At 32.3% G+C, this 115343-nt stretch carries 104 protein-coding genes, 2 tRNA genes and 7 pseudogenes (1 of these 113 running past the window's edge); 74 read left to right on the top strand and 39 right to left on the bottom strand.

The genetic code is table 11. From position 1 onward, the window contains the following. From RH82_RS00605 to RH82_RS00590, 4 genes are all read right to left on the bottom strand, one after another. A protein-coding gene (locus RH82_RS00605) for an ABC transporter permease (protein ID WP_034057214.1) crosses the window boundary here: on the bottom strand, positions 1 to 200 show its 5' end (the start). The gene continues 1135 nt to the left of window position 1, outside the view; only the first 200 of its 1335 coding nucleotides appear in the window; its start codon is at positions 198 to 200; its stop codon lies off the left edge, out of view. Between the two features lie 5 nt (positions 201 to 205). Continuing rightward, a complete protein-coding gene (locus RH82_RS00600) occupies positions 206 to 1132 on the bottom strand; it encodes an ABC transporter ATP-binding protein (protein WP_034057213.1) in 927 nt (308 codons plus the stop codon). Positions 1133 to 1527: 395 nt separating this feature from the next. Further along, on the bottom strand, positions 1528 to 2661 hold the full coding sequence (gene dnaJ, locus RH82_RS00595; protein WP_034057239.1) for a molecular chaperone DnaJ: 1134 nt from the start codon (positions 2659 to 2661) through the stop codon (positions 1528 to 1530). A gap of 49 nt (positions 2662 to 2710) precedes the next feature. Then, positions 2711 to 3253, bottom strand: coding sequence for a nucleotide exchange factor GrpE (locus tag RH82_RS00590; RefSeq protein WP_034057212.1), 543 nt, complete (start codon positions 3251 to 3253; stop codon positions 2711 to 2713). A gap of 245 nt (positions 3254 to 3498) precedes the next feature. Here RH82_RS00590 and RH82_RS00585 point away from each other — a divergent pair, with 245 nt between their 5' ends. Next, positions 3499 to 4140, top strand: a complete 642-nt coding sequence (locus RH82_RS00585) for a YceI family protein (RefSeq protein ID WP_034057211.1) — start codon at positions 3499 to 3501, stop codon at positions 4138 to 4140. A gap of 200 nt (positions 4141 to 4340) precedes the next feature. Here the strand turns inward: RH82_RS00585 and RH82_RS00580 are convergent, their stop codons facing one another. Continuing rightward, entirely contained in the window at positions 4341 to 5504 is a 1164-nt protein-coding gene (locus RH82_RS00580; protein WP_241147975.1) for a sensor histidine kinase, read from the bottom strand. Positions 5505 to 5697: 193 nt separating this feature from the next. After that, the gene (locus RH82_RS00575) at positions 5698 to 7044 is read right to left on the bottom strand and encodes a sigma-54-dependent transcriptional regulator (protein ID WP_034057205.1); all 1347 of its coding nucleotides are present in this window, start codon (positions 7042 to 7044) and stop codon (positions 5698 to 5700) included. Positions 7045 to 7246: 202 nt separating this feature from the next. On the opposite strand from RH82_RS00575, the gene RH82_RS00570 reads away from it, so the two are divergent. From RH82_RS00570 to RH82_RS17525, 15 genes and pseudogenes are all read left to right on the top strand, one after another. Then, a complete protein-coding gene (locus tag RH82_RS00570) occupies positions 7247 to 8503 on the top strand; it encodes an efflux RND transporter periplasmic adaptor subunit (RefSeq protein ID WP_034057203.1) in 1257 nt (418 codons plus the stop codon). Between the two features lie 5 nt (positions 8504 to 8508). Beyond that, positions 8509 to 9192: an ABC transporter ATP-binding protein gene (locus RH82_RS00565; RefSeq protein WP_034057202.1), complete on the top strand. Its 684-nt coding sequence runs from the start codon at positions 8509 to 8511 to the stop codon at positions 9190 to 9192. 11 nt (positions 9193 to 9203) lie between these two features. Beyond that, positions 9204 to 11540 carry an ABC transporter permease gene (locus RH82_RS00560; protein WP_034057201.1) on the top strand — a complete coding sequence of 779 codons (2337 nt, stop codon included), beginning with the start codon at positions 9204 to 9206 and terminating at the stop codon, positions 11538 to 11540. Between the two features lie 26 nt (positions 11541 to 11566). Continuing rightward, positions 11567 to 12991, top strand: coding sequence for a TolC family protein (locus RH82_RS00555; RefSeq protein ID WP_034057200.1), 1425 nt, complete (start codon positions 11567 to 11569; stop codon positions 12989 to 12991). 149 nt (positions 12992 to 13140) lie between these two features. Continuing rightward, positions 13141 to 14316, top strand: a complete 1176-nt coding sequence (locus RH82_RS00550) for a C45 family autoproteolytic acyltransferase/hydolase (RefSeq protein WP_034057199.1) — start codon at positions 13141 to 13143, stop codon at positions 14314 to 14316. 196 nt (positions 14317 to 14512) lie between these two features. Then, the gene (locus RH82_RS00545; RefSeq protein ID WP_034057198.1) at positions 14513 to 15697 is read left to right on the top strand and encodes an alpha/beta hydrolase-fold protein; all 1185 of its coding nucleotides are present in this window, start codon (positions 14513 to 14515) and stop codon (positions 15695 to 15697) included. A gap of 422 nt (positions 15698 to 16119) precedes the next feature. Further along, positions 16120 to 16332: a hypothetical protein gene (locus RH82_RS00540; protein ID WP_034057196.1), complete on the top strand. Its 213-nt coding sequence runs from the start codon at positions 16120 to 16122 to the stop codon at positions 16330 to 16332. A 33-nt stretch (positions 16333 to 16365) separates the two neighbouring features. Then, positions 16366 to 16869: an RNA polymerase sigma factor gene (locus RH82_RS00535; protein WP_034057194.1), complete on the top strand. Its 504-nt coding sequence runs from the start codon at positions 16366 to 16368 to the stop codon at positions 16867 to 16869. Position 16870: 1 nt separating this feature from the next. Beyond that, complete coding sequence (locus RH82_RS00530) at positions 16871 to 17512, top strand: hypothetical protein (protein ID WP_034057192.1); 642 nt, start codon at positions 16871 to 16873, stop codon at positions 17510 to 17512. A gap of 10 nt (positions 17513 to 17522) precedes the next feature. Continuing rightward, positions 17523 to 18548 carry a M23 family metallopeptidase gene (locus tag RH82_RS00525; protein ID WP_081979146.1) on the top strand — a complete coding sequence of 342 codons (1026 nt, stop codon included), beginning with the start codon at positions 17523 to 17525 and terminating at the stop codon, positions 18546 to 18548. A 128-nt stretch (positions 18549 to 18676) separates the two neighbouring features. Beyond that, a complete protein-coding gene (locus RH82_RS00520) occupies positions 18677 to 18952 on the top strand; it encodes a hypothetical protein (RefSeq protein WP_034057191.1) in 276 nt (91 codons plus the stop codon). Positions 18953 to 19251: 299 nt separating this feature from the next. Then, on the top strand, positions 19252 to 19800 hold the full coding sequence (locus RH82_RS00515) for a hypothetical protein (protein ID WP_034057189.1): 549 nt from the start codon (positions 19252 to 19254) through the stop codon (positions 19798 to 19800). Between the two features lie 564 nt (positions 19801 to 20364). Continuing rightward, a complete protein-coding gene (locus tag RH82_RS00510; protein WP_081979145.1) occupies positions 20365 to 22077 on the top strand; it encodes an amidohydrolase in 1713 nt (570 codons plus the stop codon). A 991-nt stretch (positions 22078 to 23068) separates the two neighbouring features. Beyond that, positions 23069 to 23437: a hypothetical protein gene (locus RH82_RS00505; RefSeq protein ID WP_034057187.1), complete on the top strand. Its 369-nt coding sequence runs from the start codon at positions 23069 to 23071 to the stop codon at positions 23435 to 23437. A gap of 169 nt (positions 23438 to 23606) precedes the next feature. Next, positions 23607 to 24332: pseudogene (locus RH82_RS17525) on the top strand (bestrophin family protein). Between the two features lie 355 nt (positions 24333 to 24687). Here RH82_RS17525 and RH82_RS00495 read toward each other — a convergent pair. The 4 genes from RH82_RS00495 to RH82_RS00480 form a co-directional block, all read right to left on the bottom strand. Next, on the bottom strand, positions 24688 to 25590 hold the full coding sequence (locus RH82_RS00495; protein ID WP_034057186.1) for a TIGR01777 family oxidoreductase: 903 nt from the start codon (positions 25588 to 25590) through the stop codon (positions 24688 to 24690). Between the two features lie 166 nt (positions 25591 to 25756). Continuing rightward, positions 25757 to 26431: a tRNA (5-methylaminomethyl-2-thiouridine)(34)-methyltransferase MnmD gene (gene mnmD / locus RH82_RS00490; RefSeq protein WP_034057185.1), complete on the bottom strand. Its 675-nt coding sequence runs from the start codon at positions 26429 to 26431 to the stop codon at positions 25757 to 25759. Between the two features lie 4 nt (positions 26432 to 26435). Next, positions 26436 to 26879, bottom strand: coding sequence for a hypothetical protein (locus RH82_RS00485; protein WP_034057184.1), 444 nt, complete (start codon positions 26877 to 26879; stop codon positions 26436 to 26438). Further along, the gene (locus tag RH82_RS00480) at positions 26880 to 27386 is read right to left on the bottom strand and encodes a DUF4920 domain-containing protein (protein ID WP_034057183.1); all 507 of its coding nucleotides are present in this window, start codon (positions 27384 to 27386) and stop codon (positions 26880 to 26882) included. It lies immediately after the preceding gene. Positions 27387 to 27504: 118 nt separating this feature from the next. Between RH82_RS00480 and RH82_RS00475 the strand changes: the two genes are divergently transcribed. Continuing rightward, positions 27505 to 28572: a branched-chain amino acid aminotransferase gene (locus RH82_RS00475; protein ID WP_034057181.1), complete on the top strand. Its 1068-nt coding sequence runs from the start codon at positions 27505 to 27507 to the stop codon at positions 28570 to 28572. A gap of 113 nt (positions 28573 to 28685) precedes the next feature. Here the strand turns inward: RH82_RS00475 and RH82_RS00470 are convergent, their stop codons facing one another. Beyond that, entirely contained in the window at positions 28686 to 29072 is a 387-nt protein-coding gene (locus tag RH82_RS00470) for a pyrophosphohydrolase domain-containing protein (protein ID WP_034057180.1), read from the bottom strand. 130 nt (positions 29073 to 29202) lie between these two features. On the opposite strand from RH82_RS00470, the gene RH82_RS00465 reads away from it, so the two are divergent. From RH82_RS00465 to RH82_RS00445, 5 genes are all read left to right on the top strand, one after another. Next, a complete protein-coding gene (locus RH82_RS00465) occupies positions 29203 to 29388 on the top strand; it encodes a hypothetical protein (protein ID WP_034057179.1) in 186 nt (61 codons plus the stop codon). A 198-nt stretch (positions 29389 to 29586) separates the two neighbouring features. Then, the gene (locus tag RH82_RS00460) at positions 29587 to 30609 is read left to right on the top strand and encodes an SRPBCC family protein (RefSeq protein WP_034057178.1); all 1023 of its coding nucleotides are present in this window, start codon (positions 29587 to 29589) and stop codon (positions 30607 to 30609) included. 2 nt (positions 30610 to 30611) lie between these two features. Then, positions 30612 to 30977: a fluoride efflux transporter CrcB gene (gene crcB / locus RH82_RS00455; protein ID WP_034057177.1), complete on the top strand. Its 366-nt coding sequence runs from the start codon at positions 30612 to 30614 to the stop codon at positions 30975 to 30977. Positions 30978 to 31056: 79 nt separating this feature from the next. Continuing rightward, a complete protein-coding gene (locus tag RH82_RS00450) occupies positions 31057 to 32088 on the top strand; it encodes a hypothetical protein (protein ID WP_034057175.1) in 1032 nt (343 codons plus the stop codon). Positions 32089 to 32100: 12 nt separating this feature from the next. Then, entirely contained in the window at positions 32101 to 33552 is a 1452-nt protein-coding gene (locus RH82_RS00445) for a T9SS type A sorting domain-containing protein (RefSeq protein WP_034057173.1), read from the top strand. A gap of 48 nt (positions 33553 to 33600) precedes the next feature. Here the strand turns inward: RH82_RS00445 and RH82_RS00440 are convergent, their stop codons facing one another. Further along, on the bottom strand, positions 33601 to 34203 hold the full coding sequence (locus tag RH82_RS00440) for a DUF1684 domain-containing protein (RefSeq protein ID WP_034057170.1): 603 nt from the start codon (positions 34201 to 34203) through the stop codon (positions 33601 to 33603). 399 nt (positions 34204 to 34602) lie between these two features. Between RH82_RS00440 and RH82_RS19180 the strand changes: the two genes are divergently transcribed. From RH82_RS19180 to RH82_RS00430, 3 genes are read left to right on the top strand one after another with little or no spacing between them, the layout of a single operon-like run. Further along, entirely contained in the window at positions 34603 to 35238 is a 636-nt protein-coding gene (locus tag RH82_RS19180) for an MFS transporter (RefSeq protein WP_394330717.1), read from the top strand. A 12-nt stretch (positions 35239 to 35250) separates the two neighbouring features. Then, positions 35251 to 35820 (top strand): MFS transporter, encoded by a 570-nt coding sequence (locus tag RH82_RS19175; RefSeq protein WP_394330716.1) that lies wholly within the window; start codon positions 35251 to 35253, stop codon positions 35818 to 35820. A 9-nt stretch (positions 35821 to 35829) separates the two neighbouring features. Then, complete coding sequence (locus tag RH82_RS00430; protein WP_156112377.1) at positions 35830 to 36438, top strand: hypothetical protein; 609 nt, start codon at positions 35830 to 35832, stop codon at positions 36436 to 36438. Here the strand turns inward: RH82_RS00430 and RH82_RS00425 are convergent, their stop codons facing one another. Continuing rightward, on the bottom strand, positions 36439 to 36909 hold the full coding sequence (locus RH82_RS00425) for an OsmC family protein (RefSeq protein ID WP_034057166.1): 471 nt from the start codon (positions 36907 to 36909) through the stop codon (positions 36439 to 36441). Between the two features lie 169 nt (positions 36910 to 37078). Beyond that, positions 37079 to 40492, bottom strand: a complete 3414-nt coding sequence (locus RH82_RS00420; RefSeq protein ID WP_034057165.1) for a methylmalonyl-CoA mutase family protein — start codon at positions 40490 to 40492, stop codon at positions 37079 to 37081. A gap of 203 nt (positions 40493 to 40695) precedes the next feature. On the opposite strand from RH82_RS00420, the gene purU reads away from it, so the two are divergent. Beyond that, a complete protein-coding gene (gene purU, locus RH82_RS00415) occupies positions 40696 to 41544 on the top strand; it encodes a formyltetrahydrofolate deformylase (RefSeq protein ID WP_034057163.1) in 849 nt (282 codons plus the stop codon). 130 nt (positions 41545 to 41674) lie between these two features. Then, the gene (locus tag RH82_RS00410) at positions 41675 to 42775 is read left to right on the top strand and encodes an OmpA family protein (protein WP_034057162.1); all 1101 of its coding nucleotides are present in this window, start codon (positions 41675 to 41677) and stop codon (positions 42773 to 42775) included. A 37-nt stretch (positions 42776 to 42812) separates the two neighbouring features. Here RH82_RS00410 and RH82_RS00405 read toward each other — a convergent pair whose 3' ends face one another. Beyond that, positions 42813 to 43922, bottom strand: coding sequence for a TlpA disulfide reductase family protein (locus tag RH82_RS00405; protein ID WP_081979143.1), 1110 nt, complete (start codon positions 43920 to 43922; stop codon positions 42813 to 42815). A 100-nt stretch (positions 43923 to 44022) separates the two neighbouring features. After that, a pseudogene (locus RH82_RS00400) lies at positions 44023 to 45031 on the bottom strand (IS30 family transposase). A 143-nt stretch (positions 45032 to 45174) separates the two neighbouring features. Between RH82_RS00400 and RH82_RS00395 the strand changes: the two are divergent. Both RH82_RS00395 and RH82_RS00390 read left to right on the top strand, forming a co-directional pair. Continuing rightward, a pseudogene (locus tag RH82_RS00395) lies at positions 45175 to 45881 on the top strand (DUF4197 domain-containing protein). A gap of 256 nt (positions 45882 to 46137) precedes the next feature. Beyond that, complete coding sequence (locus RH82_RS00390; protein ID WP_034057159.1) at positions 46138 to 46335, top strand: Lacal_2735 family protein; 198 nt, start codon at positions 46138 to 46140, stop codon at positions 46333 to 46335. Positions 46336 to 46523: 188 nt separating this feature from the next. Here RH82_RS00390 and RH82_RS00385 read toward each other — a convergent pair whose 3' ends face one another. From RH82_RS00385 to prfA, 3 genes and pseudogenes are all read right to left on the bottom strand, one after another. Next, entirely contained in the window at positions 46524 to 47315 is a 792-nt protein-coding gene (locus RH82_RS00385) for an ABC transporter substrate-binding protein (RefSeq protein WP_034057158.1), read from the bottom strand. Between the two features lie 47 nt (positions 47316 to 47362). After that, a pseudogene (pyrF, locus tag RH82_RS00380) lies at positions 47363 to 48187 on the bottom strand (orotidine-5'-phosphate decarboxylase). A 93-nt stretch (positions 48188 to 48280) separates the two neighbouring features. Next, positions 48281 to 49357: pseudogene (prfA, locus tag RH82_RS00375) on the bottom strand (peptide chain release factor 1). A gap of 110 nt (positions 49358 to 49467) precedes the next feature. Here prfA and RH82_RS00370 point away from each other — a divergent pair. Further along, positions 49468 to 49758 (top strand): hypothetical protein, encoded by a 291-nt coding sequence (locus RH82_RS00370; protein ID WP_034057157.1) that lies wholly within the window; start codon positions 49468 to 49470, stop codon positions 49756 to 49758. On the opposite strand, the gene RH82_RS00365 is transcribed toward RH82_RS00370, so the two are convergent. The 3 genes and pseudogenes from RH82_RS00365 to RH82_RS00355 form a co-directional block, all read right to left on the bottom strand. Beyond that, complete coding sequence (locus RH82_RS00365; protein WP_034057155.1) at positions 49755 to 50696, bottom strand: DUF3078 domain-containing protein; 942 nt, start codon at positions 50694 to 50696, stop codon at positions 49755 to 49757. The two genes, RH82_RS00370 and RH82_RS00365, sit on opposite strands and share 4 nt — an antisense overlap. Positions 50697 to 50721: 25 nt before the next feature. Next, positions 50722 to 51898, bottom strand: a pseudogene (locus RH82_RS00360) (AIR synthase related protein). 122 nt (positions 51899 to 52020) lie between these two features. Further along, a complete protein-coding gene (locus RH82_RS00355; RefSeq protein ID WP_034057154.1) occupies positions 52021 to 54207 on the bottom strand; it encodes a glutamine synthetase III family protein in 2187 nt (728 codons plus the stop codon). Positions 54208 to 54399: 192 nt separating this feature from the next. On the opposite strand from RH82_RS00355, the gene RH82_RS00350 reads away from it, so the two are divergent. Continuing rightward, positions 54400 to 55413: a glutamine synthetase beta-grasp domain-containing protein gene (locus tag RH82_RS00350; RefSeq protein ID WP_034057152.1), complete on the top strand. Its 1014-nt coding sequence runs from the start codon at positions 54400 to 54402 to the stop codon at positions 55411 to 55413. A gap of 89 nt (positions 55414 to 55502) precedes the next feature. On the opposite strand, the gene RH82_RS00345 is transcribed toward RH82_RS00350, so the two are convergent. Both RH82_RS00345 and RH82_RS18705 read right to left on the bottom strand, forming a co-directional pair. After that, positions 55503 to 57020, bottom strand: a complete 1518-nt coding sequence (locus tag RH82_RS00345) for an OmpP1/FadL family transporter (RefSeq protein ID WP_034057150.1) — start codon at positions 57018 to 57020, stop codon at positions 55503 to 55505. 39 nt (positions 57021 to 57059) lie between these two features. After that, a complete protein-coding gene (locus RH82_RS18705) occupies positions 57060 to 58046 on the bottom strand; it encodes a hypothetical protein (RefSeq protein ID WP_034057148.1) in 987 nt (328 codons plus the stop codon). 99 nt (positions 58047 to 58145) lie between these two features. Here RH82_RS18705 and proS point away from each other — a divergent pair, with 99 nt between their 5' ends. The 4 genes from proS (at position 58146) to RH82_RS00320 (ending at position 60662) form a co-directional block, all read left to right on the top strand. Then, positions 58146 to 59624, top strand: a complete 1479-nt coding sequence (gene proS / locus RH82_RS00335) for a proline--tRNA ligase (RefSeq protein WP_034057145.1) — start codon at positions 58146 to 58148, stop codon at positions 59622 to 59624. 149 nt (positions 59625 to 59773) lie between these two features. Further along, positions 59774 to 59845: transfer RNA gene (locus tag RH82_RS00330), tRNA-Glu, on the top strand. 31 nt (positions 59846 to 59876) lie between these two features. After that, positions 59877 to 60128: a 30S ribosomal protein S20 gene (gene rpsT, locus RH82_RS00325; protein WP_034057236.1), complete on the top strand. Its 252-nt coding sequence runs from the start codon at positions 59877 to 59879 to the stop codon at positions 60126 to 60128. A 168-nt stretch (positions 60129 to 60296) separates the two neighbouring features. Continuing rightward, positions 60297 to 60662 carry a hypothetical protein gene (locus RH82_RS00320; RefSeq protein ID WP_034057143.1) on the top strand — a complete coding sequence of 122 codons (366 nt, stop codon included), beginning with the start codon at positions 60297 to 60299 and terminating at the stop codon, positions 60660 to 60662. 202 nt (positions 60663 to 60864) lie between these two features. Here RH82_RS00320 and RH82_RS19170 read toward each other — a convergent pair whose 3' ends face one another. Together RH82_RS19170 and rho are read right to left on the bottom strand one after the other, a co-directional pair. Continuing rightward, positions 60865 to 61143 (bottom strand): hypothetical protein, encoded by a 279-nt coding sequence (locus RH82_RS19170; RefSeq protein ID WP_394330715.1) that lies wholly within the window; start codon positions 61141 to 61143, stop codon positions 60865 to 60867. A 109-nt stretch (positions 61144 to 61252) separates the two neighbouring features. Next, positions 61253 to 62623, bottom strand: coding sequence for a transcription termination factor Rho (gene rho, locus RH82_RS00315; protein ID WP_394330714.1), 1371 nt, complete (start codon positions 62621 to 62623; stop codon positions 61253 to 61255). 204 nt (positions 62624 to 62827) lie between these two features. On the opposite strand from rho, the gene RH82_RS00310 reads away from it, so the two are divergent. Together RH82_RS00310 and RH82_RS18970 are read left to right on the top strand one after the other, a co-directional pair. Continuing rightward, the gene (locus tag RH82_RS00310; protein ID WP_034057141.1) at positions 62828 to 63238 is read left to right on the top strand and encodes a DUF4293 domain-containing protein; all 411 of its coding nucleotides are present in this window, start codon (positions 62828 to 62830) and stop codon (positions 63236 to 63238) included. Positions 63239 to 63348: 110 nt separating this feature from the next. Then, entirely contained in the window at positions 63349 to 63480 is a 132-nt protein-coding gene (locus tag RH82_RS18970) for a hypothetical protein (RefSeq protein WP_262494833.1), read from the top strand. 337 nt (positions 63481 to 63817) lie between these two features. On the opposite strand, the gene RH82_RS00305 is transcribed toward RH82_RS18970, so the two are convergent. Next, positions 63818 to 64315, bottom strand: coding sequence for a metallophosphoesterase family protein (locus RH82_RS00305; RefSeq protein WP_034057139.1), 498 nt, complete (start codon positions 64313 to 64315; stop codon positions 63818 to 63820). 234 nt (positions 64316 to 64549) lie between these two features. On the opposite strand from RH82_RS00305, the gene truA reads away from it, so the two are divergent. Both truA and RH82_RS00295 read left to right on the top strand, forming a co-directional pair. Continuing rightward, complete coding sequence (gene truA, locus RH82_RS00300; RefSeq protein ID WP_034057137.1) at positions 64550 to 65302, top strand: tRNA pseudouridine(38-40) synthase TruA; 753 nt, start codon at positions 64550 to 64552, stop codon at positions 65300 to 65302. Next, positions 65295 to 67061 carry an ABC transporter ATP-binding protein gene (locus RH82_RS00295; RefSeq protein ID WP_034057136.1) on the top strand — a complete coding sequence of 589 codons (1767 nt, stop codon included), beginning with the start codon at positions 65295 to 65297 and terminating at the stop codon, positions 67059 to 67061. Before truA ends, RH82_RS00295 begins: the two co-directional genes overlap by 8 nt. Here RH82_RS00295 and RH82_RS00290 read toward each other — a convergent pair. Genes RH82_RS00290 through folP form a run of 4 tightly spaced genes read right to left on the bottom strand, consistent with a single transcriptional unit; the run spans position 67058 to position 70199 of the window. Further along, positions 67058 to 67855, bottom strand: a complete 798-nt coding sequence (locus tag RH82_RS00290; protein WP_081979142.1) for a DUF3667 domain-containing protein — start codon at positions 67853 to 67855, stop codon at positions 67058 to 67060. The two genes, RH82_RS00295 and RH82_RS00290, sit on opposite strands and share 4 nt — an antisense overlap. Next, positions 67856 to 68647, bottom strand: coding sequence for a diadenylate cyclase (locus tag RH82_RS00285; RefSeq protein WP_034057134.1), 792 nt, complete (start codon positions 68645 to 68647; stop codon positions 67856 to 67858). 35 nt (positions 68648 to 68682) lie between these two features. Beyond that, on the bottom strand, positions 68683 to 69378 hold the full coding sequence (locus RH82_RS17520; RefSeq protein WP_052158127.1) for a hypothetical protein: 696 nt from the start codon (positions 69376 to 69378) through the stop codon (positions 68683 to 68685). After that, positions 69378 to 70199: a dihydropteroate synthase gene (folP, locus tag RH82_RS00275; RefSeq protein ID WP_034057132.1), complete on the bottom strand. Its 822-nt coding sequence runs from the start codon at positions 70197 to 70199 to the stop codon at positions 69378 to 69380. The genes RH82_RS17520 and folP overlap by 1 nt, the downstream gene beginning before the upstream one ends. Before the next feature lie 105 nt (positions 70200 to 70304). Here folP and RH82_RS00270 point away from each other — a divergent pair, with 105 nt between their 5' ends. From RH82_RS00270 to RH82_RS18600, 19 genes and pseudogenes are all read left to right on the top strand, one after another. Continuing rightward, on the top strand, positions 70305 to 70853 hold the full coding sequence (locus RH82_RS00270) for a DUF1599 domain-containing protein (RefSeq protein WP_034057129.1): 549 nt from the start codon (positions 70305 to 70307) through the stop codon (positions 70851 to 70853). Between the two features lie 54 nt (positions 70854 to 70907). Continuing rightward, positions 70908 to 71264 (top strand): four helix bundle protein, encoded by a 357-nt coding sequence (locus tag RH82_RS00265; RefSeq protein WP_316930885.1) that lies wholly within the window; start codon positions 70908 to 70910, stop codon positions 71262 to 71264. Positions 71265 to 71375: 111 nt separating this feature from the next. Continuing rightward, positions 71376 to 71792, top strand: coding sequence for a MauE/DoxX family redox-associated membrane protein (locus RH82_RS19055; protein ID WP_316930884.1), 417 nt, complete (start codon positions 71376 to 71378; stop codon positions 71790 to 71792). Next, positions 71731 to 72681, top strand: a pseudogene (locus RH82_RS19050) (DoxX family protein); the annotation flags it as partial. The gene RH82_RS19055 and the pseudogene RH82_RS19050, both read left to right, overlap by 62 nt. Before the next feature lie 4 nt (positions 72682 to 72685). Beyond that, positions 72686 to 73762 carry an ABC transporter permease gene (locus RH82_RS00255; protein WP_034057125.1) on the top strand — a complete coding sequence of 359 codons (1077 nt, stop codon included), beginning with the start codon at positions 72686 to 72688 and terminating at the stop codon, positions 73760 to 73762. 8 nt (positions 73763 to 73770) lie between these two features. Further along, a complete protein-coding gene (locus tag RH82_RS00250; protein ID WP_034057232.1) occupies positions 73771 to 74265 on the top strand; it encodes a TlpA family protein disulfide reductase in 495 nt (164 codons plus the stop codon). A gap of 46 nt (positions 74266 to 74311) precedes the next feature. Further along, complete coding sequence (gene tpiA, locus RH82_RS00245) at positions 74312 to 75061, top strand: triose-phosphate isomerase (RefSeq protein WP_034057124.1); 750 nt, start codon at positions 74312 to 74314, stop codon at positions 75059 to 75061. A gap of 210 nt (positions 75062 to 75271) precedes the next feature. After that, positions 75272 to 76108 (top strand): 50S ribosomal protein L11 methyltransferase, encoded by an 837-nt coding sequence (prmA, locus tag RH82_RS00240; RefSeq protein WP_034057123.1) that lies wholly within the window; start codon positions 75272 to 75274, stop codon positions 76106 to 76108. Between the two features lie 27 nt (positions 76109 to 76135). Further along, positions 76136 to 76411: an ATP-dependent Clp protease adaptor ClpS gene (locus RH82_RS00235; RefSeq protein WP_034057120.1), complete on the top strand. Its 276-nt coding sequence runs from the start codon at positions 76136 to 76138 to the stop codon at positions 76409 to 76411. Positions 76412 to 76835: 424 nt separating this feature from the next. Continuing rightward, the gene (locus RH82_RS00230) at positions 76836 to 77639 is read left to right on the top strand and encodes a hypothetical protein (RefSeq protein ID WP_156112376.1); all 804 of its coding nucleotides are present in this window, start codon (positions 76836 to 76838) and stop codon (positions 77637 to 77639) included. Beyond that, positions 77620 to 77811 carry a helix-turn-helix domain-containing protein gene (locus RH82_RS19165; RefSeq protein ID WP_081979148.1) on the top strand — a complete coding sequence of 64 codons (192 nt, stop codon included), beginning with the start codon at positions 77620 to 77622 and terminating at the stop codon, positions 77809 to 77811. The genes RH82_RS00230 and RH82_RS19165 overlap by 20 nt, the downstream gene beginning before the upstream one ends. A 125-nt stretch (positions 77812 to 77936) precedes the next feature. After that, positions 77937 to 79655 (top strand): amidohydrolase, encoded by a 1719-nt coding sequence (locus RH82_RS00225; protein ID WP_034057116.1) that lies wholly within the window; start codon positions 77937 to 77939, stop codon positions 79653 to 79655. A gap of 154 nt (positions 79656 to 79809) precedes the next feature. Further along, positions 79810 to 80586 carry a hypothetical protein gene (locus RH82_RS00220; protein WP_034057113.1) on the top strand — a complete coding sequence of 259 codons (777 nt, stop codon included), beginning with the start codon at positions 79810 to 79812 and terminating at the stop codon, positions 80584 to 80586. Positions 80587 to 80605: 19 nt separating this feature from the next. Then, positions 80606 to 81946, top strand: a complete 1341-nt coding sequence (locus RH82_RS00215; RefSeq protein ID WP_034057110.1) for an amidohydrolase — start codon at positions 80606 to 80608, stop codon at positions 81944 to 81946. Between the two features lie 190 nt (positions 81947 to 82136). Next, positions 82137 to 82967 carry an MBL fold metallo-hydrolase gene (locus RH82_RS00210; RefSeq protein WP_034057109.1) on the top strand — a complete coding sequence of 277 codons (831 nt, stop codon included), beginning with the start codon at positions 82137 to 82139 and terminating at the stop codon, positions 82965 to 82967. A gap of 126 nt (positions 82968 to 83093) precedes the next feature. Continuing rightward, on the top strand, positions 83094 to 84494 hold the full coding sequence (locus RH82_RS00205) for a hypothetical protein (RefSeq protein ID WP_034057106.1): 1401 nt from the start codon (positions 83094 to 83096) through the stop codon (positions 84492 to 84494). Between the two features lie 608 nt (positions 84495 to 85102). After that, positions 85103 to 85372 (top strand): heavy-metal-associated domain-containing protein, encoded by a 270-nt coding sequence (locus tag RH82_RS00200; RefSeq protein WP_034057102.1) that lies wholly within the window; start codon positions 85103 to 85105, stop codon positions 85370 to 85372. 8 nt (positions 85373 to 85380) lie between these two features. After that, positions 85381 to 85677, top strand: coding sequence for a thioredoxin (trxA, locus tag RH82_RS00195; RefSeq protein ID WP_034057100.1), 297 nt, complete (start codon positions 85381 to 85383; stop codon positions 85675 to 85677). A gap of 83 nt (positions 85678 to 85760) precedes the next feature. After that, positions 85761 to 85910 (top strand): hypothetical protein, encoded by a 150-nt coding sequence (locus RH82_RS18600; RefSeq protein WP_164483823.1) that lies wholly within the window; start codon positions 85761 to 85763, stop codon positions 85908 to 85910. Between the two features lie 77 nt (positions 85911 to 85987). On the opposite strand, the gene RH82_RS00190 is transcribed toward RH82_RS18600, so the two are convergent. Both RH82_RS00190 and RH82_RS17515 read right to left on the bottom strand, forming a co-directional pair. Further along, positions 85988 to 88090, bottom strand: coding sequence for a TonB-dependent receptor domain-containing protein (locus tag RH82_RS00190; RefSeq protein WP_034057097.1), 2103 nt, complete (start codon positions 88088 to 88090; stop codon positions 85988 to 85990). Positions 88091 to 88218: 128 nt separating this feature from the next. Continuing rightward, positions 88219 to 88530 carry a hypothetical protein gene (locus RH82_RS17515; RefSeq protein WP_052158126.1) on the bottom strand — a complete coding sequence of 104 codons (312 nt, stop codon included), beginning with the start codon at positions 88528 to 88530 and terminating at the stop codon, positions 88219 to 88221. A gap of 140 nt (positions 88531 to 88670) precedes the next feature. Here RH82_RS17515 and RH82_RS00180 point away from each other — a divergent pair, with 140 nt between their 5' ends. The 9 genes from RH82_RS00180 to RH82_RS17505 all read left to right on the top strand — a co-directional run bounded on the left by RH82_RS00180 (position 88671) and on the right by RH82_RS17505 (position 96690). After that, positions 88671 to 89282 (top strand): TetR/AcrR family transcriptional regulator, encoded by a 612-nt coding sequence (locus RH82_RS00180; protein WP_034057094.1) that lies wholly within the window; start codon positions 88671 to 88673, stop codon positions 89280 to 89282. A 1-nt stretch (position 89283) separates the two neighbouring features. After that, positions 89284 to 90534: a TolC family protein gene (locus tag RH82_RS00175; protein ID WP_034057091.1), complete on the top strand. Its 1251-nt coding sequence runs from the start codon at positions 89284 to 89286 to the stop codon at positions 90532 to 90534. 10 nt (positions 90535 to 90544) lie between these two features. Next, the gene (locus tag RH82_RS00170) at positions 90545 to 91435 is read left to right on the top strand and encodes an HlyD family secretion protein (RefSeq protein ID WP_034057089.1); all 891 of its coding nucleotides are present in this window, start codon (positions 90545 to 90547) and stop codon (positions 91433 to 91435) included. A gap of 3 nt (positions 91436 to 91438) precedes the next feature. Then, on the top strand, positions 91439 to 92341 hold the full coding sequence (locus tag RH82_RS00165) for an ABC transporter ATP-binding protein (protein WP_034057086.1): 903 nt from the start codon (positions 91439 to 91441) through the stop codon (positions 92339 to 92341). Continuing rightward, positions 92341 to 93069, top strand: a complete 729-nt coding sequence (locus RH82_RS00160) for an ABC transporter ATP-binding protein (RefSeq protein ID WP_081979141.1) — start codon at positions 92341 to 92343, stop codon at positions 93067 to 93069. Before RH82_RS00165 ends, RH82_RS00160 begins: the two co-directional genes overlap by 1 nt. Continuing rightward, a complete protein-coding gene (locus tag RH82_RS00155; RefSeq protein ID WP_034057081.1) occupies positions 93066 to 94172 on the top strand; it encodes an ABC transporter permease in 1107 nt (368 codons plus the stop codon). Before RH82_RS00160 ends, RH82_RS00155 begins: the two co-directional genes overlap by 4 nt. Further along, on the top strand, positions 94172 to 95293 hold the full coding sequence (locus RH82_RS00150; RefSeq protein ID WP_034057079.1) for an ABC transporter permease: 1122 nt from the start codon (positions 94172 to 94174) through the stop codon (positions 95291 to 95293). Before RH82_RS00155 ends, RH82_RS00150 begins: the two co-directional genes overlap by 1 nt. A gap of 71 nt (positions 95294 to 95364) precedes the next feature. Next, on the top strand, positions 95365 to 95682 hold the full coding sequence (locus RH82_RS17510) for a hypothetical protein (protein WP_052158125.1): 318 nt from the start codon (positions 95365 to 95367) through the stop codon (positions 95680 to 95682). A gap of 243 nt (positions 95683 to 95925) precedes the next feature. Beyond that, a complete protein-coding gene (locus RH82_RS17505) occupies positions 95926 to 96690 on the top strand; it encodes a hypothetical protein (RefSeq protein ID WP_156112375.1) in 765 nt (254 codons plus the stop codon). A 247-nt stretch (positions 96691 to 96937) separates the two neighbouring features. Here RH82_RS17505 and RH82_RS00140 read toward each other — a convergent pair whose 3' ends face one another. Continuing rightward, positions 96938 to 97936 carry a metal-dependent hydrolase gene (locus RH82_RS00140; RefSeq protein ID WP_034057074.1) on the bottom strand — a complete coding sequence of 333 codons (999 nt, stop codon included), beginning with the start codon at positions 97934 to 97936 and terminating at the stop codon, positions 96938 to 96940. 138 nt (positions 97937 to 98074) lie between these two features. On the opposite strand from RH82_RS00140, the gene RH82_RS00135 reads away from it, so the two are divergent. The 4 genes from RH82_RS00135 to RH82_RS00120 all read left to right on the top strand — a co-directional run bounded on the left by RH82_RS00135 (position 98075) and on the right by RH82_RS00120 (position 104095). Further along, on the top strand, positions 98075 to 99379 hold the full coding sequence (locus RH82_RS00135; RefSeq protein ID WP_034057072.1) for a TolC family protein: 1305 nt from the start codon (positions 98075 to 98077) through the stop codon (positions 99377 to 99379). A 65-nt stretch (positions 99380 to 99444) separates the two neighbouring features. Then, a complete protein-coding gene (locus RH82_RS00130) occupies positions 99445 to 100521 on the top strand; it encodes an efflux RND transporter periplasmic adaptor subunit (protein WP_034057069.1) in 1077 nt (358 codons plus the stop codon). Between the two features lie 178 nt (positions 100522 to 100699). Beyond that, complete coding sequence (locus RH82_RS00125; protein WP_034057067.1) at positions 100700 to 103894, top strand: efflux RND transporter permease subunit; 3195 nt, start codon at positions 100700 to 100702, stop codon at positions 103892 to 103894. A gap of 15 nt (positions 103895 to 103909) precedes the next feature. Continuing rightward, entirely contained in the window at positions 103910 to 104095 is a 186-nt protein-coding gene (locus RH82_RS00120; RefSeq protein ID WP_034057063.1) for a YgaP family membrane protein, read from the top strand. 86 nt (positions 104096 to 104181) lie between these two features. Here the strand turns inward: RH82_RS00120 and RH82_RS00115 are convergent. Both RH82_RS00115 and RH82_RS18700 read right to left on the bottom strand, forming a co-directional pair. Then, positions 104182 to 104255 (bottom strand) — tRNA-Arg (locus RH82_RS00115). Positions 104256 to 104355: 100 nt separating this feature from the next. Next, positions 104356 to 104508, bottom strand: a complete 153-nt coding sequence (locus RH82_RS18700) for a hypothetical protein (RefSeq protein WP_034057060.1) — start codon at positions 104506 to 104508, stop codon at positions 104356 to 104358. Between the two features lie 564 nt (positions 104509 to 105072). On the opposite strand from RH82_RS18700, the gene RH82_RS00105 reads away from it, so the two are divergent. Together RH82_RS00105 and RH82_RS19160 are read left to right on the top strand one after the other, a co-directional pair. Next, positions 105073 to 106962, top strand: a complete 1890-nt coding sequence (locus RH82_RS00105) for an endonuclease (RefSeq protein WP_316930882.1) — start codon at positions 105073 to 105075, stop codon at positions 106960 to 106962. Further along, on the top strand, positions 106947 to 107063 hold the full coding sequence (locus tag RH82_RS19160; protein WP_394330718.1) for a T9SS type A sorting domain-containing protein: 117 nt from the start codon (positions 106947 to 106949) through the stop codon (positions 107061 to 107063). Before RH82_RS00105 ends, RH82_RS19160 begins: the two co-directional genes overlap by 16 nt. A 73-nt stretch (positions 107064 to 107136) precedes the next feature. Here the strand turns inward: RH82_RS19160 and RH82_RS17500 are convergent, their stop codons facing one another. Then, entirely contained in the window at positions 107137 to 109389 is a 2253-nt protein-coding gene (locus RH82_RS17500; protein WP_052158123.1) for a M56 family metallopeptidase, read from the bottom strand. 2 nt (positions 109390 to 109391) lie between these two features. Then, positions 109392 to 109751, bottom strand: a complete 360-nt coding sequence (locus RH82_RS00095) for a BlaI/MecI/CopY family transcriptional regulator (protein WP_034057058.1) — start codon at positions 109749 to 109751, stop codon at positions 109392 to 109394. Positions 109752 to 109941: 190 nt separating this feature from the next. Between RH82_RS00095 and RH82_RS00090 the strand changes: the two genes are divergently transcribed. Continuing rightward, entirely contained in the window at positions 109942 to 110880 is a 939-nt protein-coding gene (locus RH82_RS00090; protein WP_034057056.1) for a calcium/sodium antiporter, read from the top strand. Positions 110881 to 111222: 342 nt separating this feature from the next. Here the strand turns inward: RH82_RS00090 and RH82_RS00085 are convergent, their stop codons facing one another. Next, positions 111223 to 115263, bottom strand: coding sequence for a T9SS type B sorting domain-containing protein (locus RH82_RS00085; RefSeq protein ID WP_081979147.1), 4041 nt, complete (start codon positions 115261 to 115263; stop codon positions 111223 to 111225). Positions 115264 to 115343 lie beyond the last annotated feature (80 nt).

Genomic DNA, 115343 nt, shown 5'->3' with positions numbered 1-115343 from the left:
GTAAAAATAGACTCTATAAGTCCTGACTCATCTAAAACAGTAATGTTTTTTTGTTTTGTATTATTTAATTGGGATAAATACGCTACTAAAGAAAAGAGAGCAATCATAATTAACGGACTTAAAAAAGTCATAATTATAAAGGCCTTATTTCTCACTTTAGTTAAGTACTCGCGTTTTATTATAAGTGGTAAATGGTTCATAGTTTTTAATTATTCTTAACAGCTTGAATAAAAATATCGCTAGCACTTGGTATCACTTCTGTAAAATGAGACACTTCTCCTCTAGTGGTTAAATAATTTAATAATTGATTTGCAGATTCGTTTTCTGAAAGCTTCACTTTTAGCTTCAATTCATTGTTTAAAGACTTAAATTCCGCTGGAGAAACTATAAATTTTTCTAAAAGTGAACGTTGTAATTCTGACGCATTCTCTGTGTTAATACCAACCTCGAAAGTATTAGACTTATATTGTCTTTTAATAGCGTTAAGATTGCCATCTAAAATTTTATTTGATTTATGAATTAACGCAATATGATCGCACAATTCTTCAACAGATTCCATACGATGTGTTGAAAAAATAACGGTTGCACCTTCCTCACGAAGTCTTAATATTTCATTTTTAATAATATCTGCATTTATGGGATCGAAACCTGAAAAAGGCTCGTCGAAAATCAATAATTTTGGTTGATGTAAAACAGTAACTACAAACTGAATTTTTTGTGCCATACCTTTAGATAGCTCTTGAATTTTTTTGTTCCACCAATCGCCAATCTCTAATCTATCGAACCAGAATAACAAACGCTTTTTCGCTTCAGCTTTATCTAGACCTTTAAGTTGTGCTAGGTATAACGCCTGTTCACCAACCTTCATATTCTTATATAAACCACGTTCTTCTGGTAAATAACCAATATTTTGAATGTGGTGCCTTTGTAAAGGTTCTCCATCTAATAACACTTGCCCTTTATCTGGCATTGTAATTTGATTTATAATACGAATTAAAGTTGTTTTCCCTGCACCATTTGGACCAAGAAGTCCAAATATACTTCCTTTTTCAACTGCAATAGAAACGTTGTTAAGTGCTTTAAAGTCACCGAAATTTTTAGAAACCGACTGTGCTTCTAATAAGTTTTGCATATAGTATAGTTGTTGTTTGCGTAAATATAGAAAATGTTAGTTGGTATGCTTTGTTGTTTAGAATTATTTTAACGCTGTAAGGTATAATATAAATAGTCGTCTAATTTAAAGATTCCGATACTATGATTTGGGTATAATTTGACTAACTATTTTTAGTTCACAATTTACGCTTCAAAAAACAGAATCTTATTAAAAACAAAACCCACCCTTTACGCAAATAAAGGATGGGAAAAAATTGCTATGAAAAAGAAAAATTACCATTGGCGCAAACCAATGATAAATCAAATATACTATTTTTTGTTTAACTATCTCTTTTTTGACCAAATAACTTGAATTTTTAACAAAAAAAAATCCGCAATACTATTGCAGATTTTTTATATAAAATACTGTAAAGGCTATGAAAACATATCTTTTACCTTTTCGAAAAACGATTTATCACTTCGTTCTGGTTTCGGTGAAAAATGTTCATCGTCCTTCATTTTTTCAAAAAATTCTTTCTGTTCTTTACTTAATGTCTTTGGTGTCCATACATTAACATGTACTAATAAATCGCCTTTACCATACCCATTAATACTTGGAATACCTTTTCCGCGTAAGCGTAAAATCTTTCCAGATTGTAAACCTGCTTCAACCTTAATACGTACCTTTCCGGTAACAGTATCTATTTCTTTAGAAGCACCTAAAATAGCATCTGGTAAACTTACGTATAAATCGTAATGTAAGTTATCACCTTCACGTTGTAACGTTTCGTGATCTTGTTCTTCTATGGCTACTAATAAATCTCCTGCAATTCCGTTACCAGGAGCATCGTTTCCTTTTCCAGTGACTTTAAGTTGCATACCATCTACAACTCCTGCTGGAATTTTAACCGAGATGGTTTCCTCTTTTACAATTAAACCTTGCCCATCTGCTCCTGCTGGTTTTTTATCTATAGTTTGTCCTGCTCCTCCACAACTGGTGCATGGACTTGCCGTTTGCATACGACCTAAAATGGTGTTTGTAACTCTAGTCACTTGACCGGATCCATTACAAGTTCCACACGTTTGGTATGTAGTACCTTCGGCCTGAACTTTACGCTTTACTTTAATTTTTTTCTCAACACCATTAGCAATTTCTTCTAGTGTTAATTTTACTCGAATACGCAGGTTACTACCTTTTACGCGACGTTGTTGGCCTCCACCAAAACCGCCTCCAAAACCAGAGAAGCCGCCGCCTCCGCCGCCTCCAAAGATGTCTCCGAATTGGCTGAATATGTCGTCCATATTCATGCCACCTCCGCCGCCGCCGCCAAAACCACCTCCGCCTTCAAAGGCTTGGTGACCATATTGGTCGTAACGTGCTTTTTTATTGTCGTCGCTTAAAACTTCGTAAGCTTCTGCAGCCTCTTTAAATTTAGCTTCTGCAGTTGAATCGTCTGGATTTTTATCTGGATGAAACTCGATAGCTTTCTTTCGGTAGCCCTTTTTAATTTCAGCAGCCGTAGCATTTTTGCTAATCCCTAGTGTTTCGTAATAATCTTTTTTTGCCATTCCCATCCTAACCTTCTTAAAGAGAAGGAAATTATTTTAAGTTAATATTTTATTGTCCGATAACTACTTTTGGGAAACGAATTATTGTTTCTCCAAGCTTGTATCCTTTTTCTACAACATCTATAATTTTTCCTTTTAATTTTTTGCTTGGTGCAGGAACTTGTGTTATTGCTTGATGTTTTTCAGAATCGAAAGTATCACCTTGCCTTACATCTATTGCTGCTAAACCTTTTTGACTTAAAGTAGATAATAGTTTTTGGTATATTAATTCTACACCTTTTCTTAATCCTTCGGCTTCTTTATCGTCTTCTATATGCAACAAAGCACGCTCGAAATCGTCTAAAATTGGCAACATTGACACCATGACATCTTTACTAGCTGTTTTAAATAGCTCTACGCGCTCTTTAGATGTACGTTTTTTATAATTTTCGAATTCCGCAAACAATCTTAAAAACTTATCTTTTTCTTGACCTAATTCTACAGTAAGCTTATCTTCTGTAGATAATTCTTCAACCTCAAAAGTCTCGGCCTCTGTTGTTGCTTCTACTTGCTCTTCGATTATATCTTCTTTTATATCTTTTGCTTTGCTCATTTGTGTCTTTATTTTATTACCATTTTAAGATTGGCAAAAGTACTGCCATTATTATAAAAATGCCAAAATGTCATTATTTTTTTTTATGTTGCCCTGAAGTTTACAGGTGCATTTAACATCTGTTAAACATCAAATTAGGTAAAACTAATTTTGCTTACAAAATCTTAATATTATTTATGAAAAAATTAAGTATTTTCCATGGAATGTTTTTTACATTTGCAGCTCAAACATAAACAAAGTTTAAAATGAGAAAACAAGTATTAAATATCTTCACAGTATTAGCATTAGGTCTTGCTGTTGTAGGTTGTAAAAAAGGAACTGAAGCAGAGACTACAGATGCAAAAGAAGTTGTTGAGGTTGAAGTTGAAGCAAAATACAAAGCCATTCCAGAAAAGTCTATGATTATTTGGAAGGCAAACAAAATCGTTGGAGGACATTCTGGTACTATAAACGTATCTAATGGTGTTGCAAAAACTAAAGGAAATCAATTAGTAGGTGGAAGCTTTATTTTTGATATTGCTACTTTAAAAAACACTGATATTGAAGATGCAGTGCAAAAAGGAAAATTAGAAGGACATTTAAAAGCTGATGATTTCTTTGATGTTGAAAAACATCCAAATGCATCTTTCGAAATCACAAGTGTTGAAAATGGAAAAATAAGCGGTAACTTAATGATGAAAGGTATTAAGAAGAATGTTACTGTTCCTGTAACAGTTGGAATGACTGGTGACATGATGACCATTACTAGTGATGTATTTACTATTGATAGAACTGAATGGAACATTAAGTATAACTCTGGGAAATTTGCAGATCCTGCAAAACTTGGAGATTACATGATTAAAGATGATGTAGAGTTAAAAATCTCTATTACAGCTAAAAAAGCATAACTAGATTTTATAAACTATTTTGAAAAGCCACATCGAAAGATGTGGCTTTTCTGTTTTTAAGAATAAACAAAACGACTTAACTTTATAAGGAACTCGCTAACTTACTTTACTTCTAACTTACTTCAATATTGAAACGGTTTTATATCAACGAAACATTACAAACTTTAAAAAAGTTAAACGTAAACTAATGGTGAAATAAATTAAAATACCAATCTAATTTCAGTTCCGTTATTCTCAATAGAGTTTGCTTGAATTTGACCTTTATGAAGAAACATAATTTGTTGACATAAACTTAAGCCAATACCACTACCTTTCTTTTTTGAAGTAAAAAAAGGTATAAATATTTTATCTAAGAGTACTTCAGGTATCCCTTTCCCATTATCTCTGATTTTAATAATAGCGTAACCCTCACTACTTGTCTTTGCAGAAATAATAATTTTTGGTTGATCTCTTTCAATGCAAGCATCGACACTATTCATTATTAAATTAATTAATACTTGCTCAATAAGTACAGCGTCCATACTAATTTGAAGTTTCTGGCTGTCTATTATAAACTGTAAGTCAATACCTTTACTTTTTAAAGAAGACTTTAATAAATTATTAATTCCATCAAACAATTCTCTCACATAAACTTTACTTGCATTTATTGTTGTGATTTTATTAAGTCCACGATAAGATTTTGAAAAATTCATTAAGCCTTCGCTCCTTTTCTGTATACTATTAACACTCAAATAAAGATCGTTCGTATCTATAGGATATTTCTTTGAATCTTCAATATTTAATTTAATTTCAGCTTGTAAGGTTTCAGCTAAAGAAGAAATTGGAGTAATTGAATTCATAATTTCATGCGTCATTATATGAAGTAATTTATTCCATGCTTCCGATTGATTTTGATTTAAAGTATTATCAATATTCTGCAACACAATTAACTTAAATTCCTCGTTATTCATCTTAAAATGAGCAGTAGAAATTAATAGTTTCGCTTTATTTTTCTCTGTGTCTATAGTTATTGTACTTCCATTGACATGTTGCGCTTCAAAAACAGTTTTAAAGATGTTTTGACTTCTCTTTTTTACAAACTTAATATTCTTTAAAGTAGGTGTTTTTAAAAGTTCTTTAAAGGATTCATTAATCCATATAACGTTTCCGGTACTTATGCTATAAGCCACAATACCTGTGTCAATTAATTCCAATATTTTTTCCAAATACAAATACTGTGTTTCCTTGTCCTTGTTAATGTCCTTAATTTTTTGATTAACAGCATTAAAGCCTTGATGAAGTTCTCTAATATCTTCTGGCCCAGATTTTTCATTGAACCACTGAGAATAATCGTTGTACTTCACAGATTCAAAAAAATCATGCATCGATTTATGCCTCCTTATAATAAATTTAAAGAGACTATTTATCAGCAAAACTAGAATTAAAACAATTGGAGCTAGGGTAATTATAGAGATTAAAGCTTTCGTCTTAAAATCTAAAGTGAGCATGCCAAATGCCAAAATCAATAGCAAACAGAAAACAGCAAAGATTCTAAGTAATAGCGATAATTTATATTTTCTATAAGCCATATTTATTTAGTCTTCTATAGAGCGACGTTCTGGTAATACCTAATTCTTTTGCTGATTTTGAGATATTGCCATTATTTTTTTCTATTACTTTTAATATCGTATTTTTCTCTACAGTGTCTAACTTTAAATCTTTTACTTGTGTGGTTTCAGAATAACTTTCTATGGGTGAAAACATTAAATCTGTAGCATTTAATACATTTGTATCCATCATGATTACAGCTCTTTCAATTGCATATTGAAGTTCCCGAACATTACCAGGAAAATGATATTCTACTAGTTTTTTCATAAAACTTGTATCGAAAGAAACATTAGATTTAAAATATTTATCGGTATACACTTCAATAAAATGTTTAGCTAATAAGGTAATATCTCGATCTCGATCTCTCAATGGAGGAATAACTATTTCGACTGTATTTATTCTGTAAATTAAATCTTTCCTGAAATTATCTTCATTTGCCAGAATTTCAAGGCTAGAATTGGTAGCACAAATCAATCTAATATCTACGGGAATAGATGTATTAGAACCCAAAGGTGTTATATGTCTATTCTGAAGTACAGTTAACAATCGTGCCTGTTGTTGCAAACTTATATTACCAATTTCATCTAAAAATAAGGTACCACCTTCTGCGGCTTCAAACCGACCTTGTCTATCCTCTCTGGCGTCTGTAAAGGCCCCTTTTACATAACCAAACAATTCACTTTCAAATAATGATGCTGTTAATGCGCCAACATCAACTTTTATAAAGGGCTTATCTTTTCTTAAAGAGTTGTCATGTATAGCTTTTGCAATGAGATCTTTTCCGGTTCCATTTTCTCCAAGCACCAAAATATTAGCATCAGTTGGAGCAATTTTTTTAACCTTATAGAATACGGCTTGCATGGTATTACTTTCCCCTAATAGTCTAAGTCCATTAACTTGTGGTTTCCATTTCTTAGTTTTATTAGATTTTTTATTAGCTAATATTTCTGTTACTGAATCTAATAGTTTTTGATTTTTCCACGGTTTAACCACAAAATCTGAAGCGCCCTTTTTAAGCGCACGTACTGCCAAGTCCAAATCTCCATATGCTGTAATTAAAATAACAGCAATGTCTCTATCTATCTCTTTAATTTTAGTGAGCCAATAGATACCTTCATTACCAGTATTTATTACACTATTGTAATTCATATCTAAAATAACAATATCAAATTTATTTTTATTTAATATTGAAATAAGGTTGTTTGGATTTTTCTCAATAACAACCTCCTTAACCTTAGACTTTAATAGCATTTTCATAGCTATCAATACATCTGAGTCATCATCAATAACCAGTATGGAAGTGTTTTTCAATAACATACTTACAAAAGTATGTTTTATTAATATTCAGATGGAGAGTTTCAAGTAAAAATGTCAAAATCCAAGAAAGTGTCACTAAACCGCACACTAGTTGTATCAAAACCGTACACATCACATGCTTTAAAAAAATGTAAAAACCTAACTATAAGGTGTTTATGTTTTTGGCACGATAATCACAATTGATTTAGTAAATAAAATAATAATGGACATACCAATTACCAAGAAAAAATTTAATCCACCAAAAATTGCTATTGCTGTTGTAGCAATCCTTTTAATATCTTTTGTAATTTACTTATCAATGTCGTTTGGAGGAAACTCTACATTAAATATTGATACCGACCGTATTAAAATTAGTGAAGTTAAAAACGGTGCATTTCAAGAGAACATTCCTGTAAACGGCACTGTTTTACCCATTACAACAATCTATTTAGATGCGCTTGAAGGCGGAAGAGTTGAAGAAATTTTTGTAGAAGATGGCGCAATTATGCAACAAGGCCAACCTATTTTACGTCTTTCGAATACCGATTTAGAATTAAATCTAGTGAATCAAGAAACTTCTGTGTACAATCTATTAACTCAAATGCAGATTTCTCAAAATGCAGCTCGTGAAAACACGATAAATAAATTAAATCGAAAAACAGATGTGGAAAATGCATTCATTGAAGCCAATAGAAAATACACACTTAATAAATCACTTTATAATGAAAAGGCAATTGGAAATCAAGAATTTGAAGAAGCCAAAAACAACTATAACTACCAAAAACAACGTATGGAATTGGCTTTACAAGTCTTAAAACAAGATTCATTATCCACCACATTAGAAGCGTTTCAATCCAAAAATTCATATACTAGAACTCAGAGTGCCTTGGCATTGATGCGCAAAAAAGTTGGAGATTTAATTGTTAGAGCACCTGTTAATGGACAATTAACATCTTTAGATGCCGAAATTGGACAATCTAAAAATAAAGGAGAGCGTTTAGGACAAGTGGATGTATTAAGTGGCTTTAAGGTACGTGCTGAGATAGACGAAAATTATATTTCAAGAATTTATTCTGGACAAAATGGAACATTTGCTTTTAACGGAAATACTTATAAATTAGTGATTAAAAAAGTATACACGCAAGTTACAAATGGTCGTTTCCAAGTTGATATGCATTTCGAATCGAAAATACCAGAAGGTATACGACGTGGGCAATCTTTAAGAACTCGATTAGCATTAAGCGACGAGAAGCAAGCGGTACTAATTCCTAAAGGAAGCTTTTTTCAAAAAACAGGAGGTAATTGGATCTTTAAACTTAGTGATGATGGCAAGAGTGCCTATCGCGTAGATATTCAATTAGGAAGTCAGAATACAGAATATTATGAAGTATTAGAAGGACTTAAACCTGGAGATAAAATTATTACATCTAGTTATCAAGACTACGGAGACAAAAACGAATTAATATTAAGTAAAAAATAAACATCATGATAAAAATCAGCAACTTAGAAAAATATTTCACGACTCAAGAATACAAAACAATTGCCCTAAATAAAATTTCATTTGAAGTAAAAAAGGGAGAATTTGTATCCATCATGGGACCTTCAGGAAGTGGTAAATCTACACTACTTAACATTCTAGGTCTTTTAGATGATGCAGATGGCGGAAGCTTCATTTTTAATGATGAAGAAGTCATTAACTATAAAGAACGTCAACGAGCTCATTTAAGAAAACATAACATTGGTTTCGTATTTCAGAGCTTCAATTTAATTGATGAATTGACTGTTTTTGAAAACGTAGAATTGGCCTTAATCTACACAGGAATAAAGAAAAGCGAACGCAAAGGAAAGGTAGATGAAGTACTTGAAAGAATGCAAATTATGCATAGGCGCAGTCATTTTCCAACACAACTTTCTGGTGGTCAACAACAAAGAGTTGCAGTTGCAAGAGCTTTGGTTAATGAACCAAAACTTATTCTAGCAGATGAACCAACTGGGAATTTAGACAGTAAAACCGGGAACGAAGTAATGGAATTACTTACAGAACTGAACAATCAAGGTTCTACAATTATTATGGTTACACATAGTGAGCATGATGCAAAATACGGGAATCGCATTATACGCATGCTCGATGGCGAAAAAGTAACTGAGAGCTTATTATCTAACTATTAAGACACCTAATTATGATTACGAACTATTTTAAATTAACATGGAGAAATATTAAAGCGAATAAGGTTTTATCATTTCTTAATATTTTAGGACTGACATCTGGTTTATTTTGTTTTTTACTTATTTATTTATGGATTTCAAGTGAAAACAGTGTCAATAAATATCACGAAAATAACGATACCCTTTATTCTGCATACCTCACGACCTCTGATGGTGCAGAATATGGTTACGGAACACCATCCCTTCTATATAAGGAATTAAAAGAAAAAATCCCTGAAATTGAAAGCGTAACTGCAATGTCTAATAATGATAGAAATTACACATTCTCTAACAATAACAAGGTTTTAAAGCAAAGCGGTAAGTATGTAAGTGAAGACTATTTTAATATGTTCTCATTTAATATTTTAGAAGGAAATGCCGCTACTGCATTAAGTAGTCCTAACACTATTGCCATTTCAAAAGACATGGCAGAGTTATTTTTTGATACTGTAAAAAGTGCAGTTGGTCAATCACTAACTTTCGAAAATTCTAAAGCCTTAAAAATCTCTATGGTGTTTGATTTAGGAAGTGAGAATACTACCGAAAAAAGTGATTTTTATTTATCCTTTGACTCACTTCTGGCCGAAAACGATTGGATGTCCGAGTGGAAAAACTTTGGCACGAATACTTTTGTTCAGTTAACCAAAGGAGCAGATGTAAAACAAGTAGAACAAAAACTAAAACCGTTTTTAAAAGATTACGTTGGTGCATTCGCTATAGAACTACAGCCTTATGGAGATCGTTATTTGTATGCAGACCTTGAAAACGGTAGTGGCAAAATAGAATATGTCCGCTTATTTGGAATCATCGCATTTTTAATCATGTTGATTGCTAGTATTAATTTTATGAATTTGGCTTCTGCCGGTTCTATGAAACGAGCGAAAGAAATTGGTATAAGAAAAGTACTTGGAGCTGGAAAAGGCAGTCTAATTGGTCAGTTTTTAGGAGAAGCGATACTCTTGTCATTATCAAGTTTGTTTTTTGCTTTAATTTTTATAGCCTTGGCGCTTCCTCTTTTTAATCAAATAACAGATAAGAGTATCGATCTAGCAAACTTACCTCTATCTACTTGGGTAATGGTCTTACTTATAACACTTTTTACAGGAATATTATCTGGAAGTTACCCTGCATTTTTATTATCATCCTTTAAAGTGACTGATATTTTTAAGAAGAAAATTGAAACGAGTTCTATAACCAAATTGATTAGAAAAGCGTTGGTTGTTTTTCAATTTACAATTTCTGTTGTCTTTATAAGTTGTATGCTTATTATTTCAAAACAAATAGATTATGTTCAGAATAAAGATATCGGTTTTGAACGTGAAAGTTTACTAGCGGTAACTCTTTCCAAAGATTTACAGAAAAATTATAATGCTTTTAAAACAGGTGCTTTGCAAATTTCCGGAGTTAGTTCGGTAACAAAAACATCACATATTTTATTGGGAGCATATGGTACTTCTCCAGAAGTTATTTGGAATGGAAAAACGGATGAAGATGGTTCTTTATTTACTGGAATGGTAGGAAGTATGGATTTCATAAAAACATATGGCGCCAAATTACATATGGGAAGAGATCTAATTCATAATAATCCTGATAATATTGAATACTTGATTAATGAAAGTGCAATGAAACAAATGAAGATGGAAAATCCAGTAGGACAAACAATCTCTTTTTGGGGAAATTCTGGGACTATTGTTGGCGTTGTTAAAGATTTCCACTTTAGTTCTTTAAAAGAATCTATTTTCCCTTTAGTTATTAGAAGTGAAGGTTATGCTGAATTTAACACCGCTTTCATTAAGTACAATTCAGACCATGTACAGCAAACATTAGCTTCACTTGAGACGCTACATACCGAGTTAAACCCAGCATTCCCGTTTGAATATAAGTTTATGGATAGTGAATACAATAAACTGTATAAAAGTGAATCTACGTTTTATACATTATCAACGTTCTTCTCTATTTTAGCCATTTTAATTTCATGTTTAGGCCTTTTTGGTTTGGTCATGTTTACAGCCGAACAAAGAACAAAAGAGATTGGTATGCGAAAAGTTGTAGGAGCTTCTGTATTTGCCATTACGTCCCTTATAACAAAAGACTTTATAAAATTAATACTATTAGGAATCGTTATCGGTGTTCCTATTGCATGGTATTTCATGAATAAATGGTTAGCAAATTATGAGTACAGAATAGACATGCCATGGTGGGCTTTTATAGCCACAGGAGGACTAATAATTGGTATCGCTTTAGTAACGGTAAGCTTTGAATCCATAAAGATTGCATTAGTGAATCCAGTAAAAAGTTTAAAAAGCGATTAGGCTACAATTCATATAAATTAATAATTATGAACAAAAGGATAATACTAATTACAGGTCTTTGGTTGAGTGTGCTCAATTTTGGGTTTTCTCAAAACGTAGCAACAACCATTTATACCTTACAGAATTGTATTGATATTGCGATAGAAAATAATCTTGATCTAAAAATCAAAGAATTAAGAGCAAAATCTTCTGAAGTAAGCTTCAAAGAGACTAGAAACAAGATACTTCCTAGTTTGAATATGAATTACAACTTGGGAATCAATAATGGTCGAAGTATTGACCCGTTTACAAATAGCTTTGTAAATCAGGAACTTACTTTTTCTAATGCTGGTTTAAGTTTAGATGCAACCATTTTTAATGGCTTTAGAATCAAAAATGAGATTAAGCAAAGTAAATTTAATATGCAGGCTTCCGAAATGGAAATTAAAGAGGTAAAACAAAACCTAACACTTAAAGTTACGCTTTTATATATTCAAATTTTAAATAACAGAGATGTATTGGAACTTTCAAAAGCAAGACTTACAACAACTAAAGTCCAGCTTAAAAGATTAGAATCACAGTACAATAATGGTTTGGGAAATCCTGCTACTTTTACAGATATGAATGGACAATTCACTAGAGATCAAACAGAAATCATTACTGCTGAGAACAATTTAAAAACAGCAGTTTTAAATCTAGTAAAGCTGTTAAATATTGATATAGATTCTAAAAATGAGTTCGAAAATTATTCTGAAATTATTAATCTAGAAAAGTATCAGGCTTCTGCTAGTACTATTTATAATGATGCGCTTGAAAATTTAGCAACCTTTAAATCAAAACAGCTGAGAATTGATGCCGCAAAAACGGGAATTAAAATTGCTAGAGCAAATTACTTCCCGGAGATCTCTTTATTTGGACAATTAAATACAAACTATTCTAGTGTTGCACAATTATTTACACAAACAGGAACGTCTACTATTGAAACAGGAGATTTTGTTTCTATTAATGGTCAAGAGCAATCGGTTATGAGAAATGAGCGTCAGTTTGAAGGTTCTAGAATCAATTATAAGGATCAGTTTGACAACAACTTAAATTCTGTAGTTGGAATAACAATTAGAGTGCCTTTATTTAATGGTTTTCGAGCAAAAAATAAAATAAGAATTGAAAAAACACAACATGAAGAAGTACAAGTAAACTTGAAACAAACTAAGTTTGTTTTTAAGCAATCTATTCAACAATCCTATAATAATATGGAAACTTCCTTTAAAAGATATCAAGTTTTAAAAAGTCAGGTAGCAGCATATCAAGAGTCCTTTCGTGTTAACGAAGTACGGTTTAATAACGGTGTATCGAATAGTGTAGAATACATAACATCTAAGAATAATATGGAGACTTCTTTGTTAAATTTAAGTCAAACTAAATATGAGTATTTACTTCGAGTTAAGATCTTGGATTATTATAGAGGAATTTAATAAACAACAGCTTGTATCGTTTATGGTTTATAAATTCCCCAACGAAGATTAATGGCACTTTTAGTATCTTGGTTTTTTAAAAACTAAAAAAACCAAAGCGTTTTTACGCAACTTAGCCATGCACATTGACAATAATAAAATCAATACTTATGAAAAAATTATTTATTATACTATTCACGCTATTCTTATCCGCAGGATGTTTTGCGCAGCAAACAAACAGAGAGCTAAAAACCGTTTCTTTCTCGGGTAGTGGCTATCAACTGGGACTTCAGCATGGCAAACAACTAAAAAAGGAAATTAGAGAAATTATAACGGCCTGGAAAGAGAACACTTCAAAATCATTAGGCAAGGATGCAAATTTAGTACTCAAGAACTTTTTTGAATATGCTAAATTTGATGACGCTATTAAGAAATGGACTCCAAAACTGTATGAAGAAATTAAGGGAATTGCTGAAGGATCTGATCAGCAACTAAATGATGTTTTAGTTTTAAATCTACTAGATGAGTTTTGGGTTTATATAAATGACCTAAATAATCATCACTGTAGCGGTCTTGGTGTACCTGCAAAAAACGGGAAGCCTGGTTTCATTTCACAAAATATGGATCTTGAAAATTTTACTGATGATTTCCAGGTACTAATGCGTTTAAACAAAACCAAGAACCGTCCAGAACAACTAATTCTAACTCACCCGGGATTAATAGCTTTAAATGGATTGAACGCGCAGGGCATTGGTGTATGCGTAAACACGATTATGCAATTAAAAGCTTCTTCATCTGGATTACCTGTTGCCTTTATAATTAGACATATCATAAATACAACAGATAAAGAAGAGGTCCTTGACTTTATTCAAACCGTTAATCACGCTTCTGGACAGAATTATATTATTGGCATTAAGGGCGAAATCTATGATTTTGAGGCATCTGCGAATAAAGTGGTTCGCTACAATCCAAATAATGAAAACGGAACAGTTTATCATACCAACCATCCTGTTGCTAATGATGATTTAAAGCCTTGGTATGCAAAATACAACCCTAATTTAAATGATGAATTAAAACCTACAAAATCGAATAGCTACCTTCGGTTTAAAGCAGTTGAAAGTCGGATGGCAGACAATTTAGAAATTAGTGATGTATTAATAAAAGAAGCTTTACGTTCTAAGGATAATGTTAAAAATCCTGTTTGCCGAACCAATAATAAAGATGGAAGAGGATTTACATTTGCATCCGTTATCATGACATTTACTAAAAACCCGAATATTCAAATTCTGGCAGGTCCTCCAGATGAGTCTGATTATAAAACATTTGAATTTAGTAAAAGCCAATAATTTGTAATGCATCTAGAAGCTATGCTTCAGAAAGTCCTCGTAAGCAAATCTGTAACTATTCTTATACAAGACCTTTGGTACTTATTAGATAGAAGTTCAGTATAATCATAATTTACCTACAATTTAACATACAATGTTTAGCTAAGTATGCATATTTGGAATCAAATCAAAAGCCAATTAAAATGATCACAAAAAAGTGTTTTTATTATTTACTCTTTTATATTTAACCACAAATATAAAAGCTCAGACTATAAGTTCTAAAAACACCTTAGGTACTAATTTTACTATTAAATCGGAGATTTTAAAAGAAGATAGACAAATTCAAATATGTGTACCTGAAAGTTATGAAGAAACGGACAAAAAATTCCCTGTTTTATACATACTTGATGGCCAACGATTATTCCCATTTGGTGTAAGCTTATTAAAATCATTTACTCAATTTAGACAAACACCAGAATTTATAATTGTTGGTATTACAAATAAATACCCAAATCGTTTTGGACATTTTATTGATGATGAAAAAAAATTCTTACACTTTATAGAACAAGAAGTAATCCCATTTGTCGATACTAGTTTTCGAACCTCAAAGGAGCGTATACTATTTGGCTGGGAATATGGCGGAAGTTTCGTAATTCAAACTATGATGGATAGACCTAATCTTTTTGATGCTTATCTAGTTGCTAGTCCTTTTCCTTTGACTCATAAAATAACAGAAATAGATAACTTTCTTTCTGAAAAATCGAGTTTTGATAAAACGTTATATTTCTCGGTAAGTCCAAATGAAAATCAGGTTAATATTGGAACTGAAAAATTAGATAGTATTTTAAAACTAAAAGCGCATAAAACGTTTAATTGGTCCTACAAAAAACTAATAAATGAAGAGCATCGTTCCACTCCATATTCAACGCTTTATTCTGGTATAAAACACTTTTATCATTATTTCCCTGAATTACAATTCAATACCCTAGATGAATTTATAAATGCCGGTGGATTAGACCATGTTTATGAGTATTATCAAAAACGATCCTTAAAATATGGATTTTCTAAAGCATTGACTGATTGGACGATGTTTAGCTTAACCAGAACTGCCATTAGAGCAAATGATTATAAGCAGTTTGATGCTTTAGTCAATGAATTTAATAAAACAGAATTTATTAGTAGAATAAAAGTTAATAGAGCGTGTTCAATTGCAGAATTTTATTTAAAAAACAAACACTATAATACGTCCAAAAAAATATTTACGCTTCTAGCAGAAAAACACCCAAATTCCGAAAGACCGCTCAAAGGATTAGGCGATTCTTATAAAGCACTTCAAGATGATAGCAGTGCTTCTATATACTATAGAAAAGCTGAAAAGTTATCGGAAAACAAATCTAACTAGAGAATAATAACAAGCACCAAAAAAGCCTCTAACTTATAAATATCTTTACCACTATAATAACTGAATAGAATATTAACAAAAAACTCTATAAAATTTAGAGATCTAGCAAAACTTGGAGATTATAGAATTTAATGTAACGCTATAAATCTTTATTTTAAAAATCCACTTCGAGAGATGTAGTTATTTTGATTTTAAAGAGAAACCAAACGACTTGACTTTGTGAGAAAACCGCTAAATTCGTTTACTTATGTTTAACTTGTATTGATATTGAACCGGTTTTTTATCAACGATATCATTGGCAACAATTCAAAATTAACATACTCCAAAATAAAAAATTCAATTTTTTTTGTCATATTTTAATAAAGCCTGTCACTAAAAGAATAGAGACACATTACAACAGATGTGCATTAAATTTTAAGACTATGGTAAATACTAAAAAAACAAAACAGTTTTTAAGCAACACTTTAATTATCAATAGCATTGTTTGGGCAACCGTGATGCTTGTTTCTTCCTTTGTTTTAGGAGAAGCGTATAGTAAAATTAATTTCATTTTACTAAGTGGCTTTTTTATAGAGTTTATGAGGTATGCTTCAGCAAAAAACAAATTGGAGAAGACGGCATCAAAAAAAAACTAAGGTAACAACACATTTTTTGATATCTTTAAATACATGAGTAAATCACAAAACACGTTTGATCAACTCTTAAAAGAGAATAAACATAAAATTTACAGGATTTGTAGAATTTATGCCGCCACTCCTATAGAACCACAAGATCTTTTTCAGGAAGTAATTTTTCAAATATGGAAATCGCTCCCTAATTTTAAAGGAAATTCTTCTATTAATACTTGGGTATATCGCATTACACTAAACGTGTGTTTACGTACTAAAACGAACCTAGATAAAAGCAATAATAAAACGACACGATTAGATGCCATTCACTTTACACCGGTAACCGAAACTGTTGAGCCTCTAGAGCTAGAAAAATTCAAATATTTAAAAGAATGTATTGCCACTTTAAATGAAAGCGACACCTCTATTATTGTAATGTATTTAGATGAATTATCGTATAAAGAAATGGCAGAAATAATAGGGCTATCAGAAAACCATATTGCCGTAAAAATGAAGAGAATACGAAAAAAATTGTTTGAATGTATTACACCAAAACTCAATTAGCATGTTAGAACAAGAACTAAAAAACATCTGGAAGAATTCTTCGGAAACAGCTCAAATAAGCATTGAAACCGATCGCTTGGTAAAGGAGTTTGATACAAAGATGACAAATATTCAAAAGAAGATTAGAAAAAGAGATGTGAGAGAAATTTCTGCTTCAGTATTTGGAATACTACTTTTTAGCTATTTCGTGTATGAAATCCCGTTTACAATTACCAAACTCTCTTGTTTCTTATCTATTCTATGGTTTATATATGTTATTTATAAATTCAAAAAATCAAATCAAAAAAATTCATCTGAGAATCTAACATTACCGATTAAAGAGCAACTCGACCATAAAAAACAGTTAATGCAACACCAATTAAAACTATTAAATTCTGCAGGCTATTGGTATGCTGGCCCTTCTTTTATTACAAACTTTATATTTATTATCGGGTTAGAAAATCCTGCTGATTATAATTGGACCAACAGCATAGCAGAAAACCTATTACCATTAACATTTAACGCCAAATTAGGCACTATAATAGGTCTAGGTGTCTTTTATCTTATTACTATAGGGGTTCACAAAATAGCCGCTAAAAAAGACGTACAACCAATTTTAAAAACCATCGAGGATATTCAGCAGCAGCTAAACAACTCAAATTAATATAACAATAATGAAAATATTCATCATATTTATACTAACAATTCTACTTACAAATACTACAATAGCACAACAAGAAACTGCTATTTCTAAAGCTGTAGCTAATGAATTTCAAAAAAAATACAGTGCTAATGATTACGAAGGTATTTTTAACATGTTTGCTCAAGAGATGAAAAAAATTATGCCACATGATAAAGCACTTGCTTTTTTAAACGGATTACAAACCGAAGCAGGCAATATAACAGAGCGAAAGTTTATAAAATACCCACAGGCCAATGTAGCCTTATACAAAACAACATTTGAACGTGTTGTTGTGGCACTATTTATTTCTGTAGATGCAAAATCCAAAATCAATGGGTTGATGGTGAAACCCTATGTAATAGAAAAGCTACCTAAACTTAAAAGGAATACTTCTAAACTTATATTGCCTTTTAAAGAGGAGTGGACGGTTTTTTGGGGTGGAGATACTAAAGAACAAAACTACCATGTTGCGTATAAGGCTCAAAAAAATGCATTTGATTTAGTAATTACTGATTCTTCTGGTAAAAATTACAAAAACGACGGAAAAATCAACGAAGATTATTATGCCTTTGGCAAAGACTTAATAGCACCTACAAACGGCGAAGTTGTGCTGGTTGTAGATGGTGTAAAAGACAATAAACCGGGAGTAACAAACCCAAATTATGTACCTGGAAATACTGTAATTATAAAAACGAATAATAACGAATATTTATTCTTTGCACATTTCAAACAGCATTCAATAAAAGTAAAACAAGGACAAAAAGTACAACAAGGAGATTTGCTAGGTTTATGTGGAAATTCGGGCAACACTACAGAGCCACATTTGCATTTTCATATTCAGAACGTAGAAGATATGAATATTGCTACTGGAGCAAAAGCATATTTTGAAGAGATTTTAGTTAATGGAGTACTAATAAAGGAACATTCGCCTGTTAAATTTGAGAAAGTAAAAAACCTCCACATTGTCAAAAAAACAAAAAAAAAAACATTAGCCGTAATTCTAAAGTTTGAACCATAATTGTCATTCAAATTAAAAAAGAAAATTATTATTTTTACAACTTTTCACATTTCTTTTACATTTTTTTGACACTTTTTTTCTGAAGAGGGAATAGTTTTACCAAAAGCTAAAACTCAAAATTAAACATCATGAAAAAAAGCATTCTAGTATTCCTGTTTTTCTGCATCTATACCATTACGGTAAGCGCGCAGGAAAAACATCAAATAGACCTTTCGAAAAGTACGCTAACTTGGAATGGAAGTAAACTCTTTGGTTTTGGAAGTCACGAAGGAACTATAAATTTTAAAGAAGGAAAAATTATTAAAAATAATAATAAAATTATCGGAGGCGAATTTACAATTGATATGAATTCAATAAAATCAAATGAGAAAGAAACCAGGGTGAAAAACCTTATAGATCAATAAAAAGGAAAAGATTTTTTTAATGTAAAGTTTAACCCAATATCAAAATTAGTTTTCACAAAAGTAAAAGATGTTGGAGACAGCTATTTACAAATTACAGCAAACCTTACTATAAACAAAGTAACGAAATTAGTTTTTTTTTGTAGCAAAATTAAATGATGCAAAAACACAATTAAATACGCGATTAAAAATTGATAGAACAGACTGGAATATTACATATAAATCACAAGGAGTAACAAGCATAAAAGACCAAATCATTTCTGATGCTATTGCCTTTAAAGCAACCTTAATCTTTTAACAAAATGAAAAATAAAATCATCGCACTAATTACACTATTATTACTTTGTTCTGTGCCTATTTTTGCACAAAAAACTGAATTTAATTTAATAAAACTTGATTCTACTTGGGGACAAGAAGTACTTCGTTTTCCAGCAAGACATATGGATTACATAGGAGTTGGAGAAGTAAGATTCCCACCTAAAGGCTGGATAAAGCCAGAACATACATTTTTTTGGTCTTACACGTATGCATGGAGCATCAATGTAAACCGAAAAATCACAAAACAAGAGTTAGAACTAGATTTAGTTAAATATTTTAATAGCCTAAATAAGGTGGATATGGATGCTACAACAGATAAACGAAAAGCATCCGCAAAAGTCACCAAAATTAAAAAAAGAAAATCCACTACTTTTTTTAAAGGATATGTTAAGACATATGATCGTTTTGCAACTAACAATCTAATTACTTTAAATGTTTTAATTGAAAGTCACTATTGTAAAAAAGAAAAAAAACAGTCATTCTATTTAAGTTTTCACCTAAAGCATTTAAACATAAAGTATGGAACACGCTGAATGAAATAGAGCTGTATTCCAGTGTTTGTTCTGAATAATATAAGATTCCTCTTCAAAAGCTCCACTTAATACTTTCAAGCAAAATATATTTTAATTTGAGTAACACTCGAGATGTTATTAAATCCCATATTAATAACCGTTTTTCAGTCCAATAAAAAGAAGGATTTGATAAAAAAGATTACCGCAATTAATACAGACACTACTATAAACTAGTTGGGAAACTAAAAGTTTTTCATAATTGGATTTGGCGTAACAAAACTATAAACAACGTCTAATTTATGTTGACGTAAAATTTATAAATCCTAAAAACTTGGTGATTGTATGATTAAAGTTAATGCAGAATTACAATCTCTATTAAAACGAAGAAAGCTTAATTAAGCTTTTAAAAAGCCACATCAAAAGATATGGCTTTTTTGTTTTCAAGCACAAACGTGCTACTTGACTTTGTCAAAAAAAACTACTAACTTCGTTTGCTTGTGCTCAACTCGTTTCAGTAGCATCTGATAAAAAACATTGAAACGCTTTTTTATCAATGAAATATTAGTAATCATTAAAAACACACATATGAAAGCAAAGAAAAACTTATTACTACTATTGGGAATCATAGTCCTATTCTCGTGTAATGAAACCGAAAAAAAACAAATAGAAAATACGGCACAAGTATATTTTGGTGGAGATATTATTACCATGAAAGGAATATCTCCTGAATACGCAGAAGCCTTAGTAGAAAATAATGGTAAAATTATTTTTGTTGGTTCATTAGAAATGGCTAAATCAATTGCAGGTGAAAATTATAATCAAAAAAATCTTGAAGGAAAAACTCTCCTCCCAGGGTTTCTAGATGGGCATAGTCATTATAGTAATTCTCTTATGGTAGCCAACCAATGTATGTTGTATGCTCCACCTTCAGGTTCTGGTGCTGATGTACCTAGCATTATTGCCACGCTCAAAAAATTTGCATCTGAGCGCGATGTAAAGGATGGAGAAATGATAACGGGTTATGGTTATGACGACACGGTAATGCCGAATGGTCGCCTTTTAAACAGAGATGATTTAGATAAAGCCTTCCCTAATAATCCAGTAAGAATAGACCATGTTTCTATGCATGGTACAGTTCTAAATAGCAAAGCTATGGATTACTATGATATAAGTGCTGAAACAGAAACACCTTCTGGTGGAATAATAGTAAGAAAACCAGGTACAAATGAACCTTATGGTTTAATAATGGAAACTGCTTATAAACCTATCGCCGAGAAAATAGAGAAGATGACTTTAGAGCAAGAGATTGAAGCGACCAAAGCTGGACAAATGTTATACGCAAAAGAAGGGATAACTACCGCACAAGAAGGATTCACACTTATTGATAATCTTGAAACAATTAAAGCTGTATCAGATGCTGGTGTCAATATCATAGATGTAGTTGCCTATCCTTTTGTTACGGAAATAGACAAATCATTTGAGCTTATTCCTCAATCTCAATGGTTAAAATATAATAACAACTTTAAAATTGGAGGCATAAAGATTACTATAGATGGATCTCCACAAGGTAGAACCGCTGCTTTTACTACTCCTTATTTAACAGGTGGACCTGCTGGCGAAAAAAATTGGCATGGCGAGCTCACCTTTTCAAAAGAATTGGTCAATAAAGCAGTAAAACGTGTTTATGACTTGAAATTACCACTTATACTTCACTGTAATGGAGATGCTGCAATAGACACTTTCCTTGAGTCATATGAATATGTGCGTAATGGTGATTATAGCCAACCTTGGAATGTTACCACTATCCATACCCAGTTTATGCGAAAAGATCATATCTCAAAATTTGTGAAATTCGGAATACGTCCTTCATTTTACACATTACATACATATTATTTTTATGAAGCTCACCTTGCCAACCGAGGTTTAGAACAAGCACAATATATAAGCCCAATGCGTGATGCCATTGATGCAGGTTTAAAACCTAGCAATCATACAGATTTTGTGGTAGCACCATTAGATCAGATGTTTATGTTGTATTCTGCTGTAAATAGAATTTCTAGAGCTGGCGCAAAAGTAGGAAGTAGTCAAAGAGTAACGCCCTTTGAAGGACTTTTAACAATGACGCGATATACTGCTGAACAATATGATGAAATTGATTCTAAAGGGACTTTAGAAATTGGAAAAAGAGCTGATTTAGTGATTTTAGATAAAAACCCTTTAAAAACAGACCCTTTAAAAATAAAAGATATTAAAGTAGTTGAAACCATAAAAGATGGAAAAACCATTTTCAAAGAATAACTATTACCAACAATAGATATAATTATTTACGTGTTCTAGCCGGCTTGGAAATTCCTGCGGAATTTCCTGTGGTTGGTTCTTTTATTAATTTAGTTGCTCGCCAACCAATTAACTTTACACAGAACCTTCATTAAACAAATGCCTTTATAGCCGATTTTAAATTAGTATGCGTAAACTCAAAACCTGGAGATTACAAGATTAAAAGTAGTCCAGAGTAAAAACCTGTTTTAAAGCAAAGAGAGCATAATTAGATTATGATAAATTATTATAAAAAGCCACTTCCTTCGATATGGGCTTTTTGTTTTCTAGAACAAACAAGCGACTTGACTTTGTAAAAAAAAAAAACATTAACTTCGTTTACGTGTGCTGAACAAATTTCAGTAACATCTGTTAAAAACATTAACTTCGTTTACTTGTGCTGAACAAATTTCAGTAACATCTGTTAAAAACATTACAACGATTTTTTATCAGAGAAACGTTGTATGTAATTATCACAAAAAGAATAGAATTATGATAAAAAAAACTTTTCAAAAAAAAACCCTTTTTATACTTGCGATAATTTTCTCTCCTTCAATGTGCTCCCAAGATGATGTTATTCTTAAAAGTGATGGCAATGAAATGCAAGGTAAAGTCTTATAAATAAAGAAGATCTTCAATTTATTTACAAAAACGAAACTATAGATCACACTGTTAATAAAGCAGATATTTTAAAAATCACATTGAACTCTGGTAGAATTGAATTCTTCAATAAAAAAGCGACTACCTCAAATTCAAACTTAAAAGAACATCATAATAAAGTAGCAATTCTACCCTTTGGATATATTAAAGGCCTTGAAACGAGTAACGCAATAATGACTAAAAAAAAGCTCAACAAGAGACGTATACAATTTTCAAAAAAAGGGCAATAATTCTGAAGTTTCAAGATCCTACAACAACAAATGCATTACTGACAACAGCCGGAGTCAATAATAACAATGTAGAAGGCTATACAATGGGTGAAATATGTAATATATTAAATGTGGAATACGTTGTTCAAGGATTAGTTATTATTGATAAATCTACAGCGACCCAATATAACAATACCACAACGACATCTAAAAACAAAAGAGCCTATATAGATCGCAAAGGAAATATTGTAGGAGATATTTGGAATAACACGGGAAACAACAAAAAAACCAGAAACAGTAGCAGTTATAGTACTGCAACACAAAATTATTCGACAAATATTACTATGAATGTGTTTAGTGATAAAGGTGACAACGTTTATACCAAAGAACATGCTTCTTTTTGGCAAACTGCAGATGCTTATAAAATTACATTAGCATTTCTTGCCAAACGGACACCCATATATAAACGATAAAAGTATTTTAGTTTGAATGAATTATGATATCAATTAAAACTATGCACAAAAACTTTTATAGTTCACTGCTGTTTTTGTGCCTACTCGTTTTCTTTTATTAATTTAGTGCTAGCAAACGCAACTAAGCATAAAAGAACTCGTTGAGTGTAATGTTGACCAAAATAAAATTATGATTTTAGAAAAAAGAATACCTATTAAATATTGGTTCAATTCTATTAAATGGAACATACTAATAGTTTCCGTTTTTTCAACGATAGTCTATTTTTTATCGAAATATTTTATTGATATTGATATTCCTATTTCAGTTGGAGCATTTTTAGGAACAGCTATAGCCTTATTACTATCTTTTAAGTTAAGTCATTCTTATGATAGATGGTGGTAAGCTAGAAAAATTTGGGGATCCATTGTTAATGATTCAAGAACGTTTGTACTGCAACTTAAAGGATTTACAAAAAGTGGAAGTAAAGAAATAACAGACAAGATGGCCTATAGACAAATTGCTTGGTGCTATTCTTATTCACAGAATTTAAGAAATGAAGATGCTTCTAAAAATATAAATGAATTTATATCCCAACAAGAATTAAAATCTATTAGAGATCAAAATAATATTCCCTTAGCTTTATTAAATAACCAGTCTCAAGGTTTATCTCATTTACATGAAGAAAAGCTAATCAATGATTACCAACAAATCCAAATAGATAATACCCTTGTAAAACTTTGTGCGTCTATGGGCCAAGCAGAACGAATAAAAAACACTGATTTCCCAAAAACATACAGATTGACTTTACACCTTTTTATCTATATTTTTTTAGTCTCACTTTCATTAGCATTAACGAAAATGCACAGTCTAATTGAAATACCAATTATGGTTTTCATCTCTATTCCTTTTTTTTAGTCCAAAAAATAGCATACAACATTCAAAACCCATTTGAAAATAAGCCTACAGACACTCCAATGACAAGTATTTCTAGAACAATAGAAATTAATATCAAAGAACAATTGGGTGTTGAAAATGTGCCTGAACCCATAACTACAGATACGTTTTATATTTTATAAAAAAAAACGATACAAAACAACCTTAGCACTTTCTTTTTGTTCTTTATGTTCTTTATGTTCTTTATGCTCTTTATGTTCTTTATGTTCTTTATGTTCTTTATGTTCTTTATGTTCTTTATGTTCTTTATGTTTAGACTATCAATTTATATATAATAAAGCCAACTTAAGACACACAACATGTTAAACAAATCTTCCTAAACCAATGCCTCCAAAGCCGATTCTAAATGAGCATACTTAAACTTAAAACCTGTATTCTCAATTTTTTTTGAGCTTACACGCTGGCTTTCAAATAAAATAATATGCATGTCGCCAAGCATTAATTTCAAGGCAAACTTTGGGATATTTGGTAATATTAAAGGCCTGTTTAATTGCTTTGCAATAGCTTTTGTAATGGTTTTATTGGTTGCTGGCTTTGGTGCAACACCATTATAAACGCCTTCTAATTTATGCTCTAAGACATGTGTGAAAATGTTTGCTAAATCTTCTAAATGAATCCAAGACATCCATTGCTCGCCCGTTCCCATTACTGCTCCAGCTCCAAATCTTATTGGTTTTGATAACTCGGGATAAGCACCTCCTTTATTAGAAAACACAATACCTATTCTTACTTTAGAAACAGCAATATTTAAAGATTTAAATGTATCGATTGCTCCTTCCCATTTTTCTACTACTTGCCCAAGAAAAGAATCGCTAATTTGTTTTTCGCCTTCAGAATAATAGTTAGTTAACGAATCTGGGTAATAGCCAATGGCACTTGCTGAGATAATTTGGACTATGGTATTGGGATTGTTTTTTACAGTGTCGTGAAGTAAAGCGGTCGTTTCTAATCTGCTACTTATAATCGCTTGCTTATGTGCTTTTGTCCAACGCTTAGAAATACTTGCTCCTACGAGATGAATAATAGCATCGACGTCTTTAATACAATCTACATCTATTTCAGCTCGACTTGGATTCCAATAAAAACCTTGATAATTAGCTGTACATTCTATTTTAGATTTACTTGTTGTTAAGTAATTTACAACAATGCCTTTAGCGTGACATTTTTTTACGATTTCACTTCCAATTAATCCTGTTGCTCCTGTAATGAGTACACGCATTTCTTTTTTTTATAAAAATACGATACTAGTTTTTAGGATGAAATAGCTTTAACATTTGTTTAGTTAAAAGCAAGTGTTTCGATTATTGGATAGCATACTATATAATTCTAGAAAGCATCATGAGGTTCCCATACTTTTTTCTATTGAAAAAGCTCGAAATAACAAACTACTCTTTAACAGCCCGAAGCATATGCCGTTTTCCCGGAGGCCCTTCAACTTTAGTAATTGTAAACCCTACCGAAATCATAGCACGACGCGCATGGCCTTGTGCACAATAAGTAACCAAGACACCATTTGGCTTCATGGCATTATACATGCTTTTAAAAACAGCTTCTGTCCATAGTTCTGGTTGCACTCGTGGACCGAAAGCATCGAAATAAACAATATCGAATTGATTTATATCTGTGATTTCAGAAAACTGCTTCTGCTGTTTCTTTACATTAAAATTATTAGAAATAGCAAAATCACTTTCCCATTTACAGTCATGAATAGCATTAAAAATGGCGTCGTGTTTTAATGTTTCAGTATAATTTAGGGCTTCTAATTCTTTTTGAGAAATAGGAAAACCTTCTACACCAACATAACTACAATTTAAGTTTAATGCTTCCGCTTTAATCGCGGTTAGAAAAGCATTTAATCCAGTACCAAAACCTATTTCTAAAATAGCGATTTGAGACTGTTTAGTATAACCTTCCGAAGCACAAAAAAAGGCTAAGCCATGTTTTAAATAAACATGCTCAGCCTCTTGTATTGCTCCATGTGTAGAATGGTATTGTTCATTCCACTCTGGTATATGAATGGTTGTAGAACCGTCTTCTGTGATTATTATTTTGCGTTCCAAAAAACTATTTAATTAGTAGTTTCTTAATTCTTGGTATTGGTCCTGTACATTCCGTTTGGTGACAAGAAATACATACACCTACTGCATTATTAAAACGCTCTTTTACAGGAAAAACAGATTCTGTATTAAAAACTTCTTGCTCTGCATCTATATATAACTTTGAAAAAGCGTCAAACTTTGCAGTCCTTTTCTTAAAATCTGAAAGTTCTGCTGTATGAATTTTTAAAAAATCTGAAGGAAATTCTTCAGGCATATTTCCTGCTAAAATGTCATTTTTAATGTTTTCATTTATGGCATAAAATTCATTCATGAGTATAGCCATTTCAGATGCCTCATACATATCATAAACCTTCTTTTCAGAAATGTCTTTTTGTTGTGCATTTGTATTAGAGTTGGAATTACAACTTAAAATAAAGGCAAAACTTATATAGCAAAGTATATATTTCATTTATTCTTCAATTAACAAAACACCATCTGCTTCAAAAGAATATGTTTTTTTAGATTCTGTTATGAGTGCAATTTCATCTGCAGATTTTCCTGCATCTTCTGCATAATGACGTAATTCGTCGACAGGCACTTCATTCACAAAGGCTTTACCATTAACTATTACCTCTTGTCCTGCGATGTTTTTAGGCATAAAGAAACCATAGTCTTTAAACTTAACCATAACCTGTTCGCCATTGTCTAAGTTTAATTTCATCCAACACCCTTTTGCTTGACAAACCTCTTCTACTTTAGCAATCATTTTGCTATCTATACTGTCGCCCATTTTCATTCCTTCATAATGTTTTACCATAGATTTTGAAACAATGGCATCGTCTGCAATAATCTCTTTTCCAAAAGACTTGTAATTTACAGCCATTTCCTTAGGCGTTTCAACAACCTCATTTTCTTGTTTTTCTCTACAAGCCACAAAGCTTAATAGTATTGCTAATGCTAGAATATAATTTTTCATTTTACTAAATTTTAATTAATTTGTTAATACTAATACAAAGATAGTATTTTAAGATGAATTTCTGATTTCTTAATTCTTAATTCTGTACTTTTGCAAGCGAAAAACACACAACATTTTCATGGTAAAAATAACTAAAGATCAAGTAGAAATCACTAAAGTAAAAAACTCAAAAATTGAAAGTATTGATTTTGACAATCTTGCTTTTGGTCAAGTATTTTCGGATCACATGTTAACATGCGATTATAAAGATGGCAAATGGCAACAACCAAAAATTGAGCCTTATGCTCCTATAACTTTAATGCCATCTGCTAAGATTTTCCATTACGGCCAATCTATTTTTGAAGGTATGAAAGCTTATAAAGACAGTAATAACGATGTGTTTTTGTTTCGTCCATTAGAAAATGTAAAACGATTAAATATTTCTGCAAAACGTTTATCTATACCAGAAATTCCTGAAGACTACTTTATGGAAGGTTTAAAAGCGCTTTTAGATTTAGAAAAAGATTGGATTCCTACTAAAGAAGGAAGCTCATTATATCTTAGACCATTTACTTTTGCAACTGGAGAAGGTTTTCATGCTTCACCAGCCGATGAGTATAAATTTATTATTGCTTGTGCGCCTTCTGGACCTTATTTCTCTGGAAAAGTAAAAGTCTTAATTGAAGAAACGTACTCGCGTTCTGCAAATGGCGGTGTTGGTTTTGCTAAAGCTGGAGGTAATTATGCTGGACAATTTTACCCAACACAATTAGCTAAAGAAAAAGGCTACCAACAAGTAATCTGGACAGACGATACATCCCACGAATATATTGAAGAAGCCGGAGCAATGAACGTTTTTGTGCGTATTAACGACACACTAATTACATCTCCTGTAAGCGACAGAATTCTTGATGGAGTAACTCGAAAAAGTATTTTAGATATTGCTAAAATGGAAGGTATAAATACAGAAGTAAGAAAAATAAAAGTAAGCGAACTTGTTGAAGCTGCAAAAAACGGTAGCTTAAAAGAAATATTTGGTGCAGGAACTGCAGCAGTAATTTCTCCAATTTCTGGTTTTGGGTTTAGAGATACAGATTTCGATTTACCAGAATTAGAACATACTTATGCTAGTCAATTAAAAGAACGTATTGTAAAGATACAAACCAACAAAACGGAAGACCCTTTTGGATGGAGAGTTAAGTTATAATCGTTAGTAAACGGGTATACAGTAGGCAATAATACTTACGCGAATAAATAGAAATAAAAAAGCAGCCAAAGGCTGCTTTTTTATTATCAACAAATTAAACAATCAACTTTATTCTATTTGTCTAAAATCACCTTAATATTTGGCTTAAAATAGTTTGGGCCTTTTAAAACCTTACCGTCTTCTCTATAAATTGGTTGTCCGTCTTCACCCAATTTACTCATGTTACTACGTTGTATTTCGCTAAAAACTTCCTCTATTTTGTGCTGCATACCATGTTCAATAATGGTTCCACATAAAATGTAAAGCATGTCTCCTAAAGCATCTGCAACCTCTACTAAGTCGTTATTATTAGCAGCCTCTAAATACTCTTCATTTTCTTCTTGCATTAAATTAAAACGCAAAGTGTTTTTAGGATTTCCTAAATCGGCTTTTGGCGATTCTAAGTGTCCTATTTTAAATGCTGTATGAAATGCCTTTACTGCTTCTATTTTATTTCTCATGGGTTCTTTAGTTATTGTTTTTTATCTTTCAAATGGAACATTCCTAAAATTATACTATTTAAATCAGGAATGTTTCATTGAAATCCATTTTTACTACTTGTAATCGTTATTTTTGCATAAAAATAATACTATGTTTAGTACAGGACAATTAATATTCGCCATTTGTTTTGCAATTGTATTTATTACAGTAATAATTTACACCTATAGAAAGGACTTAAAACTACACAAACAACATTACAAAGGTACCATTTGGGTATTGCTCGCCTTCATTTCATTTATTGGCCTTATTGCTGCTATTAAATATATTTATAAATAAGAAATTATTATTTAATAGAAAAATGTTTTATTTCATCCTTTAAATTAGAACCTAATGTAGTTTCTATATGCACTTTTCTTAAGTGTGATTATTCTGAATTAAATCTATCTGTTTTAGTGCTTTCTCCACTAAGTAAAGACATTTCATCTCTTTCTTATTTATATTCTATCTTTGATAATAATTATTCCATAAAAAATAATGAAAGCCATAAAATATATTTTCTTCCTTATTCTTATCGCTATTATTGCATTAGCTATATACATTGCAGTGCAACCTAATGAATTTTCAGTTACAAGAACGCGAACAATAAATGCACCAGCAGCTGTTATTTATAATAATGTTAACGATTATAAAAATTGGGCTTCGTGGTCGTCTTGGGTAGAAAAAGATCCTGAAATAAAAATTATACTGCCAGAATTGACTAAAGGTGACGGATCAAGCTATACTTGGCAAGATAAAAATGGTTTAGGAACTATGAGAACTGTTGAAACAAACGCTAATAAATCCATTAGTCAAATCATGCAAATAGGAGAATATCCAGAATCTCAAGTGTCTTGGAAGTTTAAACCAAATGCAGATGGAGCTACCGATGTAACATGGAATATCTCAGGAAAAAATTTACCTTTCGACTTTAAAACTTACAATGCTTTTAATGGAGGAATGGAAAAACAAATTGGCCCAGATTACGAACGTAGTTTAGAAAAACTAGACAGTATTGTTATTTCTGATATGAAAAAATTTAGCATTGTAGTTGATAAAGAGACAACACAACATAGTGGTGGTTTCTATATCTATAATACTGCTGAAACAACTTTTCAAGATTTTCAAACTAAAATGACCACAATGCTACCTGAAGTAATAGCTTATGCCAATAAAAACAATATTACTATGTCTGGCGCTCCTTATATTTTATATCACAAATGGGATGAAGCCAATAACGCCATTATGTTTTCTTGTTGTGTACCAACAACCTCTCGTGTAATAACAACTGGCGGAGAAATTTTAACCGGACAATTAGCGCCTTTCAAGGCGGTAAAAACTACTCTAAATGGAGATTATAGTCATTTAAAAGAAGCTTGGGAGAAAGCTATGAAAGCTATTAACGATAGTGGTTTAGAACAAAACGAAAATGGACCAACTCTAGAGGCTTATTTAAACACTCCAATAAACACACCTAATCCAGCAGATTTAAAAACCGAAATCTACATAGCAGTAAAATAAACATGAAGAATATACTCCTAGTTTTTATTGGTGGTGGTTTTGGTAGTGTACTACGCTATCTTTTAGGTAAGTTTTTAAATAATACTGAAACCGGAATACCGTATGGTACTTTTGTATCTAATATTTTAGGGAGTTTATTTATAGGTATTATTTTAGGTTTAGCGCTTAAAAACAATTCACTAACACAAAACCATACGTTGCTTTTAGCCACTGGTTTCTGTGGTGGCTTTACTACGTTTTCATCCTTTGCTTACGAAAACCATATATTCTTAAAAACTGGAGATTTCACGAGCTTTGCATTTTATACTATAGCCAGTTTTGTTGCTGGTTTTCTGGCTGTTTTCCTTGGTATTTTTATAGTAAAATAAAATATACGACGTTCTGCGTATGTTCTGGCGTTCAGATAATTAAGACTTTTGACATTATAAATCATAAAACTTAATTATCATGAAAAAATTTATTCTAGTTATCGCTTTACTTGCAGTAAGCTTTACAAACGCTCAAAACATTTTAATTGTAGATAACAATACAAATGTTGACACCACACCTTCTCATATGTACAGTACTTTTGCCACTGCCAATACAGCTGCAGCTACTGGAGATATTATTTATGTACAACCTTCAGCTACAAGCTATGGTAACATTAATATAAGTAAAGAAGTTACTATTTATGGTGTTGGTCATACACCAGAATTGAATGCAGGACGACGTGCTACTTTTGGCCTTATTAATGTTGCCTCGAATAATGTGAAAATTAGCGGAATCCGAACAACAGCACATATTCAATCTGTTAGTGCTAGATCAAATATCACTATTGAAAACTCTATTATTAGCACTTCTATTAATTTTAATACTGGAGTTACTAACGCTTCAATTCAAGGTAATATTGTTTTAGGAGGTATTACTCTACACAGTACAACAAGTACTAACATTACAATTACTCATAATTTCTTTGATACAGTTGCAGTAAACGGTTTATCTGGATTTAATAGTTCAACTATTTTTAATAATAACCTTATTACATTTGCTGGTGTTACAACACAATCTTTTTTTAGTTCGCCAATCGATTTAGTAGCACAAAACAATATTTTTGTATCAACAAGTAGTTTTCATGCTGCTAACTGGCAAACTGGATCTTCTCCTGTAATCTTCAACAATTGCTTAAGCTATAGTTATCAAGGCACGACTCTTGGCCTTTTAAATGGTACTGGAAATTTTGATAATACAAATCCACAATTTGTAAGTATTCCAGGAACAAACCCTAGTATTAATGTAGATAACGACTATAACATTGGTTCTGGTTCACTTGGAACAGATGGAAATGAAGTTGGTCTTTTTAGCGGGTCTTACGATTTTGACAATAGAGGCTATCCAACAATTTTACCATATTTAGAGGAAATGACCATTAGTAATAATATGGTTCAAGCTGGAACACATTTAAATGTGAATCTAAAAGCGAACGCTAATAAAACAAACTAAAACTTAAACACAATGAAAACATTATATACATTATTATGTTGCTTTTGTGTTGGAGTTACGTTAGCGCAATCGGACATTGCAAGTGTGGAATACTTTATTGATACAGATCCAGGCATTGGCTTAGCAACAACTGTAGATATTGTTCCAGATGCCGAAACTATAGATCAAAATTTTAGTATATCAACCTCTGGATTATCACTTGGTACACATAGATTATTCATTAGAGCCATAAATTTTGATGGTAATACAAGCATGTACGAACATAAAACCTTTAGAATTGCTCCAGCTGTTGTAAATAACACTAACGATATTGTTGAAGCTGAGTATTTTTTTAATCAAGATCCAGGAATTGGTTTAGCAACAATTATAGATTTAGTAGATGCTGAAACTATTGATGAAGCCTTAACGATTTCTATTGCAAGTTTATCTGTTGGAACACATCGTTTATTTGTGCGTGTTAAAAACAGTGCTAATAAATGGAGTTTATACGAACATAAAACCTTTAGAATTGCTCCAACTGTTGTAAATAACACTAACGATATTGTTGAAGCTGAGTATTTTTTTAATCAAGATCCAGGAATTGGCTTAGCAACAACTATAGATTTAGTAGATGCTGAAATTATTAATGAAGCTTTAACTGTTTCAACTTCAAGTTTACCCATTGGAACACATCGTTTGTTTGTGCGTGTTAAAAACAGCACTAATAAATGGAGTTTATATGAACACAAAACTTTTAGAGTTGCTCCACCTGTAGTAACCAATACTAGCGATATTGTAGAAGCTGAATATTTTTTCAATCAAGATCCAGGAATTGGGATAGCAACAACTATAGACTTAGTAGATGCTGAAAGTATTAATGATGCCTTAACGGTTTCAACTTCAAGTTTACCCATTGGAACACATCGTTTATTTGTGCGTGTAAAAAACAGTACTAATAAATGGAGTTTATATGAACACAAAACTTTTAGAGTTGCTCCACCCATTGAGATCAATACAGCTAATATTGTAGCTGCCGAATATTACATAGATGTAGATCCTGGTTTTGGGAACGCAACAACACTTGCCATTTCTGGTGAAATATTAGATGACAATTTAGTGATTCCAACTTCCGAAAGTATGGCTCAAGGTGATCATTATCTGCACATTCGTGTTCAAAACACCAATGGCACTTGGTCTTTATATGAGAGCACACTTTTTGAATTAGATGGCACTTTAGGCGTTAGTTCTGAAACGCTTTCTGAGATAAACATATATCCTAATCCAACTTCAGATTATATCAATATTAAGACACCAAATACTATTCAAATTAAATCAATAATACTAATTGATATGAACGGTAAAGTAGTGATAAGTTCACAAAATCAGATTGAAAAAATAAACATATCACATTTACAACAAGGTGTATATTTATTGCAAATTCATACTGATAATGGAAGTTTATCTAAACGAATTATTAAAAAATAGATTTTGTTAGTTAGTAATTAAGGCACCTACTATTCTTGTTAGGTGCTTTTATTTTTTAAACACCTTTACTCCTGCTTCAACGCTCACATCTAAAGAGTTTTCCAGAGGAACAATAGGGCAAGAATATTTTTCGTTATAAGCACAATAAGGGTTATAAGCTTTATTAAAGTCAATAATTATAGTCGTATCTTCTGGTATTCTTAAATCTATATAGCGTCCGCCACCATAACTCTCTTCTCCATTTGTATTATCAGAAAAAGGAAGAAATAAATAATCCTCAAAACCATCTTTCTCCATTAAATCTTGACCTTGATAAATTTTCAAACTAAACGCTAGATCTTTAATTTCAAAAGTTAAAACACCATAAACACGTTCTTTTGAGACTCTATTTGTTGTTGTTTTCATCTGAAACCATTTCGAATCTGGAATTCTTTTTAAGGTCGCATTTACAACATAGGTAGAATCGAATTTATAAAAATCTAAAGCTTTAAAAACCTTTCTATCCTTTTCTTTTAAAGGCGATTTAGAAGCATCTTTAAAGTCTGCATTTTGTTCGCGTTGCCATTCTGTATCTCCTAATAGCGACTCTTTTTTTTGAGCGCAGCTTAAAGCTGAAATAAATAACACTAAAAGTATAATCTGTTTAGTCATAATAAAATTGAGGCTCTGTTATATTAATTATTTGAATTAAGTGATGGATTAAAACTAGTACTCATATTAGATTTTTATGATTCTAACAAATCTAAAGATAAGGCGTCAAAAGCTTTAGCTTTAGAACGTGTATTATCATTTTATCTTTTCAAAAGTACAACTTAAAATATTTTTGTGTAGCTTTGGCACATCAAAAGATAAAAAATGAATCTGGTCATTACATATTATAAGCAAAAAACCTCTTGTAGAAATACAAAGTGGGCTTACTATATTATATGATGATCTAAATATCAATTTATACAATATTAAAAGTCCAACTTCGTAGTTGGACTTTTTTATTTTAAGTCTATCACGAATTAAACTTTTAGCAAATGACATAAACAGAAAACCAACCAAACAATGAAAAAACTATACGGCAATTACATAGACACCTTCAAAGGACTCTCTCGAGAAGTTTGGTGGCTCGCATTAATAACTTTTATTAATCGTGCTGGTACAATGGTAATTCCATTTTTATCAATTTATCTAACAGAAGACCTAAATTTATCTTTAGAAAATGTTGGTTGGATTATGACGAGCTTTGGTTTAGGATCTGTAGTAGGAACATGGATTGGCGGAAAATTAACAGACTCTATTGGCTTTTATAAAGTTATGGTAGGTAGTCTGTTTCTAACGGGCTTATTATTTATTGGAATTCAGTATTTAAAAACATTTGAGTCTTTAGGTATTGGCATCTTTTTACTTATGATAGTTGCTGATACTTTTAGACCTGCAATGTTTGTAGCAATGAGTACCTACAGCAAACCAGAGAACAAAACAAGAAGTGTAACACTAATACGTTTAGCAATAAACCTTGGTTTTTCGGCAGGTCCAGCTTTAGGTGGATTAATTATTACTACTTTGGATTATTCTGGTTTATTTTGGACAGATGGCATTACTTGTATACTAGCAACATTTGTTTTATTTAACGTATTGAATCCAAAGAAAACAGTGGTTCATGATAAAATGAAAGTTGAAAACCCAAAATCTGCTTAGACCGATAAAGCTTTGATTATTTTCTTTTTTGCCATGCTAGTTTTTGCTGTAATATTTTTCCAGTATTTTTCTGCAATGCCATTATATTATAGAGATGTTCATTTAATGACTAAAATTGAAATTGGATTACTGTTAGGCGCAAATGGATTTTTTATATTTCTATTCGAAATGCCCCTAATAAGTTGGTTAGAAAAAAGTAAATATAGTAAGGTTGGTTTAATATTATTTGGAGCTATTTTAACCGGTTTAAGTTTCCTTGTTCTAAATTTAACAACATGGTCTGGTATATTAATAATTGGAATGCTATTAATGACGATTGGAGAAATGATAGCATTTCCGTTTTCAAATTCATTTGTTATGGATCTTGCAAAAAAAGGGAATCAAGGCGAATATATGGCAATGTACATTATGTCTTTCTCTGTTGCTAGCGTTTTTGGTTTTAATGCTGGATTACAAATAATATCTGGAATTGGCTTTAATAACACTTGGACAATAATGACTGCATTGGCAGGTTTATGTGTACTTTTATTATTTATATTGAAAGTATATATGAAGAAGAAAAAAATTAAAAATGAAATTTAATAATTTTATATGAAGAATATTTCAATCTATTTATTTGCTATTTTAATGTGTTTTAATTGTTCTTCTTCAAAAAATGCAGATGAAGATTCTGCTAACAAACTCAGTAAGAATCGATACTTTAAAAATGTTAATACTGAATATAATGAAAGTTATAAAAAATCTATTGAAGAATTTTATGGCTATTTTAATTCTAAAAACTTAAAATTAATACAAGAAAAACTTCAAATAGATTCTTCAAAAAAAATAGATTTCACTAAAACTATATTAATAGAATACATGCAAAATGGTAAAAATTGTATAATTGAAGGAAACAAAGGTTATGGAATAGTTCTCAATAATATTAAAAACGGCACTATTGGTATTACTAAGCTTTACAACATAGAAAGTTTTTTAATATTCTCTCCCAAGTTTTTTCAAAGCAATTATCTAAATGAAGATGATAAATGGATTCTTGACAAAAATTTTTACAAGGAAAATATATTTATAGAAGACAAAAATTGTGCAGCATTTATTATAATTAAACCTAATGGGGATTATTATTTACGTTATGGAGAAGATGCAGGTAGTCAGGTTTCAAAAATGTTAGAAAAAAAGAAATGGCGAAAAATTAAAAGATAATTAAACTATTATAGTTGCCTTGTGAGATACTGTAAAATTGCAAGAATTAGCTATAAAACAAAGTGCGTTTGCCTTATTATGCAGCCTTAAAGCAAGTTCTTTTTGGTTAGCATTCTTTATGATTACTACTGGTTTTAGCCTAACGGTTTTAAAACTACCGCTTCCAGATGACTTGACTTCTAAATCACCTTCAGATTGATCTGTATAACTTAGTACTTCAATATTATGCTGTGCGCAAACGTATAAATAAGACATCATGTGGCAAGATGTTAAAGCAGACAACAATAAATCTTCAGGATTATATAACGAGTCGTCTCCTCTAAATGGCTTAGCGGCAGATATTTGTAAAGGGCTAGTTTTATTAGCTATTGTAACTTCATGATTTCGGCTAAAAGTTCTTGGGTTAAAAGTACTTTCACCTTGATTTATTGCCCAGTTAACGGTTGCTTTGAAGGTGTGATTTATTGACATACTATTTTTAATTTAAAGTAAAAAAAGCGTTTCACTACGAAACGCTTTTTTGTTATTTATTGAGATTCTTCGCTTTGCCCTGAATGACAGTATTTCTGTGAGATCCCAAAATAAATTTGGAATAAGCGATTCACTCAATTTTTATGAAAAATAAAAATTGGATCTCTGCTTACATGTTTCTTCTATACTGTCCTCCTACTTCAAATAACGAAGCCGTAATTTCGCCAAGTGAACAGACTTTACAAACTTCCATTAGGGCTTCAAAAATATTCTCGTTGTTAATCGCTTTCTTTTGAAGTTCTTTTAACATCGCTTTTGTATCATGCGCTTTATGTAAATGCTCCAATGTTTTAATTTGGAATTGCTTTTCTTCTTCGGTTGCACGAATAACTTCTTTTGGAATTACTGTTGGCGAACCTTTAGAACTTAAAAAGGTATTCACACCTATTATTGGAAATTCACCGTTGTGTTTTAAAGTTTCGTAATACAAGCTTTCCTCTTGGATTTTAGAACGTTGATACATCGTCTCCATAGCACCTAAAACGCCTCCTCTTTCTGTAATACGATCGAATTCTGTTAATACAGCATCTTCTACTAAATCGGTTAATTCTTCAATTATAAAAGAACCTTGAATAGGGTTTTCGTTTTTAGCCAATCCTAATTCTTTATTTATAATTAACTGTATTGCCATAGCACGACGTACAGATTCTTCGGTAGGTGTTGTAATCGCTTCATCGTAAGCATTTGTATGCAACGAGTTACAGTTATCGTAAATAGCATATAATGCTTGTAAGGTTGTACGAATATCGTTAAAGTCGATTTCTTGAGCATGTAAGCTTCTACCAGACGTTTGAATGTGGTACTTCAACATTTGCGCTCTAGAGTTTGCACCATATTTGTGCTTTAATGCTTTAGACCATATTTTTCTAGCCACACGACCTATAACAGAATATTCTGGATCGATACCATTCGAGAAAAAGAACGATAAGTTTGGCCCAAATTTATTAATATCCATGCCGCGACTTAAGTAATACTCTACATAAGTAAATCCGTTAGATAATGTTAATGCTAATTGCGTGATTGGATTTGCGCCTGCTTCTGCAATATGATACCCAGATATTGAAACCGAATAGAAGTTACGCACATTATTATCTATAAAATATTCTTGTACGTCGCCCATTAAACGCAACGCAAATTCAGTTGAAAATATACAGGTGTTTTGTGCTTGATCTTCTTTTAAAATATCTGCTTGAACCGTTCCACGAACTTGAGCAATAGTATTCTTTTTAATTTCTGCGTAAATGTCTGCTGGTAATACTTGGTCAGCTGTTACTCCTAATAGCATTAAACCTAAACCGTTGTTTCCTTCAGGCAATTCGCCATTGTAACTTGGTCTTTCTTTACCTTTATATAGTTTAGCAATTTTCGCTTCTACTTCTTTTTCTAGTCCTTTTTCCTTAATATAGAATTCACTTTGCTGGTCTATGGCTGCGTTCATAAAGAAACCTAATAACATTGGAGCTGGACCATTAATGGTCATACTTACCGAGGTCATTACATTTGCTAAATCGAAACCAGAATAGAGCTTTTTAGCATCGTCTAAACAGCAGATTGAAACGCCTGCATTACCAATTTTACCATAGATATCCGGACGCAAATCTGGATCGTTACCGTAAAGTGTTACACTATCGAAAGCTGTAGACAAACGCTTAGCTGGCAAACCTGCACTTACATAATGAAAACGTCTGTTAGTACGTTCTGGACCACCTTCACCTGCAAACATTCTTGCTGGATCTTCTCCTGTTCTTTTAAAAGGATATAATCCTGAAGTGTATGGGAATTCTCCAGGTACATTTTCTTGTAAACACCATTTTAAAATATCTCCCCAAGCTTGATACTTTGGTAAAGCTACTTTTGGAATATCAGACTGTGATAATGATTTTGTATGTGTTTCTATTTTAATTTCCTTATCTCTAACTTTAAAAGTATAGATAGGGTTTTTATATTTATTTACTTTATCACTCCAACCAGTAATTACTTCCCAATTGTATGGATCTAAGTTTAGTTTTACACGGTCGAATTCTCCAACTAATAGTTTTACGAAATCTTTATTATCTTCAGTAGACTGAATAGATTCTGATGCAAGACCCGCTTTATCCAATTCTGGTTTTACCTCTAAAACAGATTCTAATGTTTTATATATCCCGAAAAGTCTTTGCGCAACTTCAACTTGTTTTGAAGCTGTTTTATCGTACCCACGATTGCTTTCAGCTATTTCAGAAAGGTAACGTGTTCTACTTGGCGGAATGACAAAAATCTTTTCGCTCATTTCCGTTGAGATTTCGAAAGTCGATTTAAGATCAGACTCTGTTTTCTCAACTATCTTATCCATAATCGCTTTGTACAGCGTATTCATTCCTGGATCGTTAAACTGCGATGCAATTGTGCCATAAACAGGCAAGTCGTCTTGATGAACATCCCAAAGATGATTGTTACGCATGTATTGTTTTTTTACATCACGTAAAGCATCTAAAGAACCACGTTTATCGAATTTGTTAATGGCTACCAAATCGGCAAAATCAAGCATATCAATTTTCTCCAATTGTGTTGCAGCACCAAATTCTGGTGTCATAACATACAATGCAACATCACTGTGCTCCATAATTTCGGTATCACTTTGTCCAATACCAGAAGTTTCTAAAATTATAATATCGTATTCCGCAGCTTTTAAAACTTGTACTGCTTCATTTACATATTTTGATAATGCTAAATTACTTTGACGTGTTGCTAAACTTCGCATATAAACACGCGGAGAGTTAATAGCATTCATGCGTATTCTATCTCCTAAAAGTGCACCTCCTGTTTTACGTTTTGATGGATCTACAGAAACTAAACCTATAGTTTTCTCTGGGAAATCGATTAAAAATCTACGCACTAACTCATCTACTAAAGACGATTTCCCTGAACCTCCAGTTCCTGTGATTCCTAAAACTGGTGTTTTAGAATTTTTATTCTTCAGATGAATTTTCTCTAAAGCGCTTTTTGCTACTTCTGGAAAGTTTTCTGCCGAAGAAATAACACGTGCTATAGCTTTTGCATTTTTTGAAGGCAGCAATGCTACCTCTCCATTTAATGTATCACCAACAGCAAAATCTGATTGTTCAACCAAATCGTTAATCATACCTTGCAATCCCATTTCACGACCATCGTCTGGCGAATAAATTCGAGAAATACCATAATCCATTAAGTCTTTAATTTCCGAAGGTAAAATAACGCCTCCTCCTCCTCCAAAGATTTTAATATGTTCTGCTCCTCTTTCTTTTAAAAGGTCGTACATATATTTAAAATACTCATTGTGACCTCCTTGATAAGATGTTAAGCATATAGCATTTGCATCCTCTTGAATGGCTGTGTTTACGACCTCATCGACACTTCTATCATGCCCTAAATGGATAACTTCAACGCCTGTAGATTGGATAATACGTCGCATAATATTTATGGATGCATCGTGACCATCAAACAAGGCTGCTGCTGTAACAATTCTAACTTTATATTTTGGTTTGTAAGGTGTTGCTTGTATCATTCGGAAAATATAATCGGATTTAAGTCTGCAATTTACGGAATATTCAAAAAAATAGATGTAAAATCTACAATTATCTAATACTATAATCTAATAAAAGTATACTCCCATTTTTGTATTACCTTAGATTAACAATTGATTATAAGAATCCCGACTTACTGAAATTAATTAAACATAAATCTCGGAAATGAAAGAACCAATTTTCTATGAAAAAAGTTACATTACAAATACATTGCAAAGACCAATCTGGAATTATTGCAACAGTCACTAATTTTATTGCAAATAACAACGGAAACATTGTCTATATAGACCAACATGTTGATAGAGAACAGAATATATTTTTTATGCGATTAGAAAGTGAGTTCACCTCCTTTTCAATGGAAGGCTTTCAATTAAATTTTAAAACTGAATTAGCTGAACGGTTTAATATGAAATGGCGTATTTATGATGCTGAAGAGAAACCTAAAATGGCATTGTTTGTTTCTAAATACGATCATTGTTTGTACGATTTGTTGGGTCGATATAATTCGAGCGAATTACATTTAGAAATTCCTTTTATATTAAGTAACCACGAGACTTTAAAACCTATTGCAGATAGTTTTAATATTCCGTTTTACCATATCCCTGTAACTAAAGACACCAAAGTTGAAGCTGAAACACAACAACTAAAGCTTTGTAAAGATCATGGTATAGATTTTATTGTTTTAGCACGTTACATGCAAATTGTGTCTAATAAAATTATTAGCCTCTATCCTAATAAGGTTATAAATATTCATCATTCGTTTTTACCAGCTTTTGTTGGTGCTAAACCATATCATTCTGCATATAAACGTGGTGTTAAAATTATTGGAGCAACAAGTCATTATATAACCAAAGAATTGGATGCTGGACCAATTATAGAACAAGATGTAGAACGTGTGTCTCACACTTATACTATTAAAGATTTAATTGCTAAAGGTCGTGACCTAGAAAAGATTGTATTAGCGAATGCTATAAAACTACACATAAAAAGAAAAGTGATGGTGTTTAATAATAAAACCGTTATTTTCTCCTAGTTATGTTTACCCTTTAAAAAAGCTCATTAATATTAATTATGATTATTTTAACATTTTATTAAATTTATTCCTAAATTTGTGATTAAACGACTATATTAAATATAGTTAATAAATTATTTAAACAATTATTATGAAACAAAAACTATTTCTATTCTTATGCTTGGTTGCAAGTTCAGGTTATCTTCAAGCTCAAGGACTACCAACAAATCCTGAACCAGGAAAATGTTATGTTAAATGTATTACTAAAGATACTTTTAAGGAAGTAACAGAAACTTTACAAGTGTATCCAGCTTATACAACTTTAACAGTTGTTCCAGCAACTTACAAAACTGTTGAAGAGACTGTTTTAGTAAAAGAAGCTACAGAAAAGCACACGTACACACCAGCAACTTACGAAACTGTAGATGTAACTTATATAAAAAAAGAAGCGCGTACAGATTTAAAAGTTATACCAGCTTCTTTTGGTAAAAGTTCTAAAAATTATGAAACGTATCCTACTACTTCTGGATGGGAATACAAGGTTTTAGAAGATTGCCCATCTGTAAACAAAGATGATTGTGTTGCTGCTTGTTTTGTTGAATACCCTTCACAATTTAGAGATGTTCCTTTTACTACGTTAGCAGGTGATGCTAGTACAAGTACAATTCCTGTGCCTGAGCAAATGTCATCTTACAAAAAACGTATTATTAAAACACCGGCTCGTATGGAGAAAACTGTTATTCCTGCGGAGTATAAAACAATTACTAGTATTGTTGTAGATACACCAACTTCTACTACAAGCAATACAGTTGCAGCTAAAACAGATACAGTTACAAGAACTGTTCTTGACAAAAAAGGTGGTATTACAACTTGGGAAGAGGTTAATTGTGAGTTATTAGACCCAAACTTATTACCTATATTTTATGAACTTGATAGTGCTCGTTTAACACCTGCTTCTAAGAAAATTATTGATGAGAAATTATTACCAATCATGAATGATTCTAAAGTAAGTGTAGAAATCATGTCTCATACAGATTCTAGAGGTAATGATGATTACAACATGTCTTTATCACAACAACGTGCTAACTCTGTTGTTAACTACTTAGTATCTAAAGGCATTTCAAGAAGCAGATTATCTGCTCGTGGTTACGGTGAGTCAAGTTTAACTAACCGTTGCTCTAATGGTGTAGAATGTGCCGAATCACAACACCAAAAAAATAGACGTACTGAGTTTAGAGTGATTAACAACTAATATTTAGTATTACAAGTTATAAAAAAAAGACACCTTTTTAAGGTGTCTTTTTTGTTATAGTATATTGCTTGTAAGTACCAAGCTGTTTTTTGGCTATAAGACCATAATTGTCTAACAAATCTGTTTGCATAAGATTATAAAACCTATGATGAATTTGCCAATCATGTTGTAAATCATCAACTGTTCCGTTTAATGCTACAATAGGTATTTCTAATACTTTAGATAATTGGTACAGCACATCATTAAAAGTAACGTTATCTGCTTGTATTTGTGAATCATCAATAAGATATTTTGCTATGTTTTTCCCCCAATCTATTTGTTGTGTGTCCCAAAACTGAAATTGTGATACATCTAAGGATAACACATCACCTTCTTTTTCATTATAAAAATAATCTAAATTAAGCGCTTTCAAAATGTTATACTTAGCATTGCCATTGTTCTTAAAGTAAACTTTATAAGTTTTATTTAAATGTGATGGCACTTTAACTTGACTATTAAGTACTTTTAGTTGACTTGCCATAATACTTTGTAAATCGCCTTTAAGTATCGTAAAATCTTTAATTTGATTTATTTCTAGAGTTTCAACAACTTCATTTTTAAGTATTTTAATTTCAAAGTCTTTTTTAGGTAAATACGTAGGAACTACTTTTTCTTCTTTAACTTTAACTGTTTTTATAACTTTGTTAATGGCACTTGTTTTGGTGTTTTGACGTAAGAATCTGTCTAAATCGGCTTGCTTAAAATCTGTAGGATTACCTTTCCACAATATGGAGCCTTCTGCATTAATTAAAATACCATCTGGCAAAGCTCTAATCTTGTTTTTTGAAAATGTTTCACCTTCATAATCAATAGCTACAGCTAAATCTGTTGGATGTTTTACTAAAAAGCGCTTCACTTTTTCAGGGTTTTCTTCAGTTAATGAAATGATATAAAACCGATCTGGATTTTGTTGTTGCAAAACTCCTAAATATTCTGAAGCATACACACATGGCCCACACCAGGTTGCCCAAAAATCTATAAAAAATAATGAATTTTCTGTGCCATTTGCAATTTTTGAAGCTTGTATGATTTCAGAAAAACGCATTTGGCCATTACTTGATATGGGTAAAATGCAGATTAAAACTAAAAGATATTTATATAAATTCATTTTTTTGTTTTGTAGTTCACTAACTATTATCAACTATTGTGCTAAAATAGTGTTTTATAGTAATTATTTATTTATTGATGCTTTTTAAAGTTTGCTGAATTCAACCCATAAGTGCAACACACTTATTTTTTAGGACTTCAATTCGGTTATTATAATTAAACTTTCTAATGGGTCTGTAATTTAGTAATTTTTCTACTTCTTTTATTCTCTTGACAGATACTTCTCTAAGGTGTGTTTTCTTAGGAAAAAACCTTCTTATCACACCTATTCTATTTTCCACTGTTCCTTTGTCTTGAGAGGCATAAGGTCTTGTAAAATATGTTTTTGCATTCACATCTTTTGCTATTTTATGATGATAGGCAAACTCTTTTCCATTGTCAAATGTTATTGTTTTTATCCAAGATGCGCTAAAACATGTAAGTCTTTCATTCATCTTTCTATAAACTTCATCTGCATTTTTACTGCTGAGTTTTTCTATCATAGTAACCAATGTTGCTCTATCTGTCATCACTAGTAATGCTGATTTATGGTTATTGCCCATCATAAGGTCAACTTCTATGTCGCCAATACGTAAACGTTTTTCTACTACCTTGGGTCGCTTGTCAATACCCACACGACCAGTAATTGCAACACGTTTATCTTTGATATTATTTCTCTTTTGCCTCCTACCTGTGTGGCGTAGATGCTTATGTAATTTTTTATAAGAGCTATGTTTTCTATGATTGCTATGCTTTGCAGTCCATATCCATTTATAAATAGTTTCGTGGCTCACACAAACTTCTGACTCCTTACTAAGCCGCTTTGCTATGAGTTCAGGTCTCCATTTTTCATACTCCATCAAGCCAGCAATTCGCTTTTTGAGGGCTTCTGTCAATAGAATATACTTGGGCTTATTGCAATGTCTTTGCTCAGTTTTTTGTTGAGCGTTCTTTGCTATATAATTACCAGCTGTTGTACCTCTACTTGGTGTGTTACTCTTTAATCCTCTCGATACCGTGCTTTTATGAAAACCGATGATCTGCGCAATTTGAGTAATAGTTATTCCTGTCTCTAATAATGCAGAGATTTGATACCTTTGTGACAAGGCTTAATTGTTTATAATGTTTCATTCAAAACGAATATAAATATTGAGCCTAAAATAGATGGAGCTAGCCCCATCTATTTTAAATATTCGTGTTGCACTTATAACTTGAACTTAGATTTCAATTGCAAGTACTAATTAAATTATATATTTGTAACAAATAATGACATTATGTTTAAAAGATTATTAGTTTTTGTAGCTGTTTTAAATTTAACTGCTTGCGCAGAATTACAGCAGGTTGTAGACCAATTACCTCAAGGTGGTGGAGGTATTTCTCAATTAGATATTGGTAACGGATTGCGACAAGCACTTGATTTAGGTATAGAAAAGCAAGTCAGTAAACTGACTTTAAAAGATGGTTTTTACAAAAATGAATTAGTAAAAATTTTACTACCCGAAGAATTGAAAAAGGTAGATAAAGCATTAAGAAATATTGGCCTTGGAAGCTTAGCCGATGAAGGTTTAAAAGTACTAAACCGTGCGGCAGAAGACGCCGTAAGCCAAGCAACTCCTATTTTTATTGATGCAGTAAAGGGTATTACTTTTAACGATGCTAAAACAATTTTATTAGGCAACAAAGATGCTGCAACTCAATATTTAAACGGAAAACAAAAACTGCACTTTATGCAAAATTTAATCCTGTGATTAAAAATAGTTTTGCTAAAGTTGGTGCAGATCAAATTTGGTCGAATTTAATTAATAAATACAACGCAATGCCTTTTACTAATAATGTAAATCCAGATTTAACAGATTATGTTGCGAATCAGGCTTTACAAGGTGTTTACAGAATGATTGCCGTTGAGGAATTAGAGATTAGAGAAAAAGTATCCTCTAGAACAACAGGCTTATTGCAAAAGGTTTTTGCTTTACAGGATTAAAAATGGCATACTCTAAATCATACCTATTATTAATATTAAGCTAAAGTTTAGTTAACATAAAATAATAGTAATTAATATACTTTTACTGTTCAAGTTCAATACTCCATATTTACTTGAGTTAGTTTATTTGAATAAAATTATTGCCAATCTTGAATTCAAGATTGGCTTTTTATTTTTAAAAATACTCAAAATAAAACACAACTTGCTTATTACCAATATTTAACGTACATTTATTTGACTAATTGACAAGTCAAACATGAGCAGAAAAAATTTATTAAAATCACATCAACAAAAACTAAACAAGCGTTATAAGCAATTAGTAGAACAGGCATATAATTTAAGGGAAACAGATCATGCATTTAGTGATGACTCTGAGTATAAAGCCATGAAATTGTTGCACAAATTAAACCAGATTAGGTTTCTATCAAGAGATAATTCTCAACCCATAATATAAAAATTAGCATTATTTTTCTATAAAAACGTCTAAGTAGATAAATTCCACGTATTTATAAAAAGGAAACTATGAGTACACATTTTTGTAAAGTTGGAAGAATAATACCTAATTTAAATAAGTCATTTAATTTAAAGACAATTAAAGAAAGACTATCCAGTCTTTAGAAGTTGTGCGTAATAAAAACACTGCTAAAGGTTTTGACGTAGCGTCTTAAAGTAACTAAAAGACATAATAAGTCGAGATCCATACCACGAAAACAGTTCTCCATCTACAAATATTGTTTTTGCTTGATGGGAAACACTACCAATCTCGAAAGCGTGTTCGTCTTTAAATGGGTAAGGTTCACTAGACAACAATACTATTTCTGGATCGCCTTCTAAGCACAATTTTTTTAATTCTATTTCTGGATAACGTTCTCTATTTTTATAAATATTATCGAATTTATTAAGTTCTAATAAATGATTTATAAATGTTCCATTTCCTGCTGCCATCCATGGATTTCTCCATATAAAATAAGCAACCTTTAACGTCGGTTTATCTTTTATAAATGTTTTAAAATCTTGTAAATTGAAACTGATTTTATCTGAAATTTCTAATGAACTTTTTCGTTTATCGAAGATAATACCGTATTGATTAATAACCTCCAGACAATGTTCTATAGTTGCAATATCTGAAACATGAGTGTTACAAATAGCTTCACAAGTTTCTACTATTTCTTTTGTGTTTTCTTCTTTATTACAAAGAATAATATCTGGATTGAGTGCTTTTATTTTTTCAATATTAATTTGCTTTGTACCTCCAACTAATTTTTTTGTGCTTTTAGCATGCATTGGATGTACGCAGAATTTTGTAATACCTACTATAGAATCTTCCAGACCTAAATCGAAGAGTAATTCGGTTTGGGAAGGCACAAGACTTACAATTCGCTTTGGAGTTGAAGTTATGGTTAGTGCTCTATTTATTTGATCGGTAATTATCATTATTGAGATTCTTACGTCGCTATCACTCCTGAGAATGACATTACGTTTTAGCTTTTACTTAATATCACTTCCATTTGCTTTTGTAATTCCTGTGCTTTATTAGCTGCTTCCTGAGCAAAATCTTCATCTTGTGAAGCATAAATAATACCTCTTGAAGAATTTATTAGTAATCCAACATTCTCAGTAGTCATTCCATATTTGCAAACCTCTTGTAAATTTCCGCCTTGTGCTCCCACTCCCGGAACTAACAAGAAACTGTTTGTAATAATTTTTCTAATATCTGCAAAATATTCTGCCTTTGTTGCACCAACAACGTACATTAAATTTTTAGCATTTTTCCAGCTTTTAGACGTTTCTAAAACCTGCTTATACAATTCTTTACCTTCTACATTTTTTGTTTGAAAATCGAATGCACCTTCGTTAGATGTTAACGCTAGCATGATCGTATGCTTATTTTTAAAGGCAAGAAAAGGCTCTACAGAATCTTTCCCCATATAAGGCGCAACAGTTACACTATCGAAAGCTAAATCCTCGAAAAAAGCTTTTGCATACATTGTGCTTGTATTGCCAATATCTCCACGTTTTGCATCTGCTATTGTAAAAATATCTGGATTGATTTTTTGTTTAAGTATTTTGATTGTTTTTTTCTAATGCTTGCCAACCTTTTATTCCATAAGCTTCGTAGAATGCTGTGTTAGGTTTATAGGCTACACATAAGTGGTGCGTGGCATCAATAATGGCTTTATTGAATTCGAAGATTGGGTCTTCGGTTTCTAATAAATGTTTAGGGATTTTATGTAAATCGACGTCTAACCCAATACATAGGAAAGAGTTCTTTTTTTAATTTGAGATGTTAGTTGTTGTGTTGTCATTTTCGAAAATTGTGGATTCCGCATCACTCGCGGAATGACAAATAATTTAACTTTATATGATAAAAAAGCCTCTTAAAAAAAGAGGCTTTAAATTTACATTATATCACTGTTAGCCTTTAATTTCTCGGTATTATCGGCAAGCATTAATTCATCTAATATTTTTTGAATATCGCCATTTACAATGTTCTGTAAATCGTAAAGTGTTAATCCAATTCTATGGTCTGTTACACGACCTTGAGAATAGTTATACGTTCTAATTTTAGCACTTCTATCTCCAGAAGTTACCATGGTACCTCTTAAAGCGGCATCTTCCTCATTTTCTTAGCCAATTCTAAATCGTATAAACGCGAACGTAATACTTTAAAGGCTTTCTCCTTATTCTTGTGTTGCGATTTCTGATCTTGACATTGCGCCACTAGTCCTGTTGGTGTGTGCGTTAAACGCACTGCAGAATAGGTTGTGTTTACAGATTGTCCACCAGGTCCAGACGAACAGAAAAAATCGATTCTTACATCTTTTGCCTCAATTACGACATCAAATTCTTCGGCTTCAGGAAAAACCATTACAGTTGCTGCACTTGTATGCACACGTCCTTGAGTTTCCGTTTGTGGAACACGTTGAACGCGGTGAACTCCTGCTTCAAATTTTAAAGTTCCGTAAACATCATCTCCAGAAACTTCAAATTGTATTTCTTTAAATCCGCCATTTGTACCTTCACTATAATCTACAGTATCTACTTTCCAGCCTCTGCCTTCACAGTATTTACTATACATTCTAAATAAATCTCCTGCAAAAATACTTGCTTCGTCTCCACCAGCTCCTGCGCGTAATTCTACAACAGCATTCTTAGCATCTTGAGGTATCTTTTGGAATTAAGAGGACCTTTATTTCGTCTTCTAATAATGGAATTTCAATTTTAGCTTCGTCGTATTGCATTTTAGCCATTTCGACCATTTCTGAGTCGCTACCATCTGCAATTATCTCTTCAGCTTCAGCTAAATTATTTGTCTGCTCTATATACAACTCACGCTTATCCATTAACAAACGTAAACTCTTATATTCTCTAGTTAGCTCAACATAAAGTTTTTGATCTGAAATAATATCCGGTTGAATGATTAAATCACTCACCTCATCAAAACGTTGTTTTACTATTTGTAATTTATCTAACATCTATATCTAAAATTGTGTAACAAAAATACGATAATTTATCAACTAGCAATGGTTTATAACGTGTTTCAAGTTTTGAAAAATAATTGCTAAAAAATTACGTTGTATTCTATATGCTAAACAAATTTCGTGCGATACTATATTATTACAGACCACTTGCCATTTGGTCTTTTGCTGTTACATTATTACTTACTGTTTATAATCCAGGAATTGTTGGCGCTTTATTAACAAAACTGTTTTTAATGGCTTTGTTTTGGTTAATGATTAACGATAAAGGCATTAGAAAGAAGTTGAAATTCTATAAAATGGTTGGTGTATCTAATTTTAGATTAGTAGTAATGCTGTATATAATTGATTGTTTTCTTACTTGTAGCTTCTTGTTATTAATAAAAGGTTTTATTTAGAATTCCATTGTAACACCTACTCCTAAAAGCTGCTTCCATTGTAATTTGGCACCTCTTCCTACAAACACATCTACAACATCTGTTTCTTCTTGAGTTTTAATATCATTATCATATCTAATATGCGATCCTAGAGTAGCCTTAACATAGTTATTAACTTTAAAATCAAAAATCACTTCCCAATCGATGTCCATATTGCCAAAACTATTGAAATAATCGGTATATACACTAAATTGATTTCTGATGTGAATATTTTCAAACACTTCGGCTTCGTAAGTGTTTGTTACTAACAAACCCATTTCTGTTCTAGCATTTTCCCCCTTTTTAATTCTGTTTTGTAACGCATCATATTCTGCTGCTTGCACACCAAAAGATCCTGAGTCTGCTAAATCTTGATCTAAAACAAATGTTCCTTTAAAGGTTAATGGTGAGAAATAAAAGGAGAATCTCTCTAAATTTTTACCATATTCTACTCCTCCTCCAATAAATAGATAGCCAGGAGCCATAAAACGTGAAATTGGATTGTCTCTATTTGGATAATTAAAACCCTTTGAATACTGTGTTTTAAAATTTAGTCTTCCAGAATAATACCAATTGGTTAAAGTATCTTTTCTAAATCCAATAGTTGAAATTAACTCAAATTCGTCTTCCGTTTTTCTTAGTTTCTGACTTTCTTGTTTATTAACACCATAACGTGTTCTAATATAGCTTATCCAAATAAGGTTATCTTTCTTGTATCGTAAACTTGAAAACACATTAAAAAGTGCTGAAACAGAATTACTTCCACCTGCATTCCAATTAACAAATGTAACTTCATTAAGATCTAAGCCTGCTCTATTTATTTGCACCCATTTTGCAGTGTCCAAAACCTTGACAACTGAATCTTGAGCTTTTACAGCTTGAAAAGAGAATATAAAAAGAAACAACAAACAGAATCTCATTTTATTATGTTTTATAAAAGTGTAATTAATAAATAAATGTCCCGAATGGGCTCTCTATAGTAAGTTTTTTATCTTCTGAAGCTTCAACTCTTCCAACAATTTGAGCATTAACATTAAAAGATTTAGAAGTTGACATAATTTCATCGGCTATTTCAGGTGAGACATACACTTCCATTCTATGACCACAATTAAACACTTGATACATTTCTTTCCAGTCTGTTTCAGACTGTTCTTGTATTAATTTGAATAAAGGCGGAATTGGAAACAAATTATCTTTTACTATATGTAAATTATCTATAAAATGAAGTATTTTAGTTTGTGCTCCTCCAGAACAATGTACCATTCCATGTAAAGTTTCAGAATTAAACTTTGATAAAATTCTTTTATTATTGGAGCATAAGTTCGTGTTGGAGACAACACTAACTTCCCTGCATTTATTGGACTATTTTCTACCGCATCTGTTAGTTTCACTTGTCCTGAATACACTAAATCTTCTGGCACTGCAGCATCAAAACTTTCAGGATATTTTTTGCTAAATAATTATCAAACACATCATGTCGAGCAGAAGTTAAGCCATTGCTTCCCATGCCACCATTGTATTCTTTCTCATAAGTAGCCTGACCAAAACTTTCTAGTCCAACAATTACATCTCCTGCTTTTATATTAGCATTATCGATAACATGGCTACGTTTCATTCTAGCTGTAACAGTCGAATCTACAATAATTGTACGCACTAAATCACCAACATCTGCAGTTTCTCCTCCTGTTGAATGTATGGTAACACCAAATGTTTTTAAATCTTCTATAAGTTCTTCTGTCCCGTTAATTATAGCGGAAAGGACTTCTCCAGTAATTAGGTTTTTATTTCTCCCAATAGTTGAAGACAACATAATATTATCTGTTGCACCAACACATAATAAATCGTCGATATTCATAATTAAAGCATCTTGAGCGATACCTTTCCAAACTGATACATCTCCAGTTTCTTTCCAATACATATAAGCTAAAGCACTTTTTGTTCCTGCACCATCTGCATGCATGATTAAGCAATAATCTTCATCATTAGTAAGGTAATCTGGAACAATTTTACAAAACGCCTTTGGAAACAAGCCTTTATCTATGTTTTTATAGCATTGTGCACATCTTCTTTTGAAGCTGAAACACCTTCTTTGACTGTAACGTTTACTTATTTCCGAACTCATAGTTGTGTATTAAGGTGCAAAGATAGTTTTATTAGTAGTTATACTCTAAATCACGATTAAAAAAAATAATTATCAATATATACAACTCATCATTTATAACTTAAAATAGAATCTAAAATAGTTTATTTAGTAAAGAGCAATTCTCTATATTTAGTTAGCGGCCAAAGTTCATCATCAACTAATAATTCTAACTTATCGCAAGGGTATCTTATGTCTTCCAATAAGGGCTTTACAGTATTGCAATAAGCAATAGCTTTATCTTCTAAAGATTTAATTTGATTGGATTTTTTTCTAGCCTCTGTCATTTTTGTCACCAAATTGTTTATCGATTCTATATGTCTAGAAATTTCTTCAATTAAATGTAATTGCGCTTGCGCTAACTTTTTAAATTCCTTTCCATAGATATCTTTTAACCCTTTTACATTTTCAATTAATATATTTTGGTATTTAACTCCTGTTGGCACGATGTGGTTTCTTGCTAAGTCTCCAAGTACACGTCCTTCTATTTGAATACGCATAATATAATCTTCAAGTTCTATTTCGTAACGTGCTTGTACTTCGGTCTCATTCATAACACCTAAGTCCTTATATAAAGAAAATGCTTTCTTAGAAATTTTAGCTTTTAAAGCTTCTGGTGTAGATATATTATTACTTAACCCTCTTTTTTTCGCTTCCTTTTCCCATGCGTCTCCATAACCATTGCCTTCAAACAAAATAGTTTTACTCTTTTTAATATACTCTCTTAAAACATTAAAGACAGCTTCGTCTTTTTTAAGATCCTTTTTAGCTATTAACACATCTACTTCAATTTTAAAATCTATAAGTTGCTTTGCTACTATTGAATTAAGCAAGGTCATTGGGTTTGCACAATTAGCTTTAGAACCTACAGCTCTAAATTCGAATTTATTTCCAGTAAAAGCAAAAGGAGAGGTTCTATTTCGATCTGTGTTATCTAAAAGTATTTCTGGAATTTTCCCTACTACGTTAAGTTTTAAATCTGTTTTTTCTTGAGGCGATAATTTCCCGTTAGTTACGTTTTCTAATTCATTTAAAACATGTGTGAGTTGTTCTCCTATAAATACCGAAATGATTGCTGGAGGCGCTTCATTTGCCCCTAATCTATGATCATTACTTGCCGAAGCTACAGCTGCACGAAGTAATTCTTCATTATCATTCACAGCTTTTATTGTATTAATAAAAAAGGTTAGAAACTGAAGATTACTCATTGGTGTTTTTCCAGGACTCAATAAATTCACTCCTGTATCCGTACTTAAACTCCAATTGTTGTGTTTACCAGAACCATTAATACCTTTAAAAGGTTTTTCGTGAAATAACACTTTAAAGTCGTGACGCTCTGCTACCTTATCCATAACATCCATTAGCAACGCATTATGATCAACAGCTAAATTTGCTTCTTCATATATAGGAGCGAGTTCAAATTGATTTGGAGCAACTTCATTATGTCTTGTTTTTACAGGAATACCCAACAACATACATTCTGTCTCTAAATCGCGCATATAAGACATTGCGCGATTAGGAATGGTTCCAAAATAATGATCGTCTAATTGTTGTCCTTTTGCCGAATCATGACCCAACAACGTTCTTCCTGTTAATTGAATATCTGGACGAGAAGAGACCAAAGCACTATCTATTAAAAAGTACTCTTGCTCCCAACCTAAAGAAGCATTTACCTTTTTTACATTTTTATCAAAATACTTACAAACGGCTACTGCAGCACTATCAACAGCTTGTAAAGCTCTTAATAAAGGTGTTTTATAATCAAGAGCTTCACCTGTATAAGACACAAATACCGTAGGAATACATAAAGTAGTACCATATATAAAAGCTGGTGATGTTGGATCCCAAGCAGTGTAACCTCGTGCTTCAAATGTATTCCTAATACCTCCATTTGGAAAACTAGAAGCATCCGGCTCTTGTTGCACCAATTGAGTACCGCCAAATTTTTCTATAGCGCCATTGTTTTCAATAGTTTCAAAAAAAGCATCATGCTTTTCTGCAGTAGCTCCTGTTAATGGCTGAAACCAATGTGTGTAATGTGTAACTCCCTTAGCTAATGCCCAGTCCTTCATTGCTGATGCAATTTGATCTGCTATATTTCTATCTATTTTAGATCCTTTTTCTATCGCAGTACTTACACTTGTATACGCACTAGTGGTTAATGTTTGACGCATTTTAGCTTGACTATAAACATTCTGCCCAAATAATTCTGAACGTTTCTTTTTCTCAGTAATTTTGAGCGGCTTCCTATTTAGCGTTTCTTTTATGGCGAAGAATCTAAGTGTAGACATAATTATCAATTTTTTACAAATATATCAATTTGAATCTTCTTTTTTAACAAAAACTAATTATACCCCAAAAAAAATAGGGCTGTTAATAACATATTAATAAAAATAATAATTTTAACCCTTTTTTTTTAATAGCTGTTTTAAAATTAATTTATATTTGCATTTGTATTATTAACTATTTATTTACAAATAACTATGGCAAAATTTAAATTAGAGTATATATGGTTAGATGGCCACAAACCAACTCAAAACATGAGAAGTAAAACTAAAGTTGAATACGACTTTAGTGGAAAATTAGAAGATTGTCCAGTTTGGTCTTTTGATGGTTCATCAACTGAACAAGCATCGGGAGGTGCTTCTGATTGTTTACTAAAACCTGTAGCTATTTTTCCAGATCCTGTAAGAAAGAATGGGTTTTTAATAATGGCAGAAGTTTTAAGCGCAGATGGAACACCGCATTCATCTAACGGAAGAGCTGCTATAGATGATGATGATGAGGATTTCTGGTTTGGATTTGAACAAGAATACTTCCTAATGGATGCAAAAACAGACTTACCTTTAGGTTTCCCGAGAGGAGGTTTTCCTGGACCGCAAGGAAAATATTACTGTTCTGTTGGAGGACGCTATACTTGGGGAAGAGATTTTGTTGAAGAGCATGCAGACCTTTGCATAGACGCTGGATTAAACTTTGAAGGTATTAACCAAGAAGTTGCACCAGGACAATGGGAATATCAATTATTTGCTAAAGGAGCTAAACGAGCTGGAGATGAAATTTGGATATCAAGGTATTTATTAGACAGATTAACAGAAAAATACAATTACTATATAGAATACCACCCAAAACCTGTTAAAGGAGATTGGAATGGTTCTGGCATGCACGCCAACTTCTCTAACACCACATTAAGAACTTGTGGTTCTAAAGAAATTTACGAAAAAATATGTGAAGCATTTAGACCGGTTACTGAAGAGCACATGGACGTATATGGTGAATTTAATGACGAACGCTTGACTGGTTTACACGAAACTGCTCACGTTTCTGATTTCACTTTTGGCGTTTCAGACAGAGGCGCATCAATACGCATCCCTATTATTACAGTAGAACAAGGCTGGAAAGGCTGGTTAGAAGATAGACGCCCAGCTTCTAATGGTGACCCATACAAAATTGCAGGCCGTATTATAAAGACAGTAAAATCTGCCAATATTAGCTAAAACAAAAATTACATCCATAAAAAAAGCGTTTGAAAATTTTTAAACGCTTTTTTTATTTTATTAAAGATTATAAATTTACTTTAATTTTTCTATAATCGAAAGCCTAATGTTAGAGTAATATTAGAATTATTAGCATCAATGGCTACAGCGTCAGTCAATCCAGTGTTATACAATTGATGTGCTCTTGTTTGATTAAAGGCATCGTAAGTTATATCTAATTTTGTATTACCAAAGTTATAACCCAATCCAAAAGAGTACCCCTCTAAGTCTCCTACAGTTTTCCCGTTTTTATAAGGACTTTCCTCAAAACGATAACCACCTCTAAAACTAAACTGATTAACTTTAAATTCCCCCCCTAATTTATAGGTTGCTGCCGCTACTAAATTATTTGCAATAATATCGTTTTGCGCTCTAAAATAAGCATCAGACTTTGGCTTAAATTTTGTTTTACTAAAATCTCTTCTAGAATAATCGAAACTCAACACACCTTGCTTTCCAAAAATATAAGCTAAACTACCTGTTACTTTTGAAGGTGATTGCAAATTGTAATCTGGAAATAGATTTACTATTTGGGGATCTACAATTTGCAAAATATTCTCCTCTCCATCTACTCTAATTGTTTCTATATATTGAGACGTTTCTTCAGTAATAGTCATCCAGGTTGGAGAATCATATGTAAATCCAACTCTAAAGGAATTTGACAACTTATAGATTGTACCAAGTTGAAACGAGAATCCAGAACCGTTAGTAACAATATTGTTTTCGAAACCCACTTGGTTTACAACAGAGCCTGTATTGTTGTTTTGTTCATATAAAAACGTAGAACGCTCGTAATTTAGAAAATGAGAATTTAAATTCAGGCCTAAATACAAGTCATCTCCATATTGAGCACCTAAATTAAATGCGATTTTCCCGTTGTATCCAGTTGCTGAATAATTATATTCTTGATCAAAATTTCCAGCTGCAATATTTGAAGTGTACAACGTATTATCATCAGTATCGCTAACTGGTTCTAAAATATAAGAGTCGTAACCTAAATAAGCTTGCTGATAAACGTAACCATAAGCATTTCCAATACCAGCATATGCGCTAGAAGAAGACTCTCCTGGCAATGCAGAAATTTCATCCAACCTCAACCCTTGTGCATTATTTAAAAAATATTGATCTATAGAGGTTGAATTTGTTCCTCTAGACCTCCAATTATCGTCATAATTCTTGGTATTATCAAACCCTACACTAAATGCGAATTTCCTCCATTGCGAATTCTCATTTCTATTTTTAAAGACAAAAAGACCTCCTCCCTGATTTAGAGATAGATCTGAATCTGACGAAGCATTTGTTTGTCCAAAATAACCCATTTCATTATCAACATCACTAATATTTAATGAAACCGAAGCAAAACTATTGTTATATATCGCTGAACCAGCAGGATTTACACTTACCGCACTTAAATCCCCTCCAAGAGCTCCAAATGCCCCACTAAGCGCTCTATATCTTGCAGAGCCTATAATTTCCCCATTACTGTAACGTAAAGCATCGTTTATATCTTGAGCGTTAATTGTAATCATAGACATAAAACCTATGAATAAAAATATATCTTTTTTCATATTAATTATTTAATTATTTCTCTTTTGAAAAACTAACCACTACCCTCTTCGTCTTCCTCCTGAGGAAGACCTAGAAGAGGAGGATCTAGAAGAGGATCTTGTAGAGCTTCTTGGAGATGATGATCTAGTATTAGAAGTTCTAGTCCTTGGTGTTGTTGTTCTTACCCTTGGTGTAGAACTTCTTGGTGTAGAACTATTATTTCTAGTTCTTGGCGCTGTTGTTCTTACTCTTGGCGTTGTTGCTCCTCTAGTCCTAGTTCTAGGAGTAGTTGTTCTAGTTCTTGTTCTAGGAGTAGTCGAAGTTCTTGTTCTTATTGAATTAGCTCTTGTTCTAGCATGCGTTTGAACTCTTCGTCCTAAAACTGAGTTTCTACCATATACGTTACCTCTTCGTGTAGAGTTATAAGCTAAACTGTATCCATTATTCCAACCAAAACCATTGTTCCATCCAAAACCATTGTTCCATCCAAAACCATTGTTCCATCCAAAACCATTGTTCCATCCAAAACCATAGTTCCATCCAAAACCATTGTTCCATCCAAAACCATTGTTCCATCCAAAACCATTGTTCCACCCAAAACCATTGTTCCACCCAAAACCATTGTTCCACCCAAAACCATTGTTCCACCCAAAACCATTGTTCCATCCAAAACCATTATTGTTGACATTTACAATAACCTCAGTACTGTTTTCTCCCCAAGAACCATAACCTGTGTCCACATTACCGGCTTGTACATTATCCTCTGAATACTGGCCTTCATAAGAATCTATATCTACAAAAACTTCTTGATTAGCATTAGTATCCATTTGAATAGACTTCTCCCTAAAGTAATTTTTGTAGTAAGTATTGTCGCCGCTCTCTTTTGTATCAGCTTGAACAACATCAACCTGTCTATAATCCTCTCCATAAACGCCATCACTATCTTGCCCTACATATTGGTAAGAACCACAAGAAGTAAGTCCTATAGCAAATAAAATTACAGCAATCGCTGGTCGTTTGTTTAATAAGTGTTTTTTTAATTGCATAACTCTTAGTTTTTAGTGTTGAACAAAACAAAAATAGTTAGTTTTGTCGAACTATTTCTTTTTTTAACATAATCACAATATTTGTGCCAAACACTATATATGAGCAAAAAACTCACTACAAGAGCAGAAGATTATTCAAAATGGTATAATGAATTGGTCGTAAAGGCTGATTTAGCTGAAAACTCGGCGGTTAGAGGCTGTATGGTAATAAAACCTTACGGCTATGCTATCTGGGAAAAAATGCAGGCAGAATTAGATAGAATGTTTAAAGAAACTGGACATCAAAACGCCTATTTCCCACTTTTTGTACCTAAAAGCTTATTTGAAGCTGAAGAGAAAAATGCTGAAGGCTTCGCAAAAGAGTGTGCAGTAGTCACGCATTATAGATTACAAAACGATCCTGATAACCCAGGAAAACTGCGTGTAGACCCCGAAGCTAAGCTAGAAGAAGAACTTGTTGTAAGACCAACAAGTGAAGCTATTATCTGGAGCACTTTTAAAGGATGGATTCAATCTTACAGAGATTTACCCTTACTAATAAACCAATGGGCAAATGTTGTTCGCTGGGAAATGCGTACACGTTTATTTTTACGTACTGCAGAATTCCTTTGGCAAGAAGGCCACACAGCTCATGAAACAAAAGCAGAAGCTATAACTGAAGCAGAAACTATGAATAACGTCTATGCAACTTTCGTTGAGAATTTCATGGCAATACCAGTAGTTCAGGGTTTAAAAACTGAGAGTGAGCGTTTTGCTGGAGCTGACGAAACCTACTGTATTGAAGCATTAATGCAGGATGGAAAAGCATTACAAGCTGGAACCTCTCACTTTTTAGGGCAAAACTTCGCAAAAGCTTTTGATGTGAAATTCACTAATAAAGAAGGAAAAAAAGATTACGTTTGGGCTACTTCTTGGGGAGTTTCAACACGATTAATGGGAGCTTTAATCATGACACATAGTGATGATCAAGGACTCGTATTACCTCCAAACCTAGCACCTAATCAAGTAGTAATCGTTCCAATATATAAGACTGAAGAACAACTTGAAGAAATCACTAGCGTCGTAAATAGCATTATAACAGATTTAAGAGCAAAGCATATTACTGTTAAATACGATAATAGAACAACCTACCGTCCAGGAGCAAAATTTGCGCAACACGAATTACAAGGTGTTCCTTTACGTATTGCAATTGGAGCGAGAGATCTGGAAAACGGAACTGTAGAGTTAGCGCGTAGAGATACCTTAACCAAAGAGACTGTTTCTTTAGATTCATTAACTGAAAAGATTGAAGGGTTAATGACCGAAATTCAAGAATCCCTATTTAATAAAGCTTTAAATCATAGAGATACTCACACAACGGAAGTTGAAAATTTCGACACCTTTAAAACTGTTTTAGAAGAGAAAGGAGGATTTATCTCAGCACATTGGGACGGAACACCAGAGACTGAAGATAAAATAAAAGAAATTACAAAAGCAACAATTAGATGTCTTCCATTAGAAGGGAAGCTAGAAGATGGTGTTTGTGTGTATTCAGGAAAGCCTTCAAAACGTAGAGTATTGTTTGCAAAAGCATATTAAGTAAACTTTTTTTAAAAAAAGTTTACTTAGGTATTGCAAAAGTAGAAAATAGTTGTATTTTTGCATCCGCAATGGAAACGTTGTAAAGTTATTTGAAAAGTTTTGCAGAAATAAAAATATAATTTATATTTGCACACTCTTAAATAAATGGCCCGTTCGTCTATCGGCTAGGACGCATGGTTTTCATCCATGTAAGAGGGGTTCGACTCCCCTACGGGCTACAATTTTTATAATAAAGAAACAAAGAAACAAATGGCAAATCATAAGTCAGCGTTAAAAAGAATTAGACAAAACGAAACTAAGCGCTTAAGAAATAAGTATCAGCATAAAACAACTCGTAATGCGATAAAAAAATTACGTGAGTTAACTGATAAGAAAGAAGCTGAAGCGTTTTTACCGTCAGTATGCTCTATGTTAGATAGATTAGCAAAGACTAACGTTATACACGCTAACAAAGCTGCTAACTTAAAGTCTGGTTTAACTAAGTTCGTTTCAGCGATATAGTTAAATTAATTCTACAATAAATAAAAGTCTATCGAGAAATCGATAGGCTTTTTTATTACTTCAAAATTCTTTTAGTTTATAAAGGAATTTACTCGAAATAAGGTCTGTTATTTAATTTCAAAAAGTATAAATTTGCAATAATTAACCATTCACTTAAATATAACTCTTTTGGAAAACACAAACGCAATTAAGGCAATTGATAAAATTATTAAAAACCTTGATAAATCTGGCATCAATACAGAGACACTAATAGATGATATTAAAGCATTAAGAGCTTTTGCTCTGGAAGAGGAAGTGCCTTTAGTGGTTAAGGTACTTAGGCTTGCTTATGAGCACATAGAAGAGCACCAATCATTTCTTATACCCGTTCTTGAAGATGAGCCTATAGATGAAGAAGAAGATGTCGTTGAAGAAAAAAATGATGCTTCTCCAGTAGAAAGTCTTAAATACTTATTATCGCTTACAAAAAACCTTAATAACAAAGACAATATTTCAGACTTAAGAGAATACAAAGAGCTTTTAATGGCTTATTAAACATTAATATATTTTTAAATACAACGAGCAAGCCTTTGTATATAGATACAAAGGCTTGCTCGTTTATATTACTCTACAAACTCTTTTCAAGTTGATTCAAAATAATAACTAAGATTTTAGACTGCAAAAAAAAAGTCCTGACTATAAATCAGGGCTTTTTTATTTTTGGAGTGAATTCCTAAATTTAATTGAGAATAGACTTCTAACCATTCATTGAGATTAAAAACTCTTCGTTGTTTCTTGTTTGCTTAAAACGCTCGTTGATAAATTCCATAGCTTCTACTGGATTCATATCTGCAAGATATTTGCGCATTACCCACATTCTTTGAATCGTAACCTTGTCTAATAATATATCATCACGACGTGTGCTTGACGATGTTAAATCGATAGCTGGAAAAATACGACGGTTAGAAATCTTACGATCTAATTGTAGCTCCATGTTACCCGTTCCTTTAAATTCTTCAAAAATTACTTCGTCCATTTTAGAACCAGTTTCTGTTAAAGCAGTAGCAATAATAGTAAGCGAACCTCCATTTTCTATATTACGTGCAGCACCAAAGAAACGTTTTGGCTTGTGTAATGCATTAGCATCAACACCACCTGAAAGTATTTTCCCCTGAAGCTGGTTGTACTGAGTTATAAGCTCTAGCTAAACGTGTTATAGAATCTAATAAGATCACTACATCGTGTCCACATTCTACTAATCGTTTTGCTTTTTCTAATACGATATTTGCAATCTTTACGTGCTCGTGAGCTTCTTTATCGAAAGTTGAAGCAATAACTTCTCCACGAACATTACGTTGCATGTCTGTAACCTCTTCTGGACGTTCATCGATGAGTAAGATCATTTGGTATACTTCTGGATGATTGGCTGCAATTGCATTAGCAACATCCTTAAGCAACATTGTTTTACCTGTTTTAGGTTGCGACACAATCATACCACGTTGCCCTTTACCTATTGGGGCAAACAAATCCATAATACGCGTAGAAATTGTTGCTTGCTTTCCTGCAATATTAAATTTCTCTTCTGGGAATAATGGTGTTAAATGCTCAAAAGATACACGATCTCTAACCACATCTGGACTTTGTCCGTTAATTTTATTTACTTTAATAAGTGGAAAATATTTCTCGCCTTCTTTTGGAGGTCTAACATTTCCAAGTACTGTATCTCCAACTTTTAATCCGAATAAACGAATTTGAGATTGCGATACATAAATATCGTCCGGAGAAGACAGGTAATTATAATCTGAAGATCTTAAAAAGCCATAACCATCTTGCATAACATCTAATACACCCTCACTTTCTATGATAGCATCGAATTCGAAATCTGGTTCACGGTAACGGTTTCGTGTTTCACTGGTTCCGTGTGTGTTTCCGTTTTTACCTTGACTACGTTGATTAGTATTCTGGTTTTTATTCTGATTTTTATTCTGAGTGTTTTGACGATTTGGATTATTATCCTTTTTGTCGTCTTTTTTATTTTGATGATTATGAACAGGTTTTTTATGCTGAGGCTTTGGCTGTTGTGCCTTAACTGGTTCTTTTACTTGTTTATTATCGTCCTTACTATCTTTTGATTCTATACTGTCTTTAACTTCAGTAGTGTCTCTGCTTTCCTCCTCTTTAAAAGCTATAGCTTCTTGTTGTACTTCTGCCTGAGGTTTTGGTTGCACTTTTGCCTGAGGTTTTACCTGAGGTTTTGGTTGTGCTTTTGGTTGAGGCCTTGGCTTATTTGCCGCAGGACGTTGTACACGTTCTCTTTTGGGTTTCTCTTGTGCTACAGGAGCAGGAATATCTGCTTTTACAACTTCAACGGCCTTTGGGTTAGCTGCTTGTTTATCCAAAATTTGATAAACTAAGTCTAATTTTTTTAATGAACGAAACTTTGGAATACTTAGCTTTTTAGCCATGTCCTGTAACTCAGGAAGCTTCATTTCTTTTAATTGTGAGATTTCAAACATGAATTGTTTAATTGAATATTTTTTGAAAAATTATGTTGTTGAAAATTTCCGAAGAAAAATATTTTGTGATTCTGAAGAATTAACGCATTGCTAATGTGAAAGTTGCAAGTCGCCTATGCAATAATACGACTTTATTTTAAGTTTTTAGCAACATTTCCCAAAAGAAGTTATATTTTTGATGCTGAAATTATTCGATTAAAATAAATGATACAACGTATTCAATCTGTCTATTTACTGCTTGCCGCTGGAATTTCGGCTGGATTGATTTTTGTATTTCATTTATGGATAACTAACGAGGATGTAAAAATCTTCGCTATGGATGAGCTTTTATTTTTTGGACTCTTTTTAGGGTCTTCAGCTTTGTCTTTGTTATCTTTAGTTATGTTCAAAAACAGGAAGTTGCAATTTGTATTGGGACGCCTTAATATGATATTAAACTTTATTTTACTAGGATTTTTTGTATATCAATCTCTAAATGTATCTGGAGAAGCTTTGGTTTCTGAGAAAGGTATTGGGATTTTTCTTCCGATTCTGTCTATAGTATTATTGGCTCTGGCTAATAAGGCTATTAAAAAGGATGAAGATCTCGTAAAATCTGTAGATAGGTTACGTTAAACCTAACATCTTAGTAGTATTAGTGCGTGAGCCCAAGGTGAAGATCTTGGGCTTTTTTGTGCCCTAAAATTTGGGTATTATACTATATTATATTTAATCTAAATAATATTATGAACCACTTAAAAAAAATCATGATGCTTGTTTTAGTATCTATTATATTTATTTCTTGTAATAAAGATGACGTAAATAATGAAGAGCCTTCTTTATTAGACGCAGAAAAAACAGAATTGTTAAATTGTTAGAAGCTGATTTTACAACGAAAAGTTTAATCCCTATTAACTTTACATCGTCAAAACTTGTTAAAATTGATGGAGAATATTATTTAAGATCTTTTCATGGAGAAAAAGTAACAACTTCTTTATTAGAGGTAAACTCAAATAAAGTGCTTGTTTTCTAGGGAATATCTTGTACTTCTACATCATGTTCTAATAGTGAAACTGGCTGTATTCCAAACGCAAAAAAGGGATGTACTAAATGTACTGAAGGAACTAAAGATTGTACCAGAACAATAATTATTAGCGATTAAAATTCAAAAATAATTTAAACAGAGCCCAAGGTGAAGATCTTAGGCTTTTTTATTTAATGTTTTTTTGGAAACTCTATAACTTCTAAATTCTCAATCTTCTTTCCGTCTATTGTAAAACGCAACATTGTTCTTACATTATGAAAGCCGTGTTTACCTACTGCGCCAGGATTCATGTGGATTAGATTTAGTTTTTTATCTGGCATTACTTTTAAAATGTGTGAGTGTCCACTAATAAAAACACGTGGTGGATTTTTATATATTTCTTCTCTTACTCTTACATTATATTTATTTGGATAGCCTCCAATGTGCGTAATCCATACATCCACATCTTCGCACATAAACCGATTGTTCTCTGGGAATTCTAATCGTACTTTATCACCATCAATATTACCATAAACACCTTTTAGTGGTTTTAGTTTTTCTATTGCATCTGTTACTTTTAAATCGCCAATATCTCCAGCATGCCAAACCTCATCGGCTTGTTTAACGTATTTCAGAATATCGTCATCAATATGACTATGCGTGTCTGATAGTAGTAGGATTTTTTTCATTGAATTTCTTTAAATTCATTCCCACGAAAGTGGGAATTCTATTATTACTTTCAGTATCTTATTATTTGTTAAAAATAAAATTGTTTTCAAACGCACTTCGACATCCTGTGTGTGACCGTTCTTTTCAATTTCTATAATTAGAAAACGAAAGTCTTTTAATTATTATTTAGCATTTCATTAGGAACAAAAACAATTATCTTTGTTTCTTCAGAAAAAACAAAAATACAAGTTTCTTTGCGATATTTTATAGAACTTTCATACAACGGAAAAGCATATCATGGTTGGCAAATACAACCTAATGCAATCTCTGTACAAGAAATTTTAGAAAAAAGTGTTTCAACTTTATTAAAAGAACCTATTACTACAATGGGAGCTGGAAGAACGGATGCTGGTGTGCACGCCAAACAACTGTATGCACATTTTGAAACCGAAGCCTCTTTTGACATATCTACAATTACATATAAATTAAATTCATTTTTACCAGAAGATATCGCAGTTAAAAGCATTTTTAAAGTAAAGGCTGATGCCCATGCAAGATTTCATGCTCTCAGTCGACAGTATTTATATAAAATTGCCCTAGAAAAGAATCCGTTTAATACTGAACACGCTTTTTTGTTAAAACCAAAATTAGATCTTGACAAACTAAAAGAAGCAACCACAATATTATTAGACTATAAAGATTTTCAATGCTTTTCTAAAAGTAATACAGACGTAAAAACGTATAATTGTAATATAATGAAAGCCGAATGGCAAGTTGTTGAAAATGAGCTTCATTTTACAATTAAAGCAGATCGATTTTTAAGAAACATGGTGCGTGCTATTGTTGGAACCTTAATTAACATTGGTATTGGCAAAGTTGAAGTAGAAATGCTTCACGATATCATTAAATCTAAAAACAGAAGTGAAGCTGGATTTTCTGTTCCTGCTCACGCATTATATTTAACAGAAATTGAATATCCAGAAACTATAAAGTACAACATTGAGTAATAAAAAAGAAAACATATTCGACATCACGCTATTTAAACGTTTGTTTCAATACACAAAACCGTACAAAACTGTTTTTTACGGTGTGCTATTATCTGTATTAATTATTGCTGGTCTAAGTATTGCGACACCAAAACTATTGCAAATAGTAATAGACGAGCATATAAAAACTGTTCAAGAAGAAGGTTTCTTGTATTATATTATTTTAATGATTGCTTTGCTTCTAGTGCAAACAATTTTTCAATTTTTCTTTCAATTTTATGCCGCATGGCTCGGACAAAATATTGTTGAAGATGTTCGTGTGCTATTGTTTAATCATATGCTAAAATTTAAGATGAAGTATTATGACAATTCTTCGGTTGGAATGTTAATAACACGTGCTGTTACTGATATGGAGCGTATTGCCGATATTTTTGGTCAAGGCTTGTTTATGATTATGCGAGATTTAACTGTTATGTTAGTAATATCTATTTATATGCTCTCTACAAATGTAATGCTTAGTTTAATAGTGTTTGTAACCTTGCCAATTGTTTTGTATGCTACAAAGGTTTTTCAGCGTTATATGAAAACAGCTTTTGAGGAAGTAAGAACAGAAGTTTCTAACCTTAACTCGTTTGTGCAGGAACGCGTAACAGGAATGAAAATTCTTCAATTGTTTACACGAGAATACACAGAGAACAAAAACTTTAAAGCTATTAACGAGCGACATAAAAAAGGTTGGCTAAAGACTATATGGTATAATTCAATTTTCTTTCCAATTGCAGATTTCCTCGCTAGTATCACTACAGGATTAGTGGCATACTACGGCGCATTAATGGTTGTTGTTGAAAATACTGCAACTGTAGGTCAATTATTTTCGTTTATGATGATGATTCCGCTATTGTTTAGACCTTTAAGGCAAATTGCAGATAAGTTTAATACGCTACAAATGGGAATGGTCGCAGCCAAACGTGTTTTTAAAGTTATTGATACAACATCACAAATTGATGATTCAGGAACTATAGAAGCTTCACATTTTAAAGGCGGTATCACTTTTAACACGGTACACTTTAGTTATGTTGAGAATGAAGAAGTACTAAAAGGTATTTCTCTTGATGTAAAAGCTGGAGAAACAGTAGCTATTGTTGGTTCAACAGGCGCTGGGAAATCAACTATTATCAACTTATTAAATCGTTTTTACGAAATTAATAGTGGTAAAATTTCAATAGATAACATTGATATTAAATCAGTTACATTAGGGTCATTAAGAAGTCAGATTGCTGTGGTATTACAGGATGTCTTCTTGTTTGCAGACACGATTATGGCCAATATTACTTTAAATCATCCAAAAACCACTGAAGCGCAAGTAATACAAGCAGCAAAGGATATTGGTATTCACGAATTTATTTCTAGTTTACCAAATGGCTATCATTACAATGTAAAAGAACGTGGTGCCATGTTAAGTTCTGGGCAACGACAATTAATATCTTTTTTGAGAGCCTATGTTACAAATCCTAGTATTTTAATTTTGGACGAAGCAACCTCTTCTGTAGATTCGTACTCAGAAGAATTAATACAAAACGCAACAGATAAAATTACAAAAGGTAGAACTTCTATTGTGATTGCACATAGACTAGCGACTATTCAGAAAGCCGATAAAATAATTGTTATGGACGCTGGTGAAATTGTAGAGCAAGGCACTCATGTAGAGCTACTGAAAAAGAAAGACGGCTATTACAGAAATCTTTACGAGGTTCAATTTTTAAAGGTTGATGTTGCTTAATTATTTAAAGCATTTTTTGCTTTAGCAGCCTCCATCATCTCGTCTAAGCCTCCAAAAGCAAACATTAACAAACCGCCAATTATCATTGCTATTATAAAAAGAGTCGTTAGTAAAACCATAAACAGAATTGTTTTTATAGCGATACGTTTAAAACTCAGTTTAAAAACGCGCTTAAAAGCAAATGCCGTATAGAGCACCTGAATTGGTAATATTGCTATACTTAGCTCAACAACCTGTATGCCAAAAATTAAAGAAATAAAAACAATAACTATAGTTAAAATTGATAAATGAGCAGACGTGTACATGTTTAAAACCAAATGCTCAGTAAAATTATACTTCTTAATATTAAAAAACACAATTTTAGATATAAAGGCATACACCGGCACTGTGATAATAAATATTAATGATTGATATTCAGATACAAATGACATGTAATCTGCCATCGCATCTTCTTGTCCTTTTTGAGCAAATGCAGACATATCCATTAACTCAGGAAAAAACTTTTGTTGAATAAAAATTTGAAAACCACTTAATGTTATCGCAATAGCAAAATAGCTAATAACGTTAACATACTTTTTACGTGTACCACTTATATAACTATCAATAACCAGTTCTGGCTTTGTAAATAAGTGCAAGAAAGTTCTTAGAAATTGATTTTCATAATTCAAGTAACGGTATGCAAAATCTTCAAACAGATTACGGAGCGTTAACCTATTTCTAATCACTTTTGCTCCACAACCATTACAGAAGCTTATTTGTTGTGGTAATAACCGTTTACAATTTTTACAAACCATTTAAATTAAATCTTCTTTTATAATTTCTATTAATTCTGTAGGATCTTTAAAAGCGACAAATGTCCCATTTCTAAAACATGAAATCTGACCAGTTTCCTCACTAACTGTTATTGCAATAGCATCTGTTTTTTCGGTAATACCAACTGCAGCTCTATGCCTTAATCCAAAACGTTGCGGAATAGTTTTTTCGTTATTTACAGGTAAAATTACACGTGTCGCTTTTACAATATTATTTTCTATAATAATAGCACCATCGTGAAGTGGACTATTTTTAAAAAAGATACTTTCGATAATTGGTTGCGTCACTTTAATGTTCATTTCGTCTCCTGTCGTTACCAGAAAATCCAGATTATTGTTTCGCTCTAAAACAATTAATGCACCAGTTTTAGTGGTTGACATTTTATTACAAGCTGCAATAATCACATCTACATCTGTTGATAATGCCGAAACGCCATCCATTTTTAAAAATTTTATATGCTTTAGAAAACCACGTTTAGAGGCGAAGTTTGTAGAACCAATCATTAGTAAAAACTTTCTAACCTCTTGCTGAAACACCACTATTAACGCAATAAAACCAACACTAATAAAGCCACCTAAAATCTTAGTAAGTAGCACCATTTGTAAAGCCTCTACAATTAAATAAATAAAGTAGATAACGACGATACCAAGAAAAATATTAATAGCAACCGTTCCTCTTACTAATCTATAAATATAAAACAAAAGCAAGGCAACAAGAAAGACATCTATATAGTCTTTTATACCGAAGTTTAAGATGTTGTCGAAAATTTCCAATAGAAAGTGGTTTTTGTAAATTTAGTGAAATTGAGTTAATAAATGTATTCGATGTTTCTAACTATTACATTCTCCATCTCGAAATTAACTAATTTCGATTTTATATTTATATAATCTTGAAAGCTTAAGTTTCGATTAAAGCTTAAGTTGAGCGAAATAAAATCTGCTCCATGATCTGGATCATCTAAATCTAGCGAATTTAATTCTTCTTTGAGAATACTAACAACATCATTGACTTTAATGGTATTATGATTAAAATAAGAACTGATAAATATTTCGTCAAGATTTTTAATTATAAGAGAAACATGAAGCGCATCATTTGTAGGGATTATTCCTTCATCCTTATCCAGATATGTTCTATAAACCACATCAGTAAAATCAATAAATCCTAAGTTTTTAATACTGGTGTCGTTACACGTATAATAATTACGAGCACTTTTATTTTTATGTCCAGAATTTCTTTTTTTATCCTGCAACTTAATAATCGAAGGAATCGCTTGCTTTAGTGTTAAGCGCTTGTCAACATTTACTAACCAATTGGTAGTTATTATTAAATTACTTCTGTTTAATTCTAAACTGTCTGGCTTCGTTTCATCATAAAAAAGATAAGCTGGAGACACGTCTCTAATTTCAGTAATTTCAGCATTCTGTATTTCAGGAAGTAATACGGACTTCTCATTTCCGCATGAGAATACTACAAACAGAACAATTGTATATAATAGATGTTTCATTAATTAAGTTTATTATAAAGTGTAATACATTCCACAGCTTCTTTAACATCGTGAACGCGTAAAATACTTGCTCCTTTTTGCAAAGCTATCATATGTAATGCTGTTGTTCCATTTAAAGCTTCGGTTGCAGACGTTACCAGTGTTTTATAAATCATAGATTTTCTAGACAGTCCTGCTAATAATGGTAAATCTGTTATTTCAAAGCCTTCGAGCACGTTTAATAATACAAAATTCTGTTCTAATGTTTTAGCAAAACCAAAACCTGGATCTAAAATTATATCTTTAATTCCTAAAGCCCTTGCAGATGCTATTCTTTCAGAAAAATAGAATAGAATATCTTTTAGAATATTATCGTAGTTAGTCTGTTGTTGCATTGTCTGTGGTGTACCTCGCATATGCATCATAATATATGGCGCCTGAAGACTCGCAACTGTTTGCATCATATGTTCATCTAAATGTCCTGCAGAAATATCATTAACAATCGCAGCACCTTTTGCAATACTTTGTTTTGCAACTTCGGCTCGAAACGTATCTACAGAAATTAGAATCTCTGGAAAATGTTTAATCAATAATTCAATAATTGGAAGTATGCGCTGGAGTTCTTCTTCTTGAGACACTTCATCTGCATTTGGCTTAGAACTATAAGCTCCAACATCTATAAAAGTTGCCCCATCATTCAACATTTTTTGTACTTGATTAATGATTTTAGACTCGTCTTTATAGAAACCACCATCAAAAAAAGAATCTGGAGTAACGTTAAGAATACCCATTACTTTTGGAGTATATAAATCGATAAGTTTGCCTTTACAATTAATGGTCATTGATACCTTTAAGTTTGTTGTTTATAACACATTTAAAAACTATAAACGTGAAACCTTGAATTTTAAACAATTTTATGCGAAATTTACGGAAATTTGAAACAACATATGCAAGATACTTCAAAACAATATGATGCTGTTATAGAAACCTGTCGCAGTCTGTTTATTAATAAAATGAGTGACTATGGAAGTGCGTGGCGAATTTTAAGATTACCATCGCTTACAGATCAGATTTTTATTAAAGCGCAGCGCATAAGAAGTTTGCAACAAAATGACGTTAGAAAGGTTGATGAAGGTGAGCAAAGCGAATTTATCGGTATTATAAATTATTCTATTATGGCGCTTATTCAACTTGAAAAAGGTGTTGTAGAACAACCAGATTTATCCACCGAAGATGCTACCGTGTTATACGATAAAAAAGTAGCTAGTACCAAACAATTAATGCAAGATAAAAACCATGATTATGGTGAAGCTTGGCGAGATATGCGCGTGAGTTCTTTAACAGATTTGATTCTACAAAAATTATTAAGAGTTAAACAAATTGAAGATAATGCTGGTAAAACAATTGTAAGTGAAGGTATTGACGCAAATTATCAAGACATGATTAATTATGCGATTTTTGCAATGATTCATCTCGAAATATCAAATTCCAAATAACAAAAAACTAAATTCCAAACTTACTCTGGTGTTGAAAAATAAAAATATCTAAAAATTCTGAATAACGAAAAAAAATATAATCTTGAACAACGCACTTATGAATTTGCAAGAGATTGTCGGTTTTTGGTTAGAAGTTTACACAATACAACATCTAATATTGAAGATGGAAAACAATTAATAAGATCTTCAGGATCTGTTGGAGCGAATTATATAGAAGCGAATGAAAAACTTGGAGATAAAGATTTAAAATTCAGACTAAAAATATCAAGAAAGGAAGCTAAAGAAAGTGAATATTGGTTAAAATTATTGAGAGATCTAAATGAAGATAAAACACAAAAAATTGAACAATTAATTGCTGAAGCTTCAGAATTAAGAAAAATATTATCAGCAATAATTAATAAATTAAAATAAGTTTTGAATTTTTAAAAACACCTAAGCAAGTTTGGAATTTATAAATCCGATTAAGCCTTTTGGAATTTAGTTTTTGTTATTTGGAATTTAAAAATTTTTAATAAAAAATTTATGAAATACTTAGTACACATTTGCAGAATATTAGTTGGAGGATTATTCATTTTTTCGGGAATGATAAAACTAAACGATCCTTTAGGATTCTCCTACAAACTACAGGAATATTTTAGCACAGAGGTTTTAAATTTACCTTTTTTAGATCCTTATGCTTTAGGAATCTCAGTATTTGTGGTTGTTTTAGAAGTTGTTTTGGGTGTGTTTTTATTACTTGGGTATAAGCGCAAATTCACAATTTGGATGCTTTTAGCAACGATTGTATTTTTTACATTCCTAACCTTTTACGCCGCTTTTTTTCGAAGTAGTAAAAGACTGTGGTTGTTTTGGAGATTTCTTAAAACTAAAACCTTGGGAGAGTTTCAGAAAAGACATAATACTCCTTATTCTTATTCTTGTTTTGGTATTTGGAATTAAGCACATAAAACCAATTTTCGGCAAATTCCCAACCACACTTTTAGCTTTATTAGGCTTTATTGGTAGTTTATGGTTTGGATACCATGTGTTAACACATTTACCAACTTGGGATTTTAGAGCCTATAAAGTAGGTGCAAATATTGCCGATGGTATGCTTGTACCAGAAGACGCGCAAAAGGCTGTACAAGAATTCACATGGACTTTTAATGTTGGTGGAGAAAACCTAGAGTTTCTTACAGATGGAAGTTACCCAACTGTGGATGGAGACTATGTTGGTGTGGAAACAAAAATTATAGTAGAAGCTTACGATCCTCCTGTTAAAGATTTTTCTATTGAAACTGTTGATCAAGATTTCACCGCTAAATTTTTAGCTGAAGACCATCTCGTTATGGTTGTGGCCTACAGCCTTGAAAAAGCAAATGAAGAAGGCTTGAAAAACATTAAAAAAGTAACAGACAAAGCTATTAAAAATGGTTACACAGTAATTGGCTTATCGGCTTCTGGTGCTGAAGCTAAACAATACATAAAACAGACTTACGACTTAAATTTCGATTTCTACCTATGTGATGAAAAAGCATTAAAAACTGTTATCCGTTCTAACCCAGGGATTTTAAAGTTGGAAAAAGGAACTGTAATACAAAAAGAACACTTTAATGATGCTGAGGATTTAGAGCTACCAAAAGTAGAACGCAAACCAGAACCGGTTGTTTTAGATAACATCGCGTACTTTCTTAATGACGAAGAAGTAACAAAAGCAGAAATAGATGCTTTAGATCCTACTACTATAGGAGGTATGAATGTTTTAAAAGAAGGCCCAGAACTAGAAATCCTTAATTCAATGACCTCTAGCAACTATACAGGATTAATAAAAATCACATTAAAAGAATAATAATCTGCTAAGCTACCTACTAAATAAAATATTCTATGCACTACTCACATTATTTGGAGTAGTGACTGTTATATTCTTTTTATTTAATATTTTACCTGGAGATCCAGCACAAATGATGTTGGGACAAAACGAAGACAGCGAGCAGTTAGCTATCGTGAAAAAAAAGTACGGTTTCGATAAATCTATAGGTACCCAATACTTTTATTACTTAAATGACCTCGCTCCTATTTCGTTTCATTCTAATACAGAAGATGATTATACGTTTTTAAGAGACCATAAATATTCAGCAGTAAAACTGTTCACCATTGGAAATACAACAACCGCTTTAAAGTTTCCGTATTTAAGGGAATCGTTTACAAAACAAGGAAAAAAAGTAAGTACCGTTCTATCCGAAACTTTACCAAACACATTCGTTCTAGCAATTTCAGCTATTGGCATTGCTTTGCTACTAGGTATAAGTTTGGGCGTGATTTCTGCTTTAAAAAAAGACACTTTTATAGATAAAGCAATACAAATTTTAAGCACCATTGGCATGAGTATCCCTTCCTTTTTTAGTGCCATTTTATTTGCCTGGCTCTTTGGTTTTGTACTTCATAAATATACGAATCTAGAAATGACAGGCAGCCTTTTCGAACTTGATGACTTTGGTGAAAAAGTAAACATTAAATGGAAAAACTTAATACTTCCCGCTATTGTTTTGGGTATCCGTCCTTTGGCTGTTGTCATTCAGCTTATGCGAAATTCGTTGTTAGAAGTCTTTAACCAAGATTACATTCGTACCGCACGAGCGAAAGGTTTAAGCGAGTTTCAAATCATACAAAAACATGCCATAAAAAACGCATTAAACCCAGTAGTCACAGCTATTTCTGGATGGTTTGCTTCTATGTTAGCAGGAGCCGTTTTTGTAGAGTATATTTTTGGCTGGAATGGATTAGGAAAAGAAATAGTAAACGCATTAAACACATTAGATTTACCAGTAATTATGGGTTCTGTGTTAATTATAGCCTTACTCTTTATAATTATCAATATTTTTGTAGATATAATTTACGCTTGGCTAGATCCAAAAGTGAAATTAGAATAAAAAATACTATGAAAAAAATTGTCATTATTTTAATCCTTTTTATAGCAATTACAAATTGCAAGGCTCAAGAAGAACCAATAGTTTTTACTGAGAAAGCTTTAGCAGATATTTTTATTGACACAAAAGGTGATGAAATTGCTTTTTCAAAAATTTTAAAAGCATACAAGGGCAAACAAATTGTTATAGATATTTGGGCCTCTTGGTGTAAAGATTGCGTAAAAGGAATGCCAAAAATTAAGAAACTTCAAACCAACAATAAAGAGACCGTTTTTCTTTTTCTATCACTCGATAAAAGTGAAGAAGCATGGAAAAAAGGCATTAAGAAATATACCATTGAAGGGGAACATTATTTCATAAAATCTGGCTGGAAAAGTGAATTCGCATCCTTTCTAGATTTAGACTGGATTCCTCGCTATTTAGTAATTGACAAAACAGGAAACATAAAACTGTTTAGAGCAGTAAAAGCAGATGACCAAAAATTAAAATCAGCATTAAAAATATAACAGCAACAAAACCTTTTCATTATAAAGGCTTAATAAGAATATTAATATGAGAAAGAATATAGTAGCCGGGAATTGGAAAATGAATAACGATTTACCACAAACCGAAGCATTAATAGCAGACTTATTAAAACAGAATCAAACGTCGCGTGCAGAAGTTATGATTGCTCCAACAGCAGTAAATCTTTTTCAAGCGTTCCATAACACAATAAACTCTAACATAGAAGTTGTAGCACAAAACATGCACTTTGCAGAAAACGGAGCTTACACAGGAGAAGTTAGTGCATCAATGTTAAAAAGCGTTGGTATAAACACTGTCATTTTAGGGCATAGCGAACGTCGTGCTTACTTTAATGAAACTGACGAACTACTTGCTAAAAAAGTAGATACAGCATTAAAAAACGATATGCGAGTAATCTTTTGCTTTGGCGAAGAATTAAGTGATAGAAAAGCTGGTAACGAAGAAAAAGTCGTCGGGAATCAGATTAAAAATGCATTGTTTCATTTAAACGCATCAGCATTTAAAAACATTGTTTTAGCCTACGAACCTGTTTGGGCCATTGGCACTGGAGAAACAGCAAGTCCTGAGCAAGCACAAGACATGCACAAGTTTATAAGACAAACACTAAATACTAAATACAGCGAGCAAGTCTCTCAAGACATGAGCATCCTTTATGGTGGAAGTGTAAAACCGGCTAATGCTAAAGAAATATTTGGAAAACCAGATGTAGACGGAGGATTAATTGGTGGAGCTGCTTTAAACGCTGAAGATTTTTACGCTATTATTAACGCATTTTAATTAAATAATTTGGGCGTTACCAAGCCCTGCAAAAAAGCAGGACTTGGTCGCGTCTTCCATTGTATCTTTTTTTTATACTGAACTTGTTTTAGTACCGTTTTAAACTAATCTTCTTTCAATTTTTAAAAAGGATATTAACTTAAGAACAAAAAAAAGGATGCCATTACAACCGCTAACGCAGGATTACCTGCTAGAAACAAAGACTATTCAATGTCAAATACAATTTACATAGGTTATTATTTTACAGTAAAACCATTACAACCAGCAACCGAAATTCTAATTGCAGAGCTTGGTTATGCAGGATTCGAAAGTTTTGTTGAAACCGAAACTGGAGTCACAGCTTACATTCAAAAAGAAGAGTGGCGTGAAAACATTTTACAAGATATTTACGTTTTAACTAGCGAAGAGTTTGAAATCTCTTATACTTTCGATGAAATAGAACAAGTAAACTGGAATAGCGAATGGGAGAAAAATTTCAATCCTATCATTGTAGATAAACTCTGTTCTGTTCGTGCGCCATTTCACGAAAAACCAGATACAGAATACGATATTATTATCGAACCAAAAATGAGTTTTGGAACAGGACATCATGAAACCACTCACATGATGATTCAACATATAATAGCAAACGATTTTCAAGGAAAATCTGTTTTAGATATGGGTTGTGGTACAGCAGTTTTGGCAATTCTAGCAGAAATGAAAGGCGCAAACCCAATAGACGCAATAGATATAGATAATTGGTGCTATTTAAATAGTGTAGAAAACGCAGAACGTAATAACTGCAAAAATATTAGTGTTTACGAAGGCGATGCTAGTTTGCTAGAAAATAAAAAATACGATACTATTATAGCCAATATAAACCGAAACATACTTTTAAACGATATTAAAACGTACGCCAATTGCCTAAACAATAACGGCTCTCTTTTTCTAAGTGGTTTCTACGAAACTGATATCGCGATAATAGAAGCCGAATGTAACACAAACGGTTTAAAGTTAAAAAATAAGTTAAATCGTAACAATTGGGTTGCATTGCATTTCGAAAATTAATATTTTAGTGTTTGTAAAACTTTAAGAATGAGTACAAAAGAAAAAATACAAGAACATCACGAAGTTGAGACTTTAGAAAAACCTAACAACGAAATTGTTGTTTATAACGATGATTATAACACTTTCGATCACGTTATAGAAACACTTATTAAAGCTTGTGATCATACGCCAGAACAGGCAGAACAATGTACATTGTTAGTGCATTACAAAGGAAAATGCACCGTTAAAACTGGTGCTTTAAAAGAACTTAAACCAAGATGTAGTATGTTGTTAGAAGCAGGACTTAGTGCTGAGATCGTCTAAAAAACCATGAGACAAAACGACTTTAGTACGTTAAAATAATGTTTATTATTTTCAATATGTGGCAAAATTCAATTAGCATAATTTTCAATATATTTGCCCTAAAATAAATCGAAAATTAAAAAGTATTTCTAATAATAAGAAACAAACATTTTGGTATTTAACCCGCTTATTTAGAATTCAAATTAATTAACTTTTTCTTTTTCTTTTTCTTTTTCTTTTTCTAAAATCAATTTATGTCAAATTTCAAACACAACATCTAGTTTATTTAGAAGATTATATGCTAAAGACAATTCAAATATGTGCCGTAATCATAGGTGTTATAACCTTCTTGGTTATTGTATTTAAGCATAAGAGAAACACCTATCAAAAAATCTTACTTTTAGTATATGTACTCTCTTTAACTTATTATTCTGCTTTAGTTTATTTGGTAAAAACAGGTTTAATTATAAATCACCCTCATCTACGAGGCACGGGACCACCAGTTAACTTTGTACATCTTGTAACATTTATGCTGTTTGTGCGTAGTACCGTAAAAAATATTAAGGCACCAAAACGAATAGACCTAATTTTGTTGTGTATTCCTATACTAATCTTCATAGGCGTAGCTCCTTTCTATTTTCAGTCCGTTGAGTTTAAAATAGATCATATCCAATTTATACTGAATAACGAAGATTCAATATTTTATATAACCGTAGGATATATATCTGCCTATTGGAATTTTTTAACCCAGTTTATGGTAGGTATGCTATTTAGTTCTACCGCCATATATATGCTTACAAAAAGAATAAGAGATAAGAGCAAGTCAAAAAGTGAAATTATTTGGCTCATTTGCGTATCGTCACTTATGTTTATAGGAAACTTTATAGGTATAATCTCTCTCCTTTTTGATTCAACCTCCTTCGACACGCACTCACTCGCGTCTTATGTTTTTGCACTCTATATCATTATTATATTTTTATATCCTTTTTTTGAACCAAGAATTTTATATGGCGCTTTAATCGATGTTAAGAAAAAAATTAGCGGCACTCAAGACACAAATATAGAATTTGAACCTAAAGATTTAATTGGCTACCGAGAACAAATTGAAGGTTTTTTTACTTCTGAAATTAGCTACCTAAAACCTGATTTCAGACAAGACGATTTAGCAAAATTTATAAGCATTCCAAAAAAGGAATTATCTCAAATAACGACGCAACTTTACCAAAAAAATTTTCAACCAACTCATTAACGAAAAACGGATAGATGTTGTCCTAAAAAAGTTTAGTAATTTAGATTGGTTAAATTATAGTCTTGAAGGAGTAGCCCTTGAAGTAGGTTTCAAATCTAGAACCACTTTTATAAAAGCATTTAAAGAAAAAACAGGGACTACGCCTTCTCAATATAAAAAGACGATTTCATAGGCTTCACTTGAAACACTTATAAATGTTGTTCAAATTTTAAATCTTGAACAGGTTTTTCTTTAATTATACTCCACATATATTAACATCGACTTATTTTTGATTATTAATAAATTAAAAAATAAACGATGAAGCATTTTACGTATTTATTCATTTTCTTATTATGTCTAACGAGTTGCAAAGACGACAAGAGTAACAGCAAAAATGATGATAACACATCTACAGCAACTGTATATTATAATGGAGATATCGTTGATATGGTTGGAGACGAACCTACTTATCAAGAAGCACTAGTTGAAAAAGAAGGAACTATTCTGTTTATTGGAACTAGTGAAGAGGCTATGAAAATAGCGGGAGAAGGTCATAAAATGAATGACCTCAAAGGAAAAACAATGCTTCCTGGTTTTATTGACGCTCATGCACACTTTTTTGCATTTGGACCACAAGCCACTGGAACAAATTTATTACCACCACCGGATGGAGGTGTTAAAAATATAGATGAACTCGTTAATGAATTAAAAACTTGGGCAGAAACTCCGGAAAACTTGGAGATTACAGGTTGGATTTTCGGACTTGGATTCGATCAAACGCAATTGGCAGAAAAACGGTTTCCTACAAAAGAAGATTTAGATAAGGTATCTACAGAATATCCCGTTCTCATTATGCATATTTCAGCACATTTTGTTGTAATGAACAGTAAAGGACTAGAGTTAGCTGGCATTACTAAAGATACACAAAACCCTGACGGCGGTATTATTCGAAGAATGCCAAATAGTAACGAACCAAACGGAGTGCTTGAAGAACTAGCAGCATTACCTCATATCGCCACAGCTTTGGCTGCATCTGATCCAGTAAAGTTAGCAAAACAGACTAAAATGGGAGTAGAAATGGCAAAAAGTTATGGATATACGACACTCCAAGACGGAAAGACCATGGAGACATTTAATGCCTTAACAGCTTTCGCTGATCAAGGATTATTTGATATTGATATTGTGTCGTACCTAGATTATACGGTTGCACAACACATGGACACCGAATGGAATTCAAAAGATTATAAAAATCATTACAGAGTTGCAGGTTTAAAAGTGACACTAGATGGAGCGCCTCAAGTACAAACCGCATGGAAAACGGAACCTTATTTAGTGCCGCCAGAGGGAGGTAAAGCAGACTATAGAGGGTATCCAGCAATAGCAGATGAGCAAGAAATTGCTGATTTATACAAAATGGTATACAAAAACAATTGGCAAATTAATTCTCATGCCAATGGCGACGCCGCAATAGACCAATTAATTAGAGGTTTGAGAGCTGCAGAAAAGGAATATGGTAAAAAGGATTTAAGAAACGTTTTACTTCATGGGCAATACATTAGACCAGACCAATTAGATGCTTTAAAAGAGCTAAATGTTACAGTCTCACTTTTTCCTTTGCATACCTATTATTGGGGAGATTGGCACGTAGAAATCATTGGTGAAGAAGCCGCTAAGAAAATTAGTCCTACACGTACAGCTTTAGATAAAGGCTTAAGACTAACCATACATTCAGATGCACCAGTTGCTTTACCAAACTTAATGCGAGTAGTCTGGATAGCTGCCAGTAGAACATCAAGAAGTGGTATGGTGATGGGAGCTAATGAAAGATTAACGCCTTATGAAGCGCTAAAATGTATTACCGATTGGTCTGCGTACTCGCATTTTGAAGATGATAAAAAAGGGACTTTAGAAAAAGGAAAATTAGCAGATCTAGTGGTGCTCTCTGACAACCCATTAAAAGTTGATATTGATGCCATCAAAGATATTGTGGTATTAAAAACAATCAAAGAAGGAACTATTGTTTTTGAGAGAGAATAGTAAGTACTATAAGACTTTGAATTAAAATTGCTATTTTACCCGCATTAGATGACACAAGTAGAAATACTAAAGACCGAAAAACCATTAAATACAATAATGTGGTAAAAATCATTAATGAAGTACATCGTATTTCTAAAAAACAATAAAAATTAAAATGAAACAGTTTACTGTAATTTTATTATTAGCTATTCTTTCAATAACTACAGTGAATTCGCAAGAAAAAGCAACCACGGAATCAACAGAGGTTGATGCCTCTAACCCAACTAATCTTTATACTCAAGTTAATGTATTAGGAGAATATACATCTTTAAAAGATGGTACTCATCTCTACGGTATGAGGGCAAATGTTCAATATTCATTCGACCCTAACAATTTAGTCTTAGCAGAAATCCCTTTACTCTACAATGATGCCACAAGTTCTTTTGGGCTAAGTGATATTAGAGTCCGTTATTTTACAATTGCAAAACGCGTAATGACTGCAGAAAAGTTTCATGTAATTGCACCTTTTATTGACCTTACTTTACCAACTGGTTCTTTTGAGAACGGTTTAGGCTCAAGTAGTTTTGTGTTATCTGCTGGCGTTGTTTATGGGTTTTCAGTTTCTAAAAAAATTATGCTATTCCCTGGTTTGAGTGCTGTTCATGTAACAAAGCCTAGTACAGATTTAATTCCTGATGCGTTTAAATTTTCAGGTACAGGTTTTTTGACTCAAGCCAATATGAGTATAAGATTCAATAAAAGCTGGTTTCTTTTTGTTAATCCAATTGTGACCATGCTAAATACAAATGGTGAATGGAACGAAGCTTGGTCTGGGGAATTTAACTTAAACCATATGATTATTCAGAACAAATTAAAAGCGAATATTGGATACTTTCCTAATTTCACTAACGAATTGAATACCATTAGACTTGGGGCCACTTTTTTCATATAAATTTTAAAAACAACACCTTATGCAGACCAAATATTTCAACAGCGTATTAGTTTTAGTCTTCTCATTTTTTTCAACTGCACTAATAGCACAGAATCAAAAAACAACCATAGAGCAGGCCGTAAATTTGAGTAACGACAAATACGTTGCTATCTTCAAAGATATCCACGAAAACCCAGAACTAGGGTTTATGGAAATAAGAACTGCTGGCATCGTCGCTAAAGAACTAAAGTCGTATGGCTATAAAGTGACAGAAAAAATTGGTATCACTGGTGTTGCCGGTGTACTCAAAAACGGAGATGGTCCAATAGTGATGTATCGTGCCGATATGGATTGCAATGCGGTATTAGAACTAACCGACTTACCTTATAAAAGCACTAAAATAGTAAAGCTAGATGATGGTAGTGAAACACCGGTCACGCATGCTTGTGGACACGATGTGCATGTAACTTGGATGTTATCTGCTGCAAAGTTTATGGCAGAACATAAGTCGCTTTGGAAAGGTACTGTTATATTTATTGGTCAGCCTGCAGAAGAACCAATACTTGGAGCTGAGGCAATGGTTAAAGATGGCTTATACACCACACATAAAATCCCAGAACCAGATTATTTATTCGGAATTCACTCTATGCCAATTTCAGTAGGTATGGTCGCTGCTGCTTCAGGAGTTAGAATGGCAGGAACCGATCAATTTGATGTCACTTTTCACGGTATAGGTGGTCACGGCTCTAATCCGCATTTATCTAAAGACCCAATTCTTATGGCTGCTTCTGCAATCATGCAGTATCAAGCTATAATAAGTCGAGGTATTGATGCAAAAAGTGCTGCTGTGATTACGGTAGGTTCAATCGAAGCAGGAAAAGATAATAATGTAATTCCTGATACGGCATTACTAAAAGTTAATCTGAGATGGTTTACCGAGAAAGACAGAAGGTTGATGATTGATGGCATCACACGAATCAATGAAGGTATCGCTCATGCCTACGATTTACCTAAGGAAAAATATCCTACTATTAAATTTAAGGGCTGGTCGTATCCACTAGAAAATAATACGGAATTAACTAAAGTTGTCAGGGAGTCTATATATCCATTAGTTTCAGATAAAAAGTTTGTTTTAGATGAAACTGTAGTACCATCAGTTATGGGTTCTGAGGATGTCCATCATTTGGTTATTAATAATGCTAAAAAAGACTACGCTTATATCAATGTTGGTATTGCCAATCCAAAACGTTTTGAAGACGCCTTCAAAAAAGGACAACTCCCTTTTAATAATCACAACGGTAATTTTGAAGTTGATTTAACTGCCATTCCATTTGGCTCTAAGGTAGCTATAACATCTATGTTGGCGATTTTTAATCAATAGATTGTCGTGTGTTAAAATTAAAACAACTGTAACAAAATAAAAGAGTTTCTATGCTGTGCTTTTTAATGAATTGGCTTATTTGAGTCAGGCCTATTTCAGAAGAAAACGATTAAAAGCTGATACACTTAAAAACAAGCTTAAGACAGATATAGTTCATACTTTTTGATATTCATAATAACAAACATTATTTATGGCACGCATCACAACTACTTTTTACGGTACTCGAGGGTCTATTCCCATTTGTGACCCTAAATATCTTGAGTTTGGAGGTAACACCACCTGTATCGCTTTCCTTATGCATAGCACCAACCGTATTAGCATCCTAGATGCGGGAACAGGCATCAGAGCCCTAGGCAAACATATTAATGAGAATTTTTCTGAGCAAAGTGCTATTGATATCGCCTTTACTCATTTTCACTGGGATCATATTCAAGGCTTACCGTTTTTTGATCCTGCATATAATCCAAATCGAACAATTAATATTGCGGCTTTAGGAGAGGGTGGTCAATTTACAGACCTTCGAAAAATTTTCAAAAATCTCATGATAGAAGAATATTTTCCGATTCAGCTCGAAAATATGGGAGCCAAATTCAACTTTGATTTCAAAGAAGATAACATTTATGAAAACAAGGGCATCCTACTCAAAACAATTAAACAAAATCACCCTGGAGGATCCTTTGGATATCGTCTTGAAGTTGAAGGATGCATCATTGTTGTATGTACTGACCTAGAACATGGCGATACTATTAACGAAGATATCGTTGCTTTTGCCAAAGATGCTGATCTTTTAATACATGAAGCACAATATACAGATGAGGAGTTACTACGTCATAAAGGATGGGGCCATAGTAGTTTCAATCAAGCCATTGAAGTGGCAGAACGCGCTGGAGCGAAACAACTCATAATGACACATCACGATCCCGATCATGATGATGAATGTCTTAGGAAGATAGAAAAAGAATGCCAAGCTCGATTTAAAAACTGTTCACTTGCTCGTGAAGGTATGTCGATTGAACTTTGAAATAGCCAATTGAACGCTACAAATATCAAAATCTAGACTTGAAAATAATTAGAATACCCAGAACTTAACATAAAAATGAATTTTTCCTATTTGTCTTTTTAATGCTAACTTTTAATTGCGAGATCAATGAAATCCACAACACTCCTATTTCTTATTATTTCGGCGTATTCTTGGGGTCAAGAAGGCAATTATAAATTTAATAATTTTGGGAACAGATCTATTTTGCTATCTGGAAATGTTACGGGTAGTGTGTCTGATATTGGTCTCGTTTACTATAATCCAGCAAGATTAACAGCATTAGAAAATATAGGGTTTGAATTTAACGCTAAAGCCTATCAGATAAATTCTTTAAAGTTGACTACGATATTTGATGAAGAACGTCAACTAGACAATACATCCTTTGGAGGCGTTCCATCATTAGCAGGCGGAACATTTAAATTATTTGGTGAGCGCTTTGCATACTCCTTTCTAGCCCGAAGAAGATCTAACTTTAATTTAGGTTTATCTAGTCGAGAAATTACAGATAATATTACCGAATTATATCCTGATGTTGAAACCTATAATCTTAAAGCTTCAATAAACAGCAAAGTGGATGAAGACTGGTACGGTCTAACCTGGGCAAAGGAAATTTCTAAAAACTTTAGTTTAGGAATTTCTGTATTTGGATCATCCTATAGTTATAATGGCGTCAGAAGTGTAAATCATACGATCCAGTACAATGAAGATGCTGTCGCCTATTTTCTAACTAAAACAGGCTTTGATCAAAAGTCGTATGGTTTTCATATAAAGCTTGGTGCTTTTTATAAACTAAATAACATCGATTTAGGTTTAAATATTAACGTCCCGTATATAGAAATCTATAACGAAGGTGGCTATAACTTCAATGAAGTAACTTCAGGAGTAGGCAATGGATTTGATGTTTTTTATGATTACGAATTTGAGGACCTTAGTGCTAACCTTAAAGAACCATTAGGTATTTCATTAGGTGCAGGCATACCAATTAAAAGAAGCAAAATTCATTTAAACATAGATTTTGTCTCTGGCCTTTCAAATTATTCAAGAATTAATGTTCCCAATATTGAAATCGGAGATGCTTCATCAACACCCATATTTTTTAACGAAGAGCGACAATTTGTACTTAATTTTGGGGTTGGTGGTGAGGTCTATGTTAGCGATAAATTTAAATCCTATTTTGGATTTTCAACAGATTTCAATGCTTATAAATCTAGTGCTACAGTTTTTGATCTTAGTACTGATGATGCAGAGAATACAGCTATTGCAGCAGACTATTATCATTTAAGCGGAGGAATTGATTGGAAAATGTCTTGGGCAAATATTGTTTTAGGTGTGACTTATGCCTCTGGTTCTTCAAGTTTTCAAAACCCCTTTAATTTAAACTTATCAGGTTTAGACCTAAATACCACGCAAGACTCTAGCCTGTCCTATAAGCGTTATCAATTTATAATCGGCTTAAAGATTCCGCTAGCAGACAATATCAAGAACAAAATAAAAAAGGCAACAGAATAAAGTTGATTTTCTAGATTAAAAACAATCGATAATATTTATCATTTTAGTTTCCTATTAGGCTCAGAATACACAAAAAAACAGCCCTTTTTTATAGTAAGAGCTGTTTTAGAATATGGCCTGCGCATCAATCATAATTTAGAACTGATTGCTAACCTTCTCAACGATTTAAAATTTAACAGTTACAATTCTTGGGGAATAGGCTTGGGAGTAGCTTATAAGCTATAAATTAAAATAGAGATGAAAACTAGAATATTACCTGTTCGTCTTTTTATTACTAACTTTTAATTGTAAAACCAATGAGATTCATAAAACTCCTATTTGTTCTTATTTCGATATATTCTTGGAATAAGAGTCCATAATATATTTTTAAATCTCGGTAAAAACGCTATTACAGCGCTTTATAATCTGTAATTAGTGCAGAGATTATATAATCCATTCTAAATCATATCTGTTTTTAATAAATCATCTTCTTTTATTTTAAAAGATTGCCTTCAGTGTAACTTATGTTACTGCGTAAAACAAAGTGTTTTCCTATTTTTGTAAAATATATTTAACAGGAATGGCAAATAAATAAAATTCATTTTCCGAAATTTAAAATAGCCTTAAAAATGAAAACCTCAATAGTAGTACAAAACTTAAAATGTGGTGGTTGCGCAAGTACAATTACTTCAAAAGTATCAGAAATTGAAAATATTTCAGATATTAATATAGGTATAGATAAAAGTAAAGTATCATTCAATTATATAAACGAAGTAGATGCTCTAGCTGTAAAAAACAAACTTAAAGCATTAGGTTATCCTTCAATAGAAGCCAATAATTCATTGACATCTAAAGCTAAATCTTTTGTAAGTTGTGCGACTGGTAAATTTTCAAAATAATTAGAATTATGAGTAAATTTTCAGAAATAATAAACCAAGACAAACCCGTTTTAGTAGACTTTTTTGCAACATGGTGTGGACCATGTAAAGCATTGACTCCTATTTTAAAACAAGTAAAAGATGTATTAAAGGAAAACGTATCTATTATTAAAATAGATGTAGATAAAAACCAAGAGTTGGCATCAAAGTATCAAGTTAAAGGTGTGCCAACGATGCTATTGTTTAAAAACGGAAAACAAGTTTGGAGGCAATCTGGTGTATTACAAAAAGATGAAATAATTAAAATAATAGAAGCTTCAAATTAATAGATTTAATGATAAATATCATCTTTAATATAAAAGCTATATAATAATTTTACATTATTAAAATAACACTAAATTATAATACTATGACATCTCTAAGCATTGCGTTACAAAACTATAATAACGGAGTAGTAATGATCGCTGTTTTTGCACTCGTTTGTGCAATTCTTGTCGGTTTATTAATAAAATTTATGGCTACTAGTGATAGAGATAAAGATGAACCTAAAGAAAGATAGTTCACAGTTGAACTAATAATTATAAAAAAGGAGCGCATTTAAAATGCACTCCTTTTTTGGTTACCGAAAGTTATGTGTTAAAATTTATATTGTAAAAACGCTGAAAAATTTCGTCCTGGCTCTGTAATTGGAGTCCTTCCAAAATTTGCTTGATTAGTAAAAGAGAAATTTAAATGACTGTTATAAGCTTCATCTAATGCATTAATTACAGCAATACCTAGCGTTATACTCTTTATTGGTTTTACACCAAAACGGATATCTAAAGTTTGGTAGCCATCGGTTTCTGTTTCACCAAAACTTTTAGAGATATTATCTTGTTTAGAAATAAGGTTATACTTTATGTTTGCCCAAAATTTCTCTTTTTGAAAGCCTAAACTTAATTTGGTACTTAAAGGAGGTGTTAAAGGTAAAGACTCTCCTAAATCTTTGTTTTTTGCATAAACATAGGCAAACTCAGTTCTAAAATAGTAATCCTTTAAAAAATCGACTTGAGCCATAGCTTCAAACCCGGTTTTATAAGCTTCATCTATATTTTGAAACACTTTTACATATTTCGGTTGTGCCATTGGCATAAACTTGCGTGTAATTGTAGGATCTACTACTCCAACTATATAGTTTTCGAATGATGAATAATAAAAGGACGTTTCATATTTAAAACTATTAAAACCATTTTCTAACGGTTCGTTTCCTTTAAAACCTATTTCAAATTGATTATTTACTTCTGCTTTTAAATTTGGGTTCCCTAAATATTCATAAGGATCTTGACCAACAGTAAAGTGGTTAATAAAACGCTCTATCATATTAGCAGAACGCACTCCGCGTCCAAAAGCAGCTTCTAAAGTAAAACGATCTGATACTCTGTTTTTAATAGAGACTGTTCCGCTTACATTATGTTCTGTTCTTTTTTCAAGTTTGTATAACGCTGCAAAATCCGCTTCGGGATCTTTTATGTCTGAAGTTACATTGTCATACCGAACGCCAACTGTAAAAATGTTTTTAGCATTAATAGTATACTTTGCTTCCGTAAACACACCTAAATCTGTAATATAAGAATCTTGCCAAACCTTATCATTAAAAGTCATTGGCATCGGTAATGGGCTTCCGTTCATAACTTTCACGAGTCTGGTTCTTCCGCCATCTCTAGCAATATGCATGGCATCTAAACCAGAAAACACATTCAGTTTTTCTGCTGGTTTCCAATTTAATTCTAATTTACCACCAATAGTTGTTGCTTCTACTGCAGAAACTGCTTCCATCATCATAAAAGAAGGTCTATTATCGTTTGTCATTAAATGATCTACATAGCTATAATAGGCTTTTGCAGTTAATGATTTTGCTATTTCACCAATATTATCCAGTTTATAATCTAAAGCTAAAATACTACTGTTGTCATATTCAGTATCCATTGGTAAGGCAGCGTGTAAAACATCGCGACCAAAAGATTGTCTCCAATGTGCCTGTAAACGTTCGTCTTCAGACAAATTATAACCTATTTTGATTCCGTAGTCTGTACTTCTAAAAGACGAAGGTATTTCGATAGCATTTCCATCTTCATAATTACCAAAATCTCTATAACCAACATTAGCTACAATGTCATATTTCTCTTGAATGTATTGTAATTGTGCTAAGTTTACTAATGCGTCTCCATTACTTTCATATCCAGATGAAACTTTTCCGTGTAAACCATAATCTTCATAATCTGGTTTTTGAGTTACCAAATTAACAACACCGCCAAAAGTTGCTCCATATCTTACTGTGTATGGGCCTTTTATAATTTCAATTTTAGCAATTTCTTCTGGAATAATATGTGTTGTAATTGGGTCCATTCTGTTAGGGCACGCATGCATGGCTTTAGTACCACCATCGTACTGAATATTCAATTGCTCGTATTGAGATGCTCTAAAAGAAGGATCTATTGCGTAATTCCCTCTTTTTATAACAGAGAGTCCGTTGATGTCATTAAATAAATCTGCTACGTTTTTTGGTTGCACAATATCCTTTTCATAATTATTGGCAACAATTGTAAGTACTGGATCTTTTTTTAGGTTCCCAGTAATAAGTACTTCGTCTAAGGTATTAATTTTTTGTTTTGTGGTGTCTTTTTGAGTTTCGGTTTGTTCTTGCCCAAAAGACATAGCTGTAATTAGTGCGCATAACAACACACTATATAATGTTTTCATGTATAGTAATATTATAGTTAACTTAAGTAATTTTGGTAGAAAAAACTACCTCGTATAAAAGAATAACTATACTTGAGGAGGATGAAAACAATTGTTTACACTTGTAAAAGCGTATAGGTTTTGATAAACTATAGGACTTTTTTTTTGTTGTTATATTTTTGAAACACAACAACTTCAAAAGCACTTGAAAATAAAATGAGCTCTTTAAAATCGATAATACTCTCAGGTGTTTTTTGGTCTTTATCTAGAGACTTTGTAACTTTTTTTAAATGACACTTACCATTACATTTAAGTTCTGGCTTGTCTTTATTTTCGCATAGGGCCTCAATAAAACCAACAGGATCTATATTGTAATAAGCATAAGTTAATGTAACTCTAGTACTATTAAAAAGTAGTAGTGTTGTTAAAATAACAGAGAATATGTAAGCACTTATTTTCATTGGCACAAAAATAATATATCGTGTTTTTAATACAACTGATTTTTGTCATGTTTTAAATTTAGTTTTGAAAATCAAAACAAATACTAGTATAATTATTTTTTGTGTATTTGTTAACCAAATGGTTAAACCGTATAGTTGAAATGAAAAAAAAGAAAGACGAAAATACTGAAGTAAAAATACTAGATGCTGCAAAAAACATATTTCAGTCTAAAGGAATGGATGGCGCACGTATGCAAGAAATTGCAGATAGAGCTGGAATTAATAAAGCCATGCTTCATTATTATTATAGAAGCAAACAGTTACTTTTTGAAGCCGTTTTTACAAATGCATTTTCGCTATTAGCGCCGCAATTAAATGCTATTTTAAATGATGATTCCTCTATTGAGGAAAAAATAAAAAAATTCACATCTAACTATATTACGTTTATGATGAAGCATCCGTATTTGCCAAATTTTATTATTCAGGAACTTAATAGGAATGAAGATTTTATTTTAAAAATGAAGAACAACACTGGTTTTCCAAATTTAGAAAAGTTTAAAAAGCAAGTCTATGAAGAGGTTAAAAAAGACATTATAACATCCATTAGTGGAGAACAATTATTTATAAATACCCTCTCACTTTGTGTGTTCCCTTTTGTGGGCAGACCATTAATAAAAGCGCTAATTAACACTGATGAAGTGACTTTTAACCAAATAATTGAAGCACGCAAAATAGAAGTTGCCAACTTTATTATTAACTCAATAAAAAAATAAGATGAAAAAGTTAGTATTCATATTAGCACTAACGTTTAGTTTCTCTGTTATAGCACAAGAAAGCATAACTTTAAATACGTGTTATAACTTAGTTGAAACCAATTACCCTTTAGCCAAACAAAGTAAACTATTTGAAGATCAAAATAAGATAGATTCAGATGTTATATCCAATTCAAAATTACCACAATTTAGTATGGATGCTCAAGTAACTTATCAATCGGAAGTTATCGAAATCCCTATACCAAATGCTAATATAGAACCTTTAAACAAGGATCAATATCGTGCCACAGTTTCAGTAAATCAAATCATTTATAATGGAGGTTTAACGGACGCTTCATTACAGGTTAAATCTGCTCAATTAAAAACCAAACAAAAACAGGTTGAAATAAGTTTATATCAATTTAAACAACAAATCAATCAACTCTATTTTTCTGTTTTACTCGCACAGGAATCTGAATTATTATTAAACGCCAAGCAAACACAAGTGCAAGCAAAACACAAAGAAGTACAATCTGGGATTAAGTATGGTTTAATTTTACCAACTTCGGATTTAATATTGGAAGCCGAATTAATAAAAATAAGCCAGCAACTTCAAGAATTAGAAAGCAATAAAATTGCACTTATTGAAACACTTTCAAGTTTAATAAGTCAACAATTAAATGCTGCTACCCTATTTCAAAACCCACTTATAGAGACACAATTACAAACAGAAATATCAAGACCTGAATTGGAATTACTTCAACTTAAAAAAGAAGAAATTGAAAGTTCAGAAATACTAATCTCCAAGCAAAACGCACCAAAATTAATTGGTTTCGCAACTGGTGGCTATGGTAATCCAGGATTGAATATGCTCGATAATTCGTTTCAAACATTCTACACACTTGGCGTAAAATTACATTGGAATATATTTGACTGGCATTCAAATAAGAAGCAACGTGAGTCTTTAGTAATCAACAAAGACCTTATAGATAATGAAACTGAAATCTTTAAACTAAACACCAATATCAAATTAAATCAGCTCCAAAAAGAAATAGATAAAATGGAAGTGATCATTATATCTGATGCTAAAATTATTAAGCTTAGAAAAGAAGTATTAAAAACAGCCGATTCGCAACTTAAAAATGGAGTGATTACGTCTTCAGCATATGTTACAGAACTCACCAATTTATACCAAGATGAAAACACGTTGGTAAGACATGAAATTCAGTTAAAACTCACAAAATCAAATTACAATGTCATCAAAGGACAATAAAAACAGACACATGAAAAACTACAACTATATCTTAGGATTAAGCATCATGACGACTAGCTTGTTTTCATGTGAAAACGACAATGGAAAAGCAGATGGTTACGGAAATTTTGAAGCTACAGAAATAACCATTTCAGCGGAAACTAACGGAAAGCTAATGCCGTTTACTATTAACGAAGGAGATGTGCTCGAAGAAGAACAGTTTATAGGCTATATCGATACTATTCAACTGGCATTAAAACGTGAACAATTAGAAGTATCTAAAACTGTTATTAGCTCAAAATCAAAAGGTGTGCTATCTCAAATATCTGTACTAAACTCCAAGTTTAAAACAGCCAAAATAAACAAAACTAGAGTTGAAAACCTAATTCGAGATAATGCAGGAACGCAAAAGCAATTAGACGATGTTTCAGGAGAAATGGATGTTATTAAAAGTCAAATTAGAAGTGTAGAAATCCAAAATGCACCCGTGGTTAACGAACTTAAATCTATTGATATTCAAATAAAACAGATTGATGACCAAATCCAGAAAAGCAAAATTACAAATCCTATAAACGGAACAGTCTTAACCAAATACACAGAACCCAATGAAATTACCGCTTTTGGAAAACCATTGTATAAAATCGCAGATTTAAGTACCATGCAATTACGCGTGTACATTAGCGAAACACAATTAGCCAATATTAAAATAGGACAAGAAGTTTCTGTTAAAATTGATGATGCAGATACTATGAAATCTTATAATGGGATGGTTAGCTGGATAGCTTCAGAAGCCGAATTTACACCAAAAATAATTCAAACTAAAGAAGAACGTGTTGCACTGGTTTATGCAGTAAAAATTGACGTTAAAAATGATGGCAGTCTTAAAATAGGAATGCCAGCAGAATTATGGCTAACAAATTAAAGAATGAGTATTAGCATTTCTAACATATCAAAATCTTACAAAAAAGCAAAAGCTTTACAAGACATTTCTTTTGATGTAAAACCAGGTGAACTCTTTGGGCTTATTGGTCCAGATGGAGCTGGAAAAACAACGTTGTTCAGAGTTTTAACCACGCTTTTAATCGCAAATGAAGGTAATGCAACCGTTGCTGGTTTTGATGTGGTTGACGATTACAAAAGCATTAGGAAAAATGTTGGTTATATGCCTGGAAAATTCTCGCTCTATCAAGATTTAACAGTTGAAGAGAATTTAAAATTTTTTGCTACTATTTTCGGAACAACCATAGAAGAAAACTACGATTTAATAAAAGAAATCTATGTACAAATAGAACCTTTTAAAGATCGTCGTGCTGGCAAATTGTCTGGTGGAATGAAACAAAAACTCGCTTTATGCTGTGCATTAATCCATAAACCTAAAGTATTGTTTTTAGATGAACCTACAACAGGAGTAGATCCTGTTTCTAGAAAAGAATTCTGGGACATGTTAAAACGATTACAACAAAAACATATCACCATTTTGGTATCTACACCTTATATGGATGAAGCAGCTCTATGTGATAGAATTGCATTAATTCAAGATGGGAAAATTTTGGAGATTGATTCACCAGAAGCCATTGTGAAAAATTACACAAAACAAATTTATAATGTACGTGCAAATAATATGTACCTACTTATTAATAGTTTAAAAGAATACGAATACAACCATAGCGTATATCCTTTTGGCGAGTTTGTGCATTATACAAACAGTAGAACAGATTTTAATCCTGAAAATTTAAAGGTGTTTTTAGAATCTAAAAGTCTAATTGATATTGAAATTAAAAAAACAGTAGCAACGATTGAAGACACCTTTATGGAACTAGCAAAATAATGAGCAACGAAAAAGTCATACAAGTAGAAGGATTAACTAAAATGTTTGGAGATTTTACAGCTGTAAACGACATTACTTTTGAAGTTAATAAGGGTGAAATATTTGGATTCCTAGGCGCAAATGGTGCAGGAAAAACCACTGCTATGAAAATGCTTATTGGTATTTCTAAACCAACTTCTGGGAAGGCAAAAGTAGCAGGGTTCGATGTATTTAAACATGCAGAAGACATTAAAAAGAATATTGGTTATATGAGTCAGAAATTTGCATTGTATGACGACTTAACCGTTAAAGAAAATATTACTTTTTTTGGTGGTATTTATGGATTACCGAGAAAACGAATAAAAGAAAAATCGAATGTTTTAATTGAAGAATTAGGCCTTGAGCAGGTTGCAAACAAATTAGTTGGCTCCTTACCATTGGGTTGGAAACAAAAACTTTCCTTTTCTGTGTCTTTGCTTCACGATCCTAAAATCGTGTTTTTAGACGAACCAACAGGGGGCGTTGATCCAATTACTAGAAGACAGTTTTGGGAAATGATTTACAAAGCAGCCAACAATGGAACAACCGTTTTTGTAACCACACATTATATGGATGAAGCAGAATATTGTGATCGTGTTTCAATTATGGTTAATGGTAAAATTGAAGCTTTAGATACTCCAAAAAAGCTAAAAGAACAGTTTAAGGTTGCAAATATGAACGATGTGTTTTTAAAATTAGCAAGAGGATGAAACGTTTCAAAGGCTTTATAAAAAAGGAATTCTACCATATCTTTAGAGATAGACGCTCGTTGTTTATTCTCTTCGGAATGCCTATCGCACAAATATTGCTGTTTGGCTTCGCAATAACTAACGAAATAAACAATGTAGATATTGCTGTTTTAGACCATTCTAAAGATGCAACTACAGAAGAAATTATCAATAAAATTTCAGACTCAAAATATTTTAGTGTTAAACAAATGGTTGATCGCGAAGCAGATATTGCTTCGGTATTTAAAAAAGGTGAAGTTAAAGCCGTTTTAAATTTCGAAAAAGATTTCAGTAAAAACCTAATGAAAGACCACAAAGCAACGGTTCAGATTATTACAGATGCTACAGATCCAAATACAGCAAATACAATAAGTAATTATCTAAATGCTATTCTTCAAAAGTATCAAAAAGAATTAAATAAAGACATTACTATTGCATACCAAATAGTTCCACAAACACGTATGGTTTACAATCCAGAATTAAAGAGTGTCTATATGTTTGTTCCTGGAGTAATGACTATTATTTTAATGTTAGTTTCAGCAATGATGACTTCCATTTCCATTACCCGAGAAAAGGAATTAGGAACAATGGAAATACTATTAGTATCACCATTAAAACCAATTCAGGTCATTATTGGCAAGGTATTTCCTTACATTTTTCTATCCATTATTAACGCAGTAGTAATCGTCTTATTAAGTATTTTTATTTTTAAAATGCCAGTTCAAGGCAGCTTGTTTTTATTAGGTTTAGAAAGTATTCTTTTTATAATAAGCGCTTTAGCTTTAGGTATATTAATTTCAACTATTTCAGCAACACAACAAACGGCCATGATGATTTCTTTAATGGGATTAATGCTTCCTGTAATTTTACTATCAGGATTTATTTTTCCTATTACAAGTATGCCATTACCATTGCAAATGATTAGTAATATTATTCCTGCTAAATGGTTTATTATCATCATTAAAGGTATCATGCTAAAAGGCGTTGGACTCCAATATATATGGAAAGAAACCTTGATTTTATTGGGAATGACTGTGTTTTTTATAGCATTAAGTGTTAAGAAATATAAAATTAGACTGGAATAATGAAAACAATCTTATACATCATACAAAAAGAGTTTAAGCAAATCTTTAGAAATAAGGGCATGCTTCCTATAATATTCATTTTGCCATTATTGCAACTGGTTATATTATCAAATGCCGCAACTTTTGAAGTGAAGAATATCAAATTTGGCTACATCGATAATGATCGCACATCCACATCTAGAGCATTAGTCGAAAAATTTAATGCTTCTACTTATTTTGATGTATTAACAGATTTTCCTTCGGAAGCATTAGCAAGTTCGGAAATGCTAAAAGGAAAAGTAGATATTATTTTAGAAATCCCACACTATTTTGAACGCGATTTACAAAAAGAAAAACACAATAATTTAGGCATTACCATTAACGCAATTGATGGCGCAGCAGCTGGTGTTGAAAATGTATATGTCACGCAGGTTATTCAACACTTTAATCAACATTTAAAAGTCGATTTAGTACAAGTTTCAGACCAACAGGTTCAGCCTATAACTATAGAAACCATTCCACTGTTTTGGTATAACAAAACCTTAAATTATAAAACATTTATGGTTCCTGGAATACTAGTTTTATTGGTAACTATGATTACACTTTTCCTTTCAGGAATGAATATTGTACGCGAAAAAGAAATAGGAACTTTAGAACAAATAAACGTCACACCCATTAAGAAAAGTCAGTTTATTATTGGAAAACTCTTTCCGTTTTGGGTTATAGGAATGGGCTTATTAACTGTTGGATTACTATTAGCAAGACTCATATTTAATGTTCCTATGATTGGTAGTTTATCATTGATGTATTTATACACGTCCATTTATATTTTAGTGATTTTAGGCATAGGACTCTTCATTTCAAATTTTACAGACACACAACAACAAGCCATGTTTATCGCTTGGTTTTTTAAGGTTATTTTTATTTTAATGAGTGGATTATTTACACCAATTGAGAGTATGCCAAAATGGGCTCAAATATTTACCGAGTTTAATCCAATAAAATATTTTGTAGAAGTCATGCGAATGGTCATGCTAAAAGGCTCTGGATTTACAGATATTCTTCCACAACTACTAAAAACATTGTTATATGCTGTAGTTATGAATGGTTTGGCTGTTTGGAGCTACAAGAAGACTAATTAACCTTGTGTAACATTAGATACATTTTAAGCTTTTTATTAATTCTAAATTTGTTTTATAATTAATAATACTCAATGAAAACAAATACAATTTTTTCGTTTTTTATCGCTTTATTTATAATAAGCTGCAACTCTGCTCAAGAACAATCTATGGTCAAAATTGAACCATTAACAATTACAGATGCACCAGGAGTACACTCATATTCGTTAGGGAAAACAAGTGATGGAAAATGGTTAATACTAGGAGGCAGAATTGAAGGACTTCATAAAATGAGACCTTTTGAAGCCTTTAGACAAAATGAGAATAATAAAAATGTTTTCTTAATAGACCCAGAAAACAATAAAACCTGGAGTACAGATTTAAGCGTTTTATCTCCTTCTATTTTTGAGTAATTACAAGCTACAAACCAAGAATTTCATCATAGAGAGAATACATTATATGTTATTGGTGGTTATGGTTACAGTGAAACTGCACAGGACCATGTTACATACAATAATTTAACAGCAATAGATATTGATGGCTTAGCAGATGCAATTATCAATAAAACCAGCATTACTCCTTTTTTTAGACAAATAAGCAATGATAATTTAGCTGTAACAGGTGGACAGTTAGGGTACTTAAATAACACCTTTTATTTGTGTGGAGGACAATATTTTGAAGGAAGATACAATCCAATGGAACCAGATCACGGACCAGGGTTTATACAGAATTATACAGATGAGATTAGAAAATTTGAAATCCGTGATGACGGTATTAATCTTTCAATAAACAATTATTCTGCCACTAAAGACCAAAAAAACTTACATCGAAGAGATTATAATATGGTGCCTCAAATATTCCCAAATGGTGAACAAGGCTTTACAATTTTTAGTGGCGTTTTTCAATACGATGTTAATCTCCCATGGTTAAACTCGGTAGATATAAATGAAAGTGGTTATAAAGTAAATAATGAATTTCGTCAACTTCTCAGTCAATATCATAGTGCAAAAATCCCTATGTATGATTCTAAAAAAAATGAGATGTACACCATCTTTTTTGGTGGCATGAGTCAATTTCAGTTTAATGAAGCTGGTGCGTTAGTTCAAGATGACGATGTTCCTTTTGTTAAAACAATTAGCATGATAGTAAGACATGAAGACAGCACTATGGTAGAAAAAAATTTAGGCGTAAAAATGCCAGGATTTTTAGGGTCTGCAGCAGAGTTTATTCCTATAAAAAGTCAAAACATGTATTTGGAAAATGATATTTTAAATTTCAATAAGCTAAAAAAAGGAAACAATCTAGTCGGTTATATTTATGGTGCCATTGAGAGTACAAAAGAGAATATTTTCTTCAATAATAATGGAAGTCAAAGTAAAGCTAGCAGTAAGGTTTTTAAGGTAACTATTTATAAAAATTAAAATAATTAGATGATCAAAAATACAAATCAAAATATCAAAAATTTAAAACGATGAATCCAGTCATTCAGTTTTTTAAATTCATTTATTTAAATATAAAAATAATGAATGTTGTAACTGAAGATCACGGAGACACGAGAAAAGTAAACTGATGTGGTTATCAGTTTTGGTTAGTTAGTTAAAGGCATTTATAAGAAATTATAAGTGCTTTTTTGTTGTCAGTTATCTTACAACTATTCTACTTCTATTTTTAATTCCCTTTTAAGCGCAACCACAATTGAGATAACAACTTTTTTCCATCACGATTATCTTTAGGCGCCTCTACAAATTGAACATTTCCAAAACCATCTCCTTCTATTTTATACTTAAAAACAAAGTTTTGAGCTTTTGGTTCCAAACTTAAAAGACCAAAGCGTAAATCGTTAAAATAAAGACTCCCATTTTCTTTCGCTATTGTGTACCATCCTTGAGAGATAGAAATCATCCGCTGTACATTTTCGTGATTAACAAGATTACCTAATAGCTCATGGTTTTTAGGATAAGATTCAAAAGTTATTGGTTGCGTATCAAAAAATGAATAATTCCCCAATAAATAAGCATCTTCTGTTTCAATATTAGCACTCCAAAGGATTGTGTTCATTGGAGAAGGTCTAGTATCTAATTGCAAATACTCTATGTTTTGAATTTCTAAAGCAGATTGAAATTGAATAAACGCAATCCATTTTAAAAGAAATGTAAGCACTAAATAACTTGAACTCACCATTAAGCCTATTCTATTATAAAATTGACGCTTTTTAGACGTTCGCTTTTGTCGCATAGCCAAAACTAAAAACATTAAAAAAGGCAAAGTATAAAGCGGATCGATAACAAAAATGGTTTTAAAAGCCAATCTTAAATCAAAAGGCCAAAATAATTGTGTTCCCCAAGTAGTATGCGCATCTAAAATAGGATGTGTTACAAATGCCCAGAAAAACAACCAAGACCAACTTTTAAAATTTCTAAAAGTTTCATAACGCGACACAAGCCAACCAAGTATGGGCGCAAAAAGCACAGAAAACACAATAGAATGTGTAAATCCACGATGAATGGAAAGTGCTGTAACAGTATCTGTAAAGTAAGAAGCAAAAACATCAAAATCTGGAATAGTTCCAGCAATAGCACCATAAAGCATAGCCTTATTTCCAACTTTATTACCTAAAACAACCTCTCCAACTGCTGCTCCTAATATTATTTGAGTAAGTGAATCCATAGTGTTCTACAAAAGTAAATCATGCAAACCAAAAAACATACTATACTTTCTTATAAGTGCCCTTTTTGGTTGGTAACTTTTGTTACTGACTTCTACCTTTCTTAAGTATACTTTTGTAGTATCAAATTATTAGTTTAAATGAAAAACCCTTTTTATATACCATTATTACTCTCAGTTTTTACTTTATCCGCGCAAGCGCAAGAATTGGTTCCAATTACAAAAACAGAAGTCTTATCTAAAGTCTCCGAAAACAACACTAGCATTAAGATTTCTGAAGAAGAGTTTAAGCAAGCTAAAGCAGATTACAAACAAACTAGTGCTGTGTTTCTGCCAAACATTACAGCTAGTCATACTGCAATGGCAACTACAAATCCGTTAATGGCTTTTGGGTCTAAATTAAATCAGGAAATTTTAACTCAAAGCGATTTTAATCCTGCATTATTAAATGATCCTACTCAAATTGAAAATTATGCTACAAAGTTTGAGATTTTGCAACCACTTATAAATTTAGACGGTATTTATCAACGTAAAGCTGCTAAGTCGAAAATGGAAGCCATCTCTTTAAAAACAGAACGCACACAAGATTTTCTAGCTTTTGAGGTTGAGAAAGCATACATGCAGTTGCAATTAGCCTACAAAGCTGTTGCTGTTTTAGAAAAAGCGTTAACGGCGGCTAATGCTAATCAAAAATTAGCAGATAATCGTTTTAAACAAGGGTACTTACAACGTGCAGATGTTTTGAATGTTGAAGTACGCGTAACAGAGGTGCAAAACCAGTTACAAACAGCAAAAAGTAATGTGCAAAATGCTTCAAATTATTTATCTTTTTTAATGAATGACGAGTCCTATGTGATATACACACCAACAGATAGTTTGGAAGTTTCAAACGTTACAATTGAAGACAAAGTAATCTCTGAAAACCGTTCAGACATCAAAGCAATGCAACTAGCTTCAAATGCTTACGAAGCTATCACCAAAGCTGATAAAATGGCTTTTTTACCAAGGCTAAACGCTTTTGGAAGTTATGAACTGTATGATGACAAAATTTTTCAAGGTGATTCTAATGGCTATCTTTTTGGAGCACAATTAAGTTGGGATATTTTTCAAGGTTCTAAGCGTTTTGGAAAAGCACAAAAAAGCAAATCGAAATTCGAACAATCTAAATTAGAATACAAGCAATATGTATCTAAAAGCAATTTAGAATTAAATAAAGCAAAACGTGCTTTTTTAGATGCTAAAAACAAATTAAAACTAACAACTTTAGCATTAAAACAATCTGAAGAGTCTTTAAGAATTAGAACCAACAGATTTAAAGAAGGTTTAGAAAAAACATCAGATTTACTAATGGCTGAAACACAATATTCGCAAAAACAATTAGAGTATTACCAAACCATATTTGAATACAATTACACACAAGCGTATTTACAATTTTTAACTAAATAATAAAAGAGAAACAAGATAATAGAACCAAGAGCCAAGACAAATATTCTTGCTAAAAAAAATATAAGATGAAAAAAATATATACAATTGTTACACTTTCTGTGGCTTTATTATTAGCGAGTTGTGGTAGCGAAGATAAAAAATTAGTTGAGGGCAATTCGCCAGCAATAAGTGTAAAAACAAGCAAAGTAGTTGCCAATAGTAACAGTCCGTTTTTAAGCGTTAGCGGAAAAATTCAAGCAACAAATAGTGCAGATTTAAGCACCAGAATGATGGGTTACGTTAATAAAATACACGTCAATGTTGGAGATAAAGTGCGCAAAGGACAATTATTAATGTCCATAAATAATTCTGATCTACAAGCAAAACGTGCTCAAGTAAATGCAGGAATTACAGAAGCTACTGCTGCTTATAATAATGCTCAAAAAGACTACAAACGCTTTAAAAACTTGTTTGCTGATAATAGTGCATCGCAAAAAGAAATGGACGATATGACTGCTAATTTTGAAATAGCAAAAGCACGTTTAGAATCTACAAACCAAATGAAAAACGAAATTAATGCACAGTTTGTGTATAGTAATATTACAGCACCTTTTAACGGAACAATAACTAGTAAAAATGTTGAAGCTGGAAATATGGCAAATCCTGGAATACCACTAATAAGTATTGAAACTCCAGGTGATTTTGAAGTGATGGCAATGGTTCCAGAAACAGAGATATCTGAAATCAAACAAGGGACTACAGTTGATGTTTTAGTAAAGTCCATTAACAAAACTATTAAAGGAAAAGTGACAGAAATTAGTACATCTGCCAAAAATACAGGAGGACAATATTTAGTAAAAATAGATTTAGACAAAACAGATGCAAATATTTTATCTGGAATGTTTACAACGGTTCAGTTTCCTGTAGAAAGAAAAGCAAAATCAGAACTCGTTCTAATTCCAACTGAAGCAATAGTAACCAAAGGACAATTATCTGGGATTTACACAGTAAGTCAAAGTGGAACAGCATTATTACGTTGGTTGCGTTTAGGTAGAACTTTTGGAAATCAAATAGAAGTATTATCTGGTTTAAATGCAGATGAAGCCTACATTGTTTCTGCCGAAGGAAAATTATTTAATGGAGCGAAAGTTAGTGTTCAATAATTAAAAAGTTCCGTTAAGGATAGAAACGGCATCCTTTTTACGTCAGTTCGAGTGCATTTGCCTTAGCAAATTTGTATCGAGAACAAGTAAAAAGATATAGTGGATAGCCTGTTAAAACGGCCAAAAAAATACAGAATTGAGATTCTCACCTTCGTGGGAATGGAAAAAAAATAATGCAATGAAAGAAGGAATCGCAGGAAAAATAGCCAAAGTCTTTATGCAATCGAAGTTAACAATATTGTTAATGATTGTGTTTATGGTCGTTGGAGTCTATAGTTCGTTTTTAATTCCGCGTGAGGAAGAACCACAAATTGATGTGCCAATGGCAGACATTTTTATAGGTTATCCTGGTGCAAGTCCTACTGAAGTAGAATCACGTGTGATTAAGCCATTAGAGCAATTAATTTCGAATATTAAAGGCGTGGAATATGTGTATTCTACATCTATGAAAGAACAAGGAATGGTTATCGTACAATTTTATGTTGGCGAAGATATTGAGCGTTCTTTTGTAAAATTATACAACGAAATTAATAAGCACATGGACGAAATGCCAGAAGGCGTAACGTTTCCGTTAGTAAAAACACGTGCTATTGATGATGTCCCGATGTTAGGCTTAACATTGTGGAGCGAGAATTATGATGATTACCAATTAAACCAAATGGCTCAAGAGCTTGAAGCTGAAATAAAAAAGGTAAACGATGTAGCGATTACGCATAAAATTGGAGGAAGAAATCGACAATTACGTGTGGTTTTAGATAAAGATAAACTAGCATCAAGCGGATTAGATTTCTTGTCTGTTTCTAAAATGATTACATCAAGCAACAGTCAAATGAGTGCTGGAAGTTTTGATAAAAACGATACCGAATTCCTGATAAATACTGGCAAGTTTTTAGAATCTGTTACAGATGTTGAAAACTTGGTGGTTGGTGTACAACAAAACCAGCCTATTTATTTAAAGCAAATCGCAGAAATTATTGATGGTCCAGAAATACCTCAAAACTATGTGAGTTTAGGGTTTGGAAAAGGAAGTATAAAGTCTTCAGATTATAAATCGGAATATCCTGCTGTAACCATTTCAGTTGCAAAAAGAAAAGGTGCAGATGCCATGAAAATTGCTGAAATCATTATAGATAAAGTAGAACATTTGCGTGCTACTTTAATTCCTGACGATGTACATGTTGAAGTTACTAGAAATTATGGAGAAACTGCATCCAATAAAGTGTCCGAATTATTGTGGCACCTCATAGGCTCCATCTTTGCAGTAACTCTGGTTGTAATGTTGGCGATGGGCTGGCGTGGTGGATTGGTAGTGTTTTTATCTGTTCCAATTACGTTTGCATTAACGTTATTGAGTTACTATATGATGGATTATACGTTAAACAGAATCACATTGTTTGCTTTGGTATTCGTCACAGGAATTGTAGTAGATGACTCTATTATTATTGCCGAAAACATGCACAGGCATTATAAAATGAAACGCTTGCCTTTTAAACAAGCAGCCTTATATGCCATTAACGAAGTTGGAAACCCAACAATTCTAGCAACATTTACTGTCATTGCATCTGTATTACCAATGGCTTTTGTATCTGGACTGATGGGACCATATATGGCACCAATGCCAATTGGAGCGTCAATTGCAATGATTTTATCCCTATTTGTAGCCTTAACCATTACGCCGTATTTAGGTTATATTTTTTTAAGAGAAAAAGATAAAAAAGGAGCAGAAAACAAACCGGAAAAAGCTGTAGAAGACACACTTATATATAAAATCTACAACCAATTTGAACGCCCTTTATTAGAAAGCAAAAGAAAACGTTGGTTGTTTTTAATAGGAACTTTTGTGGTATTATTGGCAACAATGGTCTTATTTTTCACAAATTCGGTTGCTGTAAAAATGTTGCCTTTTGATAATAAAAACGAATTTCAAGTAGTAATTGATATGCCAGAAGGCACAACCTTAGAACGTACCGGAGTTGTAACTCAAGAGATTTCGCAATATTTAGCTACACGACCAGAAGTTGTAAATTATCAAAACTATGTTGGTACTTCTGCTCCAATAACATTTAATGGTTTGGTACGTCATTACGATTTACGTGGCGGTAGTAATATGGCAGATATTCAAGTGAATTTAATTGATAAAGGTGAACGTGATATTCAAAGTCACGGTATTGTAAAATTATTACGACCAGATATTCAAAAAATTGCTTCAAAATACAATGCTAATGTCAAGTTGGTTGAAGTACCTCCTGGACCACCTGTATTATCGACTATTGTAGCAGAGGTTTATGGTCCTGATTATAACGAGCAAATTAAAATAGCAAATAGCGTTCAGAATATTTTGAAGAATACAGATGATGTTGTTGATATTGATTGGATGGTGGAAGACGATCAAACTGAATATCAATTTGACATTAATAAAGAAAAAGCAATGTTATATGGTGTTGCTCCACAACAAATTACCTACACCATGAATATGGCATTATCAAACAGAGCAATCACCAATATATATAATGAAAATGCTGTAAACCAAATTGGATTAGTATTGGCTTTAGATGAAAAGGAGAAATCGACAATTTCTGATATTTCGCAATTAAAAGTAAAATCGAAACAAGGAAACATGGTTCCAATTGCAGATTTGGTAGACATTACAAAAACTACAGCTGCAAAAAGCATTTATCGTAAAAACCAAAAACGTGTGGTTTATGTCATGGCAGATATGGCTGGAGCATTAGAAAGTCCTGCTTATGCAATTTTAGGAATGGAAGAAAAGTTGAAAGAAATACCATTACCAAAAGGTTATGAGTTAAACGAAATGTATTTGGGCCAGCCAGATTTTGAAGATAACTATACTGTAAAATGGGATGGAGAATGGCAAATTACTTTAGAAGTATTTAGAGATTTAGGTATTGCCTTTTTAGGCGCTATTATCTTGATTTACATTTTAATTGTTGGTTGGTTCCAAAACTTTAAAGCTCCAATTGTAATGATGGTTGCAATCCCTTTATCCTTAATCGGGATTATTCTAGGGCACTGGATTATGGGAGCCTTTTTTACTGCAACTTCGTTTATTGGAATGATTGCTTTAGCAGGAATTATGGTACGGAATTCGGTATTACTAATCGATTTTATCAACCTAAGAACAGCCGAAGGTGTGCCACTTAAACAAGCAGCAATTGAAGCAGGAGCAGTACGTACAACACCAATTTTATTAACAGCTGGAACGGTTGTAATTGGAGCATTCGTGATTTTATTTGATCCCATTTTCCAAGGCCTAGCGATTTCATTAATGGGTGGAACTATTGTTTCCACAGTATTAACCTTATTGGTTGTGCCATTAGTATATTATATGATTGAAAAGAAGAATTATAAATAATTAAAACTAATAAAAATGTTAAATAAGTATTTTAGAGTTATCGTCGGTATAATGGTACTATTAAGTGCTGTACTAAGTGTTTATGTGCATCCAAATTGGATATGGTTTACCGTTTTTATTGGCGTAAACTTAATACAGTCTGCTTTTACAAAATGGTGTTTATTAGAAACTATATTAGTGAAATTGGGAATTAAAAAATAAAGAGGTTCTTGTTCTTTTAGGTAATAAATGAAGGCCTATTTCATGTAAAAATAAAAAGTCTGCACATTTCTGTACAGACTTTTTTGTGACCTCGACTGGATTCAAACCAGTAACCTCTTGAGCCGTAATCAAGTGCGCTATTCAGTTGCGCCACGAGGCCATTTTGTGGGTGCAAATATATCTTTTTTTTATATAATGGTCAAGATTATAGCATAAAATAATAAACTTAAATCAAATGAACTTTAAAATGATTGATATAATTAATCTAATGCATTTTTGGTGACGTATAACTTCCAACCAAAAATAGCCATCTGTACCTTTGTGGCTTTACTTAAATCTAATCTCCTCTTTGTATAGCTTGGTAAAATTAATTTATTCACTTTAGCAAGTATTTTAAACGTTTGTTTCTTCATAATGCATTGAAAATAATCTACCGTTATTAGGCTTCAAAATTATACTATTAATTAATGTTTGCCAAATACTGTTCTTATAAAAAAAAGTTAAAACTTATTCTAGACTAAGTTTTACAAATTTTTTATAGAAATATCCATAATATAATATCGATAATAATTTTGGCAAGTGCTAGCATAATATTTAGGTTTTAAAGGTTAATAATAACTGTATTTTCTTGATTGTTTTTTGAAGATATATTTTTTCAATATTAACCACCAAAGAAAATATCATAAATTAATACAACTGACTTTACTTTTATAACAAAATAAACGCATATGCTTTCGATATTAAACTAAATTTCTTTAAAAAAGTTTCAATTACTAACCAAATCAAACATTTTACCCATAAATACAATACAGTTGTAGAGCCTTTTTGTAGAGGTTTTTTTAAACCAAGGGCGTTTTCATTTAAAAAAGCATCACATTTCATGTTTTCATTAATCTAAATTTCAAAAAAGTTAAATAATCCTTCAAATTGATTCTGATTAAGTTATAGTCTTATATTTGCCAAAAAAAATAGTACCTATGAAAAAACATTACCAATGTATCCTTTTATTGTTTTTGTGCAATATTGCTTTTAGTCAAGATGTAGTTATTAACGAAATAGATTGCGACACACCGAGCACAGATACGAAAGAATTTATAGAATTAAAAACTCCAAATCCAAATACAAGTCTTAACGGCTATGTTTTAGTATTATATAACGGTTCTAATACAAGTAGTACAGGAGGTAAAAGCTATTATGCTCTAGATTTAGATGGATTAACTACAGATATTAATGGACTATTTGTTATCGGTAGTGATTTAGTTACACCTTTTCCACAGTTGCTCTTCAGTCAGAATCTTATACAAAACGGTCCAGATGTTGCCGTTATTTATCAAGCAGACGCCACAGACTTCCCAGATTTAACTAATGCGACCATAGCCAATGTGGTAGACATCTTAGTTTACGAAACTAACGACCCGGATGTTACAAATCTACTTGAATTCTTTAATGATGCTCCCGGTTTTGAATTACTAGAACAAGTAAATGATAATGGTACAAATGCAAATCCTAAATCCATTCAGCGTAATAATGATGGAACTTACTTTGCTGCTACTCCAACGCCAAGACAATTAAACGATGGTAGTGGAGTTATTTTTAATCCAATTACAATTTCTGTAACACAAACACAATATACCGAAGGCGAAACGTTAGACATTACCTTTACTTCAGAAACCAATGTAACTGCAGATGCTACAATTAATTTTACGTTAAATAATTCGGGCTTTAATACTTCGGATTATACAGGAAATACAACTGTTGTAATTCCTAACGGACAAAATACAGTAACAACAAGTATTACTTTGGTAGATGATACATTAGATGAAGGTGATGAAGAACTTCTTATTAAATTTTTTAATCTAACTTCTCCTTACATCCCATTTAATAATTTTATAACAGTAAGAGCTGTCGATAATGATTTCGTTGTTGCTCCTTATGGAAAACCAACGAGTCCAACTTATGGCATAGTAAGCAGTGCACAGCCAACTGGATATTACGACACAATAGATGGATTATCAACTGACGTAAACTCTAGTTTACGTAATGCGCTTCAAGACATCGTAGCAGACCCTGCAACGGTTAAAGCACAAACCTATGCAGATGTTAATACTATTTTAAAAGATGCAGATGTTAATCCAGAAAATAGCAATCAAGTCTGGCTAGTTTATACTGAGCAAGGCAGAGCTAAACTAGACATACAATCTTTAGGGAGTAGTGTTGGAAAATGGAATAGAGAACATACTTTCCCAAGTTCTAGAGGTGGTTTTGAAGAAATTGAAGGCAGTGAGATTGCAGATGGTATTAATGTTTTTTGGGCTACCGATGCTAACTTTCTAGATCACGCCTATTCCGACGCACATGCTTTAAGAGCAGCAGATGGGCCAGAAAACAGCTCTAGAAACAACCAACATTATGGCCAATACAATGGACCAACTGGTAATGCAGGAAGCTTTAAAGGAGATGTAGCTAGAAGTGTTTTATTTTTAGACATTAGATACAACGGATTAGACATTGTTAACGGTTTTATAAACGCAACTAACAATGGATTATTAGGAGATTTAGCGACATTATTAGATTGGCATAGAAACGATCCACCAGATGATTACGAAATGAACAGAAACAACGTCGTTTATACTTGGCAGAATAATAGAAATCCTTTTATAGACCATCCAGATTTGGTAGAATATATTTGGGGAGTTAACGTTGGCGATACTTGGGATAATAGTTTAAGCGTTACAGACTTTTCTACCGAAAGCATAAAGGTCTATCCAAATCCAGCAACCAATAAATTATTTATTTCTGGCACTAAACAACAGTATGATATTTCTGTTTTTTCTTCTGAAGGTCGCTTGGTATTAACAAAAAAATAGAAAATAATAACTTTATAGATTTAGAACTAGCAAGTGGCTTATACTTAGTTAAAATTGAAGCTGGAGCCGAAAGCATAATGAAAAAGATTATTATTAATTAATAATATATCGTTAAATCAAAAAACAAACTCAATGAAGTCAGTTCTTTTGTTTTAAACGAAGTTATATTGACTATTATAAATTACTAGAAGTTACAATTAATTTGTTCTCCTTTTTGCCAAACATAATTTTTGATATTCCATTATTAACTTTAAAAGTAGCACTAGATTTGTTACCATTATTGTCTGATAATGCTATTTTAATACTTGTTATTTCACCAGACTTATTACGTCTTAATTTAGAATATTTCACCGCAATACCAAGAGTCTTTAATTCAGTTTTATAGTGCTCTAAAATTGATTTAGGAGTTGTTTTAGTAATGTAAAACGTGTTGCTGTTTTTAGAAACATCTTCATCGGCTATAAATGACACCTTTGTTAACTCTAATTTCCCAGGATTCTCATTTTTAGTCGTTACAATAATAACACCGTTTTTACCATCTTCTCCGTAAAGACTTGTTGCTTCTTTAGTTTTTAAAACATGCATTGCGCCAATCATGCTGTGATCCATAGCATTTAGAACATATTGATTAGATTTTTTTCCATCAATAATTAGTAATGCTTTATTTCTATTAGAGCTATTGGTATTAAATTGGTTTATTATAAAAACCTCATTTTCTTTTTCAGAATCACTGCCAGTTATCATTCCTTTTATTTCCGAAACCTCATACTGAATTTTCCATGGGTTCTCTTTTTTAGCTTGCTTGTAATTAGATTCTTTTAATTCGTTTTTAGAAACATATACTGTATTTCCATTATTAGACAAAACATTTGTAATGTTGTTATTATTTTCAGTAGTAATTACAACAACACCATCCTTTCCTTTCTCACCATATTTTTCTCTGGCTACTTTGCCTTTTAACACGTTTACAGAGACAATTTTTTCGGCAGTTATGTTCGTTTCAATTTCTTCTACAATTATTTCATTTACAATATACAATGGTTTACTGTTGACTCCTACAGCGTGTAGTTCGCTTTTTATATTATCAACTTCTTCAGTTACTATTTCGTAGTTATGGCCACCATTCTCCTTATTATTACTAATTATTTCTATCTTTATATTGTCGCCAGAACCTTGTGTGTGAATGGTACTTGTCCTAGCTGTTTCCTTTTTTACAGGAAGTTTATCTGTAATAACACCTTTTTCTGTTGCGCGCATTATAGCATCTTGTTTTTCGTCTCCAAAAACAAGTTCTCCATTTATAATTTTTATAATAATTTTTTCAATTGGGTTACTAGCTTTACTCTCATAAGTAACGTTACGATTATAGCTTGTGTTTCCTTCCAATTTTGTTGCAATAGAAAGTGTTGTAATCTCTCCATTAGCGTTTCTCTTTAAGTTTGAAAAACTAATTTTCAAACCATCTATTTTTGCCTCTAACTTGTTTTTTATGTTTTCAAGTTGCTTGTCTGAAGCTTTTGAAGATATAATAAAGACTTCGTTTACTATTCCTAATTGTGGCGTTTTAGCCTTAACTACGTAAATTTCTTCGACATTAAAACTCATTAAAAAAAGTGCTAAAAACGGAAGTACAATAATTAGTTTTAATTTGCTGCGTTTTTTTGATTTCGATTTTTGTAACATAACAATTCGTTTTTTGATTAAAGATTGATAAAAATCATTTGATAGTGAGATTCGATTTTGACTTAAACTCGTTTTCAGCATAACGGTTTGATAGCTTTTTGAACATTCTATTTCACGTTGTGCTTCTTGATCTGCAATAAACTCCAAGTTCTGTTGTAATTCTTTTTTATATAACCACGTAAATGGATTAAACCAAAAGAAAATTGTTGCTAACTGCGCAATAATAACATCTATAGAATGAAGTTGTGTGGCATGTGCTTTTTCGTGCGAAATAATGTGTTGCAACTCATTTTTAGAAAAAAGTTCTGAGTTGTAGACGATACGATTAAAAAACGAAAAAGGAGTAGTCTCTTTATCCGTCTCAATAAAAACATAGTTCCCATTTCTAATATTTTTGTTGCTCTTAAAAAGAGTTTTTAAAGAATATAATTGAATTAATAGTTTTGCAAATAAAAAGACAACCCCAATACTATAGATATAAGTTAGTAATGAGAAAAAGTTAAAATGATACTCTGAAGTTTCTACTTGTTGAGTTGTAATGCCTTCAAATTCAGAAAAATTAATTGGAACTGGGACATATTCTATGTAAATAGGAATAATTAATAAAGGTGAAAAAATAGCAAAAAACAAACCTATTAGTAAAAACCATCGATTAGATTGAAAAAAGGTTTCGCCTTGTAAAAAAACCTTATAACATAAATAAAATAAAGTAATAATTGCTGAAGCTTTCAAAAAGTAATCCATAATTATTTTTTATTTTCAATTAAATTTATAATCTCTTTAAGCTCTGCAATGCTAATCTTTTCTTCTTTTGCAAAAAACGACACAACATTTTTATAAGAACTATTGAAGTAGTTGTCTATTGCAGTATTCATAAAGCGTTTACGATAGTCTTCTTTTTTTACAATTGGAAAATATCGATGTGTTTTTCCAAAAGCCTCATAACCAACATAACCTTTCTCCTCAAGGTTTCTAATCATTGTAGATAAGGTATTGTAATGTGGTTGGTCTTTTTTTATTTCAGCCATTACATCTTTTACAAAAGCATTTTCAAGCCTCCATAAAATACGCATAACCTCTTCCTCTCTATTGGTTAATTTTTGCATAATTTTTTCATAATTAGTATCGCACCACAAACATAACTAAAAAAATAGTTATGCAACTAAAAATATAGTTTTTTAACTATTTTTTTAGTTTTTAAAGAAACAATAAAAGACAATAAATTGTAAATAACTACAAAAACAGAATCGTTAAATCAATAATCAAATGTCTTATATTCGCATAAATTTTAATTCAATGAGCATACTTTGGGTAGTCTTGGGTCTAATACTTTTAGTTATAGGAGGCGATTTTTTAGTTAAAGCATCAATTGCCTTATCTTTTAAAATAAATATTTCCAAAATGGTTATTGGTATGACGGTGGTCTCTTTTGCAACTTCAGCACCAGAATTATTAGTAAGTCTACAGGCAGCTTTAAAAGGCTCTCCTGCCATAGCTTTAAACAATGTCGTAGGCTCAAATATTGCCAATATCGGATTAGTTTTAGGCGTCACTGCCTTAATTGGACCTATTACTGTAGATAAATCTTTTTACAAGCTTAATTGGCCTATAATGCTCTTCTTTTCTTTTATGCTATATTATTTTCTTGCTAATGATAATATGCTAACAAACTTAGAAGGTTTAATACTATTTTGTAGCTTAGTTGTATTCATAGTTATCATCATTAAGAATTCTAAATCAGATACCGATTCTAGCGATGTTAGCGATGACCTTGCTACTGTAACTAATTACAAAATTATTACTTGGTTACTTATTGGTGCAGTAGCATTATATTTCGGTTCTGTTTGGTTAGTGGATGGAGCAAAAAGTCTTGCCCAAACTTTAGGAGTTAGTGATGCCGTAATTGCTGTAACCGTAATTGCTATTGGTACAAGCGTGCCAGAATTAGCGGCTTCCATTATTGCTGCTGCCAAACAAGAAAAGGCATTATCATTAGGAAACTTAATAGGGTCCAACATTTTTAATATTGGTTCTGTTTTAGGGTTAACATCAATTATTAAAGCCATTCCTGTTACCGATGAAAAAATATTAGGTAATGACATTTTCTGGATGATTGGATTTTCAGCCATTCTATTACTGCTAATATTAATCCCTAAAAGAATGCAAATAAGCAGATACAAAGGTTTGCTTTTAGTATTAGGCTATTGCTTATTCCTATACTTATCTTTTAAATAACACCAGTTATGAAGTAAAATGAGGTCAAAATAATTTGAATTATTAAGCTTATTTTATTTGTTAATTGATAAGCCTATTATTTTCGGCGTTACCAAGCCATACTAAAAAGCATCATCTTGGTCAGACTATCCTCTATATTTTTTTTTATACGACTTAACGCGGTTCACCATCTTATTAACCTAAGGACATATATTTAAATAAGCAATAGCATTAGAAAAAAAAGGATGCCGCTTCCACCCTTAACGCGTGCTCATTCAAATAGCTCACATTATTCTTTTAACTAAAAACGCCCGAACATTAGTTCAGGCGTTTTTGGTTAAAATATTACTTGTCTTTCTTTCTCTATCTCTTCAACGTAAAGTGAGCACGTATCGATTTCTTCTCGTCTGTATTTGGTTCTCTATATTCTAATGTAAACCAGTAGTCGCTTGTTGGTACTGGATTGCCATTATAAGTACCATTCCATCCTGCGCCTGTTGGGCTTAATTGTTTTAGTAGCTTTCCATAACGATCGAAGATGTAAATCACAGCATCTGGTTGGTTACCAATAGCATATATATTCCAAGTATCATTATAACCATCACCATTTGGTGTAAAGTAATGTGGGTAATCCATAACCATAATAGTTATTGTACTTTCTCCACAACCTATCCTATCTCTTACTGTTATGGTGTGCTGTCCTGCTGCAACATCTGTAAACGTGTACATACTATCGTTTGGCTCGTTGGTTTCCCAACTACCGCCATCTAGACTAAACTCGTATATTGCTATGGAGTTGTTTGTAGCATCGCTTGCACTTGCTGTTACTGCAATATCGTGTTGGTCTGCAAAGGCTAAGCTTGTTACTTCTGCATCTATTACTGGTGGCTCGCTTACTGTTACAAAAGTGTCTACTGGTATACTTGCACATCCTGTAGCATTATCTGTAGCTATAACACTATAAGTACCGCCGCTTGTTGGCGCTATACTTGAACCTGTTTCACCTGGTAATACTGTGCCTTCTAATGACCATACAAAAGTATATAATGTAGCATCTAAGCCTGTGTCTATTACTGGCGAATTTATAATTTCTGTACCATTAGTATTGATACATAATAAATACTCAGCCTCTAAAGTAAAGGATGGCATTGGATTGACTTGTAGGGTGATCTCTGCTGTTTCATAACAGGTAGAACTGTCTTGTTCATTGTCTATTACGTTATCACCATTAAGATCTACATAATCTGCTATGCCATCACCATCGATATCGACTTGGTCAATCAAGCCATCTCCTGTGGTATCTGTTCCATTTGAGGCGCCATCTCCCGTAGTATCAATAAGATCAAAAATACCATCTGCATCTGTATCTATAGTATCTATATCGCCATCGTTATCAAAATCTATTCCTGTTGTACCTAAAGCGACTAAATCTATTGCCAATGGTCCTACTCCTATAATATCATTATCCACTCTTGCTATTATTACTTGTGGATTTACGGTATTTGTATAGGTAAATGGTAGCGGATTCGTTGCTGCGTCTGCGTCTGCTTGATTGTCGTAATACGTCACTGTATAGTTTGCTGCATCTTGACCATCTAGCACAAAATCATTTTGTGTTGTAAGGTCGAATGCTACAGTATCATTCGTAGTATCATTATCAAACGCCATAGTATCATCACATGCTTGGTAGAGTATTGCTACACCATCTGAATTTGCTTGTGCTGCTTCATCTACTCGTAAGTCGAAGGTTAGTACCGCTGTATCACATCCTGTTATTGTGTTGGTGATGTTTACATAAATAGTTTGAGGATCACTGGTGTTAGTATAATCTCCACTTACCGTTAAGTCGTTCATTGCAGTGTCTGCTTCTGCTTGCGTTTCATGATAAGTTACAGTGAAGACTGTTGCGTCTTGTCCGTTTAATATCGCAGCTGTCATGCTTGTTAAATCGAAGTCTGCAATAGCATCTGTATTGAGTTCACAAATCACATAATCGTTTACTGGAGTCACTACTGGTAATGGATTTACAATCACATCGAAACTTACCAAACTGTAACAACCTGTACCACCTAATCCTGTTGGGTCTGTACCATTGGTAAGACGTACATAAATAGTTTGTGGTGTTATGGCTACGCCTGGATTTGCAGGATCTTCATTGGTATGCATGCTTGGATCTACTATTTCATTGTTAGCCATTATAGCATCGTCTTGTGTGATATAGTAACTTGCGGTTACACCAACTTCGTTATTGAGAATAAAAGCTTCGTTTTCTGTTAAATCAAAAACTTCTAACAAATCATTTGGACCTACAACATTTATATCGTCACACAGTTCTAAATCTACTGGATTTGGACTTGGTGATGGATTTGGGATCACTCTAATAGTAACCGTTGTAAAGCTAAAGCAGCTGGTGTCGTTATCGGTTACACGTACATATAATGTTTGCGGACCTGCCATAGTATTTGTATAGGCTGTTGGGTCTGGAATAGCATTAGTATCTGCTTGTGCATCTGCTAGGATTTCATAATACGTAACAATCCAACTCACATTCAATGGACCTGTAATCTCAAGGTCTTCTACCGTTAAATCGAAACTTGTTGTGCCATTATTGGCTTCCATATAATCAGCATCTAAATCGTCACATTGCGTTAATTCATTATCGTATGCAGGATCAAGTACTGGTGGAAATTCTACTCTTATCTCGAATGTACCTGTTGTGGTTACACAGCCATTAGTATTGCTTACTAAACGAATGTAAATGATTTGTGGATTACTTGCATTAGTATAGTTTGAAGTGTTTACTATTGGATTAGTACCAGCGTCTGCTTGTGCTTGCGTTAAGTGATAGCTTAAAGTAAAGTCTGCTGCTGTTTGTCCGCCTGATAAAATTTGTGGTGTAATAACAGCATCGAAATCGAATTGGTTAAAACCATCGGCATCATCATCACAAACAACATAGTCTTCAATAGCTATTGGTACTACTGGTGATGGTAATACTTCTAAATCCATAGTAACAATAGTAAAGCAACTTGTAAGATCGTTGGTTACTAATACGTGTATGATTTGTAGGTTTGCTACAATATTGGAGTATGGACTTACTAGTGGATTGGTCATACTCATCGCATCTGCTGCTGTTTCGTAATAAGCAGTTGTAACATTTGGTTCTCCGTTTTCTATAATTACCGATTGGCTGTCTAGATCGAATAGATCATAGAATCCATCATTATCATCATCACAGGCTTGTAATGGTGCTGGTATCGCTGGTGATGGTAATGGATTGACTCTTAAATCTAAGGTGATCGTACTTACGCAGCCTGTAGTATTGTTTGATGCCCTTACATAAACCGTTTGTGAGTTTACTGTATTGGTGTACGGACTTGCTATTTGTACTGCAGTGTCATTAGTATCTGCACCTAATTGTGTACTAAAATAGGTTAAACTAATACCTGTTTGACCGTTTAGTATTTGTGCATTGGCATCTTCTAAAGTAAAGGCTTCTACCTCATCGCCAGGATTAGTAACATCACAAAGCACTAATGGTGTTGGTTGTACTAGTACTGGTAATGGGTTTACTATTAATTCTAAGGCTACTGTTTTATAACAACCTGTACTATTATCTTCTACACGCACCCAAATGGTTTGTAGGTCCATAGTTGTGTTTACATATGCATTTGGAGTAGTGATAGGGTTGTTTGGTGCTTCAGCATTAGCCATATTCTCATAATACGTAATGGTGTATAATAATGGGTCTAAATCGTTAGACGTATCTGTGTCTAATAAGTTTAGAATCTCTGGTTCTTTAGTTGATAAATTGAAAACAGCAAAGCCATCGGCATCATTATCACAAACTTCTAAGGGTGTTAAATTAGCAGCTGTTGTAATTTGTGGTGTTGGATTTACAGTAAGAACTAATGCTACAAAAGTAGCGCAGTCGGTTGCAATGGTTGAACTCTCTACTCTTACGTAAATGGTTTGTGTATCGACTACAATATTATTGTATGGACTAGTTAATGCATTAACATTATTGCCTGCATCTGCCATAGTTTCATGGTAGGTTACGGTAAGTCCTGCTGCGCCTCCTGTGATTTCTAATGTTGTATCTGAGAGTGTAAAGACTCCAAAACCATCACTGTCTGGATCGCAATCTACTAAGGGCGTTGGTGTAAACGCTATTGGTGCTTGCTCCACTAACAAGTCTAAAGTTGTAGTGTCAAAACAGCCGGTAGTAACGTCTTCGACGCGCACAAATATGGTTTGCATATCTGCTGTTGTATTGGTATATAGATTTGGAAGTGCATTGGTTTCTGCGTCAGCATTTGCTTGGTCAATATAATAGGTTACCGAATATGCTGGATTACCACCTGAAATCTCGTTGTTTTTCAGGGTTAAATCAATGAGTGTCATGCCGTCTGGTGTGCCATCATCACAAACTTCTAATGGTGTTGGGATGACTAATACTGGAAGTGAATTAACAACTAAGTCGA

The sequence above is a fragment of the Lacinutrix jangbogonensis genome, from assembly GCF_000797445.1.
Lineage (GTDB): Bacteria > Bacteroidota > Bacteroidia > Flavobacteriales > Flavobacteriaceae > Lacinutrix > Lacinutrix jangbogonensis.
This window is presented reverse-complemented; position numbering and strand designations above follow the sequence as displayed.

What these genes read in the sequence shown, in the direction of transcription:
- RH82_RS00600 (WP_034057213.1), bottom strand. Translation starts at nt 1,132, where the DNA reads ATGCAAAACTTATTAGAAGCACAGTCGGTTTCTAAAAATTTCGGTGAC.
- dnaJ (WP_034057239.1), bottom strand. Translation starts at nt 2,661, where the DNA reads ATGGCAAAAAAAGATTATTACGAAACACTAGGGATTAGCAAAAATGCT.
- RH82_RS00590 (WP_034057212.1), bottom strand. Translation starts at nt 3,253, where the DNA reads ATGAGCAAAGCAAAAGATATAAAAGAAGATATAATCGAAGAGCAAGTA.
- RH82_RS00585 (WP_034057211.1), top strand. Translation starts at nt 3,499, where the DNA reads ATGAGAAAACAAGTATTAAATATCTTCACAGTATTAGCATTAGGTCTT.
- RH82_RS00580 (WP_241147975.1), bottom strand. Translation starts at nt 5,504, where the DNA reads ATGCATGATTTTTTTGAATCTGTGAAGTACAACGATTATTCTCAGTGG.
- RH82_RS00575 (WP_034057205.1), bottom strand. Translation starts at nt 7,044, where the DNA reads ATGTTATTGAAAAACACTTCCATACTGGTTATTGATGATGACTCAGAT.
- RH82_RS00570 (WP_034057203.1), top strand. Translation starts at nt 7,247, where the DNA reads ATGGACATACCAATTACCAAGAAAAAATTTAATCCACCAAAAATTGCT.
- RH82_RS00565 (WP_034057202.1), top strand. Translation starts at nt 8,509, where the DNA reads ATGATAAAAATCAGCAACTTAGAAAAATATTTCACGACTCAAGAATAC.
- RH82_RS00560 (WP_034057201.1), top strand. Translation starts at nt 9,204, where the DNA reads ATGATTACGAACTATTTTAAATTAACATGGAGAAATATTAAAGCGAAT.
- RH82_RS00555 (WP_034057200.1), top strand. Translation starts at nt 11,567, where the DNA reads ATGAACAAAAGGATAATACTAATTACAGGTCTTTGGTTGAGTGTGCTC.
- RH82_RS00550 (WP_034057199.1), top strand. Translation starts at nt 13,141, where the DNA reads ATGAAAAAATTATTTATTATACTATTCACGCTATTCTTATCCGCAGGA.
- RH82_RS00540 (WP_034057196.1), top strand. Translation starts at nt 16,120, where the DNA reads ATGGTAAATACTAAAAAAACAAAACAGTTTTTAAGCAACACTTTAATT.
- RH82_RS00535 (WP_034057194.1), top strand. Translation starts at nt 16,366, where the DNA reads ATGAGTAAATCACAAAACACGTTTGATCAACTCTTAAAAGAGAATAAA.
- RH82_RS00530 (WP_034057192.1), top strand. Translation starts at nt 16,871, where the DNA reads ATGTTAGAACAAGAACTAAAAAACATCTGGAAGAATTCTTCGGAAACA.
- RH82_RS00525 (WP_081979146.1), top strand. Translation starts at nt 17,523, where the DNA reads ATGAAAATATTCATCATATTTATACTAACAATTCTACTTACAAATACT.
- RH82_RS00520 (WP_034057191.1), top strand. Translation starts at nt 18,677, where the DNA reads ATGAAAAAAAGCATTCTAGTATTCCTGTTTTTCTGCATCTATACCATT.
- RH82_RS00515 (WP_034057189.1), top strand. Translation starts at nt 19,252, where the DNA reads ATGAAAAATAAAATCATCGCACTAATTACACTATTATTACTTTGTTCT.
- RH82_RS00510 (WP_081979145.1), top strand. Translation starts at nt 20,365, where the DNA reads ATGAAAGCAAAGAAAAACTTATTACTACTATTGGGAATCATAGTCCTA.
- RH82_RS00505 (WP_034057187.1), top strand. Translation starts at nt 23,069, where the DNA reads ATGGGTGAAATATGTAATATATTAAATGTGGAATACGTTGTTCAAGGA.
- RH82_RS00495 (WP_034057186.1), bottom strand. Translation starts at nt 25,590, where the DNA reads ATGCGTGTACTCATTACAGGAGCAACAGGATTAATTGGAAGTGAAATC.
- RH82_RS00485 (WP_034057184.1), bottom strand. Translation starts at nt 26,879, where the DNA reads ATGAAATATATACTTTGCTATATAAGTTTTGCCTTTATTTTAAGTTGT.
- RH82_RS00480 (WP_034057183.1), bottom strand. Translation starts at nt 27,386, where the DNA reads ATGAAAAATTATATTCTAGCATTAGCAATACTATTAAGCTTTGTGGCT.
- RH82_RS00475 (WP_034057181.1), top strand. Translation starts at nt 27,505, where the DNA reads ATGGTAAAAATAACTAAAGATCAAGTAGAAATCACTAAAGTAAAAAAC.
- RH82_RS00470 (WP_034057180.1), bottom strand. Translation starts at nt 29,072, where the DNA reads ATGAGAAATAAAATAGAAGCAGTAAAGGCATTTCATACAGCATTTAAA.
- RH82_RS00465 (WP_034057179.1), top strand. Translation starts at nt 29,203, where the DNA reads ATGTTTAGTACAGGACAATTAATATTCGCCATTTGTTTTGCAATTGTA.
- RH82_RS00460 (WP_034057178.1), top strand. Translation starts at nt 29,587, where the DNA reads ATGAAAGCCATAAAATATATTTTCTTCCTTATTCTTATCGCTATTATT.
- crcB (WP_034057177.1), top strand. Translation starts at nt 30,612, where the DNA reads ATGAAGAATATACTCCTAGTTTTTATTGGTGGTGGTTTTGGTAGTGTA.
- RH82_RS00450 (WP_034057175.1), top strand. Translation starts at nt 31,057, where the DNA reads ATGAAAAAATTTATTCTAGTTATCGCTTTACTTGCAGTAAGCTTTACA.
- RH82_RS00445 (WP_034057173.1), top strand. Translation starts at nt 32,101, where the DNA reads ATGAAAACATTATATACATTATTATGTTGCTTTTGTGTTGGAGTTACG.
- RH82_RS00440 (WP_034057170.1), bottom strand. Translation starts at nt 34,203, where the DNA reads ATGACTAAACAGATTATACTTTTAGTGTTATTTATTTCAGCTTTAAGC.
- RH82_RS19180 (WP_394330717.1), top strand. Translation starts at nt 34,603, where the DNA reads ATGAAAAAACTATACGGCAATTACATAGACACCTTCAAAGGACTCTCT.
- RH82_RS00430 (WP_156112377.1), top strand. Translation starts at nt 35,830, where the DNA reads ATGAAGAATATTTCAATCTATTTATTTGCTATTTTAATGTGTTTTAAT.
- RH82_RS00425 (WP_034057166.1), bottom strand. Translation starts at nt 36,909, where the DNA reads ATGTCAATAAATCACACCTTCAAAGCAACCGTTAACTGGGCAATAAAT.
- RH82_RS00420 (WP_034057165.1), bottom strand. Translation starts at nt 40,492, where the DNA reads ATGATACAAGCAACACCTTACAAACCAAAATATAAAGTTAGAATTGTT.
- purU (WP_034057163.1), top strand. Translation starts at nt 40,696, where the DNA reads ATGAAAAAAGTTACATTACAAATACATTGCAAAGACCAATCTGGAATT.
- RH82_RS00410 (WP_034057162.1), top strand. Translation starts at nt 41,675, where the DNA reads ATGAAACAAAAACTATTTCTATTCTTATGCTTGGTTGCAAGTTCAGGT.
- RH82_RS00405 (WP_081979143.1), bottom strand. Translation starts at nt 43,922, where the DNA reads ATGAATTTATATAAATATCTTTTAGTTTTAATCTGCATTTTACCCATA.
- RH82_RS00390 (WP_034057159.1), top strand. Translation starts at nt 46,138, where the DNA reads ATGAGCAGAAAAAATTTATTAAAATCACATCAACAAAAACTAAACAAG.
- RH82_RS00385 (WP_034057158.1), bottom strand. Translation starts at nt 47,315, where the DNA reads ATGATAATTACCGATCAAATAAATAGAGCACTAACCATAACTTCAACT.
- RH82_RS00370 (WP_034057157.1), top strand. Translation starts at nt 49,468, where the DNA reads ATGCTAAACAAATTTCGTGCGATACTATATTATTACAGACCACTTGCC.
- RH82_RS00365 (WP_034057155.1), bottom strand. Translation starts at nt 50,696, where the DNA reads ATGAGATTCTGTTTGTTGTTTCTTTTTATATTCTCTTTTCAAGCTGTA.
- RH82_RS00355 (WP_034057154.1), bottom strand. Translation starts at nt 54,207, where the DNA reads ATGTCTACACTTAGATTCTTCGCCATAAAAGAAACGCTAAATAGGAAG.
- RH82_RS00350 (WP_034057152.1), top strand. Translation starts at nt 54,400, where the DNA reads ATGGCAAAATTTAAATTAGAGTATATATGGTTAGATGGCCACAAACCA.
- RH82_RS00345 (WP_034057150.1), bottom strand. Translation starts at nt 57,020, where the DNA reads ATGAAAAAAGATATATTTTTATTCATAGGTTTTATGTCTATGATTACA.
- RH82_RS18705 (WP_034057148.1), bottom strand. Translation starts at nt 58,046, where the DNA reads ATGCAATTAAAAAAACACTTATTAAACAAACGACCAGCGATTGCTGTA.
- proS (WP_034057145.1), top strand. Translation starts at nt 58,146, where the DNA reads ATGAGCAAAAAACTCACTACAAGAGCAGAAGATTATTCAAAATGGTAT.
- rpsT (WP_034057236.1), top strand. Translation starts at nt 59,877, where the DNA reads ATGGCAAATCATAAGTCAGCGTTAAAAAGAATTAGACAAAACGAAACT.
- RH82_RS19170 (WP_394330715.1), bottom strand. Translation starts at nt 61,143, where the DNA reads ATGGACGAAGTAATTTTTGAAGAATTTAAAGGAACGGGTAACATGGAG.
- rho (WP_394330714.1), bottom strand. Translation starts at nt 62,623, where the DNA reads ATGTTTGAAATCTCACAATTAAAAGAAATGAAGCTTCCTGAGTTACAG.
- RH82_RS00310 (WP_034057141.1), top strand. Translation starts at nt 62,828, where the DNA reads ATGATACAACGTATTCAATCTGTCTATTTACTGCTTGCCGCTGGAATT.
- RH82_RS18970 (WP_262494833.1), top strand. Translation starts at nt 63,349, where the DNA reads ATGAACCACTTAAAAAAAATCATGATGCTTGTTTTAGTATCTATTATA.
- RH82_RS00305 (WP_034057139.1), bottom strand. Translation starts at nt 64,315, where the DNA reads ATGAAAAAAATCCTACTACTATCAGACACGCATAGTCATATTGATGAC.
- RH82_RS00290 (WP_081979142.1), bottom strand. Translation starts at nt 67,855, where the DNA reads ATGGTTTGTAAAAATTGTAAACGGTTATTACCACAACAAATAAGCTTC.
- RH82_RS17520 (WP_052158127.1), bottom strand. Translation starts at nt 69,378, where the DNA reads ATGAAACATCTATTATATACAATTGTTCTGTTTGTAGTATTCTCATGC.
- folP (WP_034057132.1), bottom strand. Translation starts at nt 70,199, where the DNA reads ATGACCATTAATTGTAAAGGCAAACTTATCGATTTATATACTCCAAAA.
- RH82_RS00270 (WP_034057129.1), top strand. Translation starts at nt 70,305, where the DNA reads ATGCAAGATACTTCAAAACAATATGATGCTGTTATAGAAACCTGTCGC.
- RH82_RS19055 (WP_316930884.1), top strand. Translation starts at nt 71,376, where the DNA reads ATGAAATACTTAGTACACATTTGCAGAATATTAGTTGGAGGATTATTC.
- RH82_RS00250 (WP_034057232.1), top strand. Translation starts at nt 73,771, where the DNA reads ATGAAAAAAATTGTCATTATTTTAATCCTTTTTATAGCAATTACAAAT.
- tpiA (WP_034057124.1), top strand. Translation starts at nt 74,312, where the DNA reads ATGAGAAAGAATATAGTAGCCGGGAATTGGAAAATGAATAACGATTTA.
- prmA (WP_034057123.1), top strand. Translation starts at nt 75,272, where the DNA reads ATGTCAAATACAATTTACATAGGTTATTATTTTACAGTAAAACCATTA.
- RH82_RS00235 (WP_034057120.1), top strand. Translation starts at nt 76,136, where the DNA reads ATGAGTACAAAAGAAAAAATACAAGAACATCACGAAGTTGAGACTTTA.
- RH82_RS00225 (WP_034057116.1), top strand. Translation starts at nt 77,937, where the DNA reads ATGAAGCATTTTACGTATTTATTCATTTTCTTATTATGTCTAACGAGT.
- RH82_RS00220 (WP_034057113.1), top strand. Translation starts at nt 79,810, where the DNA reads ATGAAACAGTTTACTGTAATTTTATTATTAGCTATTCTTTCAATAACT.
- RH82_RS00215 (WP_034057110.1), top strand. Translation starts at nt 80,606, where the DNA reads ATGCAGACCAAATATTTCAACAGCGTATTAGTTTTAGTCTTCTCATTT.
- RH82_RS00210 (WP_034057109.1), top strand. Translation starts at nt 82,137, where the DNA reads ATGGCACGCATCACAACTACTTTTTACGGTACTCGAGGGTCTATTCCC.
- RH82_RS00205 (WP_034057106.1), top strand. Translation starts at nt 83,094, where the DNA reads ATGAAATCCACAACACTCCTATTTCTTATTATTTCGGCGTATTCTTGG.
- RH82_RS00200 (WP_034057102.1), top strand. Translation starts at nt 85,103, where the DNA reads ATGAAAACCTCAATAGTAGTACAAAACTTAAAATGTGGTGGTTGCGCA.
- trxA (WP_034057100.1), top strand. Translation starts at nt 85,381, where the DNA reads ATGAGTAAATTTTCAGAAATAATAAACCAAGACAAACCCGTTTTAGTA.
- RH82_RS18600 (WP_164483823.1), top strand. Translation starts at nt 85,761, where the DNA reads ATGACATCTCTAAGCATTGCGTTACAAAACTATAATAACGGAGTAGTA.
- RH82_RS00190 (WP_034057097.1), bottom strand. Translation starts at nt 88,090, where the DNA reads ATGAAAACATTATATAGTGTGTTGTTATGCGCACTAATTACAGCTATG.
- RH82_RS17515 (WP_052158126.1), bottom strand. Translation starts at nt 88,530, where the DNA reads ATGAAAATAAGTGCTTACATATTCTCTGTTATTTTAACAACACTACTA.
- RH82_RS00180 (WP_034057094.1), top strand. Translation starts at nt 88,671, where the DNA reads ATGAAAAAAAAGAAAGACGAAAATACTGAAGTAAAAATACTAGATGCT.
- RH82_RS00175 (WP_034057091.1), top strand. Translation starts at nt 89,284, where the DNA reads ATGAAAAAGTTAGTATTCATATTAGCACTAACGTTTAGTTTCTCTGTT.
- RH82_RS00170 (WP_034057089.1), top strand. Translation starts at nt 90,545, where the DNA reads ATGAAAAACTACAACTATATCTTAGGATTAAGCATCATGACGACTAGC.
- RH82_RS00165 (WP_034057086.1), top strand. Translation starts at nt 91,439, where the DNA reads ATGAGTATTAGCATTTCTAACATATCAAAATCTTACAAAAAAGCAAAA.
- RH82_RS00160 (WP_081979141.1), top strand. Translation starts at nt 92,341, where the DNA reads ATGAGCAACGAAAAAGTCATACAAGTAGAAGGATTAACTAAAATGTTT.
- RH82_RS00155 (WP_034057081.1), top strand. Translation starts at nt 93,066, where the DNA reads ATGAAACGTTTCAAAGGCTTTATAAAAAAGGAATTCTACCATATCTTT.
- RH82_RS00150 (WP_034057079.1), top strand. Translation starts at nt 94,172, where the DNA reads ATGAAAACAATCTTATACATCATACAAAAAGAGTTTAAGCAAATCTTT.
- RH82_RS17510 (WP_052158125.1), top strand. Translation starts at nt 95,365, where the DNA reads ATGAAAACAAATACAATTTTTTCGTTTTTTATCGCTTTATTTATAATA.
- RH82_RS00140 (WP_034057074.1), bottom strand. Translation starts at nt 97,936, where the DNA reads ATGGATTCACTTACTCAAATAATATTAGGAGCAGCAGTTGGAGAGGTT.
- RH82_RS00135 (WP_034057072.1), top strand. Translation starts at nt 98,075, where the DNA reads ATGAAAAACCCTTTTTATATACCATTATTACTCTCAGTTTTTACTTTA.
- RH82_RS00130 (WP_034057069.1), top strand. Translation starts at nt 99,445, where the DNA reads ATGAAAAAAATATATACAATTGTTACACTTTCTGTGGCTTTATTATTA.
- RH82_RS00125 (WP_034057067.1), top strand. Translation starts at nt 100,700, where the DNA reads ATGAAAGAAGGAATCGCAGGAAAAATAGCCAAAGTCTTTATGCAATCG.
- RH82_RS00120 (WP_034057063.1), top strand. Translation starts at nt 103,910, where the DNA reads ATGTTAAATAAGTATTTTAGAGTTATCGTCGGTATAATGGTACTATTA.
- RH82_RS18700 (WP_034057060.1), bottom strand. Translation starts at nt 104,508, where the DNA reads ATGAAGAAACAAACGTTTAAAATACTTGCTAAAGTGAATAAATTAATT.
- RH82_RS00105 (WP_316930882.1), top strand. Translation starts at nt 105,073, where the DNA reads ATGAAAAAACATTACCAATGTATCCTTTTATTGTTTTTGTGCAATATT.
- RH82_RS17500 (WP_052158123.1), bottom strand. Translation starts at nt 109,389, where the DNA reads ATGGATTACTTTTTGAAAGCTTCAGCAATTATTACTTTATTTTATTTA.
- RH82_RS00095 (WP_034057058.1), bottom strand. Translation starts at nt 109,751, where the DNA reads ATGCAAAAATTAACCAATAGAGAGGAAGAGGTTATGCGTATTTTATGG.
- RH82_RS00090 (WP_034057056.1), top strand. Translation starts at nt 109,942, where the DNA reads ATGAGCATACTTTGGGTAGTCTTGGGTCTAATACTTTTAGTTATAGGA.
- RH82_RS00085 (WP_081979147.1), bottom strand. Translation starts at nt 115,263, where the DNA reads ATGACACTCATTGATTTAACCCTGAAAAACAACGAGATTTCAGGTGGT.